At 59.3% G+C, this 115,343-nt stretch carries 79 protein-coding genes (1 of these 79 cut by a window edge); 28 read left to right on the forward strand and 51 right to left on the reverse strand.

The genetic code is table 11. From position 1 onward, the window contains the following. Positions 1 to 1,042: the 3' portion of a cation:proton antiporter gene (locus J3U87_RS28200; protein ID WP_237379129.1), read on the forward strand. It extends 218 nt beyond the left edge of the window; 1,042 of the gene's 1,260 nt are visible here — the last part of the coding sequence; its start codon lies beyond the left edge, outside the window; its stop codon occupies positions 1,040 to 1,042. Positions 1,043 to 1,406: 364 nt separating this feature from the next. Here the strand turns inward: J3U87_RS28200 and J3U87_RS28205 are convergent, their stop codons facing one another. Continuing rightward, positions 1,407 to 3,311 carry a M20/M25/M40 family metallo-hydrolase gene (locus J3U87_RS28205; RefSeq protein WP_237379130.1) on the reverse strand — a complete coding sequence of 635 codons (1,905 nt, stop codon included), beginning with the start codon at positions 3,309 to 3,311 and terminating at the stop codon, positions 1,407 to 1,409. 701 nt (positions 3,312 to 4,012) lie between these two features. Between J3U87_RS28205 and J3U87_RS28210 the strand changes: the two genes are divergently transcribed. The 3 genes from J3U87_RS28210 (at position 4,013) to J3U87_RS28220 (ending at position 8,707) form a co-directional block, all read left to right on the forward strand. Next, positions 4,013 to 4,897, forward strand: coding sequence for a hypothetical protein (locus J3U87_RS28210; protein WP_237379131.1), 885 nt, complete (start codon positions 4,013 to 4,015; stop codon positions 4,895 to 4,897). A 300-nt stretch (positions 4,898 to 5,197) separates the two neighbouring features. After that, entirely contained in the window at positions 5,198 to 6,565 is a 1,368-nt protein-coding gene (locus J3U87_RS28215) for a hypothetical protein (protein WP_237379132.1), read from the forward strand. Between the two features lie 501 nt (positions 6,566 to 7,066). Continuing rightward, entirely contained in the window at positions 7,067 to 8,707 is a 1,641-nt protein-coding gene (locus J3U87_RS28220; protein ID WP_237379133.1) for an EAL domain-containing protein, read from the forward strand. Positions 8,708 to 8,989: 282 nt separating this feature from the next. Here J3U87_RS28220 and J3U87_RS28225 read toward each other — a convergent pair whose 3' ends face one another. Together J3U87_RS28225 and J3U87_RS28230 are read right to left on the reverse strand one after the other, a co-directional pair. Then, positions 8,990 to 9,484, reverse strand: a complete 495-nt coding sequence (locus tag J3U87_RS28225) for a YybH family protein (protein WP_237379134.1) — start codon at positions 9,482 to 9,484, stop codon at positions 8,990 to 8,992. 205 nt (positions 9,485 to 9,689) lie between these two features. Continuing rightward, positions 9,690 to 10,502, reverse strand: coding sequence for an RNA polymerase sigma factor (locus tag J3U87_RS28230; RefSeq protein ID WP_237379135.1), 813 nt, complete (start codon positions 10,500 to 10,502; stop codon positions 9,690 to 9,692). A 206-nt stretch (positions 10,503 to 10,708) separates the two neighbouring features. Here J3U87_RS28230 and tauA point away from each other — a divergent pair, with 206 nt between their 5' ends. From tauA to J3U87_RS28245, 3 genes are read left to right on the forward strand one after another with little or no spacing between them, the layout of a single operon-like run. Further along, positions 10,709 to 11,761 carry a taurine ABC transporter substrate-binding protein gene (gene tauA, locus J3U87_RS28235; protein WP_237379136.1) on the forward strand — a complete coding sequence of 351 codons (1,053 nt, stop codon included), beginning with the start codon at positions 10,709 to 10,711 and terminating at the stop codon, positions 11,759 to 11,761. Continuing rightward, the gene (locus tag J3U87_RS28240; protein ID WP_237379137.1) at positions 11,758 to 12,549 is read left to right on the forward strand and encodes a taurine ABC transporter ATP-binding protein; all 792 of its coding nucleotides are present in this window, start codon (positions 11,758 to 11,760) and stop codon (positions 12,547 to 12,549) included. The genes tauA and J3U87_RS28240 overlap by 4 nt, the downstream gene beginning before the upstream one ends. Beyond that, the gene (locus J3U87_RS28245) at positions 12,546 to 13,355 is read left to right on the forward strand and encodes an ABC transporter permease subunit (RefSeq protein ID WP_237379138.1); all 810 of its coding nucleotides are present in this window, start codon (positions 12,546 to 12,548) and stop codon (positions 13,353 to 13,355) included. The genes J3U87_RS28240 and J3U87_RS28245 overlap by 4 nt, the downstream gene beginning before the upstream one ends. Before the next feature lie 87 nt (positions 13,356 to 13,442). Here J3U87_RS28245 and J3U87_RS28250 read toward each other — a convergent pair whose 3' ends face one another. The 3 genes from J3U87_RS28250 to J3U87_RS28260 all read right to left on the reverse strand — a co-directional run bounded on the left by J3U87_RS28250 (position 13,443) and on the right by J3U87_RS28260 (position 15,530). Further along, the gene (locus J3U87_RS28250; RefSeq protein ID WP_237379139.1) at positions 13,443 to 14,462 is read right to left on the reverse strand and encodes a bifunctional helix-turn-helix transcriptional regulator/GNAT family N-acetyltransferase; all 1,020 of its coding nucleotides are present in this window, start codon (positions 14,460 to 14,462) and stop codon (positions 13,443 to 13,445) included. Between the two features lie 237 nt (positions 14,463 to 14,699). Then, complete coding sequence (locus tag J3U87_RS28255) at positions 14,700 to 15,107, reverse strand: VOC family protein (protein ID WP_237379140.1); 408 nt, start codon at positions 15,105 to 15,107, stop codon at positions 14,700 to 14,702. Positions 15,108 to 15,179: 72 nt separating this feature from the next. Further along, positions 15,180 to 15,530, reverse strand: a complete 351-nt coding sequence (locus J3U87_RS28260) for a VOC family protein (RefSeq protein ID WP_237379141.1) — start codon at positions 15,528 to 15,530, stop codon at positions 15,180 to 15,182. A gap of 285 nt (positions 15,531 to 15,815) precedes the next feature. On the opposite strand from J3U87_RS28260, the gene J3U87_RS28265 reads away from it, so the two are divergent. Further along, positions 15,816 to 16,682 carry an SPFH domain-containing protein gene (locus J3U87_RS28265; protein WP_237379142.1) on the forward strand — a complete coding sequence of 289 codons (867 nt, stop codon included), beginning with the start codon at positions 15,816 to 15,818 and terminating at the stop codon, positions 16,680 to 16,682. Between the two features lie 1,397 nt (positions 16,683 to 18,079). Here J3U87_RS28265 and J3U87_RS28270 read toward each other — a convergent pair. Continuing rightward, positions 18,080 to 18,937 carry a hypothetical protein gene (locus tag J3U87_RS28270; protein ID WP_237379143.1) on the reverse strand — a complete coding sequence of 286 codons (858 nt, stop codon included), beginning with the start codon at positions 18,935 to 18,937 and terminating at the stop codon, positions 18,080 to 18,082. A gap of 201 nt (positions 18,938 to 19,138) precedes the next feature. Here J3U87_RS28270 and J3U87_RS28275 point away from each other — a divergent pair, with 201 nt between their 5' ends. The 3 genes from J3U87_RS28275 to J3U87_RS28285 all read left to right on the forward strand — a co-directional run bounded on the left by J3U87_RS28275 (position 19,139) and on the right by J3U87_RS28285 (position 25,063). Next, on the forward strand, positions 19,139 to 21,265 hold the full coding sequence (locus tag J3U87_RS28275; RefSeq protein ID WP_237379144.1) for a winged helix-turn-helix domain-containing protein: 2,127 nt from the start codon (positions 19,139 to 19,141) through the stop codon (positions 21,263 to 21,265). A 1,586-nt stretch (positions 21,266 to 22,851) separates the two neighbouring features. Further along, complete coding sequence (locus J3U87_RS28280) at positions 22,852 to 23,205, forward strand: DUF4212 domain-containing protein (protein WP_237379145.1); 354 nt, start codon at positions 22,852 to 22,854, stop codon at positions 23,203 to 23,205. A gap of 4 nt (positions 23,206 to 23,209) precedes the next feature. Further along, positions 23,210 to 25,063 (forward strand): sodium:solute symporter family protein, encoded by a 1,854-nt coding sequence (locus J3U87_RS28285; RefSeq protein WP_237379146.1) that lies wholly within the window; start codon positions 23,210 to 23,212, stop codon positions 25,061 to 25,063. Between the two features lie 1,488 nt (positions 25,064 to 26,551). On the opposite strand, the gene J3U87_RS28290 is transcribed toward J3U87_RS28285, so the two are convergent. From J3U87_RS28290 to J3U87_RS28310, 5 genes are all read right to left on the reverse strand, one after another. Next, on the reverse strand, positions 26,552 to 26,989 hold the full coding sequence (locus tag J3U87_RS28290) for a tetratricopeptide repeat protein (RefSeq protein WP_237379147.1): 438 nt from the start codon (positions 26,987 to 26,989) through the stop codon (positions 26,552 to 26,554). A gap of 144 nt (positions 26,990 to 27,133) precedes the next feature. Next, positions 27,134 to 28,906: a PAAR-like domain-containing protein gene (locus tag J3U87_RS28295; protein WP_237379148.1), complete on the reverse strand. Its 1,773-nt coding sequence runs from the start codon at positions 28,904 to 28,906 to the stop codon at positions 27,134 to 27,136. After that, positions 28,899 to 29,951, reverse strand: coding sequence for a DUF2169 family type VI secretion system accessory protein (locus tag J3U87_RS28300; protein ID WP_237379149.1), 1,053 nt, complete (start codon positions 29,949 to 29,951; stop codon positions 28,899 to 28,901). Before J3U87_RS28300 ends, J3U87_RS28295 begins: the two co-directional genes overlap by 8 nt. Positions 29,952 to 30,009: 58 nt before the next feature. Beyond that, positions 30,010 to 32,241, reverse strand: coding sequence for a type VI secretion system Vgr family protein (locus tag J3U87_RS28305; protein ID WP_237379150.1), 2,232 nt, complete (start codon positions 32,239 to 32,241; stop codon positions 30,010 to 30,012). A gap of 747 nt (positions 32,242 to 32,988) precedes the next feature. Further along, positions 32,989 to 33,393: a nuclear transport factor 2 family protein gene (locus tag J3U87_RS28310; protein WP_237379151.1), complete on the reverse strand. Its 405-nt coding sequence runs from the start codon at positions 33,391 to 33,393 to the stop codon at positions 32,989 to 32,991. Between the two features lie 1,352 nt (positions 33,394 to 34,745). Here J3U87_RS28310 and J3U87_RS28315 point away from each other — a divergent pair. The 7 genes from J3U87_RS28315 (at position 34,746) to J3U87_RS28345 (ending at position 49,135) form a co-directional block, all read left to right on the forward strand. Then, complete coding sequence (locus J3U87_RS28315; RefSeq protein WP_237379152.1) at positions 34,746 to 35,087, forward strand: hypothetical protein; 342 nt, start codon at positions 34,746 to 34,748, stop codon at positions 35,085 to 35,087. 129 nt (positions 35,088 to 35,216) lie between these two features. After that, entirely contained in the window at positions 35,217 to 36,959 is a 1,743-nt protein-coding gene (locus tag J3U87_RS28320; protein ID WP_237379153.1) for a sigma-54-dependent transcriptional regulator, read from the forward strand. Positions 36,960 to 37,333: 374 nt separating this feature from the next. Continuing rightward, positions 37,334 to 41,068 (forward strand): ATP-binding protein, encoded by a 3,735-nt coding sequence (locus J3U87_RS28325; RefSeq protein ID WP_237379154.1) that lies wholly within the window; start codon positions 37,334 to 37,336, stop codon positions 41,066 to 41,068. 13 nt (positions 41,069 to 41,081) lie between these two features. After that, positions 41,082 to 43,187, forward strand: coding sequence for a two-component system response regulator (locus tag J3U87_RS28330; protein ID WP_237379155.1), 2,106 nt, complete (start codon positions 41,082 to 41,084; stop codon positions 43,185 to 43,187). A 1,267-nt stretch (positions 43,188 to 44,454) separates the two neighbouring features. Beyond that, positions 44,455 to 44,991 (forward strand): carboxymuconolactone decarboxylase family protein, encoded by a 537-nt coding sequence (locus tag J3U87_RS28335; RefSeq protein WP_237379156.1) that lies wholly within the window; start codon positions 44,455 to 44,457, stop codon positions 44,989 to 44,991. 197 nt (positions 44,992 to 45,188) lie between these two features. Beyond that, positions 45,189 to 48,008, forward strand: coding sequence for a PAS domain S-box protein (locus tag J3U87_RS28340; RefSeq protein ID WP_237379157.1), 2,820 nt, complete (start codon positions 45,189 to 45,191; stop codon positions 48,006 to 48,008). Between the two features lie 347 nt (positions 48,009 to 48,355). Next, on the forward strand, positions 48,356 to 49,135 hold the full coding sequence (locus J3U87_RS28345) for an MIP/aquaporin family protein (RefSeq protein ID WP_237379158.1): 780 nt from the start codon (positions 48,356 to 48,358) through the stop codon (positions 49,133 to 49,135). Positions 49,136 to 49,214: 79 nt separating this feature from the next. Here the strand turns inward: J3U87_RS28345 and J3U87_RS28350 are convergent, their stop codons facing one another. The 8 genes from J3U87_RS28350 to J3U87_RS35065 all read right to left on the reverse strand — a co-directional run bounded on the left by J3U87_RS28350 (position 49,215) and on the right by J3U87_RS35065 (position 63,629). Beyond that, positions 49,215 to 49,847, reverse strand: coding sequence for an RNA polymerase sigma factor (locus tag J3U87_RS28350; RefSeq protein ID WP_237379159.1), 633 nt, complete (start codon positions 49,845 to 49,847; stop codon positions 49,215 to 49,217). Positions 49,848 to 49,852: 5 nt separating this feature from the next. Further along, positions 49,853 to 50,683, reverse strand: coding sequence for an ankyrin repeat domain-containing protein (locus J3U87_RS28355; RefSeq protein WP_237379160.1), 831 nt, complete (start codon positions 50,681 to 50,683; stop codon positions 49,853 to 49,855). An 84-nt stretch (positions 50,684 to 50,767) separates the two neighbouring features. After that, on the reverse strand, positions 50,768 to 53,788 hold the full coding sequence (locus tag J3U87_RS28360; protein ID WP_237379161.1) for a CHAT domain-containing protein: 3,021 nt from the start codon (positions 53,786 to 53,788) through the stop codon (positions 50,768 to 50,770). Between the two features lie 38 nt (positions 53,789 to 53,826). Continuing rightward, positions 53,827 to 55,872, reverse strand: coding sequence for a S8 family peptidase (locus tag J3U87_RS28365; RefSeq protein WP_237379162.1), 2,046 nt, complete (start codon positions 55,870 to 55,872; stop codon positions 53,827 to 53,829). Between the two features lie 736 nt (positions 55,873 to 56,608). After that, positions 56,609 to 57,961: an SET domain-containing histone-lysine N-methyltransferase gene (locus J3U87_RS28370; protein WP_237379163.1), complete on the reverse strand. Its 1,353-nt coding sequence runs from the start codon at positions 57,959 to 57,961 to the stop codon at positions 56,609 to 56,611. Between the two features lie 193 nt (positions 57,962 to 58,154). Next, on the reverse strand, positions 58,155 to 60,386 hold the full coding sequence (locus J3U87_RS28375) for a heavy metal translocating P-type ATPase (protein WP_237379164.1): 2,232 nt from the start codon (positions 60,384 to 60,386) through the stop codon (positions 58,155 to 58,157). Positions 60,387 to 61,209: 823 nt separating this feature from the next. Further along, on the reverse strand, positions 61,210 to 62,913 hold the full coding sequence (locus J3U87_RS28380) for a sensor histidine kinase (protein ID WP_237379165.1): 1,704 nt from the start codon (positions 62,911 to 62,913) through the stop codon (positions 61,210 to 61,212). Further along, on the reverse strand, positions 62,913 to 63,629 hold the full coding sequence (locus tag J3U87_RS35065) for a LytR/AlgR family response regulator transcription factor (RefSeq protein WP_272932430.1): 717 nt from the start codon (positions 63,627 to 63,629) through the stop codon (positions 62,913 to 62,915). Before J3U87_RS35065 ends, J3U87_RS28380 begins: the two co-directional genes overlap by 1 nt. A 227-nt stretch (positions 63,630 to 63,856) precedes the next feature. Here J3U87_RS35065 and J3U87_RS28395 point away from each other — a divergent pair, with 227 nt between their 5' ends. Further along, entirely contained in the window at positions 63,857 to 64,363 is a 507-nt protein-coding gene (locus J3U87_RS28395; RefSeq protein ID WP_237379166.1) for a nuclear transport factor 2 family protein, read from the forward strand. Between the two features lie 145 nt (positions 64,364 to 64,508). On the opposite strand, the gene J3U87_RS28400 is transcribed toward J3U87_RS28395, so the two are convergent. The 6 genes from J3U87_RS28400 to J3U87_RS28425 all read right to left on the reverse strand — a co-directional run bounded on the left by J3U87_RS28400 (position 64,509) and on the right by J3U87_RS28425 (position 71,492). Continuing rightward, positions 64,509 to 64,886 carry a hypothetical protein gene (locus J3U87_RS28400; RefSeq protein WP_237379167.1) on the reverse strand — a complete coding sequence of 126 codons (378 nt, stop codon included), beginning with the start codon at positions 64,884 to 64,886 and terminating at the stop codon, positions 64,509 to 64,511. 230 nt (positions 64,887 to 65,116) lie between these two features. Beyond that, a complete protein-coding gene (locus J3U87_RS28405; protein WP_237379168.1) occupies positions 65,117 to 66,064 on the reverse strand; it encodes a DUF3857 domain-containing protein in 948 nt (315 codons plus the stop codon). A gap of 374 nt (positions 66,065 to 66,438) precedes the next feature. After that, complete coding sequence (locus J3U87_RS28410) at positions 66,439 to 67,305, reverse strand: DUF481 domain-containing protein (RefSeq protein WP_237379169.1); 867 nt, start codon at positions 67,303 to 67,305, stop codon at positions 66,439 to 66,441. Between the two features lie 380 nt (positions 67,306 to 67,685). Then, on the reverse strand, positions 67,686 to 68,207 hold the full coding sequence (locus J3U87_RS28415) for a hypothetical protein (protein ID WP_237379170.1): 522 nt from the start codon (positions 68,205 to 68,207) through the stop codon (positions 67,686 to 67,688). Between the two features lie 89 nt (positions 68,208 to 68,296). Further along, positions 68,297 to 68,704, reverse strand: coding sequence for a hypothetical protein (locus tag J3U87_RS28420; protein WP_237379171.1), 408 nt, complete (start codon positions 68,702 to 68,704; stop codon positions 68,297 to 68,299). Between the two features lie 1,033 nt (positions 68,705 to 69,737). Next, complete coding sequence (locus J3U87_RS28425; protein ID WP_237379172.1) at positions 69,738 to 71,492, reverse strand: alpha/beta fold hydrolase; 1,755 nt, start codon at positions 71,490 to 71,492, stop codon at positions 69,738 to 69,740. 248 nt (positions 71,493 to 71,740) lie between these two features. Here J3U87_RS28425 and J3U87_RS28430 point away from each other — a divergent pair, with 248 nt between their 5' ends. Next, positions 71,741 to 73,519, forward strand: a complete 1,779-nt coding sequence (locus tag J3U87_RS28430) for a sensor histidine kinase (protein ID WP_237379173.1) — start codon at positions 71,741 to 71,743, stop codon at positions 73,517 to 73,519. A gap of 335 nt (positions 73,520 to 73,854) precedes the next feature. Then, on the forward strand, positions 73,855 to 74,553 hold the full coding sequence (locus J3U87_RS28435) for a LytR/AlgR family response regulator transcription factor (protein WP_237379174.1): 699 nt from the start codon (positions 73,855 to 73,857) through the stop codon (positions 74,551 to 74,553). Between the two features lie 590 nt (positions 74,554 to 75,143). Here the strand turns inward: J3U87_RS28435 and J3U87_RS28440 are convergent. The 10 genes from J3U87_RS28440 to pyrR form a co-directional block, all read right to left on the reverse strand. Further along, positions 75,144 to 76,373 carry a beta-ketoacyl-ACP synthase gene (locus J3U87_RS28440; RefSeq protein ID WP_237379175.1) on the reverse strand — a complete coding sequence of 410 codons (1,230 nt, stop codon included), beginning with the start codon at positions 76,371 to 76,373 and terminating at the stop codon, positions 75,144 to 75,146. A 25-nt stretch (positions 76,374 to 76,398) separates the two neighbouring features. Then, entirely contained in the window at positions 76,399 to 76,875 is a 477-nt protein-coding gene (locus tag J3U87_RS28445; protein ID WP_237379176.1) for a hotdog family protein, read from the reverse strand. Next, positions 76,863 to 77,687 carry a beta-ketoacyl synthase chain length factor gene (locus tag J3U87_RS28450; protein ID WP_237379177.1) on the reverse strand — a complete coding sequence of 275 codons (825 nt, stop codon included), beginning with the start codon at positions 77,685 to 77,687 and terminating at the stop codon, positions 76,863 to 76,865. Before J3U87_RS28450 ends, J3U87_RS28445 begins: the two co-directional genes overlap by 13 nt. A gap of 129 nt (positions 77,688 to 77,816) precedes the next feature. Continuing rightward, positions 77,817 to 79,013, reverse strand: coding sequence for a beta-ketoacyl-ACP synthase (locus J3U87_RS28455; protein WP_237379178.1), 1,197 nt, complete (start codon positions 79,011 to 79,013; stop codon positions 77,817 to 77,819). Further along, the gene (locus J3U87_RS28460; protein ID WP_237379179.1) at positions 79,010 to 79,984 is read right to left on the reverse strand and encodes an LpxL/LpxP family acyltransferase; all 975 of its coding nucleotides are present in this window, start codon (positions 79,982 to 79,984) and stop codon (positions 79,010 to 79,012) included. Before J3U87_RS28460 ends, J3U87_RS28455 begins: the two co-directional genes overlap by 4 nt. Further along, positions 79,981 to 80,706, reverse strand: a complete 726-nt coding sequence (locus J3U87_RS28465; RefSeq protein ID WP_237379180.1) for a glycosyltransferase family 2 protein — start codon at positions 80,704 to 80,706, stop codon at positions 79,981 to 79,983. The genes J3U87_RS28460 and J3U87_RS28465 overlap by 4 nt, the downstream gene beginning before the upstream one ends. A gap of 70 nt (positions 80,707 to 80,776) precedes the next feature. Further along, positions 80,777 to 81,043, reverse strand: a complete 267-nt coding sequence (locus tag J3U87_RS28470) for an acyl carrier protein (protein ID WP_237379181.1) — start codon at positions 81,041 to 81,043, stop codon at positions 80,777 to 80,779. Further along, positions 81,043 to 81,330 carry a phosphopantetheine-binding protein gene (locus tag J3U87_RS28475; RefSeq protein WP_237379182.1) on the reverse strand — a complete coding sequence of 96 codons (288 nt, stop codon included), beginning with the start codon at positions 81,328 to 81,330 and terminating at the stop codon, positions 81,043 to 81,045. The genes J3U87_RS28470 and J3U87_RS28475 overlap by 1 nt, the downstream gene beginning before the upstream one ends. 498 nt (positions 81,331 to 81,828) lie before the next feature. After that, positions 81,829 to 82,968 carry an MJ1255/VC2487 family glycosyltransferase gene (locus tag J3U87_RS28480; RefSeq protein ID WP_237379183.1) on the reverse strand — a complete coding sequence of 380 codons (1,140 nt, stop codon included), beginning with the start codon at positions 82,966 to 82,968 and terminating at the stop codon, positions 81,829 to 81,831. 347 nt (positions 82,969 to 83,315) lie between these two features. Continuing rightward, positions 83,316 to 83,960: a bifunctional pyr operon transcriptional regulator/uracil phosphoribosyltransferase PyrR gene (gene pyrR / locus J3U87_RS28485; protein ID WP_237379184.1), complete on the reverse strand. Its 645-nt coding sequence runs from the start codon at positions 83,958 to 83,960 to the stop codon at positions 83,316 to 83,318. A 137-nt stretch (positions 83,961 to 84,097) separates the two neighbouring features. On the opposite strand from pyrR, the gene J3U87_RS28490 reads away from it, so the two are divergent. The 3 genes from J3U87_RS28490 to J3U87_RS28500 all read left to right on the forward strand — a co-directional run bounded on the left by J3U87_RS28490 (position 84,098) and on the right by J3U87_RS28500 (position 89,106). Beyond that, complete coding sequence (locus J3U87_RS28490; RefSeq protein ID WP_237379185.1) at positions 84,098 to 84,913, forward strand: class I SAM-dependent methyltransferase; 816 nt, start codon at positions 84,098 to 84,100, stop codon at positions 84,911 to 84,913. A 151-nt stretch (positions 84,914 to 85,064) separates the two neighbouring features. Further along, the gene (locus J3U87_RS28495) at positions 85,065 to 85,562 is read left to right on the forward strand and encodes a Fur family transcriptional regulator (RefSeq protein WP_237379186.1); all 498 of its coding nucleotides are present in this window, start codon (positions 85,065 to 85,067) and stop codon (positions 85,560 to 85,562) included. 223 nt (positions 85,563 to 85,785) lie between these two features. Further along, positions 85,786 to 89,106, forward strand: a complete 3,321-nt coding sequence (locus J3U87_RS28500; RefSeq protein ID WP_237379187.1) for a serine/threonine-protein kinase — start codon at positions 85,786 to 85,788, stop codon at positions 89,104 to 89,106. A 24-nt stretch (positions 89,107 to 89,130) separates the two neighbouring features. On the opposite strand, the gene J3U87_RS28505 is transcribed toward J3U87_RS28500, so the two are convergent. Further along, entirely contained in the window at positions 89,131 to 89,574 is a 444-nt protein-coding gene (locus tag J3U87_RS28505) for a DMT family transporter (protein WP_237379188.1), read from the reverse strand. Positions 89,575 to 90,569: 995 nt separating this feature from the next. On the opposite strand from J3U87_RS28505, the gene J3U87_RS28510 reads away from it, so the two are divergent. Together J3U87_RS28510 and J3U87_RS28515 are read left to right on the forward strand one after the other, a co-directional pair. Further along, positions 90,570 to 91,235, forward strand: a complete 666-nt coding sequence (locus J3U87_RS28510) for a GNAT family N-acetyltransferase (RefSeq protein ID WP_237379189.1) — start codon at positions 90,570 to 90,572, stop codon at positions 91,233 to 91,235. A gap of 481 nt (positions 91,236 to 91,716) precedes the next feature. Continuing rightward, positions 91,717 to 94,716 (forward strand): TonB-dependent receptor, encoded by a 3,000-nt coding sequence (locus tag J3U87_RS28515; protein WP_237379190.1) that lies wholly within the window; start codon positions 91,717 to 91,719, stop codon positions 94,714 to 94,716. Positions 94,717 to 95,001: 285 nt separating this feature from the next. Here the strand turns inward: J3U87_RS28515 and J3U87_RS28520 are convergent, their stop codons facing one another. Then, positions 95,002 to 95,733, reverse strand: coding sequence for a DUF6901 family protein (locus J3U87_RS28520; protein ID WP_237379191.1), 732 nt, complete (start codon positions 95,731 to 95,733; stop codon positions 95,002 to 95,004). Positions 95,734 to 96,115: 382 nt separating this feature from the next. Beyond that, the gene (locus J3U87_RS28525; protein WP_237379192.1) at positions 96,116 to 96,796 is read right to left on the reverse strand and encodes a hypothetical protein; all 681 of its coding nucleotides are present in this window, start codon (positions 96,794 to 96,796) and stop codon (positions 96,116 to 96,118) included. A 641-nt stretch (positions 96,797 to 97,437) separates the two neighbouring features. On the opposite strand from J3U87_RS28525, the gene J3U87_RS28530 reads away from it, so the two are divergent. Next, positions 97,438 to 100,677, forward strand: a complete 3,240-nt coding sequence (locus J3U87_RS28530; RefSeq protein ID WP_237379193.1) for a hybrid sensor histidine kinase/response regulator — start codon at positions 97,438 to 97,440, stop codon at positions 100,675 to 100,677. Positions 100,678 to 101,016: 339 nt separating this feature from the next. After that, on the forward strand, positions 101,017 to 101,610 hold the full coding sequence (locus tag J3U87_RS28535; RefSeq protein WP_237379194.1) for a hypothetical protein: 594 nt from the start codon (positions 101,017 to 101,019) through the stop codon (positions 101,608 to 101,610). Positions 101,611 to 101,862: 252 nt separating this feature from the next. Here J3U87_RS28535 and J3U87_RS28540 read toward each other — a convergent pair whose 3' ends face one another. The 12 genes from J3U87_RS28540 to J3U87_RS28595 all read right to left on the reverse strand — a co-directional run bounded on the left by J3U87_RS28540 (position 101,863) and on the right by J3U87_RS28595 (position 114,179). Further along, a complete protein-coding gene (locus tag J3U87_RS28540; protein WP_237379195.1) occupies positions 101,863 to 103,641 on the reverse strand; it encodes a serine hydrolase domain-containing protein in 1,779 nt (592 codons plus the stop codon). Between the two features lie 530 nt (positions 103,642 to 104,171). After that, positions 104,172 to 105,989 carry a Na(+)/H(+) antiporter subunit D gene (locus tag J3U87_RS28545; protein WP_237379196.1) on the reverse strand — a complete coding sequence of 606 codons (1,818 nt, stop codon included), beginning with the start codon at positions 105,987 to 105,989 and terminating at the stop codon, positions 104,172 to 104,174. Then, a complete protein-coding gene (locus J3U87_RS28550; protein WP_237379197.1) occupies positions 105,973 to 106,284 on the reverse strand; it encodes a hypothetical protein in 312 nt (103 codons plus the stop codon). Before J3U87_RS28550 ends, J3U87_RS28545 begins: the two co-directional genes overlap by 17 nt. Further along, positions 106,281 to 107,759 carry a monovalent cation/H+ antiporter subunit D family protein gene (locus J3U87_RS28555; RefSeq protein WP_237379198.1) on the reverse strand — a complete coding sequence of 493 codons (1,479 nt, stop codon included), beginning with the start codon at positions 107,757 to 107,759 and terminating at the stop codon, positions 106,281 to 106,283. The genes J3U87_RS28550 and J3U87_RS28555 overlap by 4 nt, the downstream gene beginning before the upstream one ends. Positions 107,760 to 107,904: 145 nt before the next feature. Further along, positions 107,905 to 109,440 (reverse strand): monovalent cation/H+ antiporter subunit D family protein, encoded by a 1,536-nt coding sequence (locus J3U87_RS28560; RefSeq protein ID WP_237379199.1) that lies wholly within the window; start codon positions 109,438 to 109,440, stop codon positions 107,905 to 107,907. Then, positions 109,440 to 109,880, reverse strand: a complete 441-nt coding sequence (locus J3U87_RS28565) for a cation:proton antiporter subunit C (protein ID WP_237379200.1) — start codon at positions 109,878 to 109,880, stop codon at positions 109,440 to 109,442. Before J3U87_RS28565 ends, J3U87_RS28560 begins: the two co-directional genes overlap by 1 nt. Positions 109,881 to 109,882: 2 nt before the next feature. Beyond that, a complete protein-coding gene (locus J3U87_RS28570) occupies positions 109,883 to 110,719 on the reverse strand; it encodes a Na(+)/H(+) antiporter subunit B (protein WP_237379201.1) in 837 nt (278 codons plus the stop codon). Then, a complete protein-coding gene (locus J3U87_RS28575; RefSeq protein WP_237379202.1) occupies positions 110,716 to 110,961 on the reverse strand; it encodes a hydrogenase subunit MbhD domain-containing protein in 246 nt (81 codons plus the stop codon). The genes J3U87_RS28570 and J3U87_RS28575 overlap by 4 nt, the downstream gene beginning before the upstream one ends. Beyond that, positions 110,958 to 111,320, reverse strand: a complete 363-nt coding sequence (gene mnhG / locus J3U87_RS28580) for a monovalent cation/H(+) antiporter subunit G (RefSeq protein WP_237379203.1) — start codon at positions 111,318 to 111,320, stop codon at positions 110,958 to 110,960. The genes J3U87_RS28575 and mnhG overlap by 4 nt, the downstream gene beginning before the upstream one ends. Next, a complete protein-coding gene (locus J3U87_RS28585; protein ID WP_237379204.1) occupies positions 111,313 to 111,645 on the reverse strand; it encodes an MrpF/PhaF family protein in 333 nt (110 codons plus the stop codon). Before J3U87_RS28585 ends, mnhG begins: the two co-directional genes overlap by 8 nt. A 132-nt stretch (positions 111,646 to 111,777) precedes the next feature. Further along, a complete protein-coding gene (locus tag J3U87_RS28590; protein WP_420038330.1) occupies positions 111,778 to 112,260 on the reverse strand; it encodes a Na+/H+ antiporter subunit E in 483 nt (160 codons plus the stop codon). A 155-nt stretch (positions 112,261 to 112,415) separates the two neighbouring features. Continuing rightward, positions 112,416 to 114,179 carry a DEAD/DEAH box helicase gene (locus tag J3U87_RS28595; protein ID WP_237379206.1) on the reverse strand — a complete coding sequence of 588 codons (1,764 nt, stop codon included), beginning with the start codon at positions 114,177 to 114,179 and terminating at the stop codon, positions 112,416 to 112,418. Between the last annotated feature and the right edge of the window lie 1,164 nt (positions 114,180 to 115,343).

Genomic DNA, 115,343 nt, shown 5'->3' on the forward strand with positions numbered 1-115,343 from the left:
TGCGTCGCGCATCGATGTGACCCGGCTGCGGAAGGAACACGACATTCCCGTTCGCATGCTCGCGCTGGGCCTACCGATGTGCATGCTGTTCGGCGCCCTGGTGGCCCTGCCACTCTTCCCCGAACTGGACTTCTGGAACGCGATGGTGCTTGCGATCGTCCTCGCGCCGACCGATGCGGCGCTCGGCCAGGCGGTGGTCAGCAGCGAACGGGTGCCGATCCGGATCCGCCAGGCCCTGAATGTGGAAAGTGGCCTGAACGACGGCTTCGCCCTTCCGGTGCTTTTGTTCTTCCTTTGCCTCGCGATGCACGTGGAAAGCGGTCACGACAACAATTTTCTCAAACTCGCCTTCCTGCAGCTCACCCTGGGACCGATCGCCGGCATCGCGATCGGATACCTGGGCGGGAAACTGGTCGACTGGGGTCACCACAGCGGCTGGATGAGCCACGCCTTCATCGGGCTCTCGTCCCTGGGTTTGGCCCTACTTTCGTTCGCCGGGGCGGAACTGATCGGCGGCAACGGATTCATCGCCGCATTCTGCGCGGGTGCCGCCTTGGGCAACACGCTGCGCGAACCGTGCGAGGCCTTGGTCGAGTTCGGCGAAGCCGAGGGTCAGTTGCTCACCCTCTTGACCTTCCTTTTCTTCGGGGCGCTGATGGTTCCGCCGGCGCTTCCCCACATCGATCTGCAAACGGTCGTGTATGCCGTGCTCAGCCTGACCGCGATTCGCATGATCCCCACCATGATCTCACTCTGGGGGATGAAACTCAGGCCGGCGACCATCGGCTTCCTGGGCTGGTTCGGACCCCGCGGCGTCGCCTCGATCATTTACGGGTTGTTGCTATTGGAAGAAGCCGAACTCCAGCATCGCCACATGCTTTTCAATGTCACGGTCATCGTCGTTCTGGTCAGCGTCATCGCCCACGGGCTCAGCGCCTGGCCGGGCGTGCAATGGTACGGAGGCCATATCGAACAGGGCCCGCAGGCCGCGGAACACAAAACCGTCCACCACATTCCGTTCCGCCTGGGCAACAAGAAATAAGGGGTTCGGAAGGCGATATCGCGGCCTTCGGTTTTGGTCACCGGCATCTCGATGAAGGCCAACCCTTGGTGCGCTCGAATATCCGAGCGGGTGTCCGATATTGGAAGTGCGGTTGGGTGCAGGCTCGGGCTCGTTTATGTATTCATTATTATATGAAGCTCCGGATTACCGCCTTCGCACCATCCACTGCGAGCCCGCCTCTCTCGATATCATGACCTTCGCTGAATGTGAAAAATCCAAAGTGATTCGGTTTGGTTTCTTTTTCGGGACAGTGGGCCGGCCTCCTTTGATCCGACCCAAAAAAGGGCGCGTGCCGCGATCGAAATCACGGACACGCGCCCATCTGAAGGCTGGAAAAGGACGGTTAATTACCGGGCCGTGTGTAGGAAACCGTCAGGTCGTACACCGCGGCCGTGTAGCCGCGCACCATGACGTAGGCCTGCGTGACACCGCTCGGGACCGTATCGGTGCAGGTCTCGTTCGAGCCGTTGCGATAGGGACGGCAATCGTAGGAACCGGTAGTCGGCGCGGCACCGAAGCGCACGTAGATGTCCGCATCGCCGTTGTCGCTGCCGGTAGGCGCGATGACGGCCGAAAACTCGGTTCCGGGCACCACGTTGAAGGGCCCGTAGTTGTCGTTGACACCACGCGCCACGCTGTTGTTGTCGAAATTCTCGGTGACCGGCTCGTCGCCGCCGGGGGGATCGCCCCCACCGCCGTCACCCTTGGTGTAGGTGACCGCGAGGTCGTAGGTCGCCGAAGTGTAGCCCCGCACCATGACGTAGGCCTCGGTCACGCCGTTGGGCACGTTCTGGGTGCAGGTTTCGCTGGAACCGTTCAGGTACGGCCGACAATCGTAGGAGCTGGTGGTCGGGGCGCCACCGAAACGCACGTAGAGATCGGCATCGCCCGTGCCCGTGATCTGGGCGCGAAACTCGGTGCCGGCCTTGACCTGGAAGGGACCGTAGTGATCCATTTCGCTCCGTGCCAGGCTGCCGCTGAAGTTCTCCGTGACCGGATCGTCGCCACCCGGAGGATCGCCGGGACCGGACAGATCGCCCTTACCCAGCTCGGCGATGAAGGCGGCCCCCATCTTGGCGAATTTGAAGGCGTGCGAGGCATCGCCGCCGGCGTTGGCCAGGGTGTCGTTGGCGGTGTGGATACGCGAGTTATGATCGCCCATCTGCGCTTCGAACGGCATGGAGGCCGGAAAGCCGTTGTTCGTCCAGGAGGCGTGATCGGAGCAGGCGTAACCGCAGGCATCGGTGCCCCAGGGCACGCCGACGTAGGTGTCGATCAAGCTGGAAACGAAGTTGTTCAGTGCGGTGTTGGTGTAGTCGGTCATCAGCACGATATCGTTTTGCGAACCCTTGTAGGCCGTCATGTCCAACTGCATGACCCCGACCACGTTCGTGTTGTTGCTGCTGAACGAACTGGCGATGGCCCCGGATCCCCGCAGACCCACTTCTTCAGCCGCGTAGGCCATGAACTTGATGGTGCGGCGCGGCTTGAAGTCGTTCACCATCGCCGTCCGAATGATCTCCGAGATGGTCGCGATACCCGAGGCATCGTCATCCGCCCCCGGTGCCCGACCCGAGCCGCCGAATCCGGCGATCGAATCGGCATGGCCGCCCACGACCACCACTTCGTTGGGAAGATCGGAACCCTCCAGCGTGAAGATCAGGCTGGGTTGCTGCCAACTATGGCTGTAAAACTCCACCGTGACGTCGGCACGCCCGTTCGCGTAGCTCTCCCACAATTCCTTGAGCCAGTTCATGGCGTCCACACTGGTTTGGGTGGTGTAGTAGCGGGTGTGGTAGTCCGAAAGATGGATGATGGTGTCTTCGATCTTGGTCTCCTGAAGATCTTCCAACAGGGCCTGGACCACCGCGGGGTTGTCGATCGAATAGTCGGCGAACATCATGTTCATGCCGCGTTCGATTTTGGGATTGTCGAGCGCCTTCAACGCGGCTTCACGGGTCTCGTGAACGATGTAACCGCCACAGCGCTTGTGTTCGTGGTGAATGGCCTGGCTGAGTTCCATCACGTGGCGCGAGGGAATCAGGGCGACCGCCACGTCGCCGTCGGTCTTGAACAGGTGCGTCTTGGCGTTCCAGCCTCTTTTACTCAGGGTTTCGGTCAGGGTCCCTAATTTTTCGTTACCGATAGTGATCCACACCGACCCTTCCTGGGTCGCGAGATCACCGGCAGCCAGCGGTGCCAGCAGACATAGCGCTGCCAGGCACACCGTCAACAGGTGGTTCTTCACGTTGTTCTCTCCTCATTAGAAAACGAAATGTGACATCGAGAAATGGAAGGACACACGAATCGGCCCACGGCACGTCACGACTTCCCCTCCACCATCCCGCGAAGCCAAAAAAACGACAAAATGAAATGATGAACGTGCGGTGCGGGAGAACGAGGAAAAGCCGGCAACCAAACCCAGCGGGGAAAAGCAGCGACCAAGAACCAGATTCGAGAATGTAAGCACGTTAGCATAAAAGAAAACATCGTGAAAAAAATTTGTAAAATAGTTTTACATTAATCACGAAATGCCAATGATTATTAGGTCGTGCACGCCGCGAAGAAAGGTTCCAATTGAGGAGCGTTTCCCAAATAGAGACAACGGCGGATGGACATCGCGAAAACACCGATGGATAACCACCCGAATCAGTCGTCAAATTCACGCATTTCAAACCCTACCATCTCAACAAAAACCTGTCTTCCCAAGGGATTGTCGTAATTCGTCTCGCATTTAAAAACAAATTGAGATGAAAGGGTTGCGTCTATGCCAAAGTGCGGCTATGGTAGGTGCTGAAAACGGTGTCGTAAAGATTTTTAGACAACTTTCAAAGTCTCGAATTGGCTTGAAACACTAGGACTGCGACGCACATCGAAGGTAACCCATTCGGTTCGTCGCGCGCTGAGAGACGGCACCTGCAGGTTTCGCTTGATGAGGGTTTTGAGGCAATGTACCTAGGCGTACTGATATCAATCTGGGTTCACTGGTTCCCACAAGCCATCAAAGATCCACTGGTCTTTTGGAAACCCATTCCCGTCGATCAATTGGAAGGTGGTCGCCTGGTCGCCACCGATTTCAACTTTTCCATTCGCGCACCCGGCCCCAGTTGGCAATGGTTGCAGGCCGACGCCAGTGGTGGCCGTACCTTCGCCACCTTTGACACCAGCGGCACGCGCTATTGGATCAAGGCTCAGAAGAGTCCCTGCCAGGTCGATGACGAGCAAGCGCTGGAGCGTTGGCTGAAGCAACACGCCAAATCCATCGCCAATCCCCAGGCCGAGCTCGCCAATCTGGTCTACCGCAAGCAGAACCTGCCGGAAAAGAACACCTATCGGGTCGCCGTGGAGGAGATTCTGCCCAATGGCGAGCGCCAGGCGATTCACGCCTATTTCATTACGGGTCCCTATTGCTACAGCCTCTACACCCGAATGCCGACGAGCCATTCGCCGCAGAACTTCGACAACTTCGCGGCCTCGTTCCGGGAACAGGAACAGCCGATCGAATTGGCGCCACGATCCGCGATCTGGAGCCTGTTGACCCTGCTCAACCTGTGCATCGTGGCGGCAAGTACCTTCATGGGTAAGGGCATCAACGCCTTCACCGGCAAACCCACGGTCAACGGCGCCAAGATCGGCGGCCTGTTGGTCGTGCTGATCTTGGCCGGTCAGGCTCCCCAACTGTGGGATTGGATCGGTGTCCCGCTTTCCGAATTGGCGGGTGGCGACAGCCGGATCAGTACCGTCATGGCTTCGGGCCTCCTGCCGCTGACTTGGTCGTTCTACCTGTCCCGCAAGTACACCGAACGGAAGCTGCGTTTTCTGGGCCGAATTTAGAAGGGCGCCCATCCAGCAATGGAAGGATGATCGCAACCCGGTTGATTTGTCGGATGGGCACGGTATCGGGCTTCAGCCCTCGGCAAGAACATTTTTTTGCAGGCATTGAACTGAAGCCGGTTATCTCGCGACCGAAACCGGATTTGCCGAGAGCGCATGACAGGGACTCCAGAATTTCATTTCGGGTTCCCAGGCCAGCCCCTGGACGCCATGAGCACCATACGCGTGGTACGCTTCGTTTCCAGGAACCGCGTCCTCGTCCGGCACGTTCCCCATACATCGCACAAGGGCGGCACACCCATGAGAACATCCATCGCGACAACGACGTTCCTACTCTCCTTCCTTTTCGCCAACTCTCACCTCCAAGCACAGGTTCGAGCCCACGAGCCGGTGATCCTGACGGGGGAACGACTGCCCGATTGGACCGGGGTCCCCGTGGCCGAAATGTTCCTCTTGGCCTTCGTCGATGGGGAATGGCACCAGGTGGGCTTTCAGGTGGACGAGAGAGATCCGGACGGCTCCTACACCAACCCGGACGACGGGGCCTGGGACGCCAACGACGAACTGGTATTCCAACCGCAGGACGGCGGCCAACCGGTCATGATTTCCACCTGGCTCTCCGACCCGGATTCGTCCGGCTTCCCCCGGCAGAGAATCGACGTGGCGGACCCGGTGACCGAAAGCACCACCACGTTCTACCTCTACCGTTCCTCCTCCCTCCTCCACGACGACGTACCCGGGCACATGACCTACGACGCGGATGCGGACCTGATTCAATCGCAAGCCTACCGGGCCGGGTTCGACGACTCCCTGCTCATGATCGACGAGCTGCGACTGGGTGCACCCGACGCCGAACCGGACGACATCCTGGACCGCGAGAAGATTCGCATCCAGGGTCAGATTCTGGCGTTTCCGTTTACCCTGACCGAAGAAGATCTCGCACCGCAACAACTGCACACCATCGCAGGCAAGGTCCGCGTGATTCGCATCGTGGAGCGCGAGGTCAGTATTTTGACCACCACCATTCCGTACACCGAAACCAAGTATTTCTATCGATCGTTCTTCGGCGCGCCACCGGCCAGTTTGACCGTGGACGCCTCGATGGGCGTCACGGGGTTTCGGCTCTCCTACGACCTGACCGCCGCCGCAGCGGATGCCTCTTTCGACAACCCCAACAATACCGCGATTCCGGTCGACGGCATGGATGACAGCGGCGTGGACACGACCCTTTCGACCGAGCAGCAGACGAACTACTGGGCCTCGGTGACCAGCCTCGACTGGTCGCTGATCACGACCGCGCGCTTCTCGGGCATCGCCGAGACGGCCACGCTGTACTACCACGACCGCACCGACGGCAGCACCGCCGACGGCACGGTCGACACCGGCGACCAGGAATCGTACGGCGACAACGGGGTACGGCTCGAAAACCCGCTGGGCGGCGAAGCGGAGTTGATTAGTTGGTTCTACGTGGCCGAACCCGGCGCGCTGGACGGGCCCACCGCCTCCTCCTACATGCAAAACCCCTTGACCGTCGAGAACACGAGCGAGGAAGCCGCAGCCGGACTCGGCGAACTGGTGGCGTTGTGGCTGGAAGATCACCCGGACACGGGCCTACCGGTTTCGGTTCTGGATATGGTCGACCTGGTGTCCGGGCTCCCCGGTGGTTGAGTTCTCGGAGTTGCGGAGGATACGGCCCTTCTGCTTTTTTTCACCACGGAGTCCACGGAGAACACAAAGAGAGAAATCCGGCTTATGGCGAACACCGGCCCTTCATCCCGACCATTCTTTCTACCCGAAAAATAGTTCTCTGAATAGCAAACCCGAACCGATGTCGCCCCTAATCCATTCGAAACCAGTGCGTTACTACACAGCATGCCTCTTTCTCATGAGAGCCGAACGGGGCGAGCCTCCAATTTCGATAAATCCGGTTTCATCTCCAGGTCTTCCGCGGCCTCCATGGTAAAATAAACCTATTCCCCCAAATAATCCTGCGAGGATAGGCTCCCCCTCTCAGCAAATACAGAATTAAGGTGTCATCCTTTTTTTACCGATCAGCCCGACGAAAAGCCACCGCCTTGATTCTCGCTGACTTCTCGTTTAAAGCTCTCTCCAAACTACCAACAAGTCGGAACCACTGATCCGATGCCGGCACATCGAAGGGACCTACCGATGGATCGATCCTTTTTATTCGAGCGGATCCAACTTTCTTCCGAGGAACTGGCACAAGCCCTTGCTTCGCGTCCAGGCTTGATCCTCTCGGGTTCGGAAAAGCTGATCTTCGCCCTGCATCAACTGGGCGCCGTCATTCGCGAGGCCGGCAAGCCGCCATTGGCGAACGTCCTCGAAGAACCCCGCGAAATGCTCGAGTACTTGGTGCAGGTTCGACGAGCCCTGGCTTCGGTGAAACGCGCGGCCCTGACCTTCGAAGAACCCTGCCACGCCCATCTCCCCACCGAGCGGGTTCTGATCCTGATCAACGGCTTTGGCCAGCTCCTGACCACGTTGGAGCGGCAGCTTCAGGGCACGTCGCCGATCGGCCGTGAATCGACCGATCACCTGAGTCACCATATCGGCGACGCCCAACAATTGCGGCAGGACCTCAGTAAACGAGAAGGCCAAGAGACCTCGTTGGTTCGCTTCACCTTCAACGGGTTGGCGCAGATCAACGAGCGCGACGGGCGAGAGGCCGGCAACGAGATTCTGCAGAACATCGCCGAGATCATTCGCACGACCGGTTTGGGTGAGGGCCAAACCTACAAGGACGGTCCCGGTTTTTCGGTGATCGGTGACTGGAGCCAAGCGGCGCAGGCGGAGAATTTCAGTGGCAAGGTCATGGAGCAGGTTCACAAGCTTCCCAAAGCCAACCGGCTCGATGCGGTCATCGGTGTGGTCCTCAACGAAACGGAAAAGGTGTTGCAACGCGCCCAAATCGCCGTCGAGCAGAGCAGAAAAGGCAAACCGGCCATTTTTCAGCCCGAGATGGAAACCGAAAAGGAACGGGAGAACCAGGAATACCAGACGGCCCTGGACATCCTGGAGCACAAACGGTTTTTTCCCGTGTACCAGGAAATCTTCAACAAGTCCAAGGGCCTGTTTCGCAAGTCCCGACGCAAGTTCGAGGTCCTGTGGCGGTCGGAAGGGCTGAGTCCGATTCGCTTCTTTCGGGCCATGAAGGAAGAGCGCCGCATTCACGAGGTGACCGAAGCCTTCCTGCCGATGGTCTTCAAGGAAATTCGCCGCCTCGATGTGGATATCGCCATCAATTTCACTACCGAGGAACTGGGCCAAACCATCCGGGGAAGATCCTATTTCGACTTTTTCGAGGACCTGATCGACCAATACGGAGTGTCCAGCACCAGCCTCATCATCGAACTGGTGGAGTGGGGCGAGGAAGACGAACTCTCGCCGGAAAGCATGAGCACCCTGAAGAAAATGGTCAAGGCCGGGTGCCGGCTGGCCCTCGACGACTATGGCGTCCGCAGCTCCAACCTGGTTCGCCTGATGCAGTTATGCGAACACGGGATCATTCCGGATTACTTCAAGGTCGACGCGGCCCTGGTCAAAGGGCTGAACAAGCTGTTGATCGACGGCGAGCGGGGTGAAAAGCACCGCTTCAGCGTGATCGGCATCAAATCGATCGTCGACCTGGTCAGGGAACTGCGTCAGGAGACCGACAAACCCATCGACCTGGTGGCGGAGTTCGTAGACAACCCGACCCTTCTCAAGGCATTGGACAAATTGGGCATCACCCAGTTCCAGGGTTTCTATTTGGCCAAACCCAAACCGGCGGCGGAGGCCTTCGGTAACTAGTGTCCACCCGGAAAGGGAAAGATCGGGACGTCCAACCTGGGTTGGTTGGATGTGCAATGGCTGAAGAGAAGTCCCATTCGCCGGTACCGAACGATGGCCCGTGAAAAAAGGCGCGGGAAGTCCTACATCCCACGCCGTATTCGCGGCTGGAATCGATCGAAAAGGTCGTCTAACGGATGGAAGGATTCGATTGCCGAATTCCGACGTCACATGTGGGCGTCGGGTATTTCATCGAGAACAATCCATCTCCAAGTCGACCGGATGCCGTGGTTCGAGGAGGAGTCAGTGCCGAAGCGCCGGCACCTGGGTATTGCCGTAGGGATTGTCGATTGCGAGGAGCCACTTCCCGTCGGGTTGGCGCCGCAGTACGGCGACGGACAGGCCGCTTTGGTTGATTTCGGTCCCATCGGGCGCCCGACCGGTCATGCGCCAGGGGGCGATGTGCACGGCCGAATCTCCGGTGACGTAAACCTGGTGCCACGCGTAACTGAATTCGGGATTCACAGCGAAAAAGCCCTGGAAACCCTCGCGGATGGACTCGGCGTCGCCGGTCGGTTTCCCCGGTTCGAACACGACGATCGCCTCCGGGGTATAGCTGGCCATGACCCCTTCGATGTCCTTGGCGTGAAATGCGGCCGTCATACCGAGCACGGCCTTCATGACGTTCTGTTCTTCGAGCTTCATTGGATCTCCTTTTTTCGAGTGGTGGGCGATCGCGTGAACCATGACGGCCACGGCGATCGCGACAAGACACGAGAGGGTCTTGGTCATCTTCATGGGTACTTCCTCGGGGCGCGCATTCGGACGCCAAGCCGGCAGCGCGTCTCGCGCCTGGCTAGGACCCGCCCTCGTACGGACGAAATCCTACAGCCGAGACCTTTCGGCTTGACGGGCGCCGATGTCGCAGGTTGGTCACCAGCCTGAAACGGGGCTGCACCGGTACGCGACCTTCGGCCGACACGTGTTTCCGGCTGGTTGGTGGTTACGGTTGGATCGTGACGATGTCGTGGATGAGCTTCCCAAAATCGCGGGGGCTGTCGAAGTGCCGGGTCGCCCGCTGCAAGGCCAGAGTTTTCAGATCTTTCTCCAATTTCCGGGTCTTGTCCAAAACATCCTCGTAGGCCGGCGTATCTCCACCGGAAAACAGGATCCGCCCCTTTGCGACACGGTGGTGCGCCATGGCGGCAGGCAGTCTTCGCGGGCAGGAACAGGCCGCGCTTTCGTTGGCGATGCCGCAAGCCCGGGTCGTGAAACGCTCTACCTGCTCGCGGGCCCGCGACAACCGCTTGCGAAAATTGGCTTTGGTGATGCCGAGGATTTCCGCGGCCTCGTCGTGGGAACATTCGAGGATGAATCCCAACAGGTAGGCGGCCCGGTGCTTGAGATCGAGGCACAACAGCAACGCCATGGTGCACGACACGCGCAGCTCGTTGAGCAGCACCCGATCCTCCTGAACGGCCCGTGCAGGCTCCACCAAGCCGCGCTCCAGATCTTCCTCGAACATTTGAAAGGTCAACCCGGGATCGCGGGCCTGAACCTTCCGCGCACCGAGCAGGTAATTCAGTGCCACGCGGTGAAGCCAGGTTTTGAACGCGCTTTTCCCCGCAAAGGTCGAAAGCTTGGTCACCACCAGGATCAGGATTTCCTGGGTCGCGTCCAACGCATCCTCCGGATTGACCAGCATGCGCATGGCGAGATGGTGGATGTCGTGCTGAATGCAGCCGACCAGATCCTCCAGCGCGTCCTTGTCGCCCGACTGGGCCAGCCCGACCAATGAATCCAAGTCCGGTTCCATTTGGGATCTCCTCGTTCGTCGTTCTGAAAGGGTTAGATAGCCAACATCGATCAGGTGTGACACAATTTATTTTTTTAATCGATCGAAAGCGCCATCCCGGAAATCGAAACGCCACCCTTTCGCCGTCGAACACCGTCCGGCACAGGGTTTCGGTAGCACGGGATCCTAAAATCCGTTAATAATTTGTCATTCATTTGGAGATCACCATGAAGATTGTATCCCTATCCAGCCTCCTGCTCGCATTGTCGTTCGCGATCCTCCTGCCAAGCTGCACCCAAAGCGAAAAGCCCTCGTCCGCCCCTTCCGTCGAAAAACAGGAGCCGGTCACCATCGGTTACCAAGGCATGCTCAACCCCTGGAAAGTGGGCATTCAGTCGGGTGCCTTCGAAAAGGCCACCGGCCGTACCATCCAGTGGCGCAAATTCAACTCCGGCTCGGAAGTCATCGCGGCGATGGCCTCGGGTGACGTGCAGATCGCCGTCGCGGGATCGAGCCCCATCGCCACCGCCATGAGTCGCGGGGTGGACGTTTCCCTGTTCTGGATTCTCGAAGCGATTCGCGACAATGAAGCCCTCGTGGCGCGCGAAGGCAGCGGCATCGAAACGATCGAGGATCTGAAGGGCAAAACCGTGGGCGTGCCTTTCGCCTCCACGACCCACTACCACATGTTGGTGGCGTTGGAGCACTACGGCATTGACGCCAAAGAGGTCAAACTCCTCAATCTTCAGCCAGATGCGGTGATGGCCGCATGGAGTCAAGGCCAGATCGACGCATCCTTCGTCTGGAGCCCGATCCTCAACGAAATCACCAAGACCGGCAAGGTCCTGTTGACCTCCGGCGAATTGGCCGACCTGGGCAAACCCACCTTCGACGGCATGATCGTCCTCAACTCGTTTGCCGCCAACCAGGCCGATTTCATGAACAGTTTTGTCGGCGTCATCGCCAAGATGGACGAGGACTACCGTCAGAACAAAGCCTCATGGACCCCCGAAACCGCACAAATCAAGGCCATTGCGGAATTGACCGGGGCCAAGCCCGAGGATGTGCCGACCGTGCTCGCCCAGTACCACTTCCCTTCTCCGGAGGAACAGTGCAGCGCGGCCTGGCTGGACGGGGGTGCCGCCAAGGCGCTGTACGACACGGCGCTTTTTCTCCGCAACCAGAAAAAGATCAACCAGGTTCACGACGCCTACGGTCCCTTCGTCACCAAGCGGTTCGCCGAAACGCTGATCGGCGATCCGGCCGCGGAGCCTCGATGAGCGTCATCGAATTTCGCAATGTCTCGGTGGTGTTCCCCGCCTCCCGCAAAACGCCGGAGGTGACGGCGCTCCAGTCCATCGAGCTGGCTCTGGAGCCCTCCGATTTCGTGGTCGTGATCGGCCGCTCCGGCTGTGGCAAAACCACCCTTCTCAATTTGCTGGCCGGCTTCATGTCGCCGACCTCCGGATCCGTCCTGATGGATGGTTCGCCCGTCGAGGGTCCGGGCGTCGACCGGGGCGTGGTGTTTCAAAAGAACGCCCTCATGCCCTGGTTGGACGTGTTCCACAACGTCGCCTTGGGATTGAAATTCCAGAAGGTGCCGTCCGCGCAACGCGCACAACGGGTACGTCAGTGCCTGGATTGGGTGGGCTTGGCGGCATTTGCCGATCACCGCGTCTACGAGCTTTCGGGCGGGATGCGGCAACGGGTGGGGATTGCCCGCGCGCTCGCGGCGGACCCCAAGATCCTGCTGATGGACGAGCCGTTGGGTGCCCTCGACGCCCTCACCCGCGAGTCGGTGCAGGAGCTGATCCTGGACCTCTGGCGGAAATCGGGCAAGTTGGTCCTGTTCATTACCCACAGCATCGAGGAAGCCCTGTTCATGGGCACCAAGCTGGTGGTCATGACGCCCCGACCCGGGCGGATCCACAAGATCTACGACCTGGATTTCTGCCATCGGTTCTTGAAGGAGCGCGACTCCCGCGCCATCAAATCGGACCCGGCATTCATCGCCATGCGTGAAGAAGTTTTGGAAATCATTCACCCCAAACAAGAGGCGCTGTCATGAACGGTCAACCGGTCAAGGATCCGCTGAATCGGCATTTCGCGCCGAGAACCACGATCGCGATCAGCTTGATCACCACGTTGTCATTGTTGGCGCTTTGGTGGCTGGCCACGACCCAGGGCTGGGTGAAGCCGTTGTTTTTGCCGTCACCGAATCAGGTTCTCGGCAAAACGGGAGATCTGATCACCGAGGGCTTTGCCGATTCCACCCTGTGGCAGCACACCTGGGCGAGCCTGTTCCGGGTGTTCAGCGCCTTCGCGTTGGCCTGCCTGACCGCGGTGCCGATCGGCATCCTGATGGGCATTCACGACCTGGCCAAGGGCGTTCTCGACCCGGTCATCGAATTCTACCGACCACTGCCGCCCTTGGCATACCTCCCGTTGATCATCATCTGGCTGGGCATCGGCGAAACGGCGAAAATCGTGTTGATTTTCCTGGCCGTGTTCGCGCCGATCTGCCTGAGCACGCGCGCGGGGGTTCGGGCCGTGGCTCGGGAGAAGATCCTGGCCGCCGCCACCCTGGGTGCGTCGAGGGTTCAGATCATCCGGTACATCGTACTGCCAGGCGCACTTCCCGAGATCTTGACCGGGATGCGGGTCGGCATCGGCTTCGGCTGGACGACCCTCGTGGCCGCCGAAATGGTCGCCGCCACGGCCGGCCTGGGCTTCATGGTCCTGAACGCGAAGGACTTCCTCGCAACCGATGTGGTCATCACGGGCATTTTCGTGATCGGCTTCATCGCCTATGGTTTCGATCTACTGATGCGCGGCCTGGAACGCTGGTTGGTACCCTGGAAGGGCCAGGACTGACATGGTGCGGGTCACCGCCGAAGCACGGCCTTCGTCGGGCCCCGCTACCTGTCCGATGATTCGCCGTGCTTGGCCGGGATGATCCCCTCAAAGCGTGCGGTACATGATGTGGTAGGACACCATTTCGCCGCTGGGCAACCGGAACCCGTCCGGAATGGTGCCGATGATCCGAAACCCCAGTGATCGCCACAGTTTCACCGCCGCAACGTTGCTGCTCAGTACCTTGTTGAACTGCATCGCGGAGAAGCCGAGTTCGGCGGCCAACCCCAGCGATGCCTCTCCCAACCTGCGCCCGATCCCCAAGCTTCGCATGTCCGCCCGAACCGCGTAACCGGCATTGGCGACATGGGATCCGGGGCCGGCATGGTTGGGTCGAATGAGACAGGTGGCCACCGCCTCGCCTTCGAGGGTCGCCACGAAACCCTGGCCAGGCGGTTTCGGGTTCCAGAACTGCCACAGCTCTTCGTCCGAGATGTTGGGGTCGAAGGCGTAGGTGTCCGCCGACCGCACGAGTTCGCGGGCAATGCGGACCACGGCCTTGCGGTCCTCCACGTCGATGTGCCGAATCTGGAGCGGCACGTCGGGACGGTCTTTCTCGCGAACTTCCGAAACCGCTTGCCGGGCGAGCCGATTGCGCACCCGCTGATCCAAGCCTTTACGGGCCAACTGGGTTTCGAGCCCCTGCACGGCGGCCATCAAGTCCCCGCCGCCGACTTCGATCATGTCGGCGAGTTCGTCGCGGAAGGCATCCCACAGGTCCCGGAACTCCGCGAGCCGCGCCCGCCCCTCCTCACTGAGTTGCAGCATGCGGCGGCGGCGATCGTGGGTCGCCGTGTTGGCCACGACGTAACCCGCCTTCTCGAGCTTTTGTGACGTGGACACGATGGAGGGATGACTCAAGCCCAGGTGGCTGGCGACCTGGGTGACCGTCAGCGGTTCGTGCTCGGCAAGTAACAGCAGGACGGCGTGCCAGTTGGGCTCCAGCACGAGGTTCAATGCACCGTAGAGGCGACGCGCGTCCTCGGTGAATCGGTCGGCCAAGCGCTTGAGCCGCAGGGTGAGGCCGAGCGGCCCCAGCGAAGAGAGAAAATCGTGGTGATCATCCATGAGAGATCCTCCGTAGACATTTACGTAGTTGACTACGTAAATAAGCATGCGTTTGGTTCGATCCCCTGTCAAGCGGAGATTTCCCGTTCCATCAGCAAGCCCATGCGGGCCGTGACGCGAATCGTGAAAACGGGCAGTCACCCTTGGCCGAGATGGTGCGCTACCGCTTCGGCGCCCGTCTTGCCAAAACAAAAAGGTCGAACCTCACCCTCTACCGGATGAACACCATGCCTCGTTTCAATCGGAGGCGCCGGGTTTGGGTTCCACCAGATCCCATTGGTTGCCGTAGAGATCTTTGAATACGGCGACCGTTCCGTAGGGCTGTTCCACCGGTTCGCGCGTGAACACCACCCCCTCTTCCCGGTAGCGGCGGTAATCGCGCCAAAAATCGTCGGTGAACAGGAAGAACCCCACGCGGCCACCGGTTTGGTTGCCGATGCGGGAAACCTGGTCCGTTCCCACCGCACGCGCCAACAGCAAACGCGACTCGGTCGCCCCTGGCGGCGTGACCACCACCCAGCGCTTCTGTTGCGCTTCGATCCACGTATCCTCGACCAGAGCGAACCCGAGCTTACCCACGAAGAAGGCGATCGCCTCGTCGTAATCCTCGACGACCAACGTGACCAGACTGATGTATTGCTTCACAACGACCTCTCTGCCGGCACCCGCCCGTGGCGGTACCGTCGAAAAAATGAAACGGAATCGGGAACCGACATCTCATTGCGGGTTCTGCGGCCGCTCGTGACGCGGCTGGTACACCCCCAGTCGGCCGCCACCGGGCAGCGTGAGATAGGTCAGGAGTCCCCAACCCTGGTCCTGCACGGGCTCACAGGCGATCTCCCGCTCCGCCAAACGCGCGACCACGGCCTCGATATCGTCACACATGAGAAACAGTTCGTGGGTATCGTTTTTTTCGGCGGGGTGTACGGCCACCTCGGAGGGCGGCAGTCCGAAGATCAGCCAACCGCCGCCTACGTCCACGTTGGGCAGCTCCAGAACATCTCGAAAAAAAGCGCGATCGGCTTCGGGGTTTTCACTGTACACGACCACATGTGTCCCAGAAATCATGACTCACTCCCATCATCGGAACTTGGTTTTTTAGAGGATCTCCCCTATCTTATGCCGACCGAAAGTTCAACCCAAACCAAAAATGGCCGGATCCCCTAAGGGCCCGCATTGGTCGCTCGCAGTCCGGCATTCGGGTAGCCCGCCACCGCGTGCGAACCATCCGAACCGGTGCCGAAAACCGGCCATGCGGCCCTTCTTTCCGAAAACCGACGCCGCATTTCATAGAGCATCTAATGCATCTCTACCATGTCCGAGGCGCTAACCTTTTCGATTAGGAGTTGTCACATGATTCACGAGATCCGTCTTGCCGCCTGGAAAGGGATTCCCCTTCTGGTTACCAACATTTTGTCGATGCTCGCCTTGGTCGGCGTGCTCATCTGGGGTGCCACCAACGAAGACACATTGGTCGTCGTTTTCGCCGTGTTGTCCATGCTGGTCGCCTTCTTCTGCCTGTTCGGGTACTTCATGGTCAACCCGAACGAGGCCAAGGTCCTCCAGTTGTTCGGCCGCTACGTGGGCACCGTGCGCGATCCCGGCCTGCGCTGGGCCAATCCGTTCTACAGCAAAAAGCCCATATCTTTGCGGGTCCGGAACTTCGACACCGAGACCATCAAGGTCAACGACAAATCGGGCAATCCCATCGAGATCGCCTCGGTGGTCGTGTGGAAGGTCGTCGATTCGGCGGAGGCCGTTTTCGAAGTGGACGACTTTGAAAACTACGTCCACGTCCAGTCGGAGGCGGCCCTGCGCAACCTGGCCACGAGCTACGATTACGACTGTCACGGCAGCGGCGGCCTGAGCCTTTCGGGCAGTACCGGCGAGGTCAGCGAACAACTGCAGGTGGAAGTACAGAAGCGCTTGAAAAAAGCCGGGGTCAAAGTGCTGGAAACCCGCATCAGCCATCTGGCCTATGCGCCGGAAATCGCGGCGGCCATGCTTCAGCGACAGCAGGCGAGCGCGGTGGTCGCGGCCCGATCGCAGATCGTCGAGGGCGCGGTGGGCATGGTGGAAATGGCACTTACGCGCTTGAAAAGGGACGAGCTCGTCTCGCTGAACGAGGAACGTCAAGCGGCCATGGTCAGCAACCTGATGGTGGTCCTGTGCGGCGATCGCGGTCCGCAGCCGATCCTGAATACGGGCGGCGTCCACTAAAACTGTCCACTAAAAGCTGTCCACTAAAAACACGAAAAAACACGAAAAGGATAACTCCAGCATTGCCTGCCCAGTGCGGCGATCGCTTCCTCGATGGGGTTCGGGAATCCGTTTTGTTCTTTCACAGTTGGTTACCTCGGAAACCTAGGTCATCACTCCCGAGTTCGCTGGGGTGGTTTTTCGGGGCCCTTCGTCAATTTCGTGGACAAAAGCGCGAAATGGATACCTCCTGCATGGCCTGCCCAGTGCGGCGATCGCTTCCTCGATGGGTTTTGGGAATCCGTTTTGTTCTTTCCCAGTTGGTTACCTCGGAAACCTAGATGATCACTCCCGGGTTCGCTGGGGTGGTTTTTCGGGGCCTTTCGGGAATTTCGTGGACAAAAACACGAAATGGATTACTCCAGCATTACCTGCCCAGTGCGGCGATCGCTTCCTCGATGGGATTCGGGAATCCGTTCTGTTCTTTCCCCGTTGGTTACCTCGGAAACCTAGGTCATCACTCCCGGGTTCGCTGGGGTGGTTTTTCGGGGCCTTTCGTGAATTTCGTGGACAAAAACACGAAATGGATACCTCCTGCATGGCCTGCCCAGTGCGGTGATCGCTTCCTCGATGGGTTTTGGGAATCCGTTCTGTTCTTTCCCTGGCGGTTACCTCGGAAACCTAGATAATCACTCCCGGGTTCGCTGGGGTGGTTTTTCGGGGCCTTTCGTGAATTTCGTGGACAAAAACACGAAATGGATACCTCCTGCATTACCTGCCCAGGGCGGCGATCGCTTCCTCGATGGGATTCGGCAATCCGTTCTGTTCTTTCCCAGTTGGTTACCTCGGAATCCTAGGTCATCACTCCCGGGTTCGCTGGGTGGTTTTTCGGGGCCCTTCGTCAATTTGGTGGACAAAAGCGCGAAATGGATACCTCCTGCATGCCGTGCCCAGTGCGGCGACCGCTTCCTCGATGGGTTTCGGGAATCCGTTCTGTTCTTTCCCAGTTGGTTACCTCGGATTCCTAGGTCATCACTCCCGAGTTAGCTGGGGTGGTTCTTCCGCGAAGGGCATTCTTGGTGAAATCAAATGAATTCCCATGTGGCAGCTCAGTGACCACCAAAGCCTAAAACCATCGCTTCAATACGTTTACAAACCCTGCATTGGACTTCGTTCACGTATGATTTTGACGCTCCAACCAGTGAGGATTCAGGTCCAGATGAGCACATGAGCTCCCGTGGGCAACCCACCTGTTGAGACATGTTTAGGGTTTCACATCTAGTTTCGCTTACACGTAATTTAAGCGACCCTCCTACGAACGAAGATCCAGGCCCACGAGAGTCACAGCGCTCCCGTGGGCTTTTCGTGTTTTTTCGTGTTTTTAGTGGACAGTTTTTGGTGGACGGATTTTGGCGGACTCACTTGGTAGGCATGGTCGGCATCGCCACTTTTTTCACCATCGAACCGTCCGCATTCATTTCGTAGACCTCCTCCGGCCCACCGCGATAAGAAGTGAACACCAGGCGATCCTGACTCAACCAAACCGGAAGGTGATCGATGCTGCGATTGTGGGTCAGCCGGATCGGCTTGCCGCCATCCACCTCGATCTTGAAGATTTCATAGGCGCCGTCGCGCTCGGCGTTGTAGGCCAGCCACTTTCCGTCGGGCGACCACCACAACCCGTAAATTCGCGAGGCATCCCGAGTCACCACCCCCAACGGCTTGCCGGTTGGATCCATCAAACGCAGTTCGTAGCCCGTACCTTCATTTTTCACGTAGGCGATTCGTTCACCGGCTGGATCGTAGATCGGCGAGCCGTGATACGTGGCCGAGCCGTGGGTCAGCCGTTTCACATTGCCGCCGTGCTCGTCCATGACGTAGATATGCCGGACGCCGTCGTGGTCCCGGCTGTGCAGGATGGACTTGCCGTCGGGCGAGAATTTGCCGCCAATGGCACCGTCGTTCGGTTTGGTCAGCGCCCTGCTCGTTTTTCGCGTCAGGTCGTACAGGTAAATCGCCTGCGGCACCGTTTCTCCCGCCATGATGTACAGGAATCGTTTGCCGTCCGGCGCCCAAAAGGCGTATCCGTCGAAGGAAGGCGATTCGGTAATGCGCGTGGGCTTCGGCGATCGTTGGTCCCACAGGAACAACTCCCAGTTGCCGACGCTGTCGGACATGAACGCGAGGTACTTGCCGTCGGGCGACCACATGGGTCGATGGAAATTGGGCGGGCCGGACTCGATGAGCAACAGGGTCGTAAGTAGCATCGGTAGCATGGGGGAAACCTCCTGGAACGTGTTGCGCCACCCTAACGGACTCCGTGGCAAAAGGTCCTCACGGCCCGCTGACCTTTTGCTGACCTTTTTATAACCTTTGATTCCTGGTGGTTGGCTGCGCAAAAAGGATGGGGCTCGGGACCGCAAACTGATAGATTGGGACAAGCCCTCAGCCGACGAAAACAGCCTCGGGAGATGTACATGGTGGCGCAGGACAAGAGTTTGCCGTTTCGACTGGGCCCCCTGACGGTGCGGCCCGACCTGAACCGGATCGAAGGGCCGACCGAAACGGTTCGGTTGGAGCCCCTGGTCATGCGGATTCTGGTCTATCTCGCGGAACACCAAGGGCGAACGGTTTCGCGAGAAGAACTGATCCGGGAGATTTGGGCCCAACAACACGTCTCGGATCACGCGCTCAATCGGGCCCTGTCGAAATTGCGAAAGGCCCTGGGCAACCATCCCACGGCACGCGGCATGATTGAAACCATTCCGAAAATCGGGTATCGGTTGACGGTTTCCCCCGAACCCCTGGCGACGCCGCCGCACGCGACGCCCATCGAAGATCACCCACCGCTCCCGACGGGCGGCGACCAAGCGCCCGCCGCGCCTTCGAAGGTGCCCGCCCTGATGGCCGGTCTCCTGCTGCTCGGGCTGACCACGGCGTGGCTCTCCTCGCGCCTGGAGTCACCTCCGATGCCATCGGACGAGGGGTCGCCGGGTTATCGCTTCCGACCCCTGACCAGCCTGCCAGGCTACGAAATGGAGCCTTCGTGGTCACCGGATGGGCGATCCTACGTGTTCAGCCATTTCCGGTACGAAGGATTCCGGGCCTACCAAACCGATCTTTATTCCGGTGAATTAGGTAGCAGTCCCAATATTTTACTCGAACTGCCAGGCGACGAGTTCGCGCCCCGGTGGTCGCCGGACGGTCGCCAATTGGCCTTTCTCTCCAAAGAGGCGGACGCCGTGACGGTGATGCTCCGCGACGAAGCCGGGCAACTGCACCGGCTGTACCGCTCCGCGAACCCCCAGGGCCAGTTGGACCTCGAATGGGCGGCGAATGGCGATGGTCTCTACCTGGCGGACCGGCCCTCGAAGATGGGCCCCCTGCGCATCGTGTGGCGATCCCTGGCCGACGATCGCTTCCAAATCCTCACGGATCCACCGGCCCAATACCTCGGGGACCGCCAACCCGCACGCTCGCCGGACGGTACGCGCCTGGCCTTCGTTCGTTTTCGCACCCAAGCCATCGGCGACATCCACGTGTTGGCGTTGGCATCGGGGAAAACGGTTCGACTCACCGCGGAGAACCACGACATCCAGGGCCTGATGTGGCTGGATGGGCGGACCCTGCTGTTCAGTTCCAATCGCGCGGGGAACTACTCGCTTTGGAAGCTGGATACGGCAACCCAAAGCCTGGCGTACGTGCCGACCCAGGGGCGAAACGCGACACGCCCAGCTCCGGCGGCGCGCCCTGGCGCGTTCGCCTACGAAGAATGGAAGAGCGAAATCAACGTACTGCGCCTGGCCGGCGGCACCCTCTCTCGACCGATCGTTTCGACCCACTGGGACTGGCAGGCCACCCCCAGTCCCGACGGCACGCGCTTGGCCTTTCTCTCGAACCGGAGCGGCTCCACCGAACTCTGGTTGGCTGACGGCGACGGCGCCGAACCCAGGCGGGTGAAGGGATTCGCCCAGCGGTTCTCGACGAGCATGAGCTGGTCTCCCGACGGACGTGATCTGGTGTTTGCCGTCCCACAGGACGGCCAATTCGACCTGTTCCGCTACCGAAGCGCTGCCGAACCGGCAGTCCAGCGGCTGACCCGCGACGCCACCGACGAACGGTTCCCCGTGTTCGGGCCCGAAGGTCGCTACATCTACTTCACCACCAACCGAAACGGCTCCTGGCAGCTCATGCGGATGCCCGCCATGGGCGGCACCGCGGAAGCGGTCACGCGCGATGGCGGGTTTATCGGGCGGTTCGGCGCGCGCGACTCCCGCCTGTACTTCAGCCGCCAGGGTGAGCCCGGCCTGTGGCGGTTGGACCTCGCGGCGAGCGAGGCACCCGAAAAGGTCGCCGAAGACTTTCCGGCAACGGCGGCCACGAACTGGTGCGTCACCGAGTCCGGCGTGGTCTACCTGAACGAAAAAGGCAACATGGAGACCGAGCTGGTCTATCTCGATCACGATGGGGCCACCCGGCGACGGGTGCCGCTAGAGATGGAAATCTATCCCCTCGGCGGACTCCACGTGGGCCTGGACGGCGACGTCTGGATGTCGGTCATCGACAAAAGCGACTCGGATCTATGGCTCGCCAACCCGGAGTGAGTCCACGAAAAGCACGAAAAAACACGAACACGAACGGTTTCCTTCCTCCGAATCTCGCGCTTCGACCTCGCCTGGATTATAGGTTCAAAGGGTAAAAACCCTCTATTTCAAGGGGCCAAGGTTAGATGCTCGAGTTTCGTCATCCTGGATTGGAACATTTCTTCCAGACTGGGAAGACCACTCAGACGAAGCCTTGGCGTGTTTTTCCGTGTTTTTAGTGGACCCAAGAAAACCACGAAAAGACACGACAAAGTATAGGCCCAACGGGGTCGGTTCCTCCCCGTGGTGGATCGGGCTCGACATTTTTTATTTGTCCACGGATCACACGGATGGACACGAATAAACAGGACCCATGAAGGGCAAACGACAGGTGTTTTGAGAAGAGCCCGAGCTGAACTTTAAAAAACAGACTCCTGACACCCATCGAATGAGCGTTCTGATTACCGAGCAGGCGATGTTGGGAGTTACCCTTTCGTGTGCTTTGGTGTTTTTGTCCACAAAAGGACACGAAACCCCCTCCTCGCCGGGTCGGCTCCGCTCCAATGCTCAGGCTCCACCGAAGGGTTCGAATCTTGTCCATGAATGGCACAGGTCGACACGAATCAGGCTTCCATCACCACGGCGTTTGGGGATGGGGCTTTGCCAGGTTTTTCGGCTTCCCGATCTCTTCTCTGCTCACTGGCGCCATCCCGATCCGGAGCGGCGGGCTTCCATTTCATGTCCTCTCGGGCCAAGGCATATTCACACCTTAATACCTAAAATTATCAAGGTTCACATCAAGTACCACCAAAAGCCCCTTGGTTTCGACATGTTTGGACCAACGCATATTCGTGTCATCCGTGTGATTCGTGGACGGTTCTTCCCTGGTCACCAGGAACGACCCGAAGGGCTTAGTGAGCGATGTCGGGAGTTTCCTTCCCGCGTTGGATCGCGATCTACATTTTTTGTTTGCCCACGAATCACACGGACTGACACGGATAAATGGGACCCAAGGACGTCACCCAGCAGGTACTCTGAGAGAAGTCTGAGCTTAAAATCAAAAGTATCAAGTGCTTATGCAGATTTAGTTGTCATTTTGAATCATCTGGGCTTGTGTTCCGTTCCGTGAAAAACAACACACTCGGCCTCGAAGGGAATGACTGTGTTTGTATTCGTGTGGATCTGTGTGGTCCGTGGACAAGTCATCACTTGCCGCGCGTGACGAGTCGGTAGGCAGGAATCAAACCCGTTGGCCCTTTGGGCAAGGTTCTTGTTATCAGATCTAACACACTGAAAAACAACAGAAAATTGTCCTGACACGCATCGAATAAGCGATTGCATCACTGGGCAGGCAATGCAGGAAGTATCCATTTCGTGTCCTTTCGTGTTTTTAGTGGACAAAAAAGGCAACCCGTTTTCGTGGACGATTTAGGGGGCGGTGATTGCGACCCCCGAGGATTGCCGCTATGATGATGCGATCCTCCATGAACCAAACTGGCTCGCCGGCTCCGCCCGCGTGCCGCGCATCTCCCCAGATCGACCTCGATCGGCCGATATCGCGGTTCCCGTTCAGGATGAACCGTCGCGCCGAGGAAGAGAGCCCCATCATGACGACGTCCGACCCCCGAGAAGATACCGGATCTTCTCCCGATGATGCCGCCGGCCCCGACCTTTCTTCGCCCCGTGTTCAAGCGCTGCTGGATCGCTACTGGCACCGCAATTTGCGCTGGATGGGCGTTTTGCTGTGCGTTTGGCTGGTGGTCGGCCTGGGCTGCGGCATCCTGTTCGCCGACGTGCTCAACCAATTTCGGCTCTTCGGGTACCCGTTGGGATTTTGGTTCGCCCAACAAGGGAGCATCATGACGTTCGTGGTGCTGATCCTCATCTATTGCCTGGTCATGAATCGGCTGGACGCCCAGCACCACCGCGATTTGCAGCGACTGAAGAAGGAATCTCGATAGCGTTATGGAAGTACAAGGCTGGACCTATACATTCGTGGGTATCACGTTCGCCCTCTATCTCTCGATCGCCTGGCTGAGCCGCGTCCGCGACACCAAGGGCTTCTACGTGGCCGGTCGCGGCGTGCCCGCCGCCGCCAACGGCATGGCCACGGCCTCCGATTGGATGAGCGCGGCCTCCTTCATCTCGATGGCCGGCCTGATCTCGACCATGGGCTACGCGGGCGGCATCTACCTGATGGGCTGGACCGGCGGATACGTGCTGCTGGCCCTGCTGCTCGCGCCCTATCTGCGCAAGTTCGGCCATTACACGGTGCCCGATTTCGTGGGTGACCGCTTCGATTCGCGGTTGGCGCGACTGGTCGCGGTCGTGTGCGCCATTTTCATCAGTTTCACCTACGTGGCCGGCCAAATGCGCGGCGTGGGCATCGTCTTCAGCCGCTTTCTGGAAGTGGATATCAATGTGGGCGTCATGATCGGCATGGCGATCGTGTTCATCTACGCCACACTCGGCGGCATGAAAGGCATCACCTGGACCCAGGTGGCACAGTACTGGGTCCTGATCACCGCCTTCCTGATTCCGGCGATCGCCATCAGCATCAAACTCACCGGACATGCCCTGCCCCAGGCCGGCCTCGGCGCGACGCTGAAACCGGAGCTGACAGGTGGCGAAACGGTCTACCTGCTGGACAAACTGAACCAGATTCAAACCGATCTGGGGTTTTCACCCTACACCGAGACCTTCGTGGGATCCTGGGACAAGATCAACGTCATGTTGGTCGCATTGGCCCTGATGCTCGGCACGGCGGGGCTGCCCCACGTCATCGTGCGTTTCTACACGGTGAAGTCGGTGAAAGACGCGCGCTGGAGCGCCTTCTGGGCCCTGTTCTTCATTTCGCTGCTCTACCTGACCGCGCCCGCCACCGCCGCGTTCGCGCGCTACTACATGATCGACAGCCTCAACGGCAAGACCGAGGCGGAAATGCCGGCCTGGTACGCCAACTGGGAGAAAACCGGCCTGATCATGTGGCTGGACGACGGCGACGGCAAGGCGCGTTACTCGGCGAACACCGACAACGAGATGTTTCGTGCAGGAAAATTGCCTGCGGCGGAATTGGCCGCCATTCGCGAAGATCACCGCGCCTGGCTGGCCTCTTCCGGCACCCAAGGCGCGGACGGCCGCGAACGCCTGCGAGCCAAGGGGCTATCGGGCCCCGATCGCGACATCATCGTGCTGGCCACGCCGGAAATGGCCGAGCTTTCGGCGTGGATCATCGCCCTGATCGCCGCGGGCGGCCTGGCTGCGGCGCTCTCCACTGCCAGCGGGCTGCTGCTGGTCATTTCCTCCAGCGTGGCCCACGATCTCTACTACCGGATCCTCAACCCGGAGGCGGACGAAAAGAAACGCCTGCTGGTGGGACGCGGCGTGATCGGTGTGGCGGTCGTCGTGGCCGGCTTGTTCGGAGTCTACCCGCCAGGCTTCGTCAGCCAGGTAGTCGCGTTCGCCTTTGGCTTGGCTGCGGCCAGTTTCTTCCCGGCGATCGTGCTCGGCATTTTCAGCAAACGGGTGGGTACGGTGCCGGCGGTGTGCGGCATGCTCAGCGGCATCGGCTTCACGGGTTTCTACATCCTGGGGGTAGTGTACTTCGGCATGGCTCCCTGGACCTTCGGCATCTTGGAACGCGGCATCAACCCGCAGGGTGTCGGGGTGCTGGGCATGCTGCTCAACCTGACCGTCACGCTGGCCTTGACGCCGTTGTGCCCAGCGCCCACGGCGCGCGTGGCGCGAATGGTGGACGCGGTGCGGGAACCGGAGGGCGTGGGCCCGGCCGTCGTCATCGAGACCGCGGCCGAGCATTAGAAGACAACTTACTTAAAAAACGCGAGAGGATCGGCGCTCATCAAGGGCCGGGAACCTCCCGAACAGATCGTGACTCTGGAGATATGATGCTTGGATAGGTTGAACAGGCTGGCTTACCGCCCCTACGCAACCTTTAGGTTTTAGGACGCTTATGCGCACACGGGCACTTCAAGCAGAGTTCCTTCGACGGGTTCCGGCCTTTCGGGTGCGAGATCCCGAACCCGGTCGAACCATCGAAGGACGTACCTCGGGAGTCCCCGCATCTCGAAAGGGAAATCGTGCCTGTAGGTGGAACAGCTTGTTCCACCAATCGAAGCGATGTCTGCTTCGACCTGCCACCAAGCCAAAGAGCGAAGCCGACACTCCCTGGCTGCACGCCATCGAAGCCCCAAAGTCCAAAGTCCCCGCATCGCGAGAGGGGCGTAAGGCTTGTAGGTTGGCCCGCCGGGCCGACGCTTCGAAGCGACTCTCACTCGGTGTTCCCGGATCAGGAGAGAGGCGTCGGGTTTGTAGGTGGAGCTGCCAGCTCCACCAATCGAAGCGACTCAAGCAACGACAATCAATTGAGCCAAAGAGCGAAGCCACCCACTCCCCCGAACCGGGCTATGCCGAGGTTTCGCCGCTCCCAATCACTTCCTCACGGCGTTTCCGGATTGCGCCGACTGGTTGTGCAAGCTGGCTTACCGCCCCTGCCACACCGGCCGTGATGAACCGATCCGGGCACCGTGAATCTCTCCCAAGGCGGAAAGTCTGGGCAAATGTGCTCCGATGAAGGGGCAATCCCGAGCGGCCGCGCTTCGCTCTTTCTGTGACGCGTCTGCTTTGGTTCCGTCACTTCGATTGGTGGAGCAAGCTGCTCCACCTACAGGCCTTACGCCCCTCTCCCGATGCGGGGGCTTTGGACTTTGCGGCTTTTGATTGGCGTCGCGAGGGAAATGATCGGCTTCGCTCTTTGGCTTGGTGACAGGTCGAAGCAGACGTCGCTTCGATTGGTGGAGCAAGCTGCTCCACCTACAGGCCTTACGCCCCTCTCCCGATGCGGGGGCTTTGGACTTTGCGGCTTTTGATTGGCGTCGCGAGGGAAATGATCGACTTCGCTCTTTGGCTTGGTGGCAGGTCGAAGCAGACGTTGCTTCGATTGGTGGAGCAAGCTGCTCCACCTACAGGCCTTACGCCCCTCTCCCGATGCGGGGGCTTTGGACTTTGCGGCTTTTTGATTGGCGTCGCGAGGGAAATGATCGGCTTCGCTCTTTGGCGCAATTGATTGCCGTTGCTTGGGTCGCTCCGAGGCGTCGGCCCAGCGGGCCAACCTACAGGCTTTACGGCTCTTTCTGCATCCGGGGACACCAGGGATTCCTCGCTTCGATGGGGTTGCAACCACCCAGCGAGATTCACGGTTCAGGTGGTCTCGTGGTCACGATTCGTTGGGGAGCGGCGCTCGGGACGCGACCGGCGGTTCCCGTGCCCGCCGCGTCCCCGGTCATCGCGTCACTCGGCGATCTTGATCTTGGTGCGCAGGAACGCCAGGTACTTGGGATCTTCGTCCTCGTCGCCCAGCAAGTCCATGCCGCTCCCCATGTAGGCCCGCGTCAACTCGTCGGCGGCGCGGTCCATGTTGCCCAACTCGAATTGCGTCTTGCCCAACAGGAAATGGAGAAACGGGTTCCCGATCGCGTCGGGACAGTGCATCGCCTGCTGCAACACCGTCAAGGCGTTCGGCCAATCCTCCATGAAGACGCGGGTCTCGCCCAGCGCAGTCAACACCCAGGTCGCCGTATCCCAGTCCGTCTTGGGCTCGGGAATCAGGTCGAAAGCCTTCTCGTACTGGTCGATGGCGTCCTCGTACTCCTCCAGTTCGACCAGACTGTCGCCGCGTTCGCAATAGGTTTTGATCTGTTCGTGGGTTTTGGGATCCAGTTCAGCCATCTCGGCACTTCCTTTGTGTTTTTTCGCGCGAATGATCCCAGGTCACTCGCGGAGGATGGAACCAGGGACGCGAAGCCGACGACGGATGTGGGTTCGTGGCCGAATCCATTCGCCGTGATGGCGGGCGAACGGTCCTCACTTCCGTCATCCGCCACCTCCGGAACCACTACCACTCGATCCACCGCCGCTGGAGCCGCCGCTCGTGGATCCGCCACCGCTGGAACCGCCGCCGGAGGAACCGCCGCTTGTGGAACCTCCACCGCTGGTGCCACCGCCACTGGGCGGCGCCGGGTCGCGGTACCGCTGGGTCTGACCCAGGGTCGCACCACGTGAACGGTTGATGCTGCTGGGCTCGAGCTCGTAGTTGTCCGGATCGAGCATGAAATCGCGCACCTCCTGCGACTTCGCACCGTACTGGTAACCTTCGGTATTCCAATACTCCACGGCATCCCGAAGGTGGCCCATGTCGGTTTCATCGATAGGATACCATTTGCCGTCCGGGCCGAGCACTTCTTTGGTTCCGTCCGGCAGTTCGCGCAGCTTCCCTTCGGCCGCCATGCGCTCCTGAACCTCGCGACCCGTGCGCGATTTTTTGCCAGGAGTGCGACCCATGTATTGCTCGCGCTTGCTCTTTTTCTTCTTTTTCTTCTTGGTGACGCGAACACCGTTTTCGGCGGCCGCCTCGCCGGCCTCCTGCGCGGTTTGCTCGCCGGCCTCTTGCGCCGCCCGCTCGGCCGCTTCCTCCGTAGCCTCTTCGGCGGTTTCCTGGGCCGCCTTCTCCGCCGCTTCCTGCGCCGCTTTCTCCGCTGCCTCCTGTGCCGCCTTTTCCGCTGCCTCCTGAGCAGCCTTCTCCGCTGCCTCCTGCGCCGCCTTTTCCGCTGCCTCCTGCGCCGCCTTTTCTGCTGCCTCCTGCGCAGCCCGTTCGGCTGCTTCCCGTGCGGCGCGTTCGGCCGCCTCCTGCGCCGCCCGTTCGGCAGCCTCGCGGGCCGCTCGTTCGGCGGCCTCGCGAGCGGCCTGTTCCGCCGCTTCCTGGGCGATGTTGCTGCCCATGCTGCCAGGATTGAGGCCGGCCACGAAGTCCACACCCGTGCCGACCCACCCGGCGGTGCCCTCACTGGCACCGGCCGCTTCGGCGAGCGCCGTGGCGCCCTGCTCGGTGAAGGTGGATTGGAACTCGCCGGTCCAGATCTGGTTCAGACCGGCCCAGGTCGTGTCGGCGCCGTGGGCCACCGCCACCGCCCCCAACCCGGTGGTGACCGGCTCCGGCGCCACCACGCCGATCGCGCCGAGCACCATTTCGCCGATGCCGCCCCCCGTCTGGAGCACGCCCAGACCGCGCTCCACCAGCTTGTACTCGCTGTTCAACTCCTTGGTGAACTCCCAGGCCTCGCCGGCCGCTTCCTTGGTGGCGTTCCAGGCGCGTTCGTACCAGGGCAGCTCCTCGGGTTCCACTTCCATGGTCGGATTGGTTTCGCCGGAAAAGGAACCGTCGTCGTTGATGACGGTCATTTGCGAGACCTTCATGTACACGACACGGCCTTGGGTGTTGCCGGCCCCCTCCCGCCCGTCGCAGTTCATCTCCATCAAGCTGTCGTTGTAGACGACCCAGGCCTTGTTGACCCGCACCGTGGTGGAGTGGGTCACCGCCTTGACGTACCCCACGTTGCAGGTACTGACGAGGCCGCCGTCCTTGCCCGGCTCGTCGCCGGTCACCTCGGTGATGCGGCTGTCGACGGTGAACACCTGCATCCGGGTGAAGCGCACGTTGTTGGAGACCTCTTCGACCTTCTCGAAGGTCGCGATGATCTGGTACGGCACCGGTACTTTCTTGTCGCCGATCGGCGTCAAACAGACATCGGGGGTTTGGCAAACGACTTTGGCCTCTTCGGTTTGGCGGGTGCCTTCATTTTCAGCCACGGCTCCCCCCTTTCCCGTCCACCGCCGAGGTATCGAGCCGGGCCTCGAGCCGCCGAATCGGTTTGCGAATGTCGATGGTGGCCCGCCAGGTGAGATAGGCCCGAATCCGATTCGGATCGGGGTCGGCCACGTCGAGGGCCAGCGTGTCCAGATAGGCCGGCGCGAGATTGAAGCTGCCGTCCCCGTAGCGAATCAGGACCAGCGCCTTGTATTCGGGAATGCCGAACCGCAGGAGTTCGCGCTCAGGGCGAAGTCCGCGCAATTCGACGGCCTCCCCGCCGACCAGGTATCCGGAATAGATCAGGTCGGGATGGGCGCTGTTGTAGAAGCGGTAATCGAAATCGGCGGGAAGTTCCGGCCAGACGTCGTCGACCCACTTCTGGTCGTAGGTTCCCGCAAATCCGCGCCGAGGCAGCCAGGCGCGGGCGATCGGCGAAAAGCCCTCCGGTCGGTAGTTGCGTCCGCGAAGCGATATTTTCTTGTCGGCGGCCTCGATGCAAGGGGCCTCGAACGACTTGATCGGGTTGAGGGTCTGCGTAACCGTCTGGTAGCCGACCCCCACCGGATTGTGCTCGTAGACCTTGCCTTTGCCGGATTTGCCCGGCCCCCCTCCGAACGCCAGTTCGTAGCGAATCGGCACTTCGGTCACCGGCTTGGGAATCGAGAGTTGCCACAGGCCCAGGCTCGAAAAGAAACGACGCGGCCCCGTGACGTAGAGGTCCTTTCGCAGCGTGCCCACGCGGGCGCTGACGGGCCAGGTCCGGCGAGCCTTGCCACCCGGAGCACGGGCGATCGCGTTGAGGTGAATGTCGGTCGCCGGCTTGAACGGCGCCAGATCGGCTTCGAACACCAGGCTCGACTGGGTGGGATCGCCGTGGAAGACGTCCTCGGTGCGCACCGGCTCCTGGTCCGGAATCGGTCGCAGGTAGGCTTCGTGATCGATGGCGAAGGTACCGCGTAGGACCAGAACGCCGTGATCGACGCGATGCTTGTCGCGGCTCTTGAAAAAGAGCGGCGGAAATGGGGTGTAGTTGATCAGTTCCATGACCCGTTCCTCTCCTTGTTCGGTCTCGTCGATGCCAAATCCTTGGAAAGAATCGGGTCTAGTTGATATCCACGATCGAGCCCTTGAGTACGGCGGGCCCGGTCGATTCGAAATGGAACTCGGTCCCCTTGATGGTGACCTTTCCGCTGGCCTCCAGCGTGATCTTGGCCGCACCGCACTGGAGTTCGAGTTTGGTACCGGCAATGATTTTGCGGATCAGGCCGGCCTGCTCGGTATGGGTCAGGCCCACGCTCATGTTGGCGGCGCCGCCCACCGTCGTCTGCATGGCCGCACCGACGGTCACCACCTTGCCGATGGACACGGTTTCGGTGGAGGAACCACCGACTTGCTCGTTCTTGTTGTCGCCCACGTCGAGCGACATGTTGCCGCCGATGTCGACCTTCTCGTTGTTCCCGATGTTGGCCTCGCGCGAGGCTCCCACCCGCGTGTTCTGGTTGTTGCCGATCTCCACCTGGCGGTCGTTGCCGATCGCCACGGTTTCGTTGTTGCCCACATGGCGATCGCGGTTGTTGCCCACATCCAGCCGCTGGTCGTTGCCCACCGCGCCGGACTCGTCGTTCCCGACGCTGTGACGCTGGTCGTTGCCCACCTGGACGTCGCGATCGTTCCCCACTTCCGTCGCCTGGTTGTTGCCGACCCGGGTCCCCTGATCGTTGCCCACTTGGGTTCCCTGGTCGTGCCCCACGGCGATGCTCTGATCGTTGCCCACCTGGGTGCCCTGGTCGTGACCGACCTGGGTGGCTTGGTCGTGCCCCACGGTTCGGCTCTGGTCATTGACCACCAATACCGTCATGTCCTTCTGCGAACGGACGTCGAACATCTCCTTGCCGTCGGTGTCGTCGAAGATGATGTGGTGATCCTTGATGGTTTTGATCGCGTTCTGGTATTTCTGGGCCGGTCCCAACGGTGGCGCCTGGGCGTCGTTGTATACCCGGCCGACCAGGACCGGATGGTCGGGATTGCCCTCCAGGAACTCCACCAGCACTTCGTGTCCCACACGCGGGATGAACTGAATCCCGTAGCCCTGGCCGGAATAGTTGTTGGCAACCCGCACCCACATGGAGCTGCGGTCGTTTTTGGGGCCTTCGCGGTCCCAATGGAACTGGAGCTTGCAACGACCGAGATTGTCGAGATAGACCTCGGCCCCCGGCGGTCCGGTCACGACCGCCGTTTGCAGACCTTGAACCTTGGGGCGCGGCGTGGATCGCTCGGGCCGCAAGGCGCTGCCGAGCGGCACGGCACGAAAATCGACGCGAAATTCTCCCGGCTCGGCATGGATTGTGGTTTCGGTAAGCAGCCACTTGCGGTTGAGATCCTGGCTGTAATGCCCCTCGAGCTGGAACCAGGAGCCCACGTCGAAGGATCGGCAATTGCCCGATCCGGACAGCTCCATCAACTGGGCCGAGGACGCGTCGCCGCGGACGCCGGCCAGGGCTTCGCCACCGCCGTGATCCGCATGGAGCGTGCTGTGAAAGTACATCTCCGAACCGGCTACGGCCAAAGGCGATCTGATGGATTTGCTCGCCTGGATGTTGATTTGCGAGGTCTGGTAATTGTAGTCGCCGCACATGACCGCCGCGCTACCCGCCCGAATGGCGTACTCGACCGTTTGCAGGCCCTCGCGATCGCGCTCCTTGGTCCATTCGCCCTCGAGGTAGGGCACGGTCGCAACCGGCGAACAACCGGCGTGGGCGCCCGCGCTGTCGGCGATCACCGTTTGGGCGCCGTCGTGGTCGTAGTAGTAGTAAATCCCCTCGGCTTCCAACAGGCGGTTGACGAAATGGAAATTGGTTTCGCCGTATTGCACGCAGTACTCGCGCGATTTGGTGCCTCCCGATGCCCGCCAGGAAAAGGCCACGCCGGACTCGCCCAATACCTCGGACACGATGGCCTGCACCGACATGTGTTGGTAGACCTTGGAACGATGGGTCTTGGTCAGCAACCACATCCGCGGTCGCATGATCAGCTTGTAGTAATAGGCTCGCTCCTCGCGGCCGTGCACACTGCCGAAGCCACTTCGCACTTGGCGCACTTCGGCGATGACGCCGGAAAGGGAGCGCTGTTGGGCGTGGTTCTCGCCGCACTTGACCACCACTCTCCCCTGTTTGTGAATGAGTTCCAGGGGATCGACCGGGGTTTTGGTCTCGAGCAGGACCTCCAGCGTAAAGGGCTGCGACATTCGCTCGACGAGATCGACCTGATATACATAAAACCGGGGTCCTGGCCCCAGCCAACTGAGATCATTAATGTTATGTTGTTTTGAAGCCATTCGGACCACCTGTGCGTGGTCTCGCGTCACCAATGCACCAGCCGACTCGACCCATCGGGGCGAGCAACGACGGAGGTAGAATTTTCATAAAATAAAGGGCGAAACAGAGACCAGAAAAGATTGGGATAAAACGGTAGAGGCTCGAACCGAGATCACGTCCGATCGTGCTTTAAGCGCACGCTAATCGACGAAATCAAGTTTCAGCTATGAATTCAGGAAATATGCAGAACACAGAAAACCTGTACCAATTAAAAAACGAGAGGCACCATATATCATTGCCTCACCCTTGAAAAGAGTGAGAAAAATCAGAGCACCATCATAATAAGCGTTGTCGTTTCTTGTCAACGGTTGGGATGGTTGGGATTATTCCCCGAACGGCATTTCAAAATTTTTCGGGCCACCCAAGACGAGTCATCTAAAACGAAGAGACCGTTGGTGGGCACCGGCCATGTGGGCCTTGCCCGGACGGGGAAACATCGAGGGCGTTTCCACAGTCTGGCCTCATGGAATAATTCGAATTGAACCATTTTAAAACTATACACTTATAAAAGGGATCAACAGAGGTGTCCAAACCGATGGAAACCGGGTCGTCACCCACGAGGCAATCGTCGAGGGAACGAAGGATTCACGCATCGCGACATAGCGCCGACGCATTCCCTACCATGAATCGAAAAATTTGCGACAACTTTGAACTCAAGGAATTTTCCGCCTCCGAGAAACTTTGTTGTTGGAAGAGCGCAACGAGGACTAGACTTCGTCGTCCCAGGCGAGCGCGCTTATTTTCCAGCCGTTCTCGGTGTTGATGAACTGGATGGTCTTCATCCCCTCGGTTTCGAAGGGCGCGCCATCCATGGTTCCCGACTTACGGTAGCGGCAGAAGCGCTGGGCGATGTTGCCGAAGATTTCGGTGCGTTCGGAGAGTTCCTCTTCGACGAAATCGACGAGTCGGCCCTCCTCGAACATCCTGGCACGTGGTTCGATAAACTGCTGAAGGTTATAGATTTCCGGGTTGGGTCCGACGTTTTTGACGATCAACCCCTGCGGGATGAACAGATCGTGGATGACGTCCAAGTTCACCTTGCCGTCGGTATCCGTGGTGAAGACGGCGAAGAAGCGGCGGGTCAGATCGTCAATGGTCTCTTTGGGGTTCATCGAAGGCTCCGTGTCTGTCTTGGCTCGCACGAAAAGGGCGGTGTGGCGATTGTAGCCACAGGGACCCACCACCTGTCCACGGAAACCACGGTCCACGAAAAGTCCGGTCCACTAAAAACTGTCCACTAAATACACGAAAAAACACGAAAACGTCCTTCCCCGCTGGGTCGGCTCCGCGCCAACGGCTCGGCTCCACCGAGGGGTTTGATTTTTGTCCACGGATCACACGGATCTACACGAATCAGGAATCCATCACCACCGCGTTTGGCCATGGGGTTTTTGTGGTGTTCCGGCTTCCCGATCTCCTCTTCGCTCACAAGCGCCATTCCGGACCGGAGAGAAGGGCCTCCATATCGCGTCCTTTCGAGTCACGGGGACAGCCACACCTAAGTACTTGAAAATATTATCATTCACGGCAAGTACTACCAGGAGACCCTTGGGTTCGACATGCCCGTGCGGATGCATATTCGTGTCATCCGTGTGATTCGTGGGCAGTTCTTTCCCGGTTACCAAGAACGACTCGGAAAGCTCAGCGAACGGTTCTGGGAGTACCCTGTTCGTGTGTCTTCAGGAGTTAGGGGGGACAGTCACAGCTAAGCATTCTTGTCCACGGATCACACGGATCTACACGAATCAGGAATCCATCATCACCGCGTTTGGCCATGGGGTTTTTGTGGTTTTCCGGCTTCCCGATCTCCTCTTCGCTCACAAGCGCCATTCCGGACCGGAGAGACGGGCTTCCATATCGCGTCCTTTCGAGTCACGGGGACAGCCACACCTAAGTGCTTGAAAATTATATTATTCACGGCAAGTACTACCAGGAGACCCTTGGGTTCGACATGCTCGTGCGGATGCATCTTCGTGTCATCCGTGTGATTCGTGGGCAGTTCTTTCCCGGTAACCAAGAACGACCCGGAAAGCTCAGCGAACGGTTCCGGGAGCACCCTGTTCGTGTGTCTTCAGGAGTTAGGGGGGACCGTCACAGCTAAGCATTCTTGTCCACGGATCACACGGATCTACACGAATCAGGAATCCATCACCACCGCGTTTGGCCATGAGGTTTTTGTGGTTTTCCGGCTTCCCGATCTCCTCTTCGCCACAAGCGCCATTCCGGTCCAGAGAGACGGGCCTCCATATCGCGTCCTTTCGAGTCACGGGGACAGCCACACCTAAGTGCTTGAAAATTATATCATTCACTGTAAGTACTACCCGGAGACCCTTGGGTTCGACATACTCGTGCGGACGCATATTCGTGTCATCCGTGTGATTCGTGGGCAGTTCTTTCCCGGTAACCAAGAACGACCCGGAAGGCTTGGCGAACAATGCCGGGAGTATCCTTTTCGTGTTTTTTCGTGTCTTTAGTGGACAACCATAAAAAGCCCTTATCGCGGGACATCCCAGATTGGGTGCTCATTCGTGTCTTCCGTGTGATTCGTGGAAAAAAATCTGTCCACCAATCACACGGATTCACACGAATTGAAAAGGCGGCCATTCGCCTTCCCGCCTTCACCACCCCTGACGATCCCCGCCAGGTCATGCGTCACGCCCCGCTCCTTGGGGTTCGTGTCTTTTCGTGTTTTTCGTGGACAGTTGATGCGCTCATCTTCCGAATCCTGGACGGCAAGGCCGTGCTGGAGCTGTGGAACGCGGAACATCGCTGCGGCTCGTCGATGACCAATTACAGCTTCACCTGAAGGATCGGCACTCCTGGGCCATGCAACCCTTTGATAAACCGAGATTCCCGTGATCGAGCTGTGTTATGATGGACTCATTCACGCAAAATATCGTTCTTCTTTCCAAAAGACCCTTTGCAAGAGACACCTGTGTTTCCAGATAATTCCAGCCGACAACCGCAAACCATCCTCATCATCGAAGACGATGGGATCAGTCGCCAAATCCTCAAGGTCATTCTGGAAGAGGAAGGCTTCCGGTGCCTTTGTGCCGAGAATGGCCAGATCGGTTTGGACATGTGGCACGAAACGCAACCCGACGTGGTTCTTTTGGATCTGGAAATGCCTCAAATAGATGGGCTCGAGTGGCTCGAACGGGTGAAACTCAACGAGAGCCTCACCCACTCGGTCATCCTGATTACGGCTCACGAGAGTGAAGAAAAGCTGAGTGCCTGTTTCGCACTGGGCATCCAAACGCTGTTGCGCAAACCGGTCAATCGGCTGGAATTGATTGGTGTGGTCACGAGGGCTTTTCAATTTACGGAAATGGCTCGCAAGCTGGAACAACGCAATTTACTGTTGGAATCCACCTTTTCACAAATCAAGGGCGGCCTGATGCGTGTGGCCGGCGATACCGCCGTCGAACTGATCTCCAAGGACGGCATTCACATCCTGGACGCCAATCCCGAAAGCATCATCGGTCGCCCTTTGGCTCAGTTGCTGGGTAAATCGTTCAAACCCACGCAGAACGTCCTGACCATGGTTCGCAAGTCCGGCAAACCCATCTACAACCGCCGCCTGAAGTGGTCTTTGCGGTCGGGTCGCGTCATTCCGGTCCAACTCTCGGCCTTTCCCCTGTTGGGCCCGACCCCAGCCGGTGGCTGGCTGCTCCAGTTCGTCGACCTTCAACGCGAGGAGCGGGAGCAGTTACAGCGGTTTCACGGCATCTCGTTCGGCCGCCTCGTCGGTTCCTCGACCCAGATGAAAGCGGTCTATCGCCTGATCGACCGCATCGCGCCGACCATGTCCTCGGTCTTGATCCAAGGCGAGAGCGGCACCGGCAAGGAATTGGTGGCCCGCGAGATCCACGAGCGCAGCAACCGCGCCCAGGGCCCCTTCCACGCGGTCAATTGTGCCGCCATTTCGCCGAACCTGATGGAGAGCGAATTTTTCGGGCACGAGGCCAACGCCTTTACCGGGGCCGGCAAACGCAAACCCGGCAGGCTGGAGTTGGCCCACCGCGGGACCCTGTTCCTCGACGAGGTCGGCGAACTGCCCCTGGAACTGCAGGGCAAACTGCTGCGGGTGCTGGAAGAGCGCGCGTTCGAGCGGGTCGGCGGCACCAACACCATTCGCGTCGATTTGCGTCTGCTGGCGGCGACCAACCGCGACCTGCAGGAAATGGTGGTCGCGGGGACCTTCCGCGCGGACCTCTACTACCGGCTCCAAGTGGTGCCCATTCGGCTGCCACCGCTGCGCGAACGCAAGGAAGACCTGCCCCTGCTCGTTTCCTGGTTCATCGACGAACTGAACCGCAAGATGAATTGCCGGGTGAAACACGTCTCTCACGACGCCCTCAACCACATGCTCCACTACCACTGGCCAGGCAATGTCCGCGAACTGCTGAACACGCTCGAATGCTGTTTCGTCATGCGCCGGGGCGATGTCATCGGCCTGGAAGATCTGCCCGAATTCGCCGAACAGCCCGGCGCGACGACACCGGGAGAAGTGGCCATCGCCACACCGACCGAACCGGTCTTCGCCACGCCGACCAGCGAGCGGGAACTGATCCTCCAAACCCTGGCCAAGACCAACTACAAAAAGGGCGTGGCCGCGCGATTGCTGGGCATCCACCCCACGACCCTGTCGCGAAAACTGAAGAAATACGGGATCTGAAGCGGTTCGGGTCATCGATGCCCGCGATGTGGGATTTGTGGGAATCGATCCCGATGCAATCCCAGCGCAGGGCCATCACCAACCCTGCGTTTTTTAGCGATTCTTAGCACAAGCTTGCAGTCTCTTCGTATTTCGCTCGCTTTTTTGGCGTCACTTAGCAAAAGAGGGGTTATTTGGGGATCGCGACCGCGAAATAGTGAACACCCATTCGGGTTTTACCAAAGGATCGTCGCGACCACCGAAATCGGACTTTTTCCAAATCGAATGATCCGTGTAGCTTGAGAGAACAGATCCAATCTCCGCGTGGCGCGGTGAGGAGTTGGCGCGCATCTTGGTTTGTCATCTGCCGAACGCTCGAACTTCGGGAGCGCAGCATGAAGCCTTGGCATCTGTCCCTACCTCAAAAATATTTCCTCGTGTCCTTTGCAGCGATTTTTCTTGCCTGTTCGCTCCTGTTGCCCATTACCCAGAGCAAGAAGGACGAGGACTTCAGCATGCGCGAACTGGACCGGCTCCATCGCGAGATTCTGCCGTCCGGTGAACGGCTCGTCAGCAATATCGAGGTCTTGCGCAAAGATACGTTCGTCATTGCCGAATCACCCGCAATCCTGGCCTGGTCGGAAGCGAAAAAAGACCCGGATAGCCCCCCGAAGAAATCCACCGAAGATCTCGAAAAGTTGATCACCGGTGTCTTCCTGACCTTCGCCAAACACAATCCCCATTACCGGCAGATCAGCCTTTATCGGATCGATCAAAACGGCCAAGAGGCCGTGATCGTCGCGCGCCGCGCCGGAAAGCCCATCCGGGTCGAGCCCACCATGCCGAGATTGGAATCACACGAAAAAAGCTACGATCTGACACAGGCGCTCAGCAACCAACAGACGTATCTTTCGGAATTCGCCCTCCATCGGGAACGGGGCGAGATTAAAATGCCGCGAACCCCAACCCTACAAGCGACGCGACCCATCTTCAACGCGTCCGGTCACATGGTGGGCGCGCTGTCGATCAAGATGGAATTCGGTGCGCTCTTCGATGAAATTCGTTCGCACGTGCCCGAGGGTATGGAGTTCTATGTCACCAACGATGTCGGCGATTACCTGGTATCGGCCAATCCGACCGAGGAGTTCGGTTTCGACCTGGGCCAACGAAAACTGATCCAGGAGCGCTTTCCGGAGATGGCCTGGGTTTTTCAGTCGGGCAAGACCAAGGACGAACTCACCTTCACCCGGTCTCATGAGCGCAAAGAGACCGCGGTCTATTTCCATAAATTCCGCTTCGATCCCGATTCACGCGAGCGATTTTTGGGGGTCGCGATCGCCTCGGAACGCGATCGCGCCATCATCACCTGGGATCGATCCATGAACGAAGCACTGATCTGGGGCTTCATTCTGGCGTTGGTTCTGGGCATCTTGGCGTACGTCCTCCACCGTCGTGACTTCCATCCCTTCTACCAGCTCTGTGAGGCCATGGAAGACGCACCCAACGGGCAACTGGATTTGCGCGGTCTATGCGCCAGAAAGGACGAGTGGGGCCAATTATCGAAAGTGGTCCAGGGCATGGCGGACGACCACCGCGCGGCCTCCCAGTCCATTCGGAAAAACGGGGAGGACATTCGCGCCATCCTGGAGACCGCCCCCGACGGCATCATTTGGGTGGACGGGAACGGGGAAATCCTGATGTTCAACCGAGCGGCCGAAACCATGTTCGGGTACCCGTCCGGCGAGGTCCTGGGCAGAAATATCAGCATGGTGATCGGCGCGCCCTACGTACCCAAACAAATCTCGACGATGGGGGACCTCGATGCGGAAAACCACCGCAACCACGATCCCCGCCAGGAAACCGTCGGCAAACGGAGAAACGGGGACCCGTTCCCGATTCACCTCACCGTCGGGACCAGTCGCCTGGGAGAGGAAGAGAGCTTTACCTACATCGTTCGCGACATTTCGGAAACGAAGTCCCTGGAACGAAAGCTACTGCGCTCCTACGAAGAATTGGATCAGCAAAACCAACAAAACCGGGCCTTGAGCGAATTGTTCGAACTGACCCAGGGAAACCGAAGCCTGCCCGATCTGGCCGGCGAGATCCTGGCCTTCTTCGCCGACAAATTCGAAGCCCAAATCGGCGCACTCTACGGTCTCGATGCCGCCGATTATCCCTCGCTGATCAAGGTCTACGCGGGCGGCTTTCACGTCCATACCGAATCCCACGACTACGGCATGGGCCTGCTGGAACGGGTCATTCACGAAAAGAAACCCACCTTGGTGGATAACCTGCCGGCCAACTTCTTCCCGATCGGCACGGGGGTCGGGGAGGCGCCCCCCAACCAACTGCTGATCTTCCCGATCTTCGAACGCAAGAACCTGGTCGGCCTGCTCGAGTTGGGAACCCTCAACGCGTTCGAAGACCGGCACCTGTCCTTCCTGGAACGGGTTTCGACCCATCTCGGGATCTCGCTCAGCTCGGCCCAGAACCGCGAGCAGAAGAAGCAGTTGTTCAAGGAAACCCAGACCCAGGCCGCCCAACTGGCGCAACGGCAGGAAGAGCTGGAATCGGCCTATTCGGCGCTGGAGAAGCAGGCCGCCCAGATGCGGCAATCCGAGGAAGACCTGCTGGAAAAGAACCGATTGTTGAAGGCACGCAAGGCCGACATCGAACAAACCAACCGCGAATTGGAACGGGTCAACAATTTCAAGTCCGAGTTCCTCGCCAACATGTCCCACGAACTGCGCACGCCCTTGAACAGTTTGCTGATCCTCTCGGAGCTGTTACTGGAAAACCGCGTCGAGAATCTGACAAAGGACCAGTTGGAATCGCTGAGTGTCATTCGCAGCAGCGGCAAGGATTTGCTGCTGTTGATCAACGACATTCTGGACTTCGCCAAGATCGACGCCGGCAAGATGAAAATCGCCAAGAGTTCGCTGTTGCTGCGCGAGAGCATCAACGATCTGATTCAGACCCTCGTGCCGCAGGCCGAGAAGAAGGGCCTGCCGATTCACGTGACCTTCGGCGATCCGATCCCGAACACGCTGTATTCGGACGGTCAGCGCCTGAACCAAATCCTGAGAAACCTGCTCTCGAACGCCATCAAGTTCACGGAAAAAGGGAATATCCGGGTCCACACCACCTGCATTCAACCGGGCGAGGAGATGCTCGACGGCCAGATCGCACCGACCCATTTGGTGGAAATTTCGGTGACCGATACGGGCATCGGCATTCCCAAAACCCATCGGGAAAGCATCTTCGAAGCCTTCCGACAGCTTGACGCTTCGACCAGTCGCAACTTCGAGGGCACCGGCCTGGGGCTCGCCATCTCGCGAAAGTTGGCCAAACTGTTGGGCGGCGAAATTCTCCTGGACAGCGAGGAGGGCAAGGGCAGCCGGTTTTCGGTATACCTGCCCTGCCTCCACAGCCCCCAATCGTCGACCGCCGAACCACCGGCCTTTCGTCCCGAATCGCCCCTTCGGGTGGGCGACGGCCTGGCCAGGATCGCGAGTGGTTCCTTCGGCCCGGACGGCACCTCGGTCAACCTGAACGGCGCGAGCCTGAAGGATTCGATGGAACACCGCGAGGGGCCGGGATTTCATCCCTCGGCGGCGATTCCTCATCCGCCAGGTTCGCCGGCACCGGAACCGGCTTCGGGCCCGGAAAAGGAATCGGACCAAGCGACCCCCTTCGGGAACGGGATCGACAACGTCACGGCCCTGCTCGTGGACGACGATCTCCGCAACACGTTCTCCCTTTCCAAGGTCCTGAAGGACAAAGGGCTCCAGGTCCTCATCGCCGACAACGGCAAACTCGCCCTGGAAAAGCTCAAGGAGCGCCGCGACATCGACATCGTGTTGATGGACATCCGCATGCCGGTGATGGACGGATTCGAAACGATGGCGCATATCCGTGCCGACGAAGAGACCAAGCGGCTGCCGGTCATCGCGCTGACCGCACAGGCCCTGAAGGGCGACCGCGAAAAATGCCTGGAGAAAGGTGCGGACGACTACCTGTCCAAACCCCTCGACGTGGATCTCCTGCTCGAGCGCATCCGCGCCCTCATGAACCGCAAATCACCCGGTTCCTCCACCCCGATCGAACAACCATCGCTGGAAAGCGCTTAATTGGAGTCAACACATGGAGCAGTACTACAAACCCAAGGTTCTGATCGTCGATGACATTCCCACCAATCTCTTTCTGATGAGCAAGATCCTGCAACCCCTGGACGCCCACGTCTTCATGGCGGCATCCGGCGAGGAGGCCCTGTCGCTCACATTGCGCCATCAATTCTCGGTGATCCTGCTCGACGTGCAAATGCCGAACATGGATGGATTCGAGACGGCCTCGCTGATTCGTTCCTACTTCGAAACCAAGTGCGTACCGATCATTTTCGTCACGGCGATCCATAAGAACGACACCTACATTCTGCGCGGTTACGAGGTGGGCGCGGTGGACTACTTGTTCAAACCCGTGGACCGCGACATCCTGGTTTCCAAGGTCAAGGTGTTCCTGGAACTGGACCGCCAACGCCACGCCCTGGAAGAGGCGATGAACAGCATCAAGACCCTGGGCCACCAAAAGGAGATGCTGCTCGAGTGTGCCGGCGAAGGCATCGTGGGCCTGGACAGCCAGGGCCGGATCACCTTCATGAATCCGGCGGCGCTCAGCATGCTGGGTTTTCAGACCCAGGAAATCCGCGATCTGGAACTCGGCGACCTGTTCGTCGAGGACGACCCCGGCGTGCGTTCCTTCCCGGACGGTTGGGAATCGATACGCGCCCACGAGAACCAGTTGCGCAGCAAGGGGAACCGGACCTTTCCGGTGGTGTTCTCGAGTTCGGTCATTCGCGAACGGGGCCTGGTGACCGGCGGGGTGATGGTCTTCCTGGACATCAGCGAACGAAAGAAAGCGGAGCAAAAGCTGTTGGAACTGGCCAACTACGATCACCTGACCAAACTGCCCAACCGCACGACCTTTCGCCAGCAATTGGAAAAGATGATCAGTCGCAACAAGCGGTACGACCGCAAGGTGTCCGTCATCTTCCTGGACCTGGACAACTTCAAGGGCATCAACGACAGCATGGGCCACGACGCCGGCGATGCGCTGCTCAAAGGCCTCGCGAAATTGCTGATCGAGTCGGTGCGCGACTACGACGTGGTCGCCCGCCTGGCCGGCGACGAGTTCGGCATTCTCCTGGAAGGTTTCGAGTCGGCCAGAGACGTCATCATGGTGGGCCAAAAAATCCTGGAACGGATCCAGGCACCCTTCACGATCCAGGGCCGCCAGGTGTTCGTCACCTGCAGCTTGGGCATCGCCACCTTTCCCGAGTCGGGCACCGACCCGGAGGCTCTCATCAAGGCCGCCGACATCGCGATGTACGAAGCCAAACGCGAAGGCAAGGACACCCTCAAGTTCTTCGATCAGAGCATGCAGATCCAGGCCCGCCAGCGCATGGAACTCGAAGGGGAACTACGCCACGCCCTGAATCGCAACGAGCTCAGCCTGCATTTCCAACCCCAGGTGGATCCCGGCAGCCATCAGATCAAGGGTATGGAAGCCCTGTTGCGCTGGAACCACCCGACCATGGGTTCGGTGAGCCCGGCCAAATTCATCCCGCTCGCCGAAGAAACCGGGCTGATTCTCCCGATCGGCGAATGGGTCATGCAGCAGGCCTGTATCCAAGCGGCCTCCTGGCACCGCCACTTCGGCCCCAAGAGTCCGCGCATGGCGGTCAACGTCTCCCCGCGCCAGTTGAAGAAAGGGGCGTTCCTGGACGTGGTTCAGAAGGTCCTGGCCGAGACCTCCCTGCCGCCCGGGCTCCTGGAGATCGAATTGACCGAATCGACCATCATGGAGGACTCCTGCAATACCATCACCTTGCTGGAAGAATTCCATCGCCTGGGGTTGATGATCGCCGTGGACGACTTCGGCACCGGCTATTCGTCCTTGAGCTACCTGACCCGCCTGCCGGTGGATGTCCTCAAGATCGACCGGTCCTTCGTCAGCGGCATTGGCACGGATCTGAACTCCGAGGTCATCATCCGCGGCATTCTCTCGCTGGCGGAATCGATGGAGCTGAACGTGGTGGCCGAGGGTGTGGAAGATCGGGAGCATTTGGAGTTCTTCCAAAACCATCCGTGCCAATTGTTTCAGGGTTATTACTTTCACAAGCCCATGACCGGCGACCAGGCCACGGCGCTGCTGAAGGATCAACTGACGCGGCGCATGGTGAGCAACACCTGAGTCCACGAACGGGGCGACTGGGTTTGTCCACTAAAAACACGAAAAAACACGAAAACGCGCTTCCCCGCCGGGTCGGCTCCGCGCCAACGGCTCGACTCCACCGAGGGGTTCGATTTTTGTCCACGGATCACACGGATCTACACGAATCAGGAATCCATCACCACCGCGTTCGGCCATGGGGTTTTTTTGGTTTTCCGGCTTCCCGATCTCCTCTTCGCTCACAAGCGCCATTCCGGAAGGGAGAGAAGGGCTTCTATATCGCGTCCTTTCAAGTCACGGGGACAGTCACACCTAAGTGCTTGAAAATATTATTATTCATTTCAAGTACTACCAGGAGACCCTTGGGTTCGACATGCTCGTGCGGACGCATATTCGTGCCTGTCGGGTGATTCGTGGACGGTTCTTTCCCGGTTACCAAGAACGACCCGGAAGGCATAGCGAACGATGCCGGGTGTACCCTGTTCGTGTGTCTTCAGGAGTTACGGGGACAGTCACATCTAAGCATTCTTGTCCACGAATCACACGGATCTACACGAATCAGGAATTCATCACCACCGCGTTTCGCGGTAGGGTTTTTTTGGTTCTTCGGCTTCCCGATCTCTTCGCTGCTCGGGAGCGCCATCCCGGCCCGGAGAGGCGGGCTTCCATATCGCATCTTTTCGAGTCACGGGGACAGTCACATCTAAAGGAAGGAGTTGCGGAGGCAGTTACACCTAAGCACTTAAAAATATTATATTTAATATCAAATACCACCAAGAGCCCCTGGGTTCGACATGCTCGTGCGGACGCCTATTCGTGTCATCCGAGTAATTCGTGGGCAGTTCTTTCCCGGTAACCAAGAGCGACCCGGAAGGCTTGGCGAACGATGCCGGGAGTATCCTTTTCGTGTTTTTTCGTGTTTTTTCGTGTTTTTCGTGGACATCTCTTGCCGAGAAGGAGGTGCGGAGGCAGTTACACCTAAGCACTTAGAAATATTATGTTTAATATCAAATACTACCAAGAGACTCTGGGTTCGACATGCTCGAGCGGACGCCTATTCGTGTCATCCGAGTGATTCGTGGGCAGTTCTTTCCCGGTAACCAAGAACGACCCGGAAGGCTTGGCGAACGATGCCGGGAGTATCCTTTTCGTGTTTTTTCGTGTTTTTCGTGGACATCTCTTGCCGAGAGACCCATCCGCTTCCCCGTATTTCGTGGACTGATTTCGTGGTGCATGAGCGGCTTGTGATATATAATTGGCCATTCCTTTCAACACATGGAGCCAAGTCATGAGTCGATTTGAGCTGGTGCGGGACCCGTCCGGCGACCCGCATCTCGAAGACCTTTATGACGATATGGTGAAAACGGGATTCGGTAAGGAATTCCCCATCAACTGGTTCACATCTCAGGCACTGAGGCCTGATATTTTAGAGGCCACCTGGTTCCTGACCAAACGCATTTTGGTAGAGGGACTGCTGCCGGCCAGCCTCAAGCAAATGATCGCCACCACCATTTCGGTACACAATCATTGTAGATACTGTACCGTGACCCATACCGGCGCGTTGGAAGCCTTGGGAATATCCAAGGAAGTCATCGAAAGTTGTATATTGGACAAGGACCTATCCGGTGTGCCGATACAGTATCGCGACATACTGAAATTTGCCGTCAAAGCCGCCAAAGACCCCAATTCAATCCAAGATGAAGACTATCGGAAACTGAAAGAAAACGGTCTGAACCACAAGGAAATCTTGGAACTCGTCATGATGTCCGCATTTATCAACTTCATCAACACTTGGGCAGATGCCAGCGGTATCGAAATCGATTGACGCACACCTGGCCGAATCCGGTGCTCTTGCCACGACCCGACATCGGCCAACGGAATGAGCAAGGATGGGTTTTTCGGCAAAATAACCCTTCGCCGATAGTGAGCCGATACATGAGACACCCTGGAATTCGGTGACACATCACGCCAGGCGAATCGTTGACACCATCGTCGTTGCTGGGTGGAGATTGACTCGAGGCCATGTTTGAACAAAACCCCTTCAATCAAGACGTCCAAATCGATGGGTTGACCTTCGGCCTCGTCTACGACGCCGTCCTGGAGTTTTCCAACCAAGAATCGCTGCCGGATTTCTGGAAGGCGGTGTGCCGCTGTTCGCGCTGGATCGTGCCGTCCTCCAAGATGTGCGTCCTGTCGTTCGCCGGTAACTCCTACGCGACGATCGGGTACCTGGAATCCGGAGAATACCGCGAAGCCGACGCCTCCTCCTTCCAACGGATCACCGGCCCTTTCTCCTACATCCTGGAGTCGAAGACATCCAAGTGGTTCCCCACCCCAACCGAAGAAGTCGGTCGCGACCCGCTGAGCCACTGGTTCTGCGAAGGTTCCCCACCATCGGTGCTATACGTCCCGTACGGCGACAAGGGCCAGACCACCGGCGGCCTGCTCTTCGCCACGCGGATCTTCACCCGCGAAGAACAGAACCAGATCCTCCCCATGGCGACCGTGTACGGGCTGCATGTGCAGATCATGAACCGCATGTTGACCGCCGTCGAGGAGCGCAAAAAGGCCGAGGATCTTTCCGCCCAACTGGCATCGCTGGTCCGCTCCTCCCACGAGGCGATTTTCGGCGTCACGCTCGACGGCATGCTGAATTATTGGAACGCCAGTGCGGAGAAGTTGTTCGAAGCCGCCCAGGACGAGGTGCTCGGCAGCAACTTCCTCAAGCTCTTCCCCCGGGAACGCCGTCCGGAGTTATCGGCGATGTTGGCCCATCTCAGCGATGCGCGCGGCAACCCGATCGAAACCGTGATCGAACAAAAGTGCGGCAAGCGGGTGACGATCCAAGTCACCCTCTCCCCCATACGCGATGCGGGTGGCCATATCGCGGGCGCCTCCGGTATCTGCACCGATCTCTCCCTTCAAAAGGACATGGAAGCCCAGATCCGAGCGAGCGAAAACCGCTTCCGGTTGACCTTCTCCCACGCCCCCGTGGGTATTTTCTTCTGCAATCCCAAGGGTCGACTCCTGTGGTCCAACAAGGCCATGACCACGATCTCGGGCTACTCCGAAGCGGAACTGATCAACATGAAATTCATCGACCTGACCCACCCCGAAGACAACCGCCAAGGCGCCGAACACTACCGCATGGCCCTGAACGGCGCCTTGGACTCCTACAGCCTCAAGGAACGCTACCGACGCAAGGACGGTCGCACCGTCTGGGTCAATTTTCGGGCGACTTACGTGAAAGACAGTTCCGGGGTCCCGCAACACATCATCGCCGTCGTGGAAGACATCGACGATCGGGTGAAATCGGAAGAGCAGATTCGCTACTGGGAACGGATCTTCAAGCACTCGGGCTGGGGCGTCATCCTCTGTAAGGGCGATTCACCGTATGTGGCGTCCTGCAATCCCGCCTACGCCAAAATGCTCGGATACACGATGGAGGAACTGCACGGCAAGCATTTGATGGACATCTATTCACCCCATGCGAGAAGCATTTTGCGAGACAAACTCAAGCAAATCCGCCACGAAGACCAGATTGTGTTCGAGGCCGAGTACATCCGCAAAAACCACTCCGTGTTTCCGGTTCTGATCGACGTTTCCGCCATCCGAGACGAGGCCGGCAAGCTCCTGTACCGCGTGGCCAACGTGCAGGACATTTCCGCCCGGAGGGAAGAAGACCAAAAACTCAAAAAGGCCCGCGAAACCGCGGAAAAGGCGAATCGCGCCAAATCGGTGTTCCTCGCCAACATGAGCCACGAAATTCGCACGCCCCTCAACGCGATAATCGGTTTCAGCCAAATCCTGTTGAAACACGCCGAAAAGTACCATCTCCCCCAAACGTCGATCCAGCATCTGGAACAAATCAAGCTGAGTGGCGAACACCTCACCGAGCTCATCAACAACATTCTGGATCTTTCGAAAATCGAAGCCGGCAAGATGGCGCTCCACCATCAGGACCTCAACCTCCGCCAGTTGGTTCGAAACATCTACAACATCCACAAACCCGCGGCGGACGAGAAGGGTTTGGATTTCGCGTACGACTACGCCGAAAACCTTCCGGAAGTCATTCATGCCGACCGCACCAAGCTCAATCAGATCCTCATGAACCTCACGGCCAACGCCATTAAATTCACCGATAGCGGGACCGTCCGCCTGTCGGTGGCACGCAGGGAACACCGACTCCTGATTCAAATCGCGGATCAAGGGATCGGCATCGCCAAGGAACGCCACCTGGCCATCTTCGGGGCCTTCGAGCAGGCCGACAACGCCCCCACCCGCAAATTCGAGGGAACCGGTTTGGGATTGGCGATCACCCAAAAGATCGTGGCGTTGTTGGAGGGCCGGATCTGGGTCGAGAGCGAATTGGGCGAAGGCGCCACCTTTTTCGTGCTCCTGCCGTTGGTCCCGCCCGCCAACCGCGGCGCCGCGACGCAGACCCCCCCGGTCGAAGCCCATTTTGCGGTCAACAACGCGGTGCTCCTGGTGGAAGACAACCTCATCAACCAACAGGTGACGCGCTCCCTCTTGGAGGAATTGGGGTTGCGAATCCAGGTAGCCAACAACGGCCGCGAGGCCCTGGAGCGGGTGGCGCGAAGCAGGCCGGATTTCATTTTGATGGACCTGCACATGCCGGTGATGGACGGAATCGAGGCGACGCGCCGTCTCCGCGACAATCCGGAATATGCGGACATTCCGATCGTGGCCCTTTCGGCCGACGCGTTCACGGAACAAAAGGAAGGTACCGTCAAGAAGGGGTTCGACCACTACCTCACCAAACCGATCGACATGGGCCAGCTCCTGCCGATACTCGCCAAGTACCTGAAGCTCGCGCCGTAGTCGCGCCGTAGTCGCGCCGTTAGCGAGAGGAACCGTCCGTCTCGAGAGCTCCGGATTCCAAGAGTTGGGCACACCGGCCAGGACCCACTCCTCGCCGACACGCGTTCCGATACCCACGAGGGCTCGGGTCATGCGGCGGTCCACGGGTACGGCCGGCGTCTCGCGGGCCGTTCATTTCCCGGAACGGGTTCGTTCGCGGCGATCCCTTCCCCTTCCGAACCAATCATCGCTCCTTCGCGCTTTCGGTTTGGCACCCTCGCACGGGTCATCTACAATGGATGTCTTCCTTGCCACCATCATCATGTTTCGCGACGCGCTCGCATCTCGGACAAGGACACACCGCACCCATGAGTAAACCCAAACACCAAGCCGCCATCGCTGAATTTTTGGGAACCTTCATTCTCGTCTTCGCCGGAACCGGCGCCATCGTGGTTCACGACATCTACGGCGGCATCACCCACCTGGGCATTGCCATCACCTTCGGGCTCGTGGTCTCTTCGGTGATCTTCGCCTACGGCGATATCTCCGGGGCCCACATCAACCCCGCCGTCACCATCGGGTTCTGGCTCGCCCGACGTTTTCCCGCCGCCGGCCTGCTCCCCTATCTCTCCGCCCAGTTCGGCGGCGCCATCTGTGCCAGCCTCACCCTTCACGCATTATTCCCCGACCATCCGCACCTGGGCGCCACCCTTCCCAGCGGCACGCTCACCCAAAGCCTGATCCTCGAGATCGTCATGTCCTGGTGGCTGATGGCCGTCATTCTCAGTGTGGCCCAGGGCGCCAAGGAACGCGGTCTCGTCGCCGGCTTGATCATCGGGGCGGTGGTCGCGCTCGAAGCGACTTTCGGCGGGCCGGTTTCGGGCGCCTCGATGAACCCCGCGCGCTCGCTGGGACCGGCGCTCGTTTCCGGAAACCTCTCCCATCTCTGGATCTACCTGGTCGCCCCCGTCATCGGCTGCGGTCTGGCCACCGCGTCGCACACGCTGGTCCACGGCCAGGACCGGTTCGACCTACCCGGAAAGGCCGCCACCGAAGATGCGGCAACCGCGCCCGCGGACAGTGAAAGCCACCATCGCGAGCAGCCGGTGGCCGCAGCCACCGGCAACGACAACGAACCGTTCCCTTGAAAAAAAGCGGCCGCCTCGGGAAGGCGGCCGCAATGCCATTGTCGCAGAGGATCTGTCTCGAGAAGGGAAAGGATGCCGCTCAGCCCGCGTCGGCGACCGGGCTCAGTTTGCGACCGGACCTGCGCGAGGCCGTCTTGGGCAGCGCGGAACCCGCGGCCTCCTCGTGGGGCAGGATGCCGTGCTTGCGCAGGCAGTGAAGCAATTTGACCTTGGCGCGGAAGATCTGACTCTTGAGGGCGGCCGTGTTGAGGTGGAACTGCTCTGCCACGTCCTTTTGCGGGACGCCGGCCAGGTATTGCAACTCGATGTACTCCCGTTGGTGATCGGGAAGCTGTTTCATGCAGTCGTGCAATTGCTCCAGCGATTGGTGGGTGACCAGGTTTTCCTCGGGGGTGGCGCAGCCGTCTTCCAACTCCTCCGCGAAATCGTCCACGCAGACGCTTTTCATCGAAGGGCTCTTGTAGCGCTCCCGCACCTTGAAATGGGCGATGCCGATGACCCAGGCGATCAGCTTTTCGGGCTCCTTGAGGGTCGGCAGGCGGCGCGCGATGGTCATGCACACGTTGGAGAAAAGTTCTTCCGCATCGTCACGGTTGTTGGCCCGCGAGCACAGGTAGGCCCACAGGCGGTTCTTGTAGTACTCGTGAATGGGTTCAAAGGCGTCGCGATCACCGGCGTTGTAGCGATGGATGGACGCAATGACCGTTTCCATGGTTGTTACCTCTTTTGGTTGGAGTGACGCGGGTCCCGGTTGCGTTGGTCGAGCAGGTCGGCGATATCGCCGTAGCCGTAACGCGCCGCCAACTGGGCCGCGGTCTGTTCCTCGGCATCGCGCAGGGATGCGTCGGCACCGTGTTCGAGCAGCATATTCAAGGCATCTACATGGCCGTGTTCGGCGGCCAACATGAGGGGCGTTTTGCGGTGATCGGCCAGCGAGTCGATCTGCGCGCCGTGTCGAACCAGCAATTGAATCACTTCATCCTGGCCGTTCGAGGCCGCCAGGTGAAGCAAGGTTCGATTGTTCGGATCGCGCTCGTTCACGTCGCCACCCTCACTGAGATAGGTCTGCAAAGGGGCCACCTGGCCCAGACGCGCCCAGTCGTGGGCGATCCCACGCCGATCTCCGGCATCGTGTCCCCGGAAGACCGGATCCGCCTCGGGCGGGGTCAGGCTGGCATCGGTGCCGCGCGGTTGCAACACCAGCCACGAAAGCAACATGCCCAGCAATACCGCCGCGGCCGCCAACGAGAGGCGCGGGATCGGCGACGCGAAACGACGCGGCCGTTGGGGCATGGGTACGACTTCTCCCTGCCCCACGAGGCGGGGCACCTGGAAATCGGCGGGCAACTTGAAAACGGGTACCGGCGGAAGAATACGCGTCGCGTTCCACAGCAGCGTCTCCAATCGTTCGAAATCGGTCAGGATCGCGGCGGCCTTGCCATCCAGGCGATCCCCGTAATCTTTTCGAACCTCGGCGGGGCTGGCGCTCTCCAACATGCGGTTCAAATCTCTCCGGGTCAGAGGGGTATCGGATCCGTTGAGTGTCATGATAAATCTCCCGTCAGCGTTTATCTGGTTAGTGGCGAAGGACGAATACTGGTTGCGGGCAAACGGCGAAAAAGATGGCGCACATCACTGTTTCCGCCAATCGCCGAACAGTTGGAATCCCGCCCAGTAGAGTGGGTGGGCCCAATGTCGACCTTGGCCGTAGTGGCGCATCATGGCCTGTTGGGCGTACTGCAGGGCGTGGTCCTTGGGATGTCCCTTCTGGAGATACCCGTAGAAGTGGCCCATGAACACCGCCGTCGCGCGATCTTCCACCCGCCACAGGGTCGCGAGAACCGAACGGGCCCCGGCCACCTGGAACGACCGCGTCAGACCCATCAACCCCTCACCGCCCATATCGTGACCCAGGGCGGTTTCACAGGCGGACAGCACCACCAGGTCGGCCTGGAGGGTCAGGCGCTCCTGAATCTCCCAGGTGAACAACTTGCCGTCGTCGCGATCGGTGGGCGTCATGATCAGGGCGGAAGCGGCCGGATCGTTGAGATCGTGCACGGCGTGACCGGCGAAATGCAGGATGTGGGTGTCGGGATCGAGGGACCGTACCTGGGCTTCGGTGGCCTGTTCGCCGTGGAACCAACGGGTGCGGTCCGGAAAGGTCCCGGCAATGGCCGCCAGTTCGGCGGTCGCCTGGGGCAATTCCGGCAGATTGAGGGCCGGCGTGTGCAACGCGGCGCCGAAAGCGGCGATATGCTGGGGTTCGCTTTCGATCGGCTGCGGCCCGCGGGCTTCGAGATCGAGGCTGTACAGGGTTCCCGAAAGGGCGAAATGGATGGGTTTGGTCCCGGCCAGAAAGGAGACCTGGCGCCAATCCTCGGCACCTTCCGGCGGCAATTGGGTCACCAGCGCGGAAAACGGCAGCAGGAACAGTGGGCCGTCGGGACAGATCAGAAGGCGGCGGGCCTCGCGAATGCGATCCTGAACCGGGGCCAGCACCAGATTGAAGAGCCGGTACCCGCGGCGGTAGAGATCTTCCAGGCGGCGCATGCGCCCCTCCGCCAACACCGTTCGATAGTCCTGAATCTGGCGTTCGAGGACTTCGGCGTTCGCCCCGTCGAGCGCATGGATGCTCAATCCGTTCTCGCGATCGAGGGCGAAAAGGAAGGTCCGGTCGTCCAACACGCAGTAGGAAAGCATCAGGGTTCCGGGATCCAGGCGGGCCTGCACCTCTTCCGCATCCAGCCAGGTTTGGAGTTGCGCCTGTTGGGGCGATCCGGTCATCAGGCGCCGCAAGATCGGCCCGCGGAAGCGCTCGTTGGCGGAGAAGGCCGCCGCGACGTCGCCCCGTGCCGCCCGCAGCTTCACCAGGTTCCGGTAACTGTCGGCGGCTCCCATGAAGAAACCGGCCTGAACGAACTGATTGCCACCGAGCGCATCCAACTGGCGCTCGTAAGCGGCGGCGGCCTCGTGCCAGGTGTCCTCGCAGGGACCGGGCCGGTTCAATTCGGCGAGGCAGCGGGCGCGCTCGGCCAGCAGCTCCGCCCGATCGAAACCGGAGGCGGACTCGGCGGGGAACTCGTCCAGCGCCTGATCCAGCAGGGGCAGCGCGGCTTCGGCATCGCCGCGACCGCGCAACACCTGGCTCTGGAGCCGCAGGTTGTAGGCCCACAGCCCGGAACCGCGCTTCAGGCCTTCGGCGGCCCGGTGCAGCGAATCGGCGGCCAGATCGTAATGCTTTCGCTGCAGGTTGAGAAATCCCAGGTTGGTGTCGATCAAAGCCCCGTCTTCGGGATTACTGGATTCGCTCGCCAGCTCACTGGCGCGTGCCAATTGATCCGCGGCTTTTTGAAAGTTCCCCTTGTCTGCATAGATCGTCCCAAGGCCATTGTACAGGTATGCACGTTCGACCGGTGCGACGGCACTATCACCGGCCAGCTTCAAAGCTTCGAGAAAAAAGGATTCGGCTGCCTGATAATCCTTGCGGTCGTTGGCAATGATCGCCAACTGAGCCAAGCGGCGAACCATCTTCTTGGGAGGCGTGGTTGCATCGAGTCGCATGATGGACAAAGATCGCTTTTGGTAGGTCTCGGCTTCCAAAAGGCGCCCCTGCAATCGTGCCAAAGAACCCAGGTTGTACAACACCGAGGCATGTTTGCGGGTTCCTGGCGCTAAACGGGCATAAGCCCGCTCACTTTCGCGGTAATGTTCCCCGGATTCAGCATAGTCGTGCCTTTTCTTGGCAGCGACGCCCAACTCGAGCGAAAGATCGGCGAACAACAGCGAATCCGGAGCGGAGGCCGCCAATAAATCGTGCGCCTGCCGCCAGACTTTCGAAGCCTTTTGCCAATCACCTTGAAGCCGTGCGATATGTCCCATGTGATGGTAATAGCGGGCCGTCCCCACCACTGTTGGCCAGTCTTTGCGCTCTTCGAATGCCCGCTTCACCGCTTCCTCGGCTGCACCGGCGTTTTTTTCCCTGATCCAGGTTCTGCCAATGAAATCGGACAGCCAGCTACGAACCTCACCGGGTTCCAAGTCTTCGCGGATGGTCTCCAAGGTGGCAATCGCTTGGAGGCGTTCGTTCTGGTCCAAAAGGATTTGCGCTACTTCCCAGCGCAGAGCCAAGGTCTGGCTTCGCTCTCCTCGCCGTTCGAGGTCTCCGATTCGATTTGTCCATCGTGGGAGTGCTTGTACAACGAATGCTTCCCCATCGAGCTCACGGTCTTCTCGCAGTTGGGCTACATGTTCATGGTCGAGTTGACCACGCACCTCGGTTTCCCAAGGGTGCGCGGGCAGCGCAAGCCACAACCACTCGTTGTCGCGAAAGAGATTGACGCGAATGGCACCCAGCGGCTTCTGCTGCCATTCCAGCCAGGTCCATTCCCAGGGGTCCGAGAACCGGCCGGTGGCCGCGTCCGCAGACGCGCCCGCCGGCCGTTCCCAGCGAATCAGGATATCGCCGACCCGCAAACCGGCACGCCGTCCCCCACCATTGGGAGCGACGGACGTGACGTTGAGTCCATCGGGTAGGTCGGGCGCCGGCTGGGCGTCCGAGCGGCTGGTGGTGCAATCGATCGCGATCAACGCGACGAGCACCAACCCGCACAGCGCCGACCCGCGGCGCCGTGGGTTCGAAGGGTTACATGGCATTCCGGTCATCCTCGGTGTGATGCGTTGAATGTACCAGATTACTTGCGGCGGTTCACCAAGGGCTCGGGTCCGGGCTCGATTTCACCGTATTCCTGGTGCACGAGCTTGATCTTCACGTAGCGCGCGTCCACTTGGGGCAACACGGGATCGAAGATGGTCTGTGGATGGTAGAGGTAGTAGGGGCCGCCGGGGTTGTTGGCCAGGTAGAGACGGTAGCCCAGGATGCCGTGCCAGGCCCAGGGATCGAGCAGGTGGTAGATCTTGCCCGAGTCGCAGTCTCGATCTTCGAAGACGATGCCGTCCAAGCTGGTCTCGTCCTCGGTCGTGTTGGCGTGAGAGGACGGGGAGTTCGGCCGGGCCTCCACACCTTCGCCGCAATAACGGTCGATCAGGTACCCGGAGAGGGTGGTCCCATTGCCGATGCGAATGGTTTTTGGACCCCAATCGACCCAGTAGCTCACCAGGATGCGTCCCATCCAGAGGTATTTGTCCTGCCACTCGCCGACAAATCCGAACTTGTGGGCGAAGCTCGCATCGCCGAGGCTGACGCGCAAGTTCTGCTCGATGTCCATCGGTTCGTTGAAGTAGACGCGGATGTCGTGATAGCCCTCGTCGAGAATGATGGGTTCCTTGTACGGATTGACCCACCGACCATCGATGAAGATCGCTTCGATCAGGTCGCGCCCGTCGCCTTTGGTCGAGGTTTCCGGGCGACGGGCTTCCTTACGACGATCACTGGCGAAGACCCGCTTGGGGACCCCGCCGTCGGCAAGGTTGAAGGCGATCTTGGCATCACCGCCGCAAAGCTTCAGGATTTCCGACGTTTCTCTAGATGACAAAGCGGGATAATGGCTTTTCAACAGGGCCGCGAGACCGGCCGCGAACGGGGCAGCCATGGAGGTACCCGACCAGACGAGGTAGTTGCCGCCGGGAATGGTGCTCTCGATGGCCTTGCCGGGCATGTTCATGTCGTAGCCGTAGTTCGAGAACCAGGCGAGGTTGCCGTCGCAGCCCACCGCGTGCACACCGACCACGTTGCCGTAGGCCGCGGGATAGGCTTTCGATTCGCGAAAGCTCAGGCCGTCGTTACCGGCGGAGGCCACCAAGACCACGCGGTCCTCGGCGTATTCCAGCGCATCGCGAAGGACACCCACGTCGCGGTTGAGCGAGAAACTCATGGAAAGCACGTCGGCACCCTCGATACGGGCGTACACGATCGCCTGGGCGACTTCGGAAACACAGGCCTGGCCGAAGCGATTGAACACCTTGAGCGTGATGAAGTTGCCCCAGGAGACCAAGCCCGGGCGGCGATGGTGGCTGTTGTAGGAGGCGCCGATGATGCCGGTGCAATGGGTACCGTGTCCCAGGAAATCGTGGGTCGGACGAAAGATGCTTTCGCCGGTCCAATCGCGCTCGGCCACCACGTTGAGGTGATTGAAAGCGGGATGGCTGGTGTCCAGACCCGAATCGATGACGGCGATGACGGGCTTGTAGGAGGGCTGGTTGCTGGGATCGATCCAACGCGTATCCAACTTCATTTGGTCGAATTCCCACCAGGTGGAACCTTTGCGGGCGAGTCCCTCGGCCTGGTCCCATGCACTCGGCGCATCGTCGAGCTTGACAGGTGTGTCCAGTTCCACCACGTCGAAGGCAGGGTGAAGCGCCAGCATGGCCAGGAGGGCATGGACGTCGAGATCGCCCAGCTCCTCGATGGAAAACCGCACAGTGCCCGCCAGACGCTCCTCGGCCGGCGTTTCGGGTTCGCCCTGAAGGAGTTCCGGGAACAACGGCATGACCATGGTGGCCCGAATTTGGGGGTCTTCGTTTCGAGGATTCAACTTCATGGCCGCGTGACGAAGGGCCTCGTCCAGCAGGTGTTGAAGTTCATCGACGCTCGACGGGACGAAGAGCAACCGACCGATGGTTTGGTAATCGGGACCGCAAGATCGATCGTCGCAAATGTCTCCCCCCATGGATGGAGCCACCCAGAACAGGACGAGCGCGAGGACGAGGATGCGGGAGGAACCAACCCACGAGAAACGGTTAGACACGTGAAATCGGATGCCATCGCGGTGGATGTTCATAAAAATAATTCTCCTGAGACGACCACGTCGTGGCCGTTTTAATCCCCAAAACGAGCACGGGTCAGGGCCGCGACGGAATGGACGTCCCCAAACGACATGTCGGGCTCCAGAGGTCGAAAACGGACACGAAATGTGGGGTTTCGTGACTCACCAGCTTTTTCGTCCTGTGTCGCGCCAACATCTTTTTCCATCTTTTCGCCCTGATTCACTCGGCTTTGGTTATACAATTTGCTTACTGCAACATTAAAGTAAGTGGTCTGTTTGCTGTCAAGGTTCCGAAAAAAGTGATAAGAGGGCATAAAAAATAGTTTCGCACTGGTTATCGCTGATTTTGGAAGCAAAGGCGCAACTCGCGGCAAAAGAGGGCCACTCACTTTGCGAGGCGGAACAAAAAACTAAAGGATAACGCAAAGGACGGGATCTTTCCGTGACATTCCTCCGTCTCGACCCCATTTCGGGTCCGTCGCGTACCGAAACCCTACGGTGGGGATTCCTTCACCGGTGCAGAGGTAATGGGGCATAACTTTTTATTTACCACTGAGTTCACAGAGGACACAAAGAAAGGACGGAGAGGGTACCGAATGAGTTCAGACTTTTTTTCGCCTGCCCGATATCCATTGGCGTGGGTAAGGATCCTCCCCGCCAAATTACGCCGCGGAGCCGGCTCTCCGCACACCACACTGGTAAAAAAACCCGCAGTTACCGTCAATCGGGTTGCAACGCGACCCTTCGTCGCTCAAGCCATGCTCGGCTTGGGATCGCTCGCGGCGATCAACCGCTCGCCGATGTCGGACCACCAAGCCTCGAGCCAACGCCGTCGGGCACCCTCCGCCCCTACCATCAGGGACGCGAATCGATCGCTCGGCGAGCCGCCCACTTCCCAATCGGCCAAGAACGATTCGATGGACCGCGCAAATTCGACCGCACGATGCAGAACGGCCTTCTCCGAAACCCGCATGCGTACCAAGCCCATCATGGCCTGATTCAGGCCCTGTCGCAGGAATGACTCATCCTCTGCCAAGCTGGTGGGAAACGTATCCAGCGCCGCCTCGCAGGCAAGGCGAAACGCCTTCGCGACGGCCAGCTCACCCGCCGGGTCGCGCGGTTGAAGCGCGAGCTGAGGGACGAATCGGCCCTCGCCGTGCCCTCCCGAAGCGGAGAACCGCAAAAACCGGAGACAGGCCAACAACGAATCCACATCCGAGGTGGCCAACAACAGATCCACCTGGGTTACACCGTTGAACGCTTTTCGTTTCTCCTGGAACCAGGCATCTCTCTGATCCAGCTCCACCACCACGCGTGCCTCGCCCTCTCGGGAATTGGTATCGACGAAACCGTAATTGACGAAAAACTGGGCCGTCGTGTAGGTGCCGTAACTGATGAACAGCTCGCCTCCCGGTTCGTGGTCGTGCAGTGCGTGAAGTACGAACTGGGCACGCTCGGCACGGTAGCACCCCTCGATACCGTTGTCGGTGCGATGATTGAACATGTCCAACAATGGAACCAGCGCAGCCTCGTTGTGGCCGTTGTCACACAGTACGGCGAACCCGCGGCTGATGACGGTGACCATGGCCCAGCGAAAGGCTTCGAAACGAAACTCGGGGCGACTCGGAAGCACGGGGTGGACCATGGCGTACTCCGCCTCGATCTGTTCCCGGCGGGCCGCGATCAGCGACAGGGTATAACTGCCCTGCAACAGTGCAAGGGTCGGGTCGTCGAAATACACGGGGCTCTCGGGATAGGCGCGCGGCAGCGAATCCAGGTAAGGCCGCCAAAACGAGTCGGGTGCGGCATCTTCCTGAAGCAGTAGCAATGCCAGCAAGGTGTAGGAGGAACGGGGCGTGATGCCCTTTTCGGCCAGAGCCCGCCCCAGTGGTGAGCGGCGTGCGAGATCCATACACAGAATCAGGTGGCGGGGGATTTCCAGCACGGTGCCGTGCCGAATGAGATTCACCTCCGCAAAAACGCCGCGACCGCCTGCCGATTGCTCGCGAATCGACTGGCCGGGAAAGCTGCCGCCGTTGTCGCGAACCCAGTCGAGCAGGGCTTGTACCGCGGTCATGTTCGTTCCACCAGAGTTGTCCGTCATGGGTCCTCCCGACAGGTGCGATCAGAGGTCGGACCGGAGCCTTGGGCTCCGGCACACCCGAGAACCGATCCGGATCCCGCGCCGTAGTCCGGCTCCGACAACCGAAGAGGGCTCCGCCTCCAACTGGGCACAAACTTAAGCGCGAAATGTGGAGAAAAAAGAAAGAAGCTGCGAAAACATGACAAATCCAACGTCAGGAGGCCGGCTGTACGATGGGCGTCGTCACGGGCGCGGCGGACTCGGATGACCGGCTGTCGCCATCCTCGTCCTCATTCGTCACGGAGTCCGCAGCGTTCGCCACCCGCGTGATGCCCATCTTTTTCCGTCGCTGGCCCCGGGCACCGCTCGCGATCGACTTGGCCATCTCCGCGCGGTCGGGCAGCTTGAAGGGTTTGAGCACATCGGCCAGGGCCAGGCCACCGAAACCGAAGTTCACCAGCAGCGAAGCCATGATCCCGTAGTGGAACACGAAGGCACCGCCCAGGTTGAGGACGCCGGGTGCGATGGTCAACTCCAAACTGCGGTGCAGGGTCTGGTCCAACTTGTGGGAGATGTAGAACAGGTCGCCGAGCCCCGCCAGGTCGCCATCCATCATGATGATCTCGGCCACGTCGGTGGCGATCGTGTTGGCGCCGGCCAGCGAGATGGACACATCCGCCTCGCGCATGGCGATGGCGTCGTTGATCCCGTCGCCGATGAAGCAAACCGATCGACCCTTGGCCTGGAGATTGGTGACGATATCGGCTTTTTGTTCGGGCAGGATATCGTGGAAGTACTCGTCCATGCCCAATTCCTCGGCCAGCTTGCGGGTCGGGCCGCCGTGATCGCCCGAAACGATGGCCATGTGCCGAATCCCCAATTCGCGCAGGTGCCTGATGAGCTCCGAGGTATCGGGCCGGACACTGGGCTGTAGCTCGATGGCACCGATGACTTCGCGATCCATGGCCACCATGATCATGGTGTTGCCCACCGAGTGGGCGTGGCCGATGGCGGCGTCGATGGCCTGGGGAATGCCAATGCCGGAGCCGGTCATGAAGCGAATGCTGCCGACCCGCAGGACGCCCTCCTCCAGCTCGACCGTGATGCCGTATCCGACCTTGTACTGGGAATCTTCCAAGTCCGGCCAGGAAAGGTGCGCATCCATCGCGGCTTTGAGAATGGCGCGCGCGATCGGATGACTGACCTTGCCTTCCGCCATGGCGGCATAGCGCAAAATCCCCTGTTCCTCGTAGCCGGGACAGGTGAAGATCCGCAGGACTTCGGGCTCGTCACTGGTCAAGGTACCGGTCTTGTCGAACAGCACGGTGTCGACGTGGCAGAGCTTCTCGAGCGCGCGACCGTCCTTGACGAGCATGCCGTGCTGGGCCGCCACCGTGATGTGGCGCAGCGTGGCCATGGGCGCCAACAGGCGGATGCGGTTGCCGAAGTGACTGTTGATGAATACCGCGGTGGTGACCGCACCGACGACGGGCAACATCACACCGGCGGCGATCAGCATCGGTTGGGTGGCGAGATCGGCCCACTTCTCGCCCTTCAATTGAATGTCGGACTTGTAACCGACCGAACTGACCAACAACTGGCTGATACGGGAAGCGGTGGTGTCCTCGCCCGACTTCTCGACCATGATCAGCACTCGGCCGGTGATCACGGCGGTGTTGGCGAAGACCCGATCCCCCACGGTTTTCTCGGCGGGTTGGGACTCGCCGGTGAGGGCACGCTGATCGATGGCGGCCAGGCCTTCGGTCACGATACCGTCCACCGGAATGACCTGGCCGGTCGCCACGACGACCGTATCTCCTGGCCGGATTTGTTTGAACGGCACCTCGATTTCCGATCCATCGACGAGCAGCCAGACTTTTTGCGGCAACTGCTCGAACACGTCGGCGATCATCTTGTCGCTGTTGTCCTTGGCCTTCTGGGCCCCGGACTTGGCCGAATGGATCAGCCAGAGACCGAAACCGGCGGTGAAATAGCTGCCCGAACCCAGGGTCAGCATGTCGGCGAGAAAGAACAGGACATCCACATTGGCCTTGCGATCCTTGACCAGCGACTTTTCCACGTCGCGCATGTACGGCATGGCGGTGTAGATGTAGGAAACCATGCCGACGGGTCCGAGCGCCGGCACGAGCAATCTCAACCCGAAGATGCCCATGGTGGCGATGCTCATGTTGGTGTAGTGTTCCAGGCGCGCCAATTCCTTTTGGGGATCCACGCGAAGCGATTGCGGCGCCTCGACGGGTTGGTCCGTTTCGGGCTCCTCGGGCGGTGATGGGACGACCTTGGCGGCCCGGGCCCGACACCGTGCGTGGAACTCCCGTGCAAAGGCGCGTCGCTCGCGTAACTTCTCTTCGCGCACCTTCTTGCGCTCCTCGAAGAGTCTCACGCCGGCATAGGTGGCGAACACGGCGCCCACGGAAAAAAGCATGTCGCATCCTCAAAAAACGTCGTTCGGAATCCAAGGGCATCGTGAAGCAATTCAGCATGTGAAGGGAAGGTGCGGCCATTGTACCGCCCACGGTCCGCGAAAACCACCAAAAGCCACGAAAATCCTTCCGCCGTTTTCTGTTTCGATCCACCAACCCGGCTCGGGTGGGTCCCTTGTCCGCGGCTCGGATTTCGATGGTGTCTCCGTATTTTTGCTGGGCCTCGATTCTGTCCACTAAATACACGAAAAAACACGAAAAACTTTGAAACGAGCTTGTACCACGCCCGAACGGTGCCCCATCTTTCTGTTCTGCGGGTCAATAGTTTTTCTGACTCGCCGAGTGTCCGAGGAGACAAAATCTCCATAGTGCAGAGGACACGTTTGTCCACGGATCACACGAATTGACACGAATCGACCTTAGCCCGGCAAGACCTGAACCTCACACTCAAGTCTTCGGATGGTTCCATTGGTTTCCGGATCACCCCTAGCCCCCATCACACCGTTGCCTTTAAGTAATTCACATGGATCAAGGCACTTCCATCGAACTGTCCCCGCAGTCCGCAGTATTTCTCTGGTACCTTCAGGATTGCCTTTGGGACAGGCAAGGCCTTCCCTGCCTAAATCCGAGATTGGTTAATAAATTCGTGTCAATCGTTGTTATTCGTGGACAAACTCCTTCCTACCAACGCGAGAAGAGACATGTGGGGCATTCCATTTCGTGTCTTTTCGTGGTTTTAGTGGACAGTGTTTTTCGTGGACATTTTGGAATCCCGTTCGTGGACCTCGATTCATGGTTTTAGTGGACAGTGTTTTTCGTGGACATTTAGGAATCCCGTTCGTGGACCTCGAATTCGATATCCACACACCAGACGCCCGCCACCAACCCGGCTCGAAGTTCCCAACGCCCCGGAAAGCACTCCGCCAATCGAGACTTGACGTAGCGGGTCCCCAGCCCGTCCGTCCGGCTCGAATCGGCGTTGTCCACGCCTCTCAGCCGCGAACCGTCGTTGCACAACCGAAGCCGCACGCGCGCGCCCTCCCGCGAATGGCTCAACCGGAAGGATCCCCCCTCGCCTGGCCGAAACGCATGGGTCACCCCGTTTTCCACCAGCGTGTGAAAGATCATCGGCGGGATCCGGATCTCGGGAATCGGCTCCGGGTGTTCGAACGCGAAATCCACATCCTTGCGGAAGGCCATGACGGTGAGGTGCGCCTTGCACAAATCGATTTCCTCCGCGAGGTAAATGGTCTTGGCGTCCGCGATTCGGTTGACGATTTGGAATTCGCGCGAAAGCGCACGAATCATCACGACCGCACGATCGGGTGCCTCTTCGATGTAGGAAATCAGGGAAAGCAACGAGTTCATCAGAAAGTGGGGCTGGATGACCTTTTTCAGCAATTGGGTTTCCAAATGGGCCGAACGCAGCCGGGCGCGCTCGTGACGCCGCTCCTGTTCGGCAATGCGCCGCGTCATGCCGAACACGATGCAGAACACGAAAAGGATCATGGCGGCACTGTAGGCGAAAAACGCTTCGCCCCGCGAGAAGATCATGGCCGAGGCGGCGACAGCCACTCCCAGGAAAGAGCTGAACGAACCCGGCTCGCGCTGTTGCATGGCCTTGAGCACGAAGACCAACGGGAGCAGGTAGGCCCATCCGGGCGACAGGCCCGCCCACGGCACGAGCACCAGAAGATGAAGGGCGAACGTCCACGCCAACAACGCCCGCTTGTACGGTACCCGGTATTGGTAGAGAAAAAAGGCGCCGAGCAGGAATCCGGCGAGAGGGTGAAGGGTGCGCCCCAGCAGCAGCGCGTTTCTGGCCAACGGCCAGGGCAATCCATATTGGAGGAAGAGGGTCATCAACACTTCCGCGATGTAGGCCGCACAACAGGCCGCGAACAGCAAGTAGGCGCGATGACCGGGACCGGCCCAGAAAAGGGCCAGGCTCAACAGGGCGGACAACAGGAAGATCCCCAAATTGATCAGCCGAATGTAGAAGCTGTCGACCCAGAGCATCTCCCGAATGCCCGCGTAACCCAACGAAGCGACCGGAACCGCGGCCGGAATGGGTCGAAAATGGTTGGAAACCCGAATCGCCAACAGATGGATGCCCGGACCGCCCGCCTCGGCGGGAATCATCGCGTCGCCTCGATTCCGCCCCGGTTCCTCCGAATCCGGCGCGTCGCCCACCACGCCGTTGCGCAACACCAAGGCCCCGTCCCAATACACTTCGTAGGCCGAGACCAGGCCGGTGACATGAATCGAGAGGAAGTCGAAGGAGCGTGGTGTCCCCGATACGGCGACCTCGCGAACCAGCCAGTAGTGGGTGATCTCGGTCAGGGGTTCGCCGGCGATCACGATGGGAAGAGCTGCGACGTCTGCAGTCCCCTCCGCCAGCGCCACAGACCCTCGATCCGAGAAGCGCCAGGCATCGATGGACGTGAACTCGCTGTTGTCGAGATCATGTCGGTGGGGCACGAGCCCGGTGCCATCCCAAGCCGCGAGGAGCCACAACCAGACGAGCATTACAAACCTCGAATCATGTGTTTCAGCTCCTTGTACTTGGGCCTGCTCAGCGGAAGGCATTGGCCGTCCTTCAACACCAGTTGATAGGTGCCGCCACCAATGTGTTTGTGGGCGAAAACGTGGTCCAGATTGACGAGGATCGAACGATGCACCCGCAAGAAGCGCGGAGGAAGCAGTTGTTCCAGGCGGTCCATCGTTTTGCACAACAACTCTCGATGCCCGTTGTCGAGAACCACTTCCACGTAGATGCCGGCCGCCTTGAAGTACACGGCCTCTGCCACCGCGACGAGCTGGGTCTTGCCACGTTTGCGCAGGCTGATGAACTGAATACATTCGCTGGAGGGTCGCGGACGGCCGTCGTAGCGCTGAAAGGTCAGGGCCAGGCGCTCATCGTCGAAGGGTTTGCCCAGAAAATCCAACACCCCGTGAGCGAAAGCCTCGAAGGCACGCTCGGTATGGGCCGAAACCACCACGGTGTGAAAGGGATAGCCGGTCATGTGGGTGAGTAGTTCGAAACCGTCCTCACCGTTCAGGTTGAGATCCAAAAAGCACAGATCGACGGTGTGATGGGTCAGGAAACGCTCGGCCTGTTCCAGCGAATGGCAGGTTTCCAGGGACGCTATGCGTTGGCCCAAAAGCCTGCGACAGGCTTTGGCCAGGTATTTGGCGATCGGTGGCTCGTCTTCCACGATCAACAGTCGCAATGTTTCGTTCACCGAACCGCCTCCCTCAGGGCCCTCTCCATCAAACCGAATGCCGCGGCCGATCTCACAGGTGAACCTTGTCAACGGCAAGATTAGTGGTATGAACGGCAAACGCCGATGAAGCCGCGCCGCGTATCGATTACAGACCGTGGATCACTTCATTTTAAAGTCGAATCCACGGCCAAGGCCCACAAATTCGCAAAAGGGCCGAAACACTGATACGAGAAAAAGGAGTGAACATGAATCTCTCGAAACGGCGTGCGGCGTGGATCGGGTTGGCCTTGATCTTTACGGGATGGAGTTTCGCGACAGCCCCACCGACCCCGCCGGAAAACGAGCGCGTCATCAACGCGTACATCGATTACCTGAAAAAATTCGATTCACAAGGCATGCTGTCCCTGATGGACGAGGGAGTCGTTTACGAAGATCCCACCTACGGCACGGAGATCGTGGGCAAGGAAAGCGTCACCCAATTACTGAGCGGGATGGAAAAGGTCCTGAAACAGATGCACATCGTCGACCAGCATTTCTACATTTCCAACAGCGTGGGGGTATTCGTGGCCACCATCGCCGTAACCATGAACCTCTCGCCGGACGATCCCAAAGCCGAACCGGGCCTGCTTCATGCCACGATGGTTTTCGTGGTCCGCGCCAAGGACGGAAAAATCACGCGACACACGGACCTGGCAAATTACAAGAGTCTCGACGCCCAGGCGGAGATCGGTAAAAAACGGCGCACCAACTGAGGTGCGAGATGTAATGGCGGAGGATGGCACGCCCTCGCCGACACGAGCGCAGGGCCCGCGCCGGAGCCGGCCCCGTGGGAAACGTCCAGCATGCACTTCCCGCGGTACAGGCCGGCGGGCCCCTACCTCGAGAGAGCCGATCGGTTCAGGGGCTACCACTGAATACCACGACCAACTGCGGATACGCCGCGACTTGTGACGCCAGCAAGGCACGAAAATCGGCGTCGGCGCCTGCCTCGCGTTCGAGTACATGTCGCGAGAAACGTTGATCGAGATGCAAGCCGGTGCCGTCCGCGTCCAGCGTGAACCGATGGGCGCCGAAATCGTTTCGAAACGCGAGGTCCCGCGCATCGAAGTGGAGCGACACCCCGGGTTCGACGCGAATGCGTGCTTGCCACCGATAGTCCAGAGCCCATCGAACCCGAAACGCCAACTCGCGTTGGGAACTCAGGGGCACCGTTTCTTCCGGGGCGAACAGCGCCAGCTCGTGCAGGTCGAACACGGCTTGGTCACCGTTCAACAACGACCTGACTCGTAGCCGGTAATGGAGGCGCATGTCCCGACCCTGGTCATCGATCTGCCAGTCCAAGAGTGCAAAACCTTCGCATCGCCTTTGAAAGTGATCTCGTATTTGGCGATCGACCATGGCTCTGGGATGGGTTCGGTTCGCCAACCGAAGCCACTCGCCCACAGTCCCTCGACCCGAGATGCGGTGGTGCACTTCGATGGTGAAATCCGACTGAATCACCGCCGTCACCGTTTCCTCGAGCCCTTCCCTCTCCCCTGACCGGTTCGGGATCCGGGATTTGTGAAACTCCTTGTCCTCGGTTTCCAGCAACAGGTCCGCGCACGCATGGACAACGGTAAAACGTCCATGTCGCCCGACTGCCAATAGGGCGCCAAATAGTGGGTTCGCTGCGGGGATGCGAAGATCAGGCAGGGAAGGAACGCATCGAGCTCTCGCAGCGTGTTGGTGCTGCGCCCGTATTCCGACGGCAAGTAGAAGGCGGTTTGGGTCTCGATCCCCAAGGACTCCGCAAACGAACGAAGCAAACTGGTTTTCTGAAAGGGGTTGGCATACCGGTTGGCCAATACGGCGGTCGACTTGTCGTGGAATTGATTGCGCACCGCCTTGTCGTCGATCTCCTCGGCCACATACCGATACAGGATCGCGAGTTTCTCTTCGCGGCTGGAGGCTCCCTTCGTCAGACGTCGCGCCTGGCGCATGATGTCCAGGGAACCGACACGCCGGTAGCGATTCAGCTCTTTTTTCCGTTCGCGAAAACGCCTCGCCAGGTCGCGCTCGTCGCGTTCATCCGGCAAATGGTTCAACGAGTACGGAAGGGCGATCCACACCTTGGGAATCCGCTCGTAGACAGGCGGCGCAAATGGCTCCCAATGGATCGGGGGCACGTCTGCGCGGGCATAACGATAGACGATCTGGCCGCGTTCGGATGCCCGTTCCAGGCTCGCCCCTTCCACCCTCAAGTGCGGATCCAGTTCCTTGGGCGCCCGGAGGGTGAAGGTGAGTTGTTTGGTAGGCTCGGGGTTTTGAAGGAAGATGCGTTGGCTCATCGGTTCGGTGACCGGCCACTTGCGCACGATTCGGTATTCGAGGATACAACCGTCGCTGAGGCCTGGCACCACGGCAACCCGCTCGGGTTCGAACCCATACCAGTTCTTGCCCAGGTCGTCGCGCACGCGATGGATCTCCGGTTCAAAATGGCGCGTCCGACCATGGGGGTAAGACTATGGGGACAGTCACGCATAAGTATTTAAAATTCTTGATATTTATACCCATTGTCACCACTGTGGAAGCCTGTCGTCCGACATGTTCGAGTGGGGGCAAATTCGTGTCAATCGGTGTGATTCGTGGACAGTCACTTCCCGATTCCCTACAAACAGCCCTGATGATCTGGAGAACGAGGCCCAGAGTACCCTGTTCGTGTTCTTTCGTGTTCTTAGCGGACTTCTCGATGACCGTGGCGAATCCGAGCGAACACAAAAAAAGGCCGCGAGCGGTTTCCCGTTCGCGGCCCAAAGCCCAGGAGCTAAGCCAATTGCCTTCGGACGCTTCAGAAGGCAATCGACAGGGACATGGTAAGGACCGTATCCAGTTCGTCACTTTCGACTTCGATGGTGTCCACCTGGGTACCGGCTCCGTCGAACACAGACACCGGGATCAGGGAAGGGTTGTTGTCGTACTTCATCAACAAACCCGCTTTGAGGCCGATGTGACGGGTGAATTGGTTGACCACCGAGGTGTCCAACTGCATGCGTAAATCGTCGCTTTCGTCGTTGTTGGTGCTCGCTTGGAAATTCTGTGTGAATTGACCGCGCGGCTTGAACTTGATGAGCCAGTCGTAGGCCGCCCGGAAGCCGGAAAACCCATCGTCGTGCGCGGGATCTTCCACGACCGGATCTTCATCGGTATAACCGGCGGCAAGGGTCGCCTTGAAGACGCGATTCTCGGTCTTCACGAAATATCGGCCGAGACCCAGGTGTATGTCCACCCGATTGTCGATACCGGAGAAGCGATCGCGCTCCCAACCGGCGTGTACATCCCAAAACCAACTGCCGGTAATCTGCTGCTCCAGCGTCAGTTCGACATCGTATTTCTCTTCGAGGGTCTCGGTGTCGGAGTTTTCCTCCACGATCACCGAGCCGTCGTCCTGCAGCAGGCCGGTGAAGTTGTCCTCGGTGAGTTCCTTGCGGACGGCAAAGGCAGAGGCCTTGAACTGGGTTCGCGGCCATTGATAGGTGTACAGGTTCTTCAAGGACCAAGTCTCGGCCTCGGTGTTCCCACCGGACAAAACGACTGATAAATCAAGGGTATCCTTCCAAGGTTTTGGTTTTTCCTCGGGGGGACCGGCCTCTTGGGCCAGCGTGAACATAGATGTAAAGCCAAGGCACAGCAACAAGGCCAGTAACCGTGTCTTCAAAGAAATCCTCCAAATTGTCCGGGGGGGAAGGGCTTCATAGCAATCATCGGAACGACCCAAACAAGCTTTAGAAAAAGGGCAAAAAAAGAGAGCCCTCCAAAACCTGTCGATCGCCCGAAAAATCGCATTCCTTCCATACACCGGCAAGTGTTGCACGGGATCGACGGTCGCTCGAAAAGGACAATCGAGACAGGTATCGGGATCCCCGCCCCAACGAACCGTTCGAACGAGTTTCCGGACGGAACCATGGTCAAACGGTCGGGCGCAAGGTGCAGGTGATTGTAACCCGAATCACTGAAAACAATGGGAGTTATCCAGAACCCAAGGGCCTGGATGGGTTCGGATTCGGTGGTGGGTTCACGGGAGCGTGGGGTTCGAACTCACTCGTTACCCAGGTACGAATTCGGCTTGGGATCCTGCAGCCAGGCGGCCACATCCTTGCCCAGGGTCTTGGAGCACTTGTGCAGCATGGAACAGGTCCCCTTGAGCGCCGTGAACCCGGCCGCGGAGGTGCGTCTGCCGCGGAAGGAGCCGACGATCTTGCCGCCCTTGTCCAACAGGCGCCCCTGAAGTTCCAAATGCTTGGGGCCACTCCATCCGCCGCCACCGGCGCCGAACACGTCGACGATTTCGACTTCCAGCACGTGATACTTCCCGCTTTTGGGCTTTTCGCTGACCACGTTGGTGTAGACCCGACCGACGTTGCGTTTGATATCGTCGGCGACCCGCTCTTCGAGACGGCATTCGGTCTTGGTCTTGCCGCGAACGATCAGGTTCTTGGCGAAGAGCACCTTGTCCGGGACAACGAGGGTATCTACCTCGCCGGCCCACACGTAGGCGCCGAATCCGAGCACCAAACAGGCGACAAGACCGCGAACCATTCTGGATTGGGACATCATCATGGCAATTCTCCTTTTTTCCACAACCTGCTGAAACCACAACTCTCGATGGGGGCAATCACGGCCGAATCGATGCCGGCCGCGGCCCGCCCTCACTGCAGGAAGCCCATCAAGCCGACGTTGATGTCTCGCTCGAGGTTGTGAATCCAGTTGTTGAAATTCCGATGGATCATTTTAACGCCTTTTTTCTCTTTGTACCGGAGATTGGTACTGTCGACGTACTCGAACCGGATATCGGATTTGGAAAAAACGATCTTGATTTCTGCCGTGTGTTTGCGAATAAACAACTTGGCCTTGATCACTCCTGGCAGCGTGTCCTGTACTTTCCAGCCGCGGCCCACCAGGGCCTTCTTGATGGCTTTCTCCACGTCGAGTTGGGAGACGTTGGTACGGGCATCGACGTGAATGGTGGGTTGGTAGATCTCCTGAACCCGGCCCGCGAACGCGAAGGACGCGGAACCGAAGACCAGCAGAAGGATCAAGCCTTTGACGTGTTTCATGAATATAACTCCTTGGAATGAATCAGGATTAGATGGAGCGTGCACCACCGCAGCCATAGCGGAAGCGGGGTCGCAAATAATAGCGGATTTTCTCGGAAAAAAGAGTCAAAATTGCGTCAACTTGGTGTGGGTGGCCCTGGATGGGCGGAGGTTCTCCTATTTTTCCACCACAAAGGTCACCGAGAGCCCGAAGAAGCAAAACCGACACGACTCACCAAAGACATTCACGAACCAATGCCGCATAGAAAGCAACGAAATGACCCACACCCGCTTTCTACAACACAGAGTCGCCGCCCAGGCCGGGGGCCGGATTGCCGGACCACCGAGTTTCAGGTGGGTAACTAATCGAAGCGAATCGTTTGGGAGTTCCCGTATTTGTGAGAGGGGCGTCGTTGCAGTAAGTTGGCCCGCCGGGCCGACATTTTTCGACGAACTCCCCGCACATCCGCCTTCTTAGGTTTTTATCTTTATCTTCGAGCTTTACAGAGTTTGTTACATATAGAGAGCACGGGGACACACAGAGAACACAGAGAAAACCAACCTCAAGCCACCACAATTACCTTACTAACGTTAAACAAATCAAAATAACAACTCGAGACTAAAAAACTCAGCGCACCCTAAAACCGCCGACATGCAATAAAAAAATCGTCGCCATCCCCACACAACATAATCACGAAGCAAATCCCGATTTAATTCTCATATGTTCAATAACTGCACAGAGTCTACGCCAAAACAAAGCACTCCAAACCACTCTTTATTCCACGGGAAACTAAATCTCCTCCCCTGTCCTATCACGTGTTCGACAAAACAAAAACACCTCCGCGAACCCATAAACTGCACCGCACTCAGTAAAAAATTACCACGTTGCCAGGAAACAAAACGTCCTCAAAAAACTCCAAAAAAACCACGATAAAACTATGAAGATCCGATCCAGGCGGTACGGCTCTTCTCTCCAGAAACTCCGCGCCCTCGGTGGTAAAAAAATGCCCCGATCCCCCACCACCGCCACACCCCCTGGAACCCCCCACCTCCCCTACTCCACGCGGACCGCGAACACGCGCTTCCCGCCCATACGCGTCTCGAAACCCGTTACCTTGTGCCCCTCCTCCGTTCGGAACCGAACGCGGATGCGACGCTTGGCGTTGACAAAGACGCCCTTGCCGCGAGGACTCAGAGAAAAGGACCCACTCCGGTCCCTGGCGATCAAGCCGTTTTCGGTCGACGCCAGCGTGATCACCCTATCGGGCATGCGGTATCGCCCCGCGTAGGCGGCCAACTCCGCTTCGGTGAGGATCGTCGGTGTTCCCTCCACGGCCCAACGCGGTTCGGATTCCACCAACCGCGCGGCGGTCACCTTCTCCCCACGCATAAAAGCCAGAACCTTGTCGCGCGTGAGACGGCCGGCCAGCAGGCTTCCTTCGTGAGCCACGTTCTCCACGATCAGGTGCACGCCGTTGGGGAGCCCCCTCAGAACCTCTTCCCCATTGGAGACCGGGGTACGGCCGTCCAACGAACCGCTGATCATCAAAACCGGGACCTCCGATGCGACCGGCGTGCGGAAGTCCTCCGCCAAGGGGGTTACGCCCAAATGGGCTGCCACGACCTCGAAGGAACGGTTGGCCGCATCGCCCAGCAAAGCCGACTCGCGCTGGCGACCGATCAGGTTCAGGCGCTCGGGGCTGCTCCAAGAGGCGGCATCCATCGCCAATCCCATCGGATTCAACGGATGGCCCCGATGCAGGGCGGCCACCCGTTTGGCCACCGCGGAGAAGTCCCCATCGACCATGCGCTTGAAAAATAACGGAATCTTCGTCTGTGTCTTGGTTCGCTTCAACACCGAGGCGGTGACCAGTTGCAGATCGTGTTTGCTGATGGTGACCGTGCGCTTTCCGAGATTCGGAACCGCCACGTCCACCCGCACCGGTTCCTGTTCGAGCCGTGCCAGAACCGCCGGGATCGTACGACGCAAGGGCGGTAACGCCCACTCGGGATGAGCCGCGGTTTTGCGGTCGATTTCGTCGATCACCCGTTCCAGGTCCAGGGGTAATTTCAGGGTATGGTCCGGGCCTTCCACGCCGGCGATCACCATGCGCGCCAACGACGCCGGATGGCGTTTCAGGTAGGCCAGAGCCAGATGGCTCCCGTAACTCATGCCCCACAGCGCGATGCGCTCCACGCCGAGAACGCGGCGAAGCGCCTCCAGGTCGTCGGCACTCTCCTCCGTGTCGTAGGCGGCCAAGTCGACGCCTTGGTCCCGCCAGTACGCGGCACAACCGCCAACGATTTCCGCCAACCGGGCATCCCACATCTCTTGGGTCACCACCGCGTCCAAGGGAAACCACCAATCCGGTCCGCATGGTGGCAAGGGATTCGACAACCCGGTACCACGTTGATCGAGGGCGATCACGTCGCGATCCTCGAGCATCGGCAACACCAACCGATCCAGCGCCGCACGAATTTGGTTGATGCCCGAGGCGCCGGGCCCTCCCGAAAGATAGATCGCGGGCGGCAAGGGATCCTCGCGCTCGGACTTGAAATGCAGAAAGGCCAGTTGGATCTGGCGCCCACCCGGCTTGTTGCGATTTTCCGGAACGCGGAAGTAGCGCAACTCGGCCGGGACCGAAAGCCCGTTGGGGCTCTGGAGCGTGATGGGTCCCGCCTCGGGCAGCTCCGCATCGGAATCGGCCGCATACGCCGGGAACAGCCAAACGACGCAGACCAGCAGCGACGAGATCAACCGCAGCGGTGCCTTCCTCGCGGTGTCGTGGGTTCTTTGTGTTGAATACATGGTGAAACGCCTCCTTCATTCGCGACCTTGATCAACGAACCTTACGGGGCGCCGCCGCGGATCCGGATAGAAATTCCGGCAACGCCTCAAAATGCCGGTGAACGGCTCACGAGCGAAACAAGCGCCCACGTTTCACGGACTTATGCCGACAGACCGTCGCAGGCAGAACCAGGCGGGAATGATAGGATGAACCTGGCGTCCATAAAGAATCCTGGATCCCGCCGTATGCGCCGATTCGAGGTCTCCGTTTGAAATACCTTGTCCACAAGCGAATGCCGCCCATCCTCGCCGCGATGGTGTTGGGTGTATGGGGAGCCGGGTTTTGGCAGGCGGGCGCCCGTGAAGAGCCCGATTCCACCCCCATCCTCTTGCGCTCCGGCGATGATCTCGACTGGGCTCGACCGGATCTCGACACTTCGGGGTGGCTGCATTGGCGGGACTGGTTCGCCGCCAATCCAAAATACAAGGGCAACCTCTGGCTTCGCCGTGAAATCGTCATACCGCCCGCACGGCCTGGCCGAAGCCGAGCCGGCTTGCTGGTCGCCGTGGCCACCAGCGAGATCTACCTCGACGGCCGCCTGATATACAGTAATGGTAAGGTCGGCAGTTCACCCGAAACCGAGCGGGCCGGCTACCTCGTCTCTTTCTTCGCCATCCCCGATGACCTCGAAAAACGTGAAAGCCATCAACTGGCCGTTCGGTTCTCGAACCACCACGGCCGCCATCCCTTTCAGGTGCTCCAGTTGCGCTTCGGCCCACTCAATCGGCTGGTCCACGGCTCGCGCTTGGCCCTGCTACCGATCGCCATGCTCAGCGGGTTCCTGGTGGTCGGCGGATATTTCCTGGTGCTTTTCGTCTTCAGTCACCGAGAGCCCGCCGTCCTGTTGTTCGCCGTCCTGTGCCTCTGCGTCGGCATCCTGTTCGCCTTGGAATACCTCCGCATGCTGAGCTACCGCTACCCGTGGCATGCCGATCGCCTGCTGCTGATCAACCTGGTAACGGCCGCGATTTCCCTGTTGCTGCCTCTTTTCTTCATTTTCCGCCACCAGGTCTCACCCCGTTTTTGGATGCTGAGCTGGCTGCTGGTGCCCATAGGCATCCTGATTTGGGGCGACAGCCCGGACGGCATCTCCTACGGCATCTTCTTCGGCGGACTTCTCGCGACACTGGCCCCCCTCGGCCGCGCGGTGCAACGGGGCAGGCCCCACGCGCGCCTGGGCCTGCTAGGCACGGCAACCGCCTTCACCAGCCTGATCTGGTCCGGCATGGCGTTCATGGAGTCCATTTTTTTCTACTGTTTCCTGTTTCTCATTTTCCTGACCCTGATCTCGATCAGCCTCCAGGTCCAGGAGCTGCGTCGCCGCCACAGCCAGGCACGGCTCAACTCGGCGCGACTCGAGGTGGAGTTGCTGAAGAAACACATCCAGCCTCATTTCATGATGAACACCCTCACGGCCGCATTGGAATGGATGGAGCGCGATCCCGCGGCGGGTGTGCGTTTCATCGAAGCACTGGGGGAGGAAATGCGCACCCTCATGCGGATTTCGGGTCGCACGCTGATCCCGCTGGCGGAAGAAGTCGAACTGTGCAGATCCCTTCTCCGGGTCCTTTCGTTCCGCACCCGCGGCGATTACGAACTGGTCGTGGACCCGGACGCAGACCTGTCGGTGCTGGTCTCGCCGGCTGTGTTCCACACCTTGATCGAGAACGGATTGACCCACGCACCAGACCAAGGTCCCATTCGTTTCCAACTGACCCATCGGCGCGAGGGAGCCAGGGATTGCTTCACCTTTCTGGCACCCGGTGACACGGAGACCGGGGAGCGAATGCCGGATCAGCGCGGGACGGGCACGGGCACGCGATACATCGAGGCGCGTCTCGAGGAAGGGTTCGGCTCCGATTGGTCGTTCGAGGCGGAACCGACGCCGGAAGGATGGATCACGCGCATCGCGACCGGCAAGCCCCAAAAGGAACCTGGCAAAGCCATGGAACCGGAGTTCCCCTTTGGATCGACGAAGCATACCTAAAAACGTGTCCACGAACCACACGGATTTACACGAATCAAAATGCAGATACATGAGGGATACGACATGCCAACGTATCGATCAGATAACTTACAAGACGTCTTTCATAGTTGGATGCGTCCTTTTAACGATCTCGGAAACGTTCACACGTCATGCGACCATCCCCTGACCGCTCCATCAAATAGATCGAAAAAGCACAACATCAATACTATATACCGTCATCAAGACTTTCGTGATGGCCCCGTGAATCGTGAACACTTTCTAAAAACGAAGAGGCATCTTTCCGATAATGGTTCTCTCACAGGTTTTCGAAGGACTCGTCGGTGAAAGGAGACGCCATGCACGTCTTGATTGTCGAGGACGAAACCATGATCGCCGCCCGCCTGGAGCGCCTGCTTCTCGACATCGCCGGCAACACCATGACTTCCCTGCGCATCGCACCCAACCTGGCCGAAGCCGAATCCCTGATCCAACGGCAACGCCCCGATTTGCTGTTTCTCGACCTGAACCTCAAGGGTCGGGACGGTTTCGAGCTCCTGCGGAAGGCCGCGGCCGGTGCCTTTCACACGGTAGTGGTTTCGGCGCACACCGAACGGGCCCTGGAAGCCTTCGAATACGGCGTGCTGGATTTCGTCGCCAAACCCTTCGGACGCGAGCGATTGGAGCGAGCCGTGCAACGCTTCCGGGAAACCGGCAGCCGCGCGGAACACGCCACCCGCTTTATTGCGATCAAAAAGGCCGGCGGCGTCTCGCTGGTTCCGCTAACCGAGGTGGCCTACATTCGCGGCGCCGACAATTACGCCGAACTGGTCTTGCGGGACGGCACCACACATCTGCACCACAAGAGCCTGGACCGTTTGCTGAAACTCCTGCCGGCTCATTGGCAACGCATCCACAAATCCTACCTGGCCAATCTGGACGAGGCCAGATCGTGGCATCGCTCGGAGGGCAGCAAGTACGAAGTCGAACTGGTCGACGGAACCCGTTTGCCGGTGGGGCGCACTCGCTACAAGGCCTTACGGGCGACCTGGCTCTGAGAGGGAGTTCACGGTACCACAGCCACCGCGGACGCGTGTGATCGAGGTTGAGGTTTATTATATTTTTCACCACAGAGGACACTGAGTTTCCGGAGTTTTATAGTATATTTCACTTCATCGTTATAAAGCCTTCAAATCATCAAAAAAATTGCCACAAAGAGTAAAAATACATTTCCAAATCGATAATATAAATCAAACACGTTACATAGCTTTAGATCCAGAAAATATCCTGAGTTTTACGGTTGTTTCTTTCGGATAAAAAGCATACTGTTTTCTCGGGGTTCTCTGTGCACTCTTATGTAACAAACTCTGTAAAGCTCGAAGATAAAGATAAAAACCTAAAAAGGCGGATGTGCGGGGAGTTCGTCAAAAAATGTCGGCCCGGCGGGCCAACTTACTGCAACGACGCCCCTCTCACAAATGCGGGAACTCCCAAACGATTCGCTTCGATTAGTTACCCACCTGAAACCCGGTGGTCCGGCAATCCGGCCCCCGGCCTGGGCGGCGACTCTGTGGTAAAAAAAGAAGCCCAATTAGAAAACCAATCACACCTTATCGAAATAGTTCCAAGCAGAACAATCGGCGATGGCTCAACGCCACTTGCGCAGGATGATCGAGGTATTCACCCCACCAAACGCGAAATTGTTGGTCATCACTTGGCGCAATTCGGTTTCGCGAACCTCGCGCAGGTAATCCAGCTCGGCACATTCGGGGTCCACCCGGTCCAGGTTGAGGTTGGGCGCCAACCAGTTCTCGTTCAACATGTGGATCCCCATCCAGGCCTCCAAGGCCCCACAAGCCCCGAGCGTGTGTCCCATGTAACTCTTCAGCGAGCCGATCGGCATGGCCCGGTCGAATACCTTGCGGGTCGCCCGCGATTCGGCCACATCGCCGACCTCGGTGGCGGTACCGTGGGCGTTGACGAAGTCGATCTCCTCGCGATTCACGCCGGCATCGGCCAACGCCAGCTCCATCACCGCGCTCATGCCTTCGACCGACGGGTTCACGATGTGCAGGCCGTCGCAATTGGTACCCCAACCGGCGATTTCGGCGATGATCTCGGCACCGCGCGCCTCGGCGTGCTCCAGAGATTCGAGAATCAACGTGCCCGCACCCTCGCCCACCACCAGACCGTCGCGGTCGACATCGAACGGCCGCGGCGTCGTTTCGGGATCCTCGTTGCGGGTGGACGTGGCGTACATGATGTCGAACACGGCCGCCGCCAACAAATGCAGCTCCTCGGCACCGCCGGCGATCATGACGTCCTGACGACCGTACTTGATGGCCTCGTAAGCGTAGCCGATGCCCTGACTGCCGGAAGTACAGGCCGAACAGGTGGGGATCAGCCGTCCACGAACCCCGAAAAATTGGGCCAGGTTGGCAGCCACCGTGTGACTCATGAACTTGATGTACTGGGCGGCCGTGACACCGGCCAGCGTTTGGTTGACCGTAATTTGACGGGCGTAGAGTTCGATGGCCGGCGGCGAACCGGAAGTGGAACCGTAGGAGATCCCCGCACGGCCACTGCCCAACACGGGATGATCCAGCAATCCGGCGTCTTCCAGTGCCAGTTCGGTGGCCCGGGTCGCGAGCAAGGATACGCGACCCATGGTGCGCACCTTCTTGCGCGAGTAGTGGGACGGCCGATCGAAATCGGGGACGGCGGCGCCCAATCGCGTCTGGAGCCCGGCCACGTGGTCCCAGCCTTCCATCTTGCGAACCGCCGAGCGCTTGCCCCAAAGGTTTTCGCGCACTTCCGCCCAAGTTTTCCCCAGGGGACACAACCCACTCATCCCGGTAATCACGACCCGGTGCGTCATGTTTCAGCTCCTTTGCTTCGGGACCTCACCTTTTCGCCTCCGCCAGATAGCGCCATAAATCTTTCGGCTTGAAAATATTCACGTTGGCGACCTGTATCTGGCGATCGTCCCCATCGTCATACAGGGAACAGGCGAATTGCAACATCTCGGCCTCGCCCCACACCTGGTGCGCTTCGACCCGAAGCACGCGGCCCTCTTCGAAAAAGGGCTCGGCGGTTTCCAGCTTCGGCGAGCCGAGCAGGAAGCCGACCACGGGTTCGCGCCGCTCGAGATAGGCGGGGTAGCCCGCGTGGACCGCGATCGTCTGGGCCATCAACTCGATGCCCATGTGGGCGGGAACGCGACCGTCGTGAAAAAACGGCATGCCCGGATGAATCGTCGAGAGACAGACGGTGGTGTCTTCCTCGTGCCCGATCAGGCAGTCCAGCAGGATCATCGGTTCCCGGTGAGGTAACAGGTTTTCGATCGGAATTTCGGCCAGGGACCGGTTTATCTCCACCACCGAACACCTCCGAACTCGGTGTCCAGGTCGAGCTGGGCTTCATCGCCCAAATACCAGCGCAAGAACGAGAACACCTGCTCTTCGCCCTCTTCGGCGGCGGGTTCTCGACCCGCACCTTCTGGGGAAGGCGCCGCGTTTCGCACTCGGGTCAGGCCGATGCCGGAACCGGCGGGCGCAGGCGCCAGGATCATCGCCACCGAATGGGGAAACGGCGGTGGATGGAGAATGCGGTCGAAGGGCTCCGGCGTCTGTTCGTCGGCGATGACGAGCAGCACGGGCGTCTCGGGATAGCGCGTGGCCAGCATCACCGCTTCCAGGTAGGCACAGGTGAAGGTATCGCGATGGGCACTGACGGTCCGGGAGATGCCTTTGTTCTTGGTCACCAGGCCGAAATAGCCGGTTGGCGTGTGGTGAACCGAATTGGAAAACGCCGTGGGCGAAAGCGGCTCTCGGTCGAAAATATCGGACAGGAGATCGCGGAGTATCACGATCTCCCCGTTGCGGGAACCGTAGACCAGGTTCACCGCATCGGTCGCCAAGCCGGCATCGTCGCACACCGGCAGGGCCGTTTCCAACACCATGCGGGTGAGGTAGGTACAGCGGCGGCGCAGGCGGGAGGGCACCGCCGCACAAGGGGGCTTGGCCTCCACCGGTTCGTAGGCGCCATGGCCGAGCAACCAGGTGTGAAACGCCTCTCGATCCGGCAAGCCCGGGGCCCAGGCGCGCCAGGCGAGCACGCGAAGAGGTCGACCAATTCCGGCGGAACTGTTTTGCGAACCGGGATTCGGTTCGATCGGTGGGTTTTGGTTCAAAATAGGCGTCACCCGAAAAGAGAAATCGTTGCGATTTGCGGCGGTAAACAACGGAACGGCAAGGGCTTGGCGACGAAGCCAAGCGAAATCACGAAGGGGGTCGAGAAGGGCGGAACGTTGCGGCCCGGCTCAAGATCGCTCAATGATAACAGAACAATTATTGCCCCCAAAAGCAAAGGAGTTACTCATGAATCGCACCGGTCCGGAGCGCGAGAGACGCCCTCCGGCCGCCACCAGATTCATGGTCGGCAGGACTTCGTCCGCCTGGCCGTCCCAGACATGGGGCGGCAGTGGATAGTCCCCCGCCCTACCCCGCGTCAGGGCCAACCAGCAGAACCCCAACTCGGTGGCGCCGGCCACGCCCAGCCCATGGCCGACCAACGGCTTGGTGGAACTACAGGGAATGCCGTCGAAGACGCGCGTGACGGCCTTGGCCTCCATGGCGTCGTTGAGCGGGGTCCCGGTCCCGTGCAGGTTCAGGTAGTGGACCTCGTCCGGGGCCAGGTCGGCATCGGCCAGCGCACCGCGCATTGCCGCTTCGGCGCCCAGGCCATCGGGATGGGGCGCCGAAATGTGGTGGGCGTCGCAGCTCTCGCCGATGCCGCGCAGGTGAACCGCACCGTCGCGACGTTCGCGCGTCAGCACGAACATGGCCGCACCTTCACCGATGATGAGACCGGTGCGGTGACGACTCATGGGCAGGGTGTGCTCGCGGGTCAGGGACCCGAGCGCCTCGAACCCGTTGAGGGGAACGCTGCACAGCACGTCGACGCCACCGGTAATGACCGCGTCGCAAATGCCCATGTCCAGTAGTGACGCGGCGGAGGCGAAGACCTTGGCGCTGGAGGTACAGGCGGTCGAATGGGTGTAGGCGGGTCCGCGCGCGCCGGTCAGATCGGCGACCAATTTGGAGACACTGCCCATCTCGTGTTGGGTTTCGTAGGCGAATTGCGCGGGCAGCGCGCCGTGTTCGCGCCAATGGAAAAAGGCCTGCTCGCTGGCATCCAGGCCGGCGGTGCTGGAACCCATCACCACCGCCACGCGATCGGCACCGAACCGTCGGACGACGGCCTCGGCCTCCTCGGCGATTTGGCTGGTGGCGGCCAGGATGAGGCGATGGTTGCGGCAATCGTAGTGCTGCATCCGGGGCGGAAAACCGGGCAGCTCTTCGCGAACGCGCCCGATCAACACCCGTTCGCCCGTCGTTCGCAGAGGGTGTTCCTGGAGGCGACTCACATCGCCGGCAAACAATCGCGGTTCGATGGTTTCCAGGCGATCGCCCAGGACATTGACCATGCCCATGGCCGTCAAGGCGTAATGTCTCATGCTCGTTGCTGCTCCGTCTGATCGGGATCGTCCCAAAAGGGAAAGAAATTGAACCACTGGTAGGGATGGCGCAGGCACAGCGCTTCGAGCCGCGCGGCATAACTGCCGATGATTTCCTGCATGCGCAGCGCGCGCTCGCGCCGGGGTAGCCGAACCCGATCACTCAGTGGTTCCACGAATACGTGATAGCGTCGCCAACCGGTGCGGATCCCCGCGGTAAAGTATACCGGACACTCCAACAAACTCGCGAGTACCCAGGTGTTTTGCGGGAAGGCCGCCTCCTTTCCCAGGAAGGGGATCCAACAATAGCGCGCCTTACCGAACGGGGGCAGGCGATCCGCCAGGATCGCGACAATTTCGCCCGCTTCGATGAGATTCTTGAGTTCGAAAACCTTGTCGATGTCGGCCGAGTCCAGCTCGATCACGTTCAGGTTGGCCTGGGGCCCCACCGCATTGAGAATGGTGTTGAGCTTTTGGGCATGGGCGCGGTACATGACGACATTGATCCTGACGGACTTTTTCAGCGAGAGGGCCCGCGCCGCATCGAAGCTACCGAAGTGGGCTCCGACGAGGAGCATGCCCCGATCCTCGTCCCGTTCGCGCAAATGCTCCGAACCATGCCAGGTGAATTCGAAACGATCGATGCGGCCCTGCCAAAAGTACATGCGGTCCAGGACGTTCAGTCCGAAGGCCATGTGATGGCGGTAGGCGTGCCACCAGGAAAGGCGGCGCGGGGAGACCTCGAACCGCCGTTCCGCACCGGTTCGCTCGTCTCGACAGCGAAACACGCGGCGCAGGTAGGCCAAGGAGGCCCGCCGGCTTTGGCGGCCCGTCAGGAAAAAGTAGCCGATGACAAAGATCAACAGGAAGGCCGATAGGTGGTAGCCCAACAGGTTCAAGAGCCTGAACCCCACCTTGACCCAAAATTCGTTGCCTCGTTCCGCTTTGCTGGCCCACTCCGCTCGACTCATTTTTGCAGCCGCCGCCAAAGGAGCAGAGGTACCCGCGGCAGCATACCCAGCGTCAAACGGGTGTGCATCAGGGTGATGCGGATGTTGTCGGCCACCATTCGAAAACTGGAGAGACCGCCTTCCGGGTAGCTCACCACGCTGGCGAGGTTGCGAATGGGTACCCCTCGCCAGTAGAGCTTGACGGCGATTTCGGGATCGAAATCCATGCGGTTGCCGATCATCGAAAAACTGTCGAGCAACGCCACCGCCGGCGCCACGGGATAGACCCGAAAGCCGAACAGCGGGTCGCCGATATCGAGAGAAAGCGTTTCCAGCCAGACGAAAGCCTGTGACAACTTTCGACCGTGCAAGCGCGCTTTGGGTACATCGTCCCCAAAAATGGGTTTCCCCAGGATCAAGGCCTCGGGACACTCGCGACAGGCTTCCAAAAAGCGCGGAATGTCCGCGCTGCAATGTTGGCCGTCGGCGTCGATCTGCAGGGCGTGGGTGTAGCCCCGCTCGCCGGCGAGCCGCAGGCCGTGCTTCACGGCGAACCCCTTGCCGCCGTTCTTCGGAAGGTGGAGCACGGTCACTTCCGGCCGCCGCCCGTCCATCCGCTCCAGCTCGACACGGGTCGCCGCGTCGCTGCCGTCGTTGACCACGATGATCGGCAGACCGAAGTCCAGTACCTCGTCGACGACCGCCGCGATGGTGTCCTTGTTGTTGTAAATCGGAATCAGCAAACAGATCCTGGGCGGATCCGCGCTGCGCATCTGGTTCATGCCCGCACGACCGTGGTTGATCGAATGGGCGTCAGTTGCCCAGAGATTTGGCGGGATCCAGGTTGCGATGGACGAAGTCGACGATGTCCGCAACCGTCCGAATCGCCTTCATCTCTTCTTCTTTCAGCTTGATCCCCGTATGCGTACCCAGTTTGACCGCCAAATCGATGGCGTCCAACGAATCGAGGTCCAAATCGTGGTACAGGTGGGCGTCCGGTACGATGTCCCCGGGATCGAGTTCGAACGTCTCCACGAGAACGTGACGCACCTGTCCTAGAATTTCTTCGCGAGTGGCCATTAGGACGCCTCCCCTGTCGTGGCGAGTTTTTCCGAAACGAAGGCGGCAAGCGTTCCGACGTTGGTGAAATATTCCTTGTTTTCGTCAGGATCCTGGCTGAGCTTTATTTTATATGTCTTGGCAATGGCCATTCCAAGTTCCAGCGCATCAATAGAATCCAATCCCAAACCGGCATCCTCGAACAGAGGTTGATCGGTTTCGATATCGTCGGCCGTGACGTCTTCCAACATCAGGGTCTTCACGATCAATTCTTTGAGGTCGCGCTCAATATCAGCTCGAGCACTCATCCCCGCCCCTCCCGAATTTAATAATGGAATAAAAATGCGGCAGACAAGGGCCGCTTACCCGCTCAAAAAGTCGTCAAAAAGACATGAATTATAAGCGATTTACCGCTAGTCAAAGACTCGGGCTAGCCTAGCAGAACTGCCACACCCTTGCAATAAGAGAATCGGCGATCATTTGCCGGGCAGCGAAGCCATGAACACCGCGTATTCGTTCTCTTTCGAAAACGCGGTTTTCTTTGGTGATTCGTTGTAAATGCCATCGATTCTTCATCGACATCCCATTGTGAAAAACATCGTCGCTTCTGCCGTTTTGGTTGAATTGTCGACGGACCTCGTGGCGAATTCGAGAGGCGCCACGACAACCCATGGCGGACCTTGGATCGGTAAACCGATCGCGACCCGTTCCGACAGGGCTCGTGCTCTGCAGCCTGGGTACATACCCCATTGAAATGACCTTCGCCGCGACATCGACAATAGGTTGGAAGCCACGCCTCGACGAATTCAGCTCGAACTGGAAGCCACCGTCGGGTCCACATCCAGTTCACTTTCCGCTCCGTTTTCGCCGGACTGCCGCCGAATGCGGAAATCGCGCGCTTCGGCGCAGCGATGGGCGAGCAATTGGTCCAACTTGGCGGTCAAAGAAACCTGCTGAATGGCCTTGTACCCCTGGAGATGGGCACGGTAGTCGGGCAGGTGGTAGAGGAAGGCGCCGATGGCGTCGCTGTGAATCTCGCGCACGGCCTTGCCGTAGCTCAGTCGCTGTAGCAGGTAGGCGTTGATCTCCTGTTCGAACTGGCCGGCCATGGGCACCGCCAGAAAGGGTTTGTGCAGGTAGAGCGATTCGGTGATCAGGCTGAACCCGGCGGTCGCCATGACCGCTTTGCAGGCGGCCAGGTCGCGAGGAAACTCCGTCGCGCTGAAGGGTTTGTAGTGGAGCGGACCGTATTCGCCGGTCATGTCGCACCCGTAAATGACGAAGCGTTCGCGACGGAACTGTTTGAGTTTCTCGGTGAAGGATTCGAAGCCACGGGTGAGGTAGACGAGAATGAAATCCTCGGTGACGGGCTTCAGGTCGTAAAATTCTTCGCGCAAAATGGGTGGGAACAGGAAGGTTCGATCGTTGGTGGGTTTACCGTGATAGAAAGAGGTGACCAGGCAGACATCGGGTTTGGGTACCATGGCGCGAATGACCATTTCGGTGAGCCTGCGCTGCTTGGAAAGGTACTCGGGGCAAGGGTATTTCATGTACCGCATGGCGTGCTGGTTGTCGATGGTGATCAAGGGCAGGTCGTAACGGGAAGCCAGCCAGGCGGTCATGGGTTCGAAATCGGTGATCACGCAATCGGGTTCGAAACCGTCGTAGACTTCCTTCTGCAGGGTCTGCAGGCGCCGCCGACCGTGAGGCAGTTTTTTTAGATTCTCGATGACCGTCTTGCGTTTGGAAACCTCGTTGTCCTCCACGGAAATGTGCAGACCTTCGGTTTCAAAGCAATCGAATTCATCTTTCAACAGGGCATAACCGCGATCGTAGGTGACCACCTTGACCTTGTGCCCCCGCTCGAGAAGGTGGTGCAGGATAAACTTGGAACGAGTGGCATGTCCCGAGCCTTCACCGGAAACTCCGTAGACGACGTTCACCATGGCAAAACTCCTTGCTCCCACCGCCGCGAAACGCGGTTGGAAGGTATTGGTCGACACCGAAACCGGCGATGACCCGGGGGATCGGACGGGAGCGGGATAAGGTTGAGGGTCCGAAATCGCAATACCCAAGCGCGCTCACGACTGGGCGGATCGCGCCGCGGGGAAATGGGCGCCAGACGGGTTGACATGATGTGCAGAAGCGGTTCGCCATCATTCTAACATCCCGAACGGGTGGCTGCCAGCACGGGCGACGGGCCCGGCCTCCCGACCGGCCGAATCTCCGAATCCGGGCGGGGACGACCGGGGATCCTTGGTTTGTCGCGGCCCCTTCGCGGCTGGGGGCGATCTCAGGATTTGGCGTTTTCGAAAATGTAGATGCCCGATTCTTCCTGCGGGCTGTTCGCGCGGCGCACCCGTACGGCCTGGTCCCGCCGAGTCTCGAGGCGAACACCGACAAAATCGGCGTGGATCGGCAGCTCGCGGAAACCGCGATCGACAACCACCGCCAGGCGGACCACGCGGGGCCGGCCCTTGGCGAGCAGGGCGGTGAGGGCGGCGCGCACGGTTCGGCCGGTGAACAGGACGTCGTCCACGAGGACGATGTGTTTGTTTTTAAGTGCGAAAGGAATTTCGGTTTCGCGAGTGAGCGGATCGTGGTCGGTATCGATGACGTCATCGCGATAGAGGTGGATGTCGACATAGGCGACGGGTATCGTGATGCCCAGTTTTTCGCTCGCACGTGCGGCCAGGTAATCGGCCACGGCGGCGCCACCGGCGAGAATGCCGACAAAGGCCAGATCTTGGGTTTCGAAGGTATCCGCTAGGATTTGGTCGGTCAGGTCGTCGAGAATTTTCAAAAGACCGGGACGGTCGCAATAACATTCCTGAAGTTTCAACGTCATCGGTGACTTCTCCTGTGAGCGGATGCTGCCGACCAATCCGGCCGAGGGCTTGCCCACGACGGCGAACAGGGTACAATGGACCCATTCCATTCCGAGCTCATAGGCGCCCCGCCGCGCCGGAAATAACAGCAAAGCATTGGACGGCAACTGAGTTGGGCACATCATACGATGGCTGGACACCAAAAACAATAGGACCGCGCGGACGGGCGGGCGCCTGGTGGCGCCGTTTGACCGCGGGCTGGAACGGCTCGCACCGCACCATTCGCGACGCCCGAGCCCTGGCCCTGGCGCTGCCGTGGCTGGGCCTGATCTTCTACCTGTTCACCCGGCCGCCCCAACTTCCGGACCCCTTTCCCGACGCGGGCCAGGACCTCGCCCGACCAGCCTACAACCCCACCCTGGCCGCAAGTCTCGATCAGGGACTGCGCGACTTCTGGCAGAAGCCCGAGCAATTGCTGGACACCCTTTCCCCGCTGGAAAGCCTGACGGTCGCCGATATCGGCGCCGGCGAGGGTTATTTCACCTTGCGCCTGGCGGAACGCGTCGGCCCTGGCGGCCAGGTTCTCGCCACCGACATCCAGAAACCGCTGCTGGACGTGCTGGCGACCCGCATACCGGCCGCCTACCAGTCCCGCATTCGCCTGATCCACACCGACGAGCACCACATCGGCATCGAAGAGCCCGTCGATCTCATCCTCGTGGTACAGGTCCTCGGCGAAATCGAGGAACAGCTCCCGTTCCTCCAAAAATTGCGCGCCATCATGCACGATCGCTCGCGCCTGGTCATCATCGATTCCAAACACGTCACCGACCCCCACACCGGGTTCACCCGGCCCGCCAATCTCAATCGCCTGATGCGTCGGTTCCAGGATGCCGGGCTGCGGATCAGCCGGGAATACGCGCCCTATTTGTTCCATTTCCTGCCGAAACAATATTGTTTCGTGCTGGAGCTGGAGCCCGAGAAATCCGCCACGACCGGGCGAACCGAGCACCACGAGACCACCCAGTCCGTCGACGAACCCGATGCGCCGCGATCCCCGTGATCACCAATCGGTGTCCCGGCGGCGGCGATCCTTGATCTTGGGCGCCAGCCTGAGCTAAGATCCAAGGACAGGAACATTTCCCATATTTCCCGAACGACCTGAGACTGGTTTGGGAAATCCTGTCTATCTTTTTATGAAAGGGCGGAAGTAGGTGGTCGATTCCCTCAAACCCGAAACCAAAGAGGTCGATATCCAGGAACTCGAAGAACAGTTCAAGTCGTTCCTGTATGCCCACAACGGTAAAGTGACCAACGAGCGTTTGGCATTGCTGCGCGCCCTGTACGAAAACGACGGTCACTTTTCGGTGGACGAAATTTTGGACATCATGAAAAACCAGCGTGTCCGTGTTTCGCGTGCAACCGTATACCGCACCCTCGACCTCCTGGTACAAAGCGGGCTGGTCAAACGCCTCGCGCTCGAGGGCCAGGAAACCCGCTACGAAAGCGCCCTCACCCAAGGCCACCACGATCATATCGTGTGTGTGGACTGCCACAAAATCCTGGAATTCTTCAACCCCGAGTTGGAGCAGCTACAGGACACGATTCTGGAGCAACACAACTTCCAAATGGTGCGTCATGTCCATCAGCTCTACGGCCGTTGCATCGACGCCGATTGCCCGGGTAAGAAGGTCAAAAAACGCGGCTCCTGAGCAGGCTCGACGCCTCGCACGAGGCAAAATCGAGAAAGATTCACCGGTGCGTTCGCTCCCGTGAACATGGGGCCACTGCCGCAAGACAACGAGGGGAAGCGAATCCTTCAACCCAGTACGGATGCCCTTGGACCACTCAATCGTAAATAGATGAAAATTCCCATTCGGTTTCTCCCTGAAAGCCTTTAAAGTTACTAAAAGCCCGTTTCCAGGTAGCGCGCCCATGAATCAAACCAAGACGCCCTCCAATTCCCACGAGACGTCCTTGAGCGGTCAGAACGGCGGGGACGCGAACAAGCAGAATTTCCCCTACGAAGTGATTGGTGAGTTCGTCCGCGGCGGATGCTCCATCATCTACAAGATCAAGGGCCCCAAGGGCTCCGATCAAGAGGGCAAACAGTTCGTTCTCAAGACGATGGACATGTCGGACGAGGAGCCCCAGGGCCCTCAGCGGTTCTACATGGAGTATGAATTCCTGCGCGCCTATCCCCATTCGAACCTGATCGAGGTCAAGGAATTCTTTCCGGATTGGGAGGGTCAGCCCGCCTATGTCATGGAGTGGGTGGAAGGCGATACCTGGCAGAATTTCTGGAAAAAGCGTACCCTCTTCGATTCGCTGCCCAGTTTCCTGAATTTGTTCAAGCAGCTCTGTGACGTGTTGGACTTCGTCCACAAGCACCAGATCATTCACCGCGACCTGAAGCCCCAGAACATCCTGATCTCCCGCAAGGAAGTGCTCAAACTGATCGATTTCGGCATCATGAAGGTCGCGGACATGACGATGTACACCCATCGCAACACCTTCATGGGCAGCGCCTACTACGTGTCGCCGGAGGGCATCAGCGGTGAACAGGTGGCCCATACCGCCGACATTTTCGCGGTCGGCGTCATGCTCTACGACCTTTTCACGGGCATGAAACCCTTCAAGGGACCGACCCTCGGCGAAACCATCTACCAACGCCTGGTCAAAAAACCCCAGCCCCCCTCCCAAATCGCAGACACGCCCGAAGAGCTGGATCCCATCATTCTCAAGATGCTGAGCCGCGATCCGCGCCATCGCCAGCAATCCTGCGGCGAGATTTACCGCGACCTGGAACGGGTCCTGAGATCGTTCAGCCCCACCCAACAGGTAACCGAGCACCCCAAGATCGACGTCCTGACGCGCGGGCCGCTGTTGCACGGGAATTTCATCCAGAATCTCAAGGACATCTGGCTCAAGCACCGCATGCTCTACCTCAAGGGCGAACCGAGCAGCGGGAAGACGACCATCGTGGAGAACCTGTGCTCCGAGGTTTTCGGCGAATCGCCGGTGCGGTTGGAATGCCGCCAGGGCACCAACATTCTGGAATTCATGGAGATGATTCTCCAGCACATCAAAATTCCCCACGACAAGCCGCACCTGAATCCCTGGAAGGAAATCCTGGCCACGGCCCTGCCCCGGCTGCAGTGGCCCTCGCCCGGCCAATACCAGGAATTGAGTCACTCCACCATCCTGACGGCGTTCCTGCGCGTGTTCTTCGCCGTCGAAGAGGTGTGCGTCATCGCCGTGGAGCGGTTGCACGAGTGCAGCAGCAACCTGGCCCAGTTCATCGTGCAACTGGCCCAGTCCATCACTTCCAGCGCCAACAAGAACATCTACATGGTGCTCACCACCCAGAAGCACCAGACCGAGTTCAGCGCCATCGGCCCGCCGATCGCCGTGGAAGTCCCGGACGTGATCGCACTCTCCGATTACCTGGTCGCGCGGTTCGGCCCCTGTGCCAGCAGCGTGGAACTGACCACCCAGCTCCTGAAGACCGCCCATCAGAACGTCGGCCGTTTCATCGAAGTCGTCGACGAATTCCGCACCAGTGGCAAACTGGCCGTGCGCGACGGTGTGCTGGTGATGCAGCAGAGCCCCAACGAGTCGATCCTGCTCGGCACGCCGGACCCCAACGTCAGCACCATGCCGATGAACCTCAAGGAGTTCAATACCCGGCAACTGGAAGCGCTGCTCTGGGTGGCGCTCTGCCCCGACGGTATCGATCTCAACCTGCTGACCAAACTGACGGGTGCCAATTACGAGGAAATCAGCTCTACCATCGAAACGGCGGACAAGCTGAACTTCCTGGATTTCCAATCGAGCACCACCGAGGGCTTTCGCTGGAAGAACGAGAAGGTGCGGCATTACCTCACCTCTTCCCTGCCCCCCGACGAACGGGCGCGCAAGTACGGCCTGCTCGCGGAAACCATCGAAAACGAAACGCGCAACTACCTCACCCATTCACCGCCGTTGTGGTTCATGTTGTCGCGCCTCTACCAACAGGCGGAAAACGACACCAAGGCCAGCCAATACGCCCTGAACTACGCCCGCTATTGTTTTCAGAACGCGAACTACGAGCCCATTCGCAAGTACCTCAGCCTGTTCATCCCCTTGCCGCAGTTCCAGAACAACCTGGAGTTCTGGTCGATGCTGGCGCTGGCCTACAAGTCGACGGATTCACCGCAGGCACTGTACTTCGCCCGCAAGGCGCTCAAGATCAATCGCAACGTGCACACCCTTTCGCTCGCGGCCATTCTGGAATTCCAGTGCGGCAACCACGGCGAGGCGCACGGCTTCATTCACCAGGTTTTCGCGCAGCCCAATTTCCGCGACCTTTCGATCCACTACGCCTCCCTGCTGCAACCGATCCTGATGGCCTTCAACGAGTACGAGAAGAGCCAGGTCCTGTTCACCCTGCTCTACGAGAAGTTGAAATCTCGCCAGGACCCCTTTGCCACCAACACCCTGGTCACCGCCAAGATTCGCCTGCTGCAGCCGTATCCCGCCAAGCTGGTGCACGCCGTCGGCAAGGTTCAGGGCGACCTGCTGCCCCAAACCCAGCGTCGCCTGCACCAGTGGTGCAGCCTGGCCCACCAGGAGCTGTTCGAATACGACCTGGCGCTCGACAACCTGCACGCCCGCGAACTCGAAGCGGACGGAGATCTGCACTATTACCGCAACCTGATGTTCCTGTACCTGAACTTCCGCAAGTTCGTCGAAGTCAAGAAGCTGGTTTCCAATTTCAGCCATACCTGCGAGAAGTATCCCCGCCTGAAGCAGCTCGAACCCCTGTTCCAGCTCTCCACCGAAATCGTGGTGCGCGACCCCAACACCTTCGATTTCACCCATCTGTGCATCAGTCTGCAGGACGCCAAGTTGGACCTGTCCTCCTGGCTGGCCCTGATCATCTCCACCTTGGATTTCAACCTGGTCTCGGGCGAATTGGTGGAGCAGGTATTGAGTCAATTGGAAGCCGCGGCCATTCCCTGGGCCCAGCACCAGATTCCCCGATTCCGGGTCATGGCGGCCATCAAGACCAAGCGCTACAACGCCTTGGAGCGGCTGTGGGAAAAGGCCCTCCAACGCCTGCAGGATTTCAATCTGGTCATGGAGCGCGTTCGCCTGGTCGCACTGTACCAGTACATGCAGAACAACCACATCCCGCTGCCGAAACAAACGATCATGCTGCCTCACGCCATCATGGAACGTCCCGAAACCGCCCACTTCCTCAGAGGCGAATGAGGCGGATCGGGGCCGGCACGCGGCTCAGGTACTTCGAATCACGAGTACGCCGCCGATCAGCAGCAAGGCGCCGAAAATCCGTTGGGGACTGATGGGCACCGGCGGAAAGCCGATGAGCCCGTAGTGGTCGATGACCAGCGAGGCGATCATCTGGCCCGCGACGACGAACACGATCAGGGCCGCGGCACCCGTGCGCTGAACCGCCAGAATGATGAGCAGGACGTACAGCGCCCCGACCGCACCGCCGGTCCAGATCCACCAGGGCTCGCCCCGCAACGAGGATAGCTTGGGCAACTGACCGCCGAACATCGGAAAGACGGCCAAAAGAAAAATGGTTCCAATCACGAAGGACGCGGTTGCGGCCAACAGGGGGTTGCCCGTTTTTCGCGCCAAAGTTCCGTTGATGCCGGCCTGTATGGGGATCAGGGCTCCGGTCAACAAAACCATCAACGAAATTTTCCAATGCATGGGCAACCTTCCTCGGCGTGATTTGACGGCATGACGCTTCCTGGGCGAGGCGTCATCGCCAGCCAAGCCTAGCAGGGTCTTGGCGTTGTGGAAAGCCGTTCCAACTGGAAGCCACGAAGATGGGACCTAGTTTCGGATATTCCCGGCCAGGTGTTCCCGTCATCGGAAAACCAGAACGGAAAGTTGCCGAAAACTCAAATCCTCACTTTTTCAGAACGTGCGGGCGTCCTGTCGTCGCAGCGACGCGTCGATGCCAAGATTTCAGCAGGAACCCGGGAAGAGCTGAAGCCAGGAAGGAAAAACTGGGGATTCGAACTCTTTCGGGTCGCCGCCTAACCCCCCAGGTTCTCGACTTCGTCGCCATCCATGGCAGTGTCTACCGAGTCTTGGCGTTTCAAATCAAAACAGGGGTTTTGCCGAGCACACGAGAGCCTATCGGTGCCCCTGGCCTCAATGCCCCTTTGCATCTAGAGTCCGAACACCACACCCAAGCCGGAGAATAGGCCGAACCCACGATCAGCGGCATCTTTCTGGTTTCCTCGTTTCCTGGTTTCTTGTTTTAATTCAAGACCTTGCACCAAGTTCCGGCTTAAAGGACATTCGATCTTTCCCAGACACGGGAGGCCTGGAACGGCAGCGCACAATCCGGGGCAAGGAATCCAGGAGTTTTGCCTTCCCGATTGAACGGTGAAGACGGCAGCACCCAATTCGGGATTTCCTCAAACAGAGGTTTGGGATTCTTTCCCCCGAAATGTGAATAATCGCCACCTGTTTTCCGATCTATAGAGAAGATCCAAAAGCGATGCATGCATATCTCAACATCGAAAGTGGCCCAACCGTGTCTTGGTGTGGCGAAATTCAGGGTTTCGCACCCGATTGTCCGTTCCAATGAAATCGAGAAGAAGGTTCCGCGAACATGGCACCGCCGGAGGCTGCCTGGCGATGTGCCCCACCGGAAACCCTGATGTTTGAACCTAGAGAGAAGGGGGGATCCCATGCCAAAACCAACCGCGCCAAGCTCCAACGCGGCCGACACCGACCCACACGAAATCCGCGTGTTCACCAAGCAATTCCTCGCGCAAACCGCCGAGGTGGTGACACGCTGTTTCCTGAACCACGAGGCCATGACCGCGTCGCAGCGGGTCCCCGAACCCTTCTTTTTCCAATTCGTTTCGTCCCTACTCAGGCGTTCCCACGAGGATGGGTTGAGCATGATCGCCCTCGATCGCCACGACGGACACGTAGCCGCCGTCCTGATCAACGAGGACTGGGCCATCGGACCGCCCGAAATGGATTGGGACCCCGTCTTTCTCCCCATCATCACGCTACTGGACAAATTGGGGCAAACCTACAGCAAAGATCTCGACATGCGTCCCGGTTTCTATTTCCACCTTTTCATGTTGGCGGTGGACGCGCCGTTCAAAGGACGTCGCCTGGGCGATCGCCTGGTGGGCGAATCGCTCGAACTCGCTCGGTCGAAAGGGTTCAAAAAGGCGGTGGTCGAAGCGACCGGCGGGGCCTCCCAATACATATGTCGCAACCTTCACGGCTTCGAGGAACGCCACCGCATCAACTACAAAGAATTTCGCTATCGGGACAGTCCCATATTTTCGGGGATTCGCGGAGAGGAGTGCACCATATTGATGGACCGTACCCTTTAGGAAACTGCCGGCCCCATCAATGTTCGACATCGAGTCGCAGCCCGCGAAGCGAGGCCCGAGGACCGCACCAAAGAGGCGCCTCCCGGGCCCCGAAAAAGGCACATAACATCGAGACGGCATCAAAATCCATCTTTACTTTTCCCAAACCCGAAAAAAAGTGGGGAGCACGCCGAACGACGTAGACCAGGCGGCTCGACGGGCCTACTCCCGAAAACACCACCTCCACCTTAGTTACTTGAATCATTCGGGTTAAGAGACTATTTTCAAAAATTCGAACTCCATAGAGCGAGGTTCGAATCGAGATGGAATCGCATACTCGGAAGAAGGCCCCGCCGTGAAATGGCAAAGAGGGCGAAATTTGTCCTTTACACAGCCTTAACACATCACTAATATATCAACAAAACATCATTAGTGCTACATACATATCCGGCTTTTGCTCCGGTCCACGTCTATCTCTCGACCCTTAAGGAGCTTTTTCGTCATGATTGTCCTTCGCTCTCTCTCCCGCTTCAGCTTTAGAACACCTTCAGGCTCTCAACGCTCACCTTTTTCCGGCGCACACCGCTTTCACCGCGTCGGCCTTTTCCTGCTCCTCGTCCTCCTTGCACCGCTATGTTCCCCCGTCCTTTTCGCTCAAAAGGACTCTTCCGGAACACTGCGCGGCAAGGTGATCGACAACCAGGATGCGCCCCTGCCCGGCGCCACGATTTCCATTCGCCACGCGCTGAAGGGCATCACGCGCTCCACCAGCGCCCAGGCCAATGGCAGCTTCCTGTTCCGGGCGCTACCGATCGGCGCCTACGAAGTCCGCGTCACCATGGACGGCTTCGAAACGCTGGTCAAAGACCGCGTCGTCATCTCGCTGGGTAGTGCCGCCGTGCTCGAAGCGGTCCTGGTTCCACAAACCCTCGAACACAGCGAACAACTGGTCGTCACCGCCTCCACCATCAAATCCTTCGATTTGACGAACACCACTTCGGGCCTGGTCATCGACACCCGCAAAACCGAGGAACTCCCGGTTCGCACCAATCACAACGCCGTCGCGTTGCTCGCACCGAGCACGACGCAGGGCGATTCCGATTTCGGAAACGGAAACCTGGTTTCCTTCGGTGGCGCGTCGGTCGGTGAAAACGGGTATTACCTGAACGGTCTGAACATCACCGACATCCGCAAAGGTATCGGCGCCATCCGCTATCCCTGGGAAGCGGTCGACCAGGTTCAGGTCAAGACCGGCGGCACGCCCGCCGAGTTCGGCCGTCACATCGGCGGCGTCGTCAACATGGTCACCAAATCGGGCACCAACGAATTCCAGTTCGGCGTGCGCACTGTCTGGGATCCACGCGATTTGGCGGCACGCAATCCCACCACCTTCTGGCCCGACGCCGAGGGCAACGAACAGTTGATCATCAACAACAGCGAAGACACCGAAGAATGGCAGGACTACAACGTGTTCGCCAGCGGCCCGATCGTAAAGGACAAAGCCTTCTTCTACATCCTCGCCAACCCACGCCGCTACAAGGATTCCTGGGCGGACACCTCGACCTTCTACACTCGCGATCAGGAGGGCGACTTCTGGCTGGCCAAACTCGATTGGTACATCACGGAATCACACTCGATCGAGCTGTTGGGTTTCAACAACGAGCTGGAAACCACGCGGCAGTCGTTCGCCTACGACTTCGACAGCGGATCCGGCGACGCCCACGGAAACACCTATTTCAAAACGGGCGGCGACGTATGGACCGCCAAATACAACTGGCACGTGAACGATACCCTGAGTGTTTCGGCCATGTACGGCCAGGTCAACTACGTGAACAACCAAAGTCCCGACAGCCCCGAACTCGCGGCCTATTGGGACAGCCGTTCGGGAACCTGGGTCCGCCTGGGTGACTGGGTGGCAGCCAGTATCAACACCAAGGATGACCAGCGCACCAACTTCCGCGTGGACGTGGATTGGGTGGTGGGCAACCACGGCTTCCGCTTCGGTTACGACGACGAGGACCTCGACATCGAGGACCTGACCACCCCCACCGGAGACGGCTACTACGAGTACTATCGCGCCGAGGAAGACAATCCCTACGGGTTGGCACCCGGCACCGACTACGTGGATCGCCGCGTCTTCATTCGCGGTGGTAACACGGGCACCACGAGCAGCTCCATCTACATTCATGACACCTGGAGTATCAGCCCCTCGCTGACCCTGAACCTGGGGCTGCGCAACACCACCTTCAAGAACACCACCTCCGATGGCGCCACCTACGTCGACATCGACAACCAGATCGCCCCGCGCGTGGGCATCTCGTGGGATCCCCAGGGCGAGGGTCGCATGAAGCTGTACACCAGCTACGGCCGCTTCTTCATGCCCATTTCCCCCAATACCAACGTCCGCATGGCCAGTGGCGAGTTGGACGAACACTTCATTTCCTACCTGTTGGACGTCAACCCCGATGGAAGCCCGGTGCTGGGCGACCTCATTCAGCACGACATCGTCTCCAACGGTCAGGTTCCCGATTCCGACCGCCTGTTCAACGGCGAAGCCGGCCCCATGTATTCGGACGAATACGTGGTCGGTTACGAGCAACAGTTGGAGAGCGGATGGCGCGTGGGTGCCCGCGTGACCTATCGCGACTTGGTCCAGTCGATCGAGGACATCTCGATCAACTACGGCCTGAACGATTGGATCGCGGCCAACTACCCCGACGCACCGCTGGTGGGTGGTTGGTTCCCGCTGCTCACCAATCCCGGCAGTGACGTGAGCATTCCCTACGACGTGGACGGCGACGGTGTCAAAGAGGATGTGTTCATCTCGGCCGACGACCTCGGCTTTCCCGAATCGTCCCGCAAATACTATTCGCTGGAAATGTCGGCCGAGGGCCGCGTGGGCGACTCCCTACTGGTGTCGGGCTCCTACACCTGGGCCCACAGCTACGGCAACACCGAGGGCTTGCTGCGCTCCGACAACGATCAGTCCGACCCGGGCTGGACCACTTCCTTCGACTATCCCGAACTCATGGACCACGGATACGGCGATCTGCCCAACGATCGTAGACACCAGCTCAAACTGTACGGCTCCTACCGGCTCCCCGCCAATTTCACCCTGGGCTTCAACGGCTACGCCATGTCGGGCCGCCCGCTCAACAGTTTCGGGGTTCATCCCGGAACCGACTGCGAGGGCGATTGCTACGGCCGCATCTGGTATGGCGCGGTTTCGTTCTTCACCGACGGTGAGCCCGTGCCGCGCGGCTCGGCGGGGCGGACCCCCTGGGTCACCAACCTCGACCTCAACCTGGGTTACCGTTTGAATGTCGGTCGGGGCGCCATCAGCCTCAAAGCCGAAGTCTACAACGTGATGAACACCCAAAAGGCGACGCAGCTCGAAGAGTACGGTGAATTCGACAGCGGTGCCAACCAACCCTATTACGGTCAACCCACCGATTGGCAAAACCCCCGTTCGGTCCGTTTCTCCTTCCGCTACGAGTTCTAGTGGTGGAAAACGTTCCGACGGATGGAACCACTTCGTTGATGAATATCGCGGTCCATTGCACCGCAACGAGATAGGGAACACCGCACAGATGATTCCTCTGTGATGTTCCACTCCTGGAGCGATTTGGCCGGGCGGAGCCCTTTCCGTTCGGCCTTTTTTTCGTGCCCGGCCAGAAGCCGCGAGGTCGTCGTTGCCGGGTCGGTTCTCAGGGATGGGCGCGCATTCGCCGCCCGGCAGGTCCAGAACGCACCCTGGCCATGGCCGCCGTTTTCGAAGGGACACCCGTCAGCGATTCAGGTAGGCGTGAAACAGCGGTTTCAACTCTTCCAACGCCTGTTCGATGCTCATCGGGAGCAACTGGGAGAACATGTCCAGAATGATGACGGCGTTGACCGATGCGTCCTCGTTGGTAATCGAGCGCAACCGGCGACTGATGAAGGTGTTCACCACGTGGACGTTCTGGTAGATGTCGCGCAAACCCTGCAGATCGAAACTGGCATCGAGGCCTTCCAGCTTGCGAATGTACTGGCTGAGCAGGTACATCGAGGTCGCCCGGTAGATGGTCTCCTCTACGTTGGCGTGGGGCAGATGAAACCGCGCCATGGGTTTGAAGTAGCTGGTGTGGGGACACCCGCTGGTGGGGATGATCAGGCCCATCAGTGAACTCAACCCCTTTTGGATGGAGGTGTGAAACGAAATCTGCCGATCCTTGGCGCGGATTTCCACCTCGACCTTCTCGTAGGACCGCAAATTCACCGAACTCTCGATCAGTTCCACCAGGCTCACGGCCAGGGGGCAATGCGATTCCTTCTTCGTGCTCAAGGGACAGTGGGGACACTGGTGAAAGCCCAGCTCGGTCCAGTTCGGCGGCTTCTCGTGGGCGTCTTCCCGCAAATTGAAGCCGTCTTCGAGGTTCAGTTGGAAAACTTTGCGTTCGCCGTCGGGGAAATTGAAGATGTATTCGATGCGAAGATCATCGAGTTGTTCCGAGGACGATCGATCCGTAAGTCGCGTCACCGCCCGATGCCCTCCTCTCACCCGCAAAGCCAAACGAAGCAGGCCGCGGCTCGGGAATCGACCATGCCGGCGGCCGTCACGCAATTTCACTCGAACAGACGTGTTTTCTCAAGCATAAAACAAAGGCGATGACCCGCCAACTGAAAGTTGGGGTCGGGTGCGGGCGACTGCGATCGAATCGCCGAACAAAAGAAGGGGTTCTCACCAAAAGTGCGCGATTGGGGCGTTTGCAGTCGCACAAGACGGTGATGCGAAACGCCTTGGGGAAAGCGTAAGCGTACTCGGGACGGCGCGAAGGGCCTCTCGCTGCGGCAGGCTCATTTGGCGTTGCGACCCAGCCTATGGTGGGGGTGCGCCACCGTGAATCGCTCGATTTGGGTGCTCAGGCCGTTTTCAGGTTCTTTTCGATTACGAGTGTCTTTTCCATCAACATGATGCAGGGGTGCTCGGGCATGCCGGCAAAAATTTTCCGCCCCTCGTATTCGAAATCCTCGTAGGCGAGGCAATGCAACACTCGGAAACCCAATTTGTCACGCAGCAAGTGTTGGGAAATGGCACCGGTCGGCTCCGTGACCAGGTGGCGATATCCCATTCGCGCCACCATTTCGAAAAAGAGATGATTCATTTGAGGCGCGATGCCCCGATTGGTGTAGCGCCGTTCCACGGCCACCATGAACATGTGCACGCATTCGCCAGGTTCCGGCATCCGCTCTTCCTGATACACGCGGTGCAGCGTTTCCAGGCAGGCAAAGACGGGTCGCAGCTTGAGCGAATAACCGGTCACGTGTTCGGCGCGTGGCGGAATGGCGGCATCCTCGGAGACTCGTGCCCCGATGACGCGCGAGGTGCGCTGGTCTCGGGCCAGGATCGACAGGCCTTCTTCGGCGATTTTTTGATAATAGTTCCCCGTGAAGGAAAACATTTCCTCCTCGGTAATGCCCAAACGGGTCACGAGCGGCTCGTCGGAGGCAAACACACGGGCGACGCAACGAGCGGCTTCCTCCCAATTCGTGCGATCCACTTTTTCATATTGAATTCCATTTCGCCTGTAAAGAACCGTCATTCAGCCTCCTTGCCGACGAACTTGCCCGGTGAAAATCCCGGCAGAAACACCTCCGGCCATTCTTATAATTCACCAAAGATTCTACCATGACGTCCGTTGAGTGGCGCCTATCAATTGGCCCATGTCTGTTTTTTTCAGCGTATTGGGTCATTTTTGTGGAAATTCACGGCTTTGCGTATTTCCCTTTTTAGACTAGATCATAGGTAAATCACCATCTCTGACGGCCAATATAGACGCGGTAGCGAGATCTTGAAAGGCATCCCGTTCAGAAAATTCCAGCTACTCCGCAAGAATTCGCGGTGCACATGCCCGGTGACCCAGAAATTTTCGCACACTAGATACCCAATTGAAAAATGTCGAAGCCACGATCGCGGGATACCATCGCGCCTATGCGCCACACCAGCCCCGTGGTGGCTCGGCCCCATTCGGCCTGAAAGCGCCCGAACTCGGTCATTTTCCAGGGCGCCGGCGGCCATCGGGAAGGCGATCACGGTGGGCGACCGGCGGGCCCGAACGAAGCCTGCACGGGCGTTGGCCCCCTCTCTCCCCAAACGATCTGGCCCATTCTTTCATCTGCGGTTGAACTGGCACACCAGGGCTCAGTAAAATGCACAATATATTCTCGAAGAGTGCAACCACCGATGGACGAATCGAAACCGCCCATTTACAAGACTTATACTTTCCGATTGGCCATTGCCGGCTTTGGGCTCGGTCTCGTTTACGCCCTCATCTATTTTTTGCTGGACTCGCCCCCCGGCGGCGACGAGGTTCCCCACGGCAGTTTCTTTTCGAGCCTGACGGAACATCCTTCGCGGCTGCTCACTTTTTCGACCCCGATCTTCCTTGCCGGAATTGCCGTGTTGATCGGTCGCCACCTGGATTGGCGCGAAACCATGCTCGAGGAATTCCTCAAGAACGAAGCCCGATTGCGCGAGAACTACACCGTGTGCAAGAACAACCTGGAAGAATTGGCCGCCAAGCACACCCTGCTGGAACGCGACCAGGAAAAGAGCCGGCGCCTACTCAACGAACAGAGCCGCAATATCGACCAGCTCAACCAGGAACTGACCAAGGAGATTCGGCGCAGCAACAGCCAGCGCAATGCCCTGGCCCAAACCCAGGAGAAGTACCGCAACGCCGAGCGCGAGCTGTACCATCGCAGCCAGCAGTTCGAACGCATCAAGCGCGAAATGGAACACCAGATTCGCGAACGGGTCGAGATGGAAGAACGGCTGCTGGAGAGCCAAACCCGGCTGCAGTTGATCAACGGCCTCTCGATCGGATTGACCTCGGGCACCCCGGTGGATCAGGTCACGATCACGGCCGTGAAGCAGATCAAGAAGTTCTTCAAGGACTACCGGGTCTACTACGCCGAGGTCAAAGACACGACCCACTTGCGCCTGGTCCATGCCACCCCATCTTCCGATGCGGCCGATCACCACGTCAGCCTGATCGATCTGCGTCGAGCGCCCGAATACCACGAGGCCCTGATGAACGGCGACCCGGTGGTGGTCGAAGACATGACGGTCGACTCCCGTCTGCGACCCCTCATGGGCAAACTCGCGCCGCGCGGGACGGCGGGTATGTTGGAAGTGCCGGTCGTCTACAGCAATCGGTTGATCGGCGTGGTCGGGTTCTCCTCCGACGATCCGCGGATCTGGAGCGCCCACGAAATCGAGACACTGAGCGAGATCGCCCAATTCATGAGCCTGGCGTTCCGCGAATTCGAGCTGGAACTGCATCGCAATCAGGCTTCGGAAGAGCTGCTGCGCGCCAAAGAGGCCGCCGAGGCCGCCACCCAATCAAAGTCCGACTTCCTGGCCACGATGAGCCACGAAATCCGCACCCCGCTCAACGGAATCATCGGCATGACCAGCCTGTTGATGGAAACCGATCTGACCGAGGAACAAAACGAACTGGTGCGGGTGGTGCACACCTCGGGCGAGGTGCTTCTTTCGATCATCAACGACATCTTGGATTTCTCCAAGATCGAAGCGGGCAAGCTGGAGCTGGAAACCATCGAATTCGACCTGCGCGAGGTCATCGACAGCGTGGGCGAGATGTTGGTCGGCAAAGCGAAGGACAAGGACCTGGAACTGTGGACCTGGCTGCCGACCCACACGCCCTGCCTGTTGGAAGGCGATCCGGGCCGCCTGCGCCAGATCCTGATCAACTTGATGAACAACGCCATCAAATTCACCGGCGAAGGCGAAGTGGCCTCGCTCGTCTCGATCACCGAACAGGACGAGGGTCAGGTGACGTTGCGCTTCGAGGTGATCGACACCGGCATCGGCATCCCCGCCAACCGGATCGACACCCTGTTCGAATCGTTCACCCAGGTCGACGCCTCCACCACCCGCAAATACGGCGGGACCGGACTCGGCCTCACGATTTCCAAACGACTGGTCGAGGCGATGGGCGGTCAGATCGGGGTCACCAGCGACGAGGGCAAAGGTTCGACCTTCTACTTCACCCTGCCCTTCCGGTTCGAGATCGAGAAACAGCCGGACTGGCACGACAATGACCTGGAAGGCATGCACGTGCTGCTGGTGGAACACAATTCGGGCACTGCCGAGGTATTGGAGGACGGCCTGCGCGCCCTGGGCTGCCAACCGATTCTCGCCTCCAGTCTGGGCGACGCCATGAGCCTGCTGACGAGCGGCGATCCGAACATTCCCGATTCCTTCGACCTCCTCTTGGTGGACGACCACTGCCTGGGCGATAAAAAGGAACGGGGCGTCAAAGGTGCCCGCAGCCTGGCCCCCGACGTTCCCTTGGTCTGCATGGTCCCCCTCACCAAAAAGAAGAGTTTCGAACACCACAACATCGATGAAATCGTCACCAAACCGATCAGACTGTCGCAACTTCGCCTGAGCATTCGAACCGCGCTCGGGCTAGAGCAAGCCTTGGCGACCCAACCCTCCACCAGGACGGATCTTCCGGTCGCTCATCGCAAAGGGCGCGTCCTGCTGGTGGACGACCACTCGGTCAACCGCAAGCTGGGTGCGCTGCTGCTGGAAAAAGAGGGCTACCCCTTCGACTTCGCCACCAATGGCCACCAGGCGTTGGAAGAGATGGCGAAACGCACCTACGACCTGGTCCTGATGGACTGCCGCATGCCGAAGATGGACGGGTTCGAGGCCACCCGCGAGATTCGTCGCCTCGAAGGCGACGAACGCCACACGCCCATCATCGCCCTGACGGCGAGTGCCATGCAGGACGATCGGCGAGCCTGCCTGGAAGCGGGCATGGACGACTACCTCACCAAGCCGATCGATTTCGCGAAGCTCAGCGAAGTTCTGGACCGGTTCATGCCGGCCGAACCCAGCGACACCGACCCGGAAACCGAGGGCCGAACATCCCCCGATATGCCCATCGAACAAGAGGCCGACATGGAACCCAAGGACACGGACAAACACCAGGAAGAGGAAAAAATGATCGAGGAATCGATCGCCGAGTCGGATGCGGAGGAAGCGCGCAGTTCGGCGGACCACGAGGAGGAGGCGCCTTCGGAGAACGACCAGGTTTCCGGTTCTTCGGAATCCCGGGTGGAGCTGTGGCGCCTGCGCGAGGCGACCGGCAACGATCCCGACCTGATTCGCGAAATGACGGATCTCTATCTCTCGGAGGCCGATCGATTCCTGGGCCTGCTGGAACAATCGGTGAACGAAGGTGCCCCGAACAAAGTCCGGGAACACGCCCACGCCATCAAGGGCAGTGCGGCCAACATGGGTGCCAACCGGGTCCGGGATATCTCCTCCCAGTTGGAAAATCAGGCGGAGCAAGGCATTTTGGACGAGGCGTCCGAACTGTTCGAGGAACTCAAGCTCGAGGCCGAACGCGATCGCGCATTCCTCATGGAAGAAATGGCCAACCTCTAGACGCTCGGGGAGGTTTCCCGGGAATGGGTATTATTGTCCACGAATCACGCGGATAGACACGAATCAAAGCATTTCCCTGGAACTTGCCCCCGCAGCACCGCAGGACATTCACCACCACGGATTTCGCAGAGGATGGGGAGAACACAAGGAAAAATCAATATTTCCTACGTCGGCAAGCTTCTTTGGCGGCGGCGAACCTTGTCACGCCGATATTTTGAACCTAGAATGAAAACAAAATCGCCACTGACGGCTCTCGTCTTCACAAATTTGTCGTTTCAACGCAAAAAGGTTTCATAACCCGCTTGCAATGCTTTTCTTCGTCCTTTCTGGTGAGTCCTCATGTCCTTTCTCAAAGCGCACGTCCCTCACGATTGGGAGGAACCCTTCCAAATCGACCCGCGATTCTACCGCTTCGAAGTTCCCGAAATCGCCCCTCTGTCCCATTTCAGCCTGCCTTCGACGCAATGGAGCCCACCACACCGACAGCGAGGCGCCTCGACGACGCGCAACCACAGCCTGGACGCTCAGAAAGCCCAGGCACTCCAAAAGGCGTTGGAGATCCAACGAATGGAGATCCTGTTGTGCGAGGACCCCAGTTACGTGTTGCTCTACGCCCAGATGCTGAGTGAGCGGCTGGCCCTCAACCATCAGACGATACGGGACATGGCCCATCGTCAAGAGGAGACGCACCACATCGAGGCGATTCTGGTCTCCGAAGCGTTCCATACCCGATTGACGGGCCAGGCGCCACCCAACCACTTCGAGGGTAGCTTTCTCTGGTGGAGGCTCATGGAGACGCTGAAACGGCGCCACATTCCCGTCCCATGCATCACGGAACATCCCATCTCCCGGACGGGCGTGCTCCACGGGCAGGCCTTGCAACAGGCGCTCGTGGACCTGCGCCATGGGTTCTACCACTCCACGGTCGAATGAGCCTGGCGGCATGACGCATTCCGATCTTCGGCAAGTTCAGCCGGCGGCTGAACCTACCTGGCACGACGAATCTCTCGGCATTCGGGGACTCCGAGCAACGTTGTTTCAAAAAAGCCATACAGGAAATGCGCAAAGACGGATACGAGATACCTGAACGCGGGTGATCGCACGCAGCCGTAAAACGCGAGAGACGCGAGCCCAAAAGGATTCGCGTCCTCTCTAAAACGTTCGTGGCGTGAGCCTCTCTGCCCCTTACGGCATCAACGCCATGACTTTGCCCAACGACATGGCCGAAGAAAGCACGTGGATCAGGTACTGGTCGTCGAGCGGGTACACATCGAGCGTGACGGAAAGCGCCAGATCGTAGTCTTGAAAGTAGACCATGTTGGCGACCCCATAAACGAAGGCACCGTCGTGACCCACGGTCGCCTCGTCCGGTGCGCCATCGTCGTTGAGGGTGATGCCGAGCGCGTAGAAGGGTGAGTGCTTGCTGGGCGTCAGCATCCGCGCCAAGGTCTCCTCCCGCAGGAGTTCACCGCCCACCAGCGCACGAATGAACCGGTTGAGATCGGAGGGGGTCGAGACCATTCCCCCATCCGCAAAGCTGCTGCTCCCGTGGACCATGTTGTGGGTGTCGACGATTTCACCCAAACCCAGCAGGTTTTGAGGATCCCAGATGAACCCCCGGGCATGGGGTTGAACCGGTTCTTCGAAGCCGCGCAGGTAGGTCTGCGTCATGTCCAAAGGGTCGATGATGCGTGCACGCAATTGGGCCGCGAGCGGTTGCCCACCGACCTGCTCGAGAATCATGCCCAGCAACAGAAAGTTGGTGTTGGAGTAGCTGTATTGGGTGCCAGGCTCGAATACCGGCGGCTCAGCCAGCGCAAAGGCGAGCAGTTCGCGCGGATCCCACACATCCTCGAAATCACGTTCGAGAAGTGCACCTACATATGGTTGCGTACCGTATTCGGCGATGCCGCTCGAATGATTGAGCATCATCTCCACCGTGATCCGGTCGGCATGGGGCACTTCGGGGACCCAGGTATCCAAGGTCTGGTCCAGGCTGAGGCGTCCCTCTTCCACGTGCATCATGGCCAAGGTGGCGACGAAGGTTTTGGTGATGCTGCCAATCGAGCTCGCGTGCTCGGTGGTGAACGCCTCACCGGTGAACATATCCGCGAGACCGGCCGCGGCCGCCAATTCGGGCTGGCCGCCCCGGTGCACCGCCAATGCGGCTCCGCCGATGGGCGTGTCTCCCAAGACCGCCTTCCAATCCATTTCGATGGAGGCCTGTTTATCCGTGATCCGCCAAGGCTTCGCCGGCACCGCCACGATCTGCTTGGCTCCCTCGTGGAAGGTGAGCCCGAATCCCACGACGTCGCGTGAACTCTTGACCTCCAAACGGGCGTGGGCCGGTGGTGTCATTTCGTAGAGGTCCTCGATCATGGTGACCATGCGGCTACGCGGTGCCAAGGTCCGCACCCGCACCTGGCGTTGCTCGGTCGCCATGTCCACCATGACGAAAACCACGGTCGCGAAGCGGTCGTCGGGGTTCATCAATACGATGCCGCTCTCGCGATCCGCGTCGTGCGGCACGAATGAAAACAGCAGCCCCTGATCGGCCTGCGTCTCCATCGGCAGGCTGGTAGTGCCCCCCGTCGCCGTGTTGCCGAACACCACGACACCTTCGACACGGCCAGGTTCGGACACCACTTCCACCCAGCCGCGATCGACGGTCATCGAACCAAAATAGTCCTGCACATCGGCGACCTTGGATGCCGCCGCGCCCAGGCGAAAGGACGTTTCGCCCACCAGGTCGCCTTCGTCCGAATAGGCGCGAAGCCGCACATCCGTGTTCAGAAAGGTCGTGTTGGTCAAAACCAGTTGGGTTTGCCACAGGTTGTCGCGAAAGGTGAAATGAGGAAAATAGGCGCGATGGTCGGCAACGGCCGAACCACCCAGCCACAAGATCGCGAGTAGCATCAACTTGGAGCGGTCGTACAAATAAGACGTAAATCGATGGTAGATCATGGGGAAACTCCTTGGGTTCCGTGTGCAAATCACCCCGTCTTTCGGGAATGCCACCGGTAGAGGCAATTCGCAAACCACCATGTAAACATCTCGTTTATTTACCTTTACGATTCAAGCATTGCAAAATCACGTAAGGTTTGACTACCACACTGTCAGGTCTACCAAACACCGGTTACAGAGACCGGCGACCGCAGTGCCGACGCCCCTCGACCGGGACCGATCCACAGGCGGTCCCCTCGGAAGGACGCGGGCAGGAGGAGCAGCTCCACGGTTTTTGACGGATCACCGTGAAGCCGACCTCAACGAACCTGTTTCGACCATCGCGGGGCCCGAACCAGGAAGCTTCAGCGATCTTGGCTGAAGGCGCCGACGCCGAGGTCCCCCAGATCCGTTTTCCATCCTTGATGGTCGACTCTCGCGGCGTGATCCACACCGCTTGGTTTCCCCGTCAGGTAGCGTCGCCGTGCAACCTGATCACCAGCCCGACCGGCAGACAACACGACCCTCTTTGGAAGCGGAAACGACGGCACCTAGGCGAAAAAGAGGATGAGCAGGCCCACCACCGCCAAAAACGCGGTGACGCCAATCGGCAGGATCCCCAACATGGCTTGACGGTAGAAGAAACGCCGAGCCGAGAACTCCTCGACTTCGCCCATGCTGCGATTCAACCGCGCGAACGGCATATTGACGCGAACCCACACGCGATAGGGTCCCCTGGCGAAGAAATGGTTCAAACGGGGAATGAGGCGGTCCACCACCAAGGCGGCCGTCCACCGATTGATGCCGTTCAGGCTCCAATCGGTAAAGCGGTAGAACATCGGAACGATCCTGCGATAGAGCCAATCGGTGTCAATCGCGATGGTGTTGGTTCGCCGCAGCATGGGCAGCATCAGGAAGAAGACCAGACCGGAAAACATCAACAACTGGAACTGAGAAACCAGGTGCCCTGCGGTAAACACCTGATAAGGATCGGTTTGAAACACGTCCTGGTACGGCAGGATGGCGTACATGGGCTCGGGGTAGACGCCCAGGAAAATGCACAGGAAGGCCATCAGCGCCATGCCGATGCGCATGCACCAAGGCGGCTCGCCGATATCGGCCTTCTCGAGCGTCCAATCCTTGACCTTCGCGAAGAACACGAAGTACGGGAACTTGATGCCCGCGTGAAGGAACACACCCGCCGAGGCCACTTCCAGAACCAGCCAAGGCCAGAACAAGTGGGCCTGTTCGGCCGCGTGGATGGTCAACGACTTACTGGTGAATCCGCTGGTGCCCGGGACCGCCGAAATCGCCAGGGCCCCGATGGTGCCGAACACCATCGTCCACGGCATGTAACGGTAGAGCCCGCCCAAGTCGGTACATCGACTCTTGCCGGTCATGTAGAGCACGGCCCCCGCCGACATCCACAAAAGCGCCTTGTAGATGATGTGACAAAAAGCGTGGGCCACCGCGCCGTTGATCGCCCATTCGGAGCCGATGCCCGCGGCGACGACCATGAAGCCGACCTGGTTGACGATGCTGTAGGCCAGGATGCGCCGCATGTCGTTTTCCAGCAGCGCGTAGATGATGCCGTACATCGCCATGATACAGCCCAGCGGAATCAGGATCTCGTACCCCGGGAACCCGCGCAACAGCGTATACACCGCGGTTTTGGAAGTGTAGGCGCTCAAGATGACGCCGCCGGTCACGGTTGCCTCGGGATAGGCGTCGGGCAACCAGGCACTCAACGGCCAGGCCGCGGCATTGACCAGAAAGCCGACCAGGACCAGCCAGGAGCCCAGATGGGGGTCCTTGAACAATTCGGCGGAAAAGGTCAGGTCGCCGCCGTTCTTTTGGTAACAGATGCACAGCCCCATGACGAGCAGCAGGCCGCCGGCCACGTGAACCAGCACGTAGCGCAAGGCCGCCCCGTAGGCTTTTTTCGAGCCTTCGAGGCCGCGAAAGAGGATCAGGAAGGTGGAGAACACCGCCATCGCTTCCCAATAGAAATAAAGGGTGATCAGGTCCCCGGCGAACACGACGCCCAGGGAGCTGCCGATGTAGATCAGGGCCGCCGCGTGATGGGCCCAGCGCTTGACGTAAAAGGCGTAGATCAGGCCGATGGTGGCGTTGAGGGTGAAAATGTATCCGAACGCCTTGCTGAGGCGGTCGACCCGCACCAATTCCAACTGAAAATCGAGGAACGATATCGCGAACTCGTGCCCCAGAGGCACCTGCCAAACCCACACGAACGCGGCGGCCGGCAACACCACACACCACAGGTTGCGGAGCTGCTTCGGCATGAGCGGCAAAAGAAGGGCGCCGAAGATCAAAATGGCCGAGGGTGGCAGATTATGAAGGTTCATCATGATCGTAGTAATCCTCGTTTTTTTTCAGGAAGAGCCCCAATCCCTTGGCCAACAGGATCGAGCCGGCACAGGCCAGAAACCCCAATACCGCGTAGAACCCGAATCCCCAATCGACGGGAAAGTGTTCCCCGTGTCCGTGGTGACGGTCGACAAACAGCTCGGCGATCACGGGCAAGGCACAGGCCACCCCCAAGGCGATCCACAACTTGCGGATCAGCCCCGGATCGAATCCACCGTGTTTCGGCGCGGCAGGCGGGGTGGCCACGGTTTCTTGTTCGCGGGTTTCCTCGCTCATGATCCCTCCACCATCAGAGAAGCCAATTCAAAGACCAAATGCGGGAAGAAAAACAACAGAATCGAGCCGATCGCCGTCAACGTCAGCGGCACGAGGCAGAACATCGGCGCTTCCTGGACTTCGGTGCCGGCATCGAAGTGTTTGCCGGTCTTGAAAAAGGCGCGAAACACGATCGGCAGCAGATAGGCCCCGTTGAGCAGGGTGCTGACGACGTAGAACAGCATCAGCCACCATCGCCCGGAATCGGGTGCGCCGAGCAGCAGGTGCAATTTGCTGATCAATCCGCCCGTCGGCGGCAGGCCCATGACGCTCATGCTGCCGATCAGGAAACAGACCATGGTGATCGGCATGCGACGGCCGATGCCCACCATGTCGCTGATGTACTTTTTCTTGGTGGCGACGTAGATGGCACCGGCACAGAAGAAGAGCGTGATCTTGCCGAAGGCGTGCATGGCGATGTGGGCCATGCTGCCCTTGACGGCCAGGTCCGACAGCAGCGAGGCACCCAATATGATGTAGGAAAGCTGCCCGACGGTGGAAAACGCCAGGCGCCGCTTGAGGTTGTCCTGACTGAGGGCGATCAGTGAAGAGCAGATCACGGTGAACCCGGCGATGAAACTGACCACCAGGCCCAGATCGAGCTGCTCGAGGAAATCCAGGCCGAAGACGCCGGTCACGACACGCAGGATGCAGAACACCCCGACCTTGACCACGGCCACGGCATGGAGCAATGCGCTGACCGGGGTCGGCGCGACCATCGCGCCCGGCAACCATCCGTGGAACGGCATGACACCGGCTTTGGCGAAGCCGAACACGAACATCAACAGCAACACGAGCGCCTCGGTCGGTGTGACCTTGCCCGCCAGAAAGCCGCCCGCGGCGAACGTCATATCGCCCGATTTGAGGTAACAAAACAGCATGGCCGGCAAAACCAGGCCCACCGAGGTCGCCAACAGGTAGGTCAGGTACCGGCGACCACCACCGCGCGCTTCGGCATCCTGGTGATGGGTCACCAAGGGGTAGGTCGACATCGACAGCAGTTCGTAGAACACGTACAGCGTGAGTAGGTTACCCGCGAATGCCACGCCCAGCGTGGCGCTCAGGGAAAAGGCGAAAAAGACGTAGAATCGGGTTTGGGCGTGCTCCTTCAAGGGGCGCATGTACCCGATGGCATAGGCGCTGGTCAAGATCCACAGGGATGAGGCCACGAGAGCGAACAGCATGCTCATGCCGTCGACCCGGAACTGGACCGGCAGGCCGGCGACCGGTTCGAAGAGCGTGTATTCGAGCACCTTGCCCTCAAGCACCGGCGGCAGCATTTTCATCACGAACCACAGCTTGAGGAAGCCTGCCGCGAAGGTCACGGCCTCGCGCATGTTGGGATTCCGGCCGGCCAAGATAAGGGGAATCGGCGCCAAGGCGCTGGCCAACACCGCGTACAACGGCAACTGGGAGGTCATCACGAGGGTGTCCATGGCGATCAACACCCCTTTCCGTGGGCGCTGGCGCACCTGGCCGGCCGCCGATCACAATCGGTGGGCATCGCCGCCGACCAACCCTCGGCCAGTCGGGTTACGTTCATCGTATCTAACGCATACATAGTGGTTTGCCGACAAGTCATCACTGGAACCCCACGCTGTTGACATACCGAGAAATGAAATCGATCACGACCCCCGAGTAAACCCCCAACAGGACCAAACCCAAACTGGCGGCCCACAATGGAGCCAGCATGGTGAGCGGCGCCTCGTCGACGCCTTTCCGCTCCACGAAGTTGAGCGCGTTCTTGCCTTGCCGGCCCGGTTCGTAGGGGAGCTCGGGTTTTTCGAAGTAGGCGCGTTCGAGAATTCGGAAAAACAACACCGCGTTGACCATGCTGCTGGTCAGAAGCCCGACCACGAAGCCCCAATGACCGGCCTCGATGCCGCCGGAAATCAGGTACCACTTGCTGAAGAACCCGCAGGTGGGTGGAATGCCGATCATCGAGAGGGCGGCGATGGCAAAGGCACCCATGGTGAACGGCATCTTGCCGAACAGCCCCTTGGTGGCGACGATGTTGTAGGATTTGCGCTTGTAGTAGATGGCGCCCGCGGCAAGGAACAGCGCCAGGGTCATCAGGCCGTCGGCCAGGATGTGGAAGATCGCGCCGGTCAGTCCCGTCGCGTTGGCCAGCCAGGCCCCGCCGACCATGTAACCCACCTCGGCGATCACCAGGTAGGCGAGCATCATTTTCAATTTGTTCTTGGCCAAGGCGTAGAAACTGCCGACCATCATGGCGATCACCGCCAACCACACCACCAGATCCGAACGGGGCCCGACGCCGAACACGAACTCGGGATTGAAGACCGAGAACATGATGCGAATCATGACGTAGATCGAGACCTTGGTCATCAATGGCGCGACGAGGCACGAAGTGGTCGAGGGGGCGAAGGTGTAGGCGTTGGGCAGCCAGCGGTGAAGCGGGACGAAGGCCATCTTGATCCAGACCCCGATCAGGATGAACAGAAACCCGATGCGCACACTGTTGGAACTGTACAGCCCGTGTTCCTGGAGGATTCGGGCGATGTCGGTCATGTTGAGCGAGCCGGTCTTGATGTACAGGTAACCGACGCCGAGCAGGTAGAAGGAAGCGCCGATGGTGCCCATGATGATGTAGTTGAAACAGGAGAAGGCGGCGCGTCCGCGGCCCATGGCGATGAGCGCGTAACTGGAGAGCGAACTGATTTCCAGAAAGACGTAGAGGTTGAAGGCATCGCCGGTCATGCTGATGCCCAACACGCCCACCGTCAACAGGAGGAACAGGGTGTAGAAGTGCCCTTCCTTGCCCGCCGTTTCCGAAGCCACCGTTTGGCGTGAATAGATCGCCACGAGCAGGGCGACCACGACCACCATCAGGGCGATGGCGGCGTTGAGGGCGTCGAGCCTGAACTCGATGCCGAACGGCGGTTCCCAGCCCCCCATGCGATATCGGATGACGCCGCCTTCGGTGCGGAGAACCTGGATCAGGGTGCCGAGCCCGGCATAGGCCGAACCGGCGGTGAACAGGACCGTCAGCGGATAGCACCAGCGTCGCTGGATCAATCCGGCCAGGCTGACCGCGAAGGCGCCCAGAAACGGGCAGAGAATCATGAGAATCGGCGCTTGCTGCACGATATCCATTACAATTTGATCCGTTTCAAGACCTCGTCCTCCTCGATGGAGCCGTATTGGTCGTGGATTTTTTGAACGACGGCCATCGCCACGCCCAAGGTGGCGACGCCGACCACGATCGCGGTCAGCATCAACACATGGGGTAGCGGGTTGACATAGGCGTCGGGGTCGAGGGAGCCGGCCGCGTGGGCCGCCGTTTCGACCGCATGGCCGACGGCTTCCGCCGCCTCGCCGTGGTCGCCCCCATCACCGTGGTGATCGATGATCGGGATGGTGGCCCCTTGCTTGGCGCCGATCGACACGTAGAACAGCATGATCGCCGTCTGGAAAATGGTCATGCCGATCAGCTTCTTGATGTAGTTGTTCTTGGCGATCATGGCATAGAGGCCGATCATCATGAGAACGATGTAGACCCAGTAGTTGAACTTGGCGATGATCAGGTCAAGCATGATCACAGTCCTTTCTTCAGGTCGCCGTGGGAGGAAAGGTTGGCGTAAATCAGGTACAACATGCTCATGACGGTGAAGCCGACGCCGATTTCCACGACGAGCATGCTGTGGGAGCGGGCCATGATCTCGTCGGTCGCCGGGTAGATCGCCGCCAACACGTGGTAATCGAGGAAGTTGGCGCCCAGCAGGAGGCACAGTACGCCCGTACCGGCGAAGATCAGCACCCCGAGGTTGCCCAACTGCAGGCTCAGCTTTTCGGGAACCTGGGCCAGCGTGTTTTCCAGGCCGAAACTCATGGCCACCAAAATCAGGCCCGCCGCCAGGATGACGCCCCCCTGGAACCCGCCGCCGGGGCTGTGGTGCCCGTGGGCGATGACGTAGAGCGCGAAAAGCTGGATGGTGGGCATCAGCAGGCGCACCGTGGTCTGCACGATGAGGTCGGGTTTGGCCGCTTCACGCTCGGCCGCGGCGACCATCTCGTCGCGTCGGTTGCGCCCCTGCCCTTTTCGTTTCTCTTTCTTGGAGCGCCCACGCCTCTGGAGCCGGCGGGTCGTGCCCGCCAACGAAGTACCGTCGATCGAGCGCAAGATTGCGAAGATGGCGATCCCGGCCACGAACACCACCGAGGTTTCCAACATGGTGTCGAAGGCGCGGTAGTCGGCCAGCACCGCGGTGACCATGTTGGGTACGGCCGTTTCCTCTTCCACATCCTCGATGTAATGGGTGGAGAGATAACTATTGGCAGGCGAATGGGGGTCGCCCCAATCGGGGAAGTCCACCACGGCGATCATCAACAGGATGCCGGTGAACAGGACGGACAAGAGACCAATGGTTTTCAATCGCTCGACCTCCGCGTAGTTCTCAGGATGGTCGCCACCAGAAAGACGGTGGAGAGGCCGGCACCCACGGCGGCCTCGGTGAAGGCCACGTCGACCGCGCCCATTTCGGCCCACAGCAGGCACATCAAAAAGGAATAGACCCCCAGGATCATCGCGGCGGACATCAGGTCGCGGACCCGCAGGGCAATCAGCGAGGTAATCACGAGGAACACCAGAATGATGAGGTCGAACTGCCAGATCACGGTTCCTCCTCCTCTTGGTCGCCGTCCTTTTTCCAGTGCTTGAAGCCGAGCGCGTAGCCGGCCTCCATCAGGACGTGGGTCGTCGTCGGGCCGGTGATGAAGATGAAGACGCAAATCATCAGGATCTTGATGCTGGTGAGGATGTTGTGGAACGAGAGGTCGCCGAGGTTGTAGACCGCGAAGCCGAGCGCGATCAACAGGGTCGACAGGGTGTCGCCCTTACCGGCCGCGTGAATCCGGGTATAGTAATCGGGGAAGCGCAGAATGCCGGCAACGGCGCCCGCGAAAAAAATGACGCCCGAGCCGATCAACGCCATACTGACGATCTCGATGGGGCCGATGCCCATTCCTTCAGTCATGGGATCCTCCCGATTCCAGCGGTGTGCCGTCGGTGGTCGCATCGCGCTGGGCCACCTGGCGCCGGAAGTACTTGGCCACCGCCACCGAACCGATGAAGTTCAGCAGTGCGTACGTCAGGGCCAGATCGACGAACATGTCGACGCGTTCGTAAATCAGCCCGAAAAGGACCAGAAGCAACATCGTCTTGGTACCGACGATGTTGGCGCCCATGATGCGGTCGATCACCAGCGGACCCTTGGCGATGCGGTACATCACCAGGAACATCAGCAAAAACAGCGTGCAGCCGACACCGATAAAAAAGGTTTCCAGGTAAGCGTTTTCCATGAAGGGTTCCGGTTGAAGAGTGGGTTTCCAAAATTGAATCGAGAGATGACCGCGGGCAGATCGGGAATCCGGTCGAAAACCTCGAACCGGGCCAAAAAGCGCGAGCCTTGTCGTCGTGACGGGCGGGTCGGCTCAGGCCTCGAACACCTCCGCCACCCGCCGTTCCATTTCTCCAGGCAAATCGGCGGCGGCCTGCCGGGTAATGGCGTGAACCACGAACTCGTCCCCCTCGATCATCAAGGTCACCGTACCCGGGGTGAGCGTGATCGAATTCCCCAGGACGAACTTGGCGAAATCGGTCTTGAGCGAGGTCTTGAAACGAATCACCTGGGGATCCAGCGCCTCATGCACATTGGGACGAAAGGCAAGCGTGAACACGTGCAGGTTGGCTTTGAAGACCTCGAGCACCAACCAAACGAAATAGCCGATCAACTTCGGAAAACGACCCAATCTGTCGTAGGCGCCCTTCACCGTACCGCCACTGTGGAAGGCACCGGTGAAGCCGGTGACCAGCGCGGCCGAAACGACACCCATGCCCAGGTGAAACGAATCGAATTGACCCGAAAAAACCATCCAAAGCACGAACAGAAAAGAGAAGGTAAGCAAACGGCCCATCATCTGGCTAGACCCGCTGACGAAATAAATGAAACTGGGGGCAGAAACACATCGTTCCGAGGGCCATTTTAGGCGATTCGGGAAATAATGCAACGGCTAATGGGTTCGGGCCACCCAGGCAAAAAAAGGGCCGCCTCGATGGGCGGCCCCTTGGGTCATGGTTTCTTGTTACCTTTGAATTTCTTGACTTTGCGATCGGGTGGGCGACCCGTCTTGTCGCGATGCCCACCGTGTTTGAATCCTCTGCCCCGGTGCGGTCTTCCATCGCCCGCCTCCTGGCGGCTGATGCGCATCGCCTGACCGGCCACGCGCACTTTCTTCAAATGGCGCAGGACATCGCGCGGGGTGGCCTCCGGCAGGTCCACCGTACTGAATTCGTTGAAGATGTCGATGTATCCGATGTGCTTGCTGTCCAACCCGACTTCGTTGGCGATGGCACCGACGATCTGGCCGGGCTTGACGCCGTGTACGTGGCCGACTTCGATTCGGAAGCGCGCCATGCCCGCATCGGGCGGACGGGTGCGGCGGTTTCGATCGCGACGCTGCGGCCGATCGTCGCGGAAATCGCGCGGTGGTCTTTCGAAAACCGGCTCGGGGTCCAACAGAAGCGGCCGATCGCCGTGGACCATGATCGCCAGCGCCGCAGCCACATCCAGCGCGGGGATGTTTTTCTCCTCCACGTAGCTGCTGACGATGTCGCGCATTTGGGTCAGTCCGTCGAGCCCCAGGGTCTCGTTGATCTGTTCCTTGAACCGCGTGACCCGCTTGTCGTTGACCACGTCCGTGGAGGGCATCGACATCCGATCGATGCGCTGGCGGGTGGCGCGCTCGATGGCGCGCAGCAGGTGGCGTTCGCGCGGGGACACGAAGAGGATCGCCTCGCCACTGCGGCCGGCGCGGCCGGTTCGGCCGATGCGGTGCACATAGGCTTCGGTATCATAAGGAATGTCGTAGTTGACGACGTGGCTGATGCGCTCCACGTCCAAGCCGCGCGCGGCCACGTCGGTGGCCACCAAAATATCCAGTTTGCCGGATTTCAGCCGTTCAACGCGGCGTTCGCGATCCTTCTGGGCCAGATCACCGTTGAGCGCGGCGGCGGCGAACCCGCGTGCCTGGAGCTTTTCCGCCACTTCCAGAGTGGCGGTTTTGGTGCGCACGAAAATCATCATGCCGTCGAATTCTTCCACCTCGAGAATGCGGGTCAGGGCATCCAACTTGTGGAGGCCGCTCACCATCCAGAACCGTTGGCGGATGGTTTCGGCGGTGGTGGTACGGACCTCGATGGTCACTTCCACCGGATCGGTCAGGTGCCGTTCAGCGATACGGCGAACCTCGCGCGGCATGGTCGCCGAGAACAGGGCGATCTGGCGCTCGGGTGGGGTTTGATCCAAAACCCATTCGACGTCGTCGATGAAGCCCATGCGTAACATTTCGTCGGCTTCGTCCAATACCAGACTGGACAGGCCCGACACGTCCAAGGTCCCGCGCCGCATGTGATCCATGACCCGGCCGGGGGTGCCGACCACGACGTGAACGCCGCGTTTCAGGTGCCGTAGCTGCCCCTCGTAGGCCTGCCCGCCGTAAATCGGCAAGACGTGAAAGCCCTTCAGATGATGTGCGTAGCGGTGAAACGCCTCGGCCACCTGGATGGCCAGTTCACGCGTCGGCGTCAAGACCAGTGCCTGTGGGGATTTGAGGCTCAAATCCAACCGAGACAGCAGAGGCAAGGCGAACGCCGCCGTCTTGCCGGTCCCGGTCTGGGCCTGGCCAACCACGTCCCTACCTTCCATGACATGTGGAATCATGCGCGCCTGAATCGGCGAAGGCGATTCGTAGCCCACGGCATCCAAGGCCGCAAGCAGCGATTCACTCAGCCCCAGGTCCGCAAAACTCGGGGTTTGTTCTTCTTGTTCGTTCATCTACATTCCTAAAAAAACTCGATCCGGCTCGGGCTGGATCCCCCCGGGTCGCATGCAGATCCCAGCACGCGGGCGGCCCGCTACGGTCGTTTGGTCTCGTGTCTTCATGGGCGGCTTGGATACTCCGAAAAACGGCTCTGGGCAAAGTGAAAGAACCATACTGACCAGCCGTTGGAAGACAGGTACGAGGGTTTACTTCGATGGAGGGTTGCGTGACCGGGAAGCCGGGAATTGTCTCGCTCCCATTCGCCCAGCATGAGATTGATATCTATTCCCAATTACACGAACCCGAAACCGCGGTATTCTAACACATTCCCGCAAGCCCAAGCACCAACAAAGATTCCGCAACCGGTCCGCGAAGGGCGATAAAGCCCATGTTCCAAGGGTGCTCCATCCGCAAAGTATCTCCGGGAAGCACGGAGGCCGGCAGATCGTTTGCCACCGAGACCCTCGCATTCGGGCCACCGTGACCCTTTTTCGGCAGAAGCCACGCCTGGTGGAATGAACTTTTCCTCCTCCTGAAAAAATGGCAGCAGTCACACCGCCCTCGGTGACATCACCCCGTGCAGGCCCACCCGGGATCATCGGCAGGGCCCCCCTCGACGATGGCGGCTTTACTATCCTTAGAGCGAAAAAAGTGCGAGCTTTCAGATACCCATTCAACTATAGAGACTCTTACGCCAAGAAGGTTCACTCCATTCATGAGTTTTTTTTAACAAATTAATCATTTTTTACATCGAGCATTACATTCACATTTTTTTACCGAAAAAGCCCACTCTTCCAATAATTTCATATTGACATATATCACATCACCGGATAAGCTCTCACAAACGATCGTTCGACTACTCCTGATTCTCTTGCAATATCATCGAAGAAATGCATTCCTTTATTACGATTTCGATATTTCCATTTTGATTCTCATGAGATTCCACATGAGGATTCCATATCGTGCTTTTCTCGTCACTCTCGGTATGGTAGCGAAGTGCTAACTGCCCTTTTCGATCTAGTCCAGAGTGCGCCTTCACCTAAGATTTTCATGCATTCCTTCCTTCGTGGCTTCCTGATTTAATCGGGGAAGGTCGGGATCGTTGTGATCTCAACTATTTTTAGATAGTGTAAGTACTCACTTCATACCATTAGCGACCATACGATAGATCACGCCAA

It is taken from the genome of Sulfidibacter corallicola, from assembly GCF_017498545.1.
In the GTDB taxonomy this organism is placed as follows: domain Bacteria; phylum Acidobacteriota; class Holophagae; order Acanthopleuribacterales; family Acanthopleuribacteraceae; genus Sulfidibacter; species Sulfidibacter corallicola.

Bases quoted from the DNA above. Each gene is read 5' to 3' on its own strand.
- J3U87_RS28210 (WP_237379131.1), top strand. From the start codon at position 4,013: ATGTACCTAGGCGTACTGATATCAATCTGGGTTCACTGGTTCCCACAA.
- J3U87_RS28215 (WP_237379132.1), top strand. From the start codon at position 5,198: ATGAGAACATCCATCGCGACAACGACGTTCCTACTCTCCTTCCTTTTC.
- J3U87_RS28220 (WP_237379133.1), top strand. From the start codon at position 7,067: ATGGATCGATCCTTTTTATTCGAGCGGATCCAACTTTCTTCCGAGGAA.
- J3U87_RS28225 (WP_237379134.1), bottom strand. From the start codon at position 9,484: ATGAAGATGACCAAGACCCTCTCGTGTCTTGTCGCGATCGCCGTGGCC.
- J3U87_RS28230 (WP_237379135.1), bottom strand. From the start codon at position 10,502: ATGGAACCGGACTTGGATTCATTGGTCGGGCTGGCCCAGTCGGGCGAC.
- tauA (WP_237379136.1), top strand. From the start codon at position 10,709: ATGAAGATTGTATCCCTATCCAGCCTCCTGCTCGCATTGTCGTTCGCG.
- J3U87_RS28240 (WP_237379137.1), top strand. From the start codon at position 11,758: ATGAGCGTCATCGAATTTCGCAATGTCTCGGTGGTGTTCCCCGCCTCC.
- J3U87_RS28245 (WP_237379138.1), top strand. From the start codon at position 12,546: ATGAACGGTCAACCGGTCAAGGATCCGCTGAATCGGCATTTCGCGCCG.
- J3U87_RS28250 (WP_237379139.1), bottom strand. From the start codon at position 14,462: ATGGATGATCACCACGATTTTCTCTCTTCGCTGGGGCCGCTCGGCCTC.
- J3U87_RS28260 (WP_237379141.1), bottom strand. From the start codon at position 15,530: ATGATTTCTGGGACACATGTGGTCGTGTACAGTGAAAACCCCGAAGCC.
- J3U87_RS28265 (WP_237379142.1), top strand. From the start codon at position 15,816: ATGATTCACGAGATCCGTCTTGCCGCCTGGAAAGGGATTCCCCTTCTG.
- J3U87_RS28270 (WP_237379143.1), bottom strand. From the start codon at position 18,937: ATGCTACCGATGCTACTTACGACCCTGTTGCTCATCGAGTCCGGCCCG.
- J3U87_RS28275 (WP_237379144.1), top strand. From the start codon at position 19,139: ATGGTGGCGCAGGACAAGAGTTTGCCGTTTCGACTGGGCCCCCTGACG.
- J3U87_RS28280 (WP_237379145.1), top strand. From the start codon at position 22,852: ATGACGACGTCCGACCCCCGAGAAGATACCGGATCTTCTCCCGATGAT.
- J3U87_RS28285 (WP_237379146.1), top strand. From the start codon at position 23,210: ATGGAAGTACAAGGCTGGACCTATACATTCGTGGGTATCACGTTCGCC.
- J3U87_RS28290 (WP_237379147.1), bottom strand. From the start codon at position 26,989: ATGGCTGAACTGGATCCCAAAACCCACGAACAGATCAAAACCTATTGC.
- J3U87_RS28300 (WP_237379149.1), bottom strand. From the start codon at position 29,951: ATGGAACTGATCAACTACACCCCATTTCCGCCGCTCTTTTTCAAGAGC.
- J3U87_RS28305 (WP_237379150.1), bottom strand. From the start codon at position 32,241: ATGGCTTCAAAACAACATAACATTAATGATCTCAGTTGGCTGGGGCCA.
- J3U87_RS28310 (WP_237379151.1), bottom strand. From the start codon at position 33,393: ATGAACCCCAAAGAGACCATTGACGATCTGACCCGCCGCTTCTTCGCC.
- J3U87_RS28325 (WP_237379154.1), top strand. From the start codon at position 37,334: ATGAAGCCTTGGCATCTGTCCCTACCTCAAAAATATTTCCTCGTGTCC.
- J3U87_RS28330 (WP_237379155.1), top strand. From the start codon at position 41,082: ATGGAGCAGTACTACAAACCCAAGGTTCTGATCGTCGATGACATTCCC.
- J3U87_RS28335 (WP_237379156.1), top strand. From the start codon at position 44,455: ATGAGTCGATTTGAGCTGGTGCGGGACCCGTCCGGCGACCCGCATCTC.
- J3U87_RS28340 (WP_237379157.1), top strand. From the start codon at position 45,189: ATGTTTGAACAAAACCCCTTCAATCAAGACGTCCAAATCGATGGGTTG.
- J3U87_RS28345 (WP_237379158.1), top strand. From the start codon at position 48,356: ATGAGTAAACCCAAACACCAAGCCGCCATCGCTGAATTTTTGGGAACC.
- J3U87_RS28350 (WP_237379159.1), bottom strand. From the start codon at position 49,847: ATGGAAACGGTCATTGCGTCCATCCATCGCTACAACGCCGGTGATCGC.
- J3U87_RS28355 (WP_237379160.1), bottom strand. From the start codon at position 50,683: ATGACACTCAACGGATCCGATACCCCTCTGACCCGGAGAGATTTGAAC.
- J3U87_RS28360 (WP_237379161.1), bottom strand. From the start codon at position 53,788: ATGCCATGTAACCCTTCGAACCCACGGCGCCGCGGGTCGGCGCTGTGC.
- J3U87_RS28365 (WP_237379162.1), bottom strand. From the start codon at position 55,872: ATGAACATCCACCGCGATGGCATCCGATTTCACGTGTCTAACCGTTTC.
- J3U87_RS28370 (WP_237379163.1), bottom strand. From the start codon at position 57,961: ATGACGGACAACTCTGGTGGAACGAACATGACCGCGGTACAAGCCCTG.
- J3U87_RS28375 (WP_237379164.1), bottom strand. From the start codon at position 60,386: ATGCTTTTTTCCGTGGGCGCCGTGTTCGCCACCTATGCCGGCGTGAGA.
- J3U87_RS28380 (WP_237379165.1), bottom strand. From the start codon at position 62,913: ATGCTCGTCTGGTTGTGGCTCCTCGCGGCTTGGGATGGCACCGGGCTC.
- J3U87_RS28395 (WP_237379166.1), top strand. From the start codon at position 63,857: ATGAATCTCTCGAAACGGCGTGCGGCGTGGATCGGGTTGGCCTTGATC.
- J3U87_RS28415 (WP_237379170.1), bottom strand. From the start codon at position 68,207: ATGATGATGTCCCAATCCAGAATGGTTCGCGGTCTTGTCGCCTGTTTG.
- J3U87_RS28420 (WP_237379171.1), bottom strand. From the start codon at position 68,704: ATGAAACACGTCAAAGGCTTGATCCTTCTGCTGGTCTTCGGTTCCGCG.
- J3U87_RS28425 (WP_237379172.1), bottom strand. From the start codon at position 71,492: ATGTATTCAACACAAAGAACCCACGACACCGCGAGGAAGGCACCGCTG.
- J3U87_RS28435 (WP_237379174.1), top strand. From the start codon at position 73,855: ATGCACGTCTTGATTGTCGAGGACGAAACCATGATCGCCGCCCGCCTG.
- J3U87_RS28440 (WP_237379175.1), bottom strand. From the start codon at position 76,373: ATGACGCACCGGGTCGTGATTACCGGGATGAGTGGGTTGTGTCCCCTG.
- J3U87_RS28455 (WP_237379178.1), bottom strand. From the start codon at position 79,013: ATGAGACATTACGCCTTGACGGCCATGGGCATGGTCAATGTCCTGGGC.
- J3U87_RS28460 (WP_237379179.1), bottom strand. From the start codon at position 79,984: ATGAGTCGAGCGGAGTGGGCCAGCAAAGCGGAACGAGGCAACGAATTT.
- J3U87_RS28470 (WP_237379181.1), bottom strand. From the start codon at position 81,043: ATGGCCACTCGCGAAGAAATTCTAGGACAGGTGCGTCACGTTCTCGTG.
- J3U87_RS28475 (WP_237379182.1), bottom strand. From the start codon at position 81,330: ATGAGTGCTCGAGCTGATATTGAGCGCGACCTCAAAGAATTGATCGTG.
- J3U87_RS28480 (WP_237379183.1), bottom strand. From the start codon at position 82,968: ATGGTGAACGTCGTCTACGGAGTTTCCGGTGAAGGCTCGGGACATGCC.
- pyrR (WP_237379184.1), bottom strand. From the start codon at position 83,960: ATGGAATGGGTCCATTGTACCCTGTTCGCCGTCGTGGGCAAGCCCTCG.
- J3U87_RS28500 (WP_237379187.1), top strand. From the start codon at position 85,786: ATGAATCAAACCAAGACGCCCTCCAATTCCCACGAGACGTCCTTGAGC.
- J3U87_RS28505 (WP_237379188.1), bottom strand. From the start codon at position 89,574: ATGCATTGGAAAATTTCGTTGATGGTTTTGTTGACCGGAGCCCTGATC.
- J3U87_RS28510 (WP_237379189.1), top strand. From the start codon at position 90,570: ATGCCAAAACCAACCGCGCCAAGCTCCAACGCGGCCGACACCGACCCA.
- J3U87_RS28515 (WP_237379190.1), top strand. From the start codon at position 91,717: ATGATTGTCCTTCGCTCTCTCTCCCGCTTCAGCTTTAGAACACCTTCA.
- J3U87_RS28525 (WP_237379192.1), bottom strand. From the start codon at position 96,796: ATGACGGTTCTTTACAGGCGAAATGGAATTCAATATGAAAAAGTGGAT.
- J3U87_RS28530 (WP_237379193.1), top strand. From the start codon at position 97,438: ATGGACGAATCGAAACCGCCCATTTACAAGACTTATACTTTCCGATTG.
- J3U87_RS28535 (WP_237379194.1), top strand. From the start codon at position 101,017: ATGTCCTTTCTCAAAGCGCACGTCCCTCACGATTGGGAGGAACCCTTC.
- J3U87_RS28540 (WP_237379195.1), bottom strand. From the start codon at position 103,641: ATGATCTACCATCGATTTACGTCTTATTTGTACGACCGCTCCAAGTTG.
- J3U87_RS28545 (WP_237379196.1), bottom strand. From the start codon at position 105,989: ATGATGAACCTTCATAATCTGCCACCCTCGGCCATTTTGATCTTCGGC.
- J3U87_RS28550 (WP_237379197.1), bottom strand. From the start codon at position 106,284: ATGAGCGAGGAAACCCGCGAACAAGAAACCGTGGCCACCCCGCCTGCC.
- J3U87_RS28555 (WP_237379198.1), bottom strand. From the start codon at position 107,759: ATGGACACCCTCGTGATGACCTCCCAGTTGCCGTTGTACGCGGTGTTG.
- J3U87_RS28560 (WP_237379199.1), bottom strand. From the start codon at position 109,440: ATGGATATCGTGCAGCAAGCGCCGATTCTCATGATTCTCTGCCCGTTT.
- J3U87_RS28565 (WP_237379200.1), bottom strand. From the start codon at position 109,880: ATGCTTGACCTGATCATCGCCAAGTTCAACTACTGGGTCTACATCGTT.
- mnhG (WP_237379203.1), bottom strand. From the start codon at position 111,320: ATGACTGAAGGAATGGGCATCGGCCCCATCGAGATCGTCAGTATGGCG.
- J3U87_RS28585 (WP_237379204.1), bottom strand. From the start codon at position 111,645: ATGGAAAACGCTTACCTGGAAACCTTTTTTATCGGTGTCGGCTGCACG.
- J3U87_RS28590 (WP_420038330.1), bottom strand. From the start codon at position 112,260: ATGGGCCGTTTGCTTACCTTCTCTTTTCTGTTCGTGCTTTGGATGGTT.
- J3U87_RS28595 (WP_237379206.1), bottom strand. From the start codon at position 114,179: ATGAACGAACAAGAAGAACAAACCCCGAGTTTTGCGGACCTGGGGCTG.